Annotated in this window: 89 protein-coding genes, 1 tRNA gene and 2 pseudogenes; 32 read left to right on the top strand and 60 right to left on the bottom strand. The window is 69.8% G+C overall.

Annotation, left to right across the window (positions count from 1 at the left end; genetic code table 11):
• The first annotated feature begins 575 nt into the window (after positions 1-575).
• The 4 genes from ACWD6R_RS05925 to glgB all read left to right on the top strand — a co-directional run bounded on the left by ACWD6R_RS05925 (position 576) and on the right by glgB (position 8,651).
• Positions 576-2,645, top strand: a complete 2,070-nt coding sequence (locus ACWD6R_RS05925; protein ID WP_451817593.1) for an alpha-1,4-glucan--maltose-1-phosphate maltosyltransferase — start codon at positions 576-578, stop codon at positions 2,643-2,645.
• The gene (treS, locus tag ACWD6R_RS05920) at positions 2,642-4,348 is read left to right on the top strand and encodes a maltose alpha-D-glucosyltransferase (protein ID WP_451817592.1); all 1,707 of its coding nucleotides are present in this window, start codon (positions 2,642-2,644) and stop codon (positions 4,346-4,348) included. Before ACWD6R_RS05925 ends, treS begins: the two co-directional genes overlap by 4 nt.
• Positions 4,349-4,640: 292 nt before the next feature.
• Positions 4,641-6,044: a maltokinase N-terminal cap-like domain-containing protein gene (locus ACWD6R_RS05915; RefSeq protein WP_451817591.1), complete on the top strand. Its 1,404-nt coding sequence runs from the start codon at positions 4,641-4,643 to the stop codon at positions 6,042-6,044.
• A gap of 99 nt (positions 6,045-6,143) precedes the next feature.
• The gene (gene glgB, locus ACWD6R_RS05910) at positions 6,144-8,651 is read left to right on the top strand and encodes a 1,4-alpha-glucan branching enzyme (RefSeq protein ID WP_451817590.1); all 2,508 of its coding nucleotides are present in this window, start codon (positions 6,144-6,146) and stop codon (positions 8,649-8,651) included.
• Positions 8,652-8,715: 64 nt separating this feature from the next.
• Here glgB and ACWD6R_RS05905 read toward each other — a convergent pair whose 3' ends face one another.
• The gene (locus ACWD6R_RS05905; RefSeq protein WP_451817589.1) at positions 8,716-9,609 is read right to left on the bottom strand and encodes an NAD(P)-dependent oxidoreductase; all 894 of its coding nucleotides are present in this window, start codon (positions 9,607-9,609) and stop codon (positions 8,716-8,718) included.
• A 211-nt stretch (positions 9,610-9,820) separates the two neighbouring features.
• On the opposite strand from ACWD6R_RS05905, the gene ACWD6R_RS05900 reads away from it, so the two are divergent.
• Positions 9,821-10,747 carry a TIGR04222 domain-containing membrane protein gene (locus ACWD6R_RS05900; RefSeq protein WP_451817588.1) on the top strand — a complete coding sequence of 309 codons (927 nt, stop codon included), beginning with the start codon at positions 9,821-9,823 and terminating at the stop codon, positions 10,745-10,747.
• A 176-nt stretch (positions 10,748-10,923) separates the two neighbouring features.
• On the opposite strand, the gene ACWD6R_RS05895 is transcribed toward ACWD6R_RS05900, so the two are convergent.
• Positions 10,924-11,730, bottom strand: a complete 807-nt coding sequence (locus tag ACWD6R_RS05895; RefSeq protein WP_451817587.1) for a maleylpyruvate isomerase family mycothiol-dependent enzyme — start codon at positions 11,728-11,730, stop codon at positions 10,924-10,926.
• A 389-nt stretch (positions 11,731-12,119) separates the two neighbouring features.
• Here ACWD6R_RS05895 and ACWD6R_RS05890 point away from each other — a divergent pair, with 389 nt between their 5' ends.
• Positions 12,120-12,347 (top strand): hypothetical protein, encoded by a 228-nt coding sequence (locus tag ACWD6R_RS05890; protein ID WP_451817586.1) that lies wholly within the window; start codon positions 12,120-12,122, stop codon positions 12,345-12,347.
• A 57-nt stretch (positions 12,348-12,404) separates the two neighbouring features.
• Here ACWD6R_RS05890 and ACWD6R_RS05885 read toward each other — a convergent pair whose 3' ends face one another.
• The 10 genes from ACWD6R_RS05885 to ACWD6R_RS05840 form a co-directional block, all read right to left on the bottom strand.
• A complete protein-coding gene (locus ACWD6R_RS05885; protein ID WP_451817585.1) occupies positions 12,405-12,668 on the bottom strand; it encodes a hypothetical protein in 264 nt (87 codons plus the stop codon).
• Entirely contained in the window at positions 12,665-13,726 is a 1,062-nt protein-coding gene (locus tag ACWD6R_RS05880; RefSeq protein ID WP_451817584.1) for a formylglycine-generating enzyme family protein, read from the bottom strand. The genes ACWD6R_RS05885 and ACWD6R_RS05880 overlap by 4 nt, the downstream gene beginning before the upstream one ends.
• A 229-nt stretch (positions 13,727-13,955) precedes the next feature.
• A complete protein-coding gene (locus ACWD6R_RS05875) occupies positions 13,956-14,942 on the bottom strand; it encodes an NAD-dependent epimerase/dehydratase family protein (RefSeq protein ID WP_451817583.1) in 987 nt (328 codons plus the stop codon).
• Positions 14,943-15,338: 396 nt separating this feature from the next.
• Positions 15,339-15,737, bottom strand: coding sequence for a hypothetical protein (locus tag ACWD6R_RS05870; protein WP_451817582.1), 399 nt, complete (start codon positions 15,735-15,737; stop codon positions 15,339-15,341).
• 378 nt (positions 15,738-16,115) lie between these two features.
• Entirely contained in the window at positions 16,116-16,823 is a 708-nt protein-coding gene (locus tag ACWD6R_RS05865; RefSeq protein WP_451817581.1) for a cation transporter, read from the bottom strand.
• Positions 16,824-17,159, bottom strand: coding sequence for an ArsR/SmtB family transcription factor (locus tag ACWD6R_RS05860; protein ID WP_451817580.1), 336 nt, complete (start codon positions 17,157-17,159; stop codon positions 16,824-16,826). It lies immediately after the preceding gene.
• Between the two features lie 87 nt (positions 17,160-17,246).
• Positions 17,247-17,822, bottom strand: coding sequence for a hypothetical protein (locus ACWD6R_RS05855; RefSeq protein ID WP_451817579.1), 576 nt, complete (start codon positions 17,820-17,822; stop codon positions 17,247-17,249).
• A gap of 64 nt (positions 17,823-17,886) precedes the next feature.
• Complete coding sequence (trxA, locus tag ACWD6R_RS05850; RefSeq protein ID WP_451817578.1) at positions 17,887-18,228, bottom strand: thioredoxin; 342 nt, start codon at positions 18,226-18,228, stop codon at positions 17,887-17,889.
• 3 nt (positions 18,229-18,231) lie between these two features.
• Complete coding sequence (locus tag ACWD6R_RS05845) at positions 18,232-18,636, bottom strand: MerR family transcriptional regulator (protein WP_451817577.1); 405 nt, start codon at positions 18,634-18,636, stop codon at positions 18,232-18,234.
• Between the two features lie 200 nt (positions 18,637-18,836).
• Positions 18,837-20,201, bottom strand: a complete 1,365-nt coding sequence (locus ACWD6R_RS05840; protein ID WP_451817576.1) for a cation:dicarboxylate symporter family transporter — start codon at positions 20,199-20,201, stop codon at positions 18,837-18,839.
• 130 nt (positions 20,202-20,331) lie between these two features.
• On the opposite strand from ACWD6R_RS05840, the gene ACWD6R_RS05835 reads away from it, so the two are divergent.
• Positions 20,332-22,032, top strand: a complete 1,701-nt coding sequence (locus ACWD6R_RS05835) for a sensor histidine kinase (protein ID WP_451817575.1) — start codon at positions 20,332-20,334, stop codon at positions 22,030-22,032.
• Between the two features lie 184 nt (positions 22,033-22,216).
• On the top strand, positions 22,217-22,891 hold the full coding sequence (locus tag ACWD6R_RS05830) for a response regulator (RefSeq protein WP_451817574.1): 675 nt from the start codon (positions 22,217-22,219) through the stop codon (positions 22,889-22,891).
• A 157-nt stretch (positions 22,892-23,048) separates the two neighbouring features.
• Here ACWD6R_RS05830 and ACWD6R_RS05825 read toward each other — a convergent pair whose 3' ends face one another.
• The gene (locus tag ACWD6R_RS05825; RefSeq protein WP_451817573.1) at positions 23,049-24,074 is read right to left on the bottom strand and encodes an ATP-dependent 6-phosphofructokinase; all 1,026 of its coding nucleotides are present in this window, start codon (positions 24,072-24,074) and stop codon (positions 23,049-23,051) included.
• Positions 24,075-24,346: 272 nt separating this feature from the next.
• Between ACWD6R_RS05825 and pta the strand changes: the two genes are divergently transcribed.
• The 3 genes from pta to pyk all read left to right on the top strand — a co-directional run bounded on the left by pta (position 24,347) and on the right by pyk (position 29,225).
• A complete protein-coding gene (gene pta, locus ACWD6R_RS05820; RefSeq protein WP_451817572.1) occupies positions 24,347-26,419 on the top strand; it encodes a phosphate acetyltransferase in 2,073 nt (690 codons plus the stop codon).
• Positions 26,420-26,424: 5 nt separating this feature from the next.
• The gene (locus tag ACWD6R_RS05815) at positions 26,425-27,720 is read left to right on the top strand and encodes an acetate kinase (protein ID WP_451817571.1); all 1,296 of its coding nucleotides are present in this window, start codon (positions 26,425-26,427) and stop codon (positions 27,718-27,720) included.
• A gap of 74 nt (positions 27,721-27,794) precedes the next feature.
• Positions 27,795-29,225, top strand: a complete 1,431-nt coding sequence (pyk, locus tag ACWD6R_RS05810; protein ID WP_451817570.1) for a pyruvate kinase — start codon at positions 27,795-27,797, stop codon at positions 29,223-29,225.
• A gap of 102 nt (positions 29,226-29,327) precedes the next feature.
• Here pyk and ACWD6R_RS05805 read toward each other — a convergent pair whose 3' ends face one another.
• From ACWD6R_RS05805 to ACWD6R_RS05790, 4 genes are all read right to left on the bottom strand, one after another.
• Positions 29,328-30,635, bottom strand: coding sequence for a hypothetical protein (locus ACWD6R_RS05805; protein ID WP_451817569.1), 1,308 nt, complete (start codon positions 30,633-30,635; stop codon positions 29,328-29,330).
• Positions 30,625-31,212 carry a DUF6114 domain-containing protein gene (locus tag ACWD6R_RS05800; RefSeq protein WP_451817568.1) on the bottom strand — a complete coding sequence of 196 codons (588 nt, stop codon included), beginning with the start codon at positions 31,210-31,212 and terminating at the stop codon, positions 30,625-30,627. Before ACWD6R_RS05800 ends, ACWD6R_RS05805 begins: the two co-directional genes overlap by 11 nt.
• A gap of 97 nt (positions 31,213-31,309) precedes the next feature.
• A complete protein-coding gene (locus tag ACWD6R_RS05795; protein ID WP_451817567.1) occupies positions 31,310-31,948 on the bottom strand; it encodes a DUF6230 family protein in 639 nt (212 codons plus the stop codon).
• A 597-nt stretch (positions 31,949-32,545) separates the two neighbouring features.
• Positions 32,546-33,526, bottom strand: a complete 981-nt coding sequence (locus tag ACWD6R_RS05790; RefSeq protein ID WP_451817566.1) for a tetratricopeptide repeat protein — start codon at positions 33,524-33,526, stop codon at positions 32,546-32,548.
• Between the two features lie 317 nt (positions 33,527-33,843).
• On the opposite strand from ACWD6R_RS05790, the gene ACWD6R_RS05785 reads away from it, so the two are divergent.
• Positions 33,844-34,473 carry a TetR/AcrR family transcriptional regulator gene (locus ACWD6R_RS05785; protein WP_451817565.1) on the top strand — a complete coding sequence of 210 codons (630 nt, stop codon included), beginning with the start codon at positions 33,844-33,846 and terminating at the stop codon, positions 34,471-34,473.
• 18 nt (positions 34,474-34,491) lie between these two features.
• On the opposite strand, the gene ACWD6R_RS05780 is transcribed toward ACWD6R_RS05785, so the two are convergent.
• The 4 genes from ACWD6R_RS05780 to ACWD6R_RS05765 form a co-directional block, all read right to left on the bottom strand.
• Positions 34,492-36,192, bottom strand: coding sequence for an acyl-CoA mutase large subunit family protein (locus ACWD6R_RS05780; RefSeq protein WP_451817564.1), 1,701 nt, complete (start codon positions 36,190-36,192; stop codon positions 34,492-34,494).
• Between the two features lie 75 nt (positions 36,193-36,267).
• Entirely contained in the window at positions 36,268-36,600 is a 333-nt protein-coding gene (locus ACWD6R_RS05775) for a DUF3817 domain-containing protein (protein ID WP_451817563.1), read from the bottom strand.
• 59 nt (positions 36,601-36,659) lie between these two features.
• Positions 36,660-37,169: a MarR family winged helix-turn-helix transcriptional regulator gene (locus ACWD6R_RS05770; RefSeq protein ID WP_406425201.1), complete on the bottom strand. Its 510-nt coding sequence runs from the start codon at positions 37,167-37,169 to the stop codon at positions 36,660-36,662.
• 10 nt (positions 37,170-37,179) lie between these two features.
• Positions 37,180-38,661 carry an MFS transporter gene (locus ACWD6R_RS05765; RefSeq protein WP_451817562.1) on the bottom strand — a complete coding sequence of 494 codons (1,482 nt, stop codon included), beginning with the start codon at positions 38,659-38,661 and terminating at the stop codon, positions 37,180-37,182.
• A 74-nt stretch (positions 38,662-38,735) separates the two neighbouring features.
• Here ACWD6R_RS05765 and ACWD6R_RS05760 point away from each other — a divergent pair, with 74 nt between their 5' ends.
• On the top strand, positions 38,736-39,734 hold the full coding sequence (locus tag ACWD6R_RS05760) for a DUF5937 family protein (protein WP_451817561.1): 999 nt from the start codon (positions 38,736-38,738) through the stop codon (positions 39,732-39,734).
• 54 nt (positions 39,735-39,788) lie between these two features.
• On the opposite strand, the gene ACWD6R_RS05755 is transcribed toward ACWD6R_RS05760, so the two are convergent.
• Complete coding sequence (locus tag ACWD6R_RS05755; protein ID WP_451817560.1) at positions 39,789-40,082, bottom strand: MTH1187 family thiamine-binding protein; 294 nt, start codon at positions 40,080-40,082, stop codon at positions 39,789-39,791.
• Entirely contained in the window at positions 40,079-40,429 is a 351-nt protein-coding gene (locus ACWD6R_RS05750) for a DUF3817 domain-containing protein (RefSeq protein WP_451817559.1), read from the bottom strand. The genes ACWD6R_RS05755 and ACWD6R_RS05750 overlap by 4 nt, the downstream gene beginning before the upstream one ends.
• Positions 40,430-40,845: 416 nt before the next feature.
• On the opposite strand from ACWD6R_RS05750, the gene ACWD6R_RS05745 reads away from it, so the two are divergent.
• The 4 genes from ACWD6R_RS05745 (at position 40,846) to ACWD6R_RS05730 (ending at position 43,531) form a co-directional block, all read left to right on the top strand.
• Positions 40,846-41,478, top strand: a complete 633-nt coding sequence (locus ACWD6R_RS05745) for an AIM24 family protein (RefSeq protein WP_451817595.1) — start codon at positions 40,846-40,848, stop codon at positions 41,476-41,478.
• Entirely contained in the window at positions 41,478-42,128 is a 651-nt protein-coding gene (locus ACWD6R_RS05740; protein WP_037689354.1) for an AIM24 family protein, read from the top strand. The genes ACWD6R_RS05745 and ACWD6R_RS05740 overlap by 1 nt, the downstream gene beginning before the upstream one ends.
• On the top strand, positions 42,125-42,892 hold the full coding sequence (locus ACWD6R_RS05735) for an AIM24 family protein (RefSeq protein WP_451817558.1): 768 nt from the start codon (positions 42,125-42,127) through the stop codon (positions 42,890-42,892). The genes ACWD6R_RS05740 and ACWD6R_RS05735 overlap by 4 nt, the downstream gene beginning before the upstream one ends.
• Before the next feature lie 162 nt (positions 42,893-43,054).
• Positions 43,055-43,531 carry a MarR family winged helix-turn-helix transcriptional regulator gene (locus tag ACWD6R_RS05730; protein ID WP_406422094.1) on the top strand — a complete coding sequence of 159 codons (477 nt, stop codon included), beginning with the start codon at positions 43,055-43,057 and terminating at the stop codon, positions 43,529-43,531.
• A gap of 73 nt (positions 43,532-43,604) precedes the next feature.
• On the opposite strand, the pseudogene ACWD6R_RS05725 reads toward ACWD6R_RS05730, so the two are convergent.
• The 5 genes and pseudogenes from ACWD6R_RS05725 to ACWD6R_RS05705 all read right to left on the bottom strand — a co-directional run.
• Positions 43,605-43,854, bottom strand: a pseudogene (locus ACWD6R_RS05725) (two-component sensor histidine kinase); the annotation flags it as partial.
• Between the two features lie 98 nt (positions 43,855-43,952).
• Entirely contained in the window at positions 43,953-46,184 is a 2,232-nt protein-coding gene (locus ACWD6R_RS05720; RefSeq protein WP_451817557.1) for a protein kinase domain-containing protein, read from the bottom strand.
• A 13-nt stretch (positions 46,185-46,197) separates the two neighbouring features.
• Positions 46,198-48,705 carry a protein kinase domain-containing protein gene (locus ACWD6R_RS05715; RefSeq protein WP_451817556.1) on the bottom strand — a complete coding sequence of 836 codons (2,508 nt, stop codon included), beginning with the start codon at positions 48,703-48,705 and terminating at the stop codon, positions 46,198-46,200.
• Positions 48,706-48,848: 143 nt separating this feature from the next.
• On the bottom strand, positions 48,849-49,808 hold the full coding sequence (gene meaB / locus ACWD6R_RS05710) for a methylmalonyl Co-A mutase-associated GTPase MeaB (protein WP_451817555.1): 960 nt from the start codon (positions 49,806-49,808) through the stop codon (positions 48,849-48,851).
• Positions 49,809-49,850: 42 nt separating this feature from the next.
• Positions 49,851-51,053 (bottom strand): acetyl-CoA C-acetyltransferase, encoded by a 1,203-nt coding sequence (locus tag ACWD6R_RS05705; RefSeq protein ID WP_451817554.1) that lies wholly within the window; start codon positions 51,051-51,053, stop codon positions 49,851-49,853.
• Positions 51,054-51,189: 136 nt separating this feature from the next.
• On the opposite strand from ACWD6R_RS05705, the gene mce reads away from it, so the two are divergent.
• The 8 genes from mce (at position 51,190) to ACWD6R_RS05665 (ending at position 61,817) form a co-directional block, all read left to right on the top strand.
• A complete protein-coding gene (gene mce / locus ACWD6R_RS05700) occupies positions 51,190-51,618 on the top strand; it encodes a methylmalonyl-CoA epimerase (RefSeq protein WP_266981402.1) in 429 nt (142 codons plus the stop codon).
• 165 nt (positions 51,619-51,783) lie between these two features.
• Positions 51,784-55,611: a polarized growth protein Scy gene (gene scy / locus ACWD6R_RS05695; protein ID WP_451817553.1), complete on the top strand. Its 3,828-nt coding sequence runs from the start codon at positions 51,784-51,786 to the stop codon at positions 55,609-55,611.
• A 185-nt stretch (positions 55,612-55,796) separates the two neighbouring features.
• Positions 55,797-56,735 carry a cellulose-binding protein gene (locus tag ACWD6R_RS05690; RefSeq protein WP_451817552.1) on the top strand — a complete coding sequence of 313 codons (939 nt, stop codon included), beginning with the start codon at positions 55,797-55,799 and terminating at the stop codon, positions 56,733-56,735.
• 86 nt (positions 56,736-56,821) lie between these two features.
• The gene (locus tag ACWD6R_RS05685) at positions 56,822-57,835 is read left to right on the top strand and encodes an ABC transporter ATP-binding protein (protein WP_451817551.1); all 1,014 of its coding nucleotides are present in this window, start codon (positions 56,822-56,824) and stop codon (positions 57,833-57,835) included.
• A 5-nt stretch (positions 57,836-57,840) separates the two neighbouring features.
• Positions 57,841-58,620: an ABC transporter permease subunit gene (locus tag ACWD6R_RS05680; protein ID WP_451817550.1), complete on the top strand. Its 780-nt coding sequence runs from the start codon at positions 57,841-57,843 to the stop codon at positions 58,618-58,620.
• A 216-nt stretch (positions 58,621-58,836) separates the two neighbouring features.
• Positions 58,837-59,700, top strand: a complete 864-nt coding sequence (locus ACWD6R_RS05675; RefSeq protein WP_451817549.1) for a hypothetical protein — start codon at positions 58,837-58,839, stop codon at positions 59,698-59,700.
• A gap of 108 nt (positions 59,701-59,808) precedes the next feature.
• A complete protein-coding gene (locus tag ACWD6R_RS05670) occupies positions 59,809-60,945 on the top strand; it encodes an ABC transporter ATP-binding protein (RefSeq protein ID WP_451817548.1) in 1,137 nt (378 codons plus the stop codon).
• Positions 60,942-61,817 (top strand): ABC transporter permease subunit, encoded by an 876-nt coding sequence (locus ACWD6R_RS05665; RefSeq protein WP_451817547.1) that lies wholly within the window; start codon positions 60,942-60,944, stop codon positions 61,815-61,817. Before ACWD6R_RS05670 ends, ACWD6R_RS05665 begins: the two co-directional genes overlap by 4 nt.
• Positions 61,818-61,838: 21 nt before the next feature.
• Here ACWD6R_RS05665 and ACWD6R_RS05660 read toward each other — a convergent pair whose 3' ends face one another.
• Positions 61,839-62,168, bottom strand: coding sequence for an ATP/GTP-binding protein (locus ACWD6R_RS05660; RefSeq protein WP_451817546.1), 330 nt, complete (start codon positions 62,166-62,168; stop codon positions 61,839-61,841).
• Positions 62,169-62,366: 198 nt separating this feature from the next.
• On the opposite strand from ACWD6R_RS05660, the gene ACWD6R_RS05655 reads away from it, so the two are divergent.
• A complete protein-coding gene (locus ACWD6R_RS05655; RefSeq protein ID WP_451817545.1) occupies positions 62,367-63,419 on the top strand; it encodes an LLM class flavin-dependent oxidoreductase in 1,053 nt (350 codons plus the stop codon).
• A gap of 77 nt (positions 63,420-63,496) precedes the next feature.
• Here the strand turns inward: ACWD6R_RS05655 and ACWD6R_RS05650 are convergent, their stop codons facing one another.
• Positions 63,497-63,889 carry an SCO5389 family protein gene (locus ACWD6R_RS05650; protein WP_358857428.1) on the bottom strand — a complete coding sequence of 131 codons (393 nt, stop codon included), beginning with the start codon at positions 63,887-63,889 and terminating at the stop codon, positions 63,497-63,499.
• A 271-nt stretch (positions 63,890-64,160) separates the two neighbouring features.
• Between ACWD6R_RS05650 and nucS the strand changes: the two genes are divergently transcribed.
• The gene (gene nucS / locus ACWD6R_RS05645) at positions 64,161-64,832 is read left to right on the top strand and encodes an endonuclease NucS (RefSeq protein WP_451817544.1); all 672 of its coding nucleotides are present in this window, start codon (positions 64,161-64,163) and stop codon (positions 64,830-64,832) included.
• 78 nt (positions 64,833-64,910) lie between these two features.
• Here nucS and ACWD6R_RS05640 read toward each other — a convergent pair whose 3' ends face one another.
• The 4 genes and pseudogenes from ACWD6R_RS05640 to ACWD6R_RS05625 form a co-directional block, all read right to left on the bottom strand.
• A complete protein-coding gene (locus ACWD6R_RS05640) occupies positions 64,911-67,388 on the bottom strand; it encodes an ATP-binding protein (RefSeq protein WP_451817543.1) in 2,478 nt (825 codons plus the stop codon).
• Positions 67,389-67,761: 373 nt separating this feature from the next.
• Positions 67,762-68,085 (bottom strand): STAS domain-containing protein, encoded by a 324-nt coding sequence (locus ACWD6R_RS05635; RefSeq protein ID WP_266981423.1) that lies wholly within the window; start codon positions 68,083-68,085, stop codon positions 67,762-67,764.
• Between the two features lie 237 nt (positions 68,086-68,322).
• Positions 68,323-69,171: a 3-hydroxyacyl-CoA dehydrogenase family protein gene (locus ACWD6R_RS05630; protein ID WP_451817542.1), complete on the bottom strand. Its 849-nt coding sequence runs from the start codon at positions 69,169-69,171 to the stop codon at positions 68,323-68,325.
• Positions 69,172-69,344: 173 nt separating this feature from the next.
• Positions 69,345-69,659: pseudogene (locus tag ACWD6R_RS05625) on the bottom strand (TetR/AcrR family transcriptional regulator); the annotation flags it as partial.
• Between the two features lie 421 nt (positions 69,660-70,080).
• On the opposite strand from ACWD6R_RS05625, the gene ACWD6R_RS05620 reads away from it, so the two are divergent.
• Positions 70,081-70,653 carry a cob(I)yrinic acid a,c-diamide adenosyltransferase gene (locus tag ACWD6R_RS05620; protein ID WP_266981430.1) on the top strand — a complete coding sequence of 191 codons (573 nt, stop codon included), beginning with the start codon at positions 70,081-70,083 and terminating at the stop codon, positions 70,651-70,653.
• A gap of 75 nt (positions 70,654-70,728) precedes the next feature.
• On the opposite strand, the gene ACWD6R_RS05615 is transcribed toward ACWD6R_RS05620, so the two are convergent.
• Positions 70,729-71,271 (bottom strand): hypothetical protein, encoded by a 543-nt coding sequence (locus tag ACWD6R_RS05615; protein WP_451817541.1) that lies wholly within the window; start codon positions 71,269-71,271, stop codon positions 70,729-70,731.
• A gap of 151 nt (positions 71,272-71,422) precedes the next feature.
• Here ACWD6R_RS05615 and ACWD6R_RS05610 point away from each other — a divergent pair, with 151 nt between their 5' ends.
• The 3 genes from ACWD6R_RS05610 to ACWD6R_RS05600 all read left to right on the top strand — a co-directional run bounded on the left by ACWD6R_RS05610 (position 71,423) and on the right by ACWD6R_RS05600 (position 75,311).
• Entirely contained in the window at positions 71,423-72,619 is a 1,197-nt protein-coding gene (locus tag ACWD6R_RS05610) for a sensor histidine kinase (RefSeq protein ID WP_451817540.1), read from the top strand.
• Positions 72,616-73,266, top strand: a complete 651-nt coding sequence (locus ACWD6R_RS05605) for a response regulator (RefSeq protein ID WP_451817539.1) — start codon at positions 72,616-72,618, stop codon at positions 73,264-73,266. The genes ACWD6R_RS05610 and ACWD6R_RS05605 overlap by 4 nt, the downstream gene beginning before the upstream one ends.
• Before the next feature lie 170 nt (positions 73,267-73,436).
• On the top strand, positions 73,437-75,311 hold the full coding sequence (locus ACWD6R_RS05600; RefSeq protein WP_451817538.1) for a glycosyl hydrolase family 18 protein: 1,875 nt from the start codon (positions 73,437-73,439) through the stop codon (positions 75,309-75,311).
• 215 nt (positions 75,312-75,526) lie between these two features.
• Here ACWD6R_RS05600 and ACWD6R_RS05595 read toward each other — a convergent pair whose 3' ends face one another.
• The 25 genes from ACWD6R_RS05595 to ACWD6R_RS05475 form a co-directional block, all read right to left on the bottom strand.
• Positions 75,527-75,973 carry a DUF2550 domain-containing protein gene (locus ACWD6R_RS05595; protein WP_451817537.1) on the bottom strand — a complete coding sequence of 149 codons (447 nt, stop codon included), beginning with the start codon at positions 75,971-75,973 and terminating at the stop codon, positions 75,527-75,529.
• 131 nt (positions 75,974-76,104) lie between these two features.
• Positions 76,105-76,479 carry a F0F1 ATP synthase subunit epsilon gene (locus tag ACWD6R_RS05590; protein WP_451817536.1) on the bottom strand — a complete coding sequence of 125 codons (375 nt, stop codon included), beginning with the start codon at positions 76,477-76,479 and terminating at the stop codon, positions 76,105-76,107.
• Between the two features lie 110 nt (positions 76,480-76,589).
• Positions 76,590-78,032: a F0F1 ATP synthase subunit beta gene (gene atpD / locus ACWD6R_RS05585; RefSeq protein WP_451817535.1), complete on the bottom strand. Its 1,443-nt coding sequence runs from the start codon at positions 78,030-78,032 to the stop codon at positions 76,590-76,592.
• The gene (locus ACWD6R_RS05580; protein WP_451817534.1) at positions 78,032-78,946 is read right to left on the bottom strand and encodes a F0F1 ATP synthase subunit gamma; all 915 of its coding nucleotides are present in this window, start codon (positions 78,944-78,946) and stop codon (positions 78,032-78,034) included. Before ACWD6R_RS05580 ends, atpD begins: the two co-directional genes overlap by 1 nt.
• Before the next feature lie 3 nt (positions 78,947-78,949).
• Entirely contained in the window at positions 78,950-80,521 is a 1,572-nt protein-coding gene (gene atpA, locus ACWD6R_RS05575; RefSeq protein ID WP_451817533.1) for a F0F1 ATP synthase subunit alpha, read from the bottom strand.
• Between the two features lie 133 nt (positions 80,522-80,654).
• On the bottom strand, positions 80,655-81,470 hold the full coding sequence (locus ACWD6R_RS05570) for a F0F1 ATP synthase subunit delta (protein WP_451817532.1): 816 nt from the start codon (positions 81,468-81,470) through the stop codon (positions 80,655-80,657).
• The gene (locus ACWD6R_RS05565; protein ID WP_451817531.1) at positions 81,467-82,012 is read right to left on the bottom strand and encodes a F0F1 ATP synthase subunit B; all 546 of its coding nucleotides are present in this window, start codon (positions 82,010-82,012) and stop codon (positions 81,467-81,469) included. The genes ACWD6R_RS05570 and ACWD6R_RS05565 overlap by 4 nt, the downstream gene beginning before the upstream one ends.
• Before the next feature lie 37 nt (positions 82,013-82,049).
• A complete protein-coding gene (locus tag ACWD6R_RS05560) occupies positions 82,050-82,301 on the bottom strand; it encodes an ATP synthase subunit c family protein (protein ID WP_037689279.1) in 252 nt (83 codons plus the stop codon).
• Between the two features lie 68 nt (positions 82,302-82,369).
• Positions 82,370-83,191 (bottom strand): F0F1 ATP synthase subunit A, encoded by an 822-nt coding sequence (gene atpB, locus ACWD6R_RS05555; RefSeq protein ID WP_451817530.1) that lies wholly within the window; start codon positions 83,189-83,191, stop codon positions 82,370-82,372.
• A gap of 225 nt (positions 83,192-83,416) precedes the next feature.
• The gene (locus ACWD6R_RS05550) at positions 83,417-83,854 is read right to left on the bottom strand and encodes a hypothetical protein (RefSeq protein WP_451817529.1); all 438 of its coding nucleotides are present in this window, start codon (positions 83,852-83,854) and stop codon (positions 83,417-83,419) included.
• Positions 83,855-84,116: 262 nt separating this feature from the next.
• A complete protein-coding gene (locus tag ACWD6R_RS05545) occupies positions 84,117-85,496 on the bottom strand; it encodes an MraY family glycosyltransferase (protein ID WP_451817528.1) in 1,380 nt (459 codons plus the stop codon).
• Positions 85,497-85,588: 92 nt separating this feature from the next.
• A complete protein-coding gene (locus tag ACWD6R_RS05540) occupies positions 85,589-86,854 on the bottom strand; it encodes a serine hydroxymethyltransferase (RefSeq protein ID WP_451817527.1) in 1,266 nt (421 codons plus the stop codon).
• Positions 86,855-86,943: 89 nt separating this feature from the next.
• Complete coding sequence (locus ACWD6R_RS05535) at positions 86,944-87,585, bottom strand: arsenate reductase/protein-tyrosine-phosphatase family protein (protein WP_359105659.1); 642 nt, start codon at positions 87,583-87,585, stop codon at positions 86,944-86,946.
• On the bottom strand, positions 87,582-88,229 hold the full coding sequence (locus ACWD6R_RS05530) for an L-threonylcarbamoyladenylate synthase (RefSeq protein ID WP_451817526.1): 648 nt from the start codon (positions 88,227-88,229) through the stop codon (positions 87,582-87,584). Before ACWD6R_RS05530 ends, ACWD6R_RS05535 begins: the two co-directional genes overlap by 4 nt.
• 64 nt (positions 88,230-88,293) lie before the next feature.
• Positions 88,294-89,139, bottom strand: coding sequence for a peptide chain release factor N(5)-glutamine methyltransferase (gene prmC / locus ACWD6R_RS05525; protein ID WP_406422066.1), 846 nt, complete (start codon positions 89,137-89,139; stop codon positions 88,294-88,296).
• 40 nt (positions 89,140-89,179) lie between these two features.
• Positions 89,180-90,256, bottom strand: coding sequence for a peptide chain release factor 1 (gene prfA / locus ACWD6R_RS05520; RefSeq protein ID WP_451817525.1), 1,077 nt, complete (start codon positions 90,254-90,256; stop codon positions 89,180-89,182).
• A 153-nt stretch (positions 90,257-90,409) separates the two neighbouring features.
• Positions 90,410-90,634 carry a 50S ribosomal protein L31 gene (gene rpmE / locus ACWD6R_RS05515; protein ID WP_451817524.1) on the bottom strand — a complete coding sequence of 75 codons (225 nt, stop codon included), beginning with the start codon at positions 90,632-90,634 and terminating at the stop codon, positions 90,410-90,412.
• 182 nt (positions 90,635-90,816) lie between these two features.
• Positions 90,817-91,920, bottom strand: a complete 1,104-nt coding sequence (locus tag ACWD6R_RS05510) for an LCP family protein (protein WP_451817523.1) — start codon at positions 91,918-91,920, stop codon at positions 90,817-90,819.
• Positions 91,921-92,291: 371 nt separating this feature from the next.
• Positions 92,292-94,346, bottom strand: coding sequence for a transcription termination factor Rho (gene rho / locus ACWD6R_RS05505; protein WP_451817522.1), 2,055 nt, complete (start codon positions 94,344-94,346; stop codon positions 92,292-92,294).
• Between the two features lie 416 nt (positions 94,347-94,762).
• Positions 94,763-95,680, bottom strand: coding sequence for a homoserine kinase (thrB, locus tag ACWD6R_RS05500; protein WP_406515178.1), 918 nt, complete (start codon positions 95,678-95,680; stop codon positions 94,763-94,765).
• 259 nt (positions 95,681-95,939) lie between these two features.
• Positions 95,940-97,010 carry a threonine synthase gene (gene thrC, locus ACWD6R_RS05495; RefSeq protein WP_451817521.1) on the bottom strand — a complete coding sequence of 357 codons (1,071 nt, stop codon included), beginning with the start codon at positions 97,008-97,010 and terminating at the stop codon, positions 95,940-95,942.
• A gap of 6 nt (positions 97,011-97,016) precedes the next feature.
• Positions 97,017-98,372: a homoserine dehydrogenase gene (locus ACWD6R_RS05490; protein ID WP_451817520.1), complete on the bottom strand. Its 1,356-nt coding sequence runs from the start codon at positions 98,370-98,372 to the stop codon at positions 97,017-97,019.
• A gap of 96 nt (positions 98,373-98,468) precedes the next feature.
• Positions 98,469-99,860, bottom strand: a complete 1,392-nt coding sequence (gene lysA / locus ACWD6R_RS05485; protein WP_451817519.1) for a diaminopimelate decarboxylase — start codon at positions 99,858-99,860, stop codon at positions 98,469-98,471.
• A gap of 26 nt (positions 99,861-99,886) precedes the next feature.
• Positions 99,887-100,951 (bottom strand): ArgS-related anticodon-binding protein NrtL, encoded by a 1,065-nt coding sequence (gene nrtL / locus ACWD6R_RS05480; RefSeq protein WP_451817518.1) that lies wholly within the window; start codon positions 100,949-100,951, stop codon positions 99,887-99,889.
• Positions 100,952-101,006: 55 nt separating this feature from the next.
• A complete protein-coding gene (locus tag ACWD6R_RS05475) occupies positions 101,007-101,489 on the bottom strand; it encodes a response regulator (RefSeq protein ID WP_451817517.1) in 483 nt (160 codons plus the stop codon).
• Between the two features lie 207 nt (positions 101,490-101,696).
• Between ACWD6R_RS05475 and ACWD6R_RS05470 the strand changes: the two genes are divergently transcribed.
• Positions 101,697-101,768 (top strand) — tRNA-Arg (locus tag ACWD6R_RS05470).
• The last annotated feature ends 149 nt before the right edge of the window (positions 101,769-101,917 follow it).

Genomic DNA, 101,917 nt, shown 5'->3' with positions numbered 1-101,917 from the left:
CCTCCGCCGCCAGCTCGTCCTTATCCCGACCTCGTGCACTCACGACAGACCATTCTGCCTCAATCGCACACCAAGATCTATCCCTGTAGTACTAGGGCATTTCGGCAACGCGGGAAGCGTGCGTGCCAGGGCGTGGCCGCCCGATCAGAGGTCACCCGACAGGCTCTGAGGGCGGTCTCCGCGAGCCTCCGCACACAGGGCGGAGCCCGGCGCATTCAGACCTTCACCGCTACGGCCGAGTAGTTAACAAACCACCGGATTGGCCCCCCGACAACCGTGGGAAGACTTCTGCGGTACACAGCCCGAATGCAGTTCATCTGCGATCCGGCAGCGGTTCGTATGCAGTCCGTACGCGTCCGGTGCGCGTCCGGTACTCACCCGCGCACCACACCCGCGCCCCAGCCATTCGAGTGCCATTCGAGTGAATGCGGACAGGAGCGGCCATGCTCACACCCCATCAGCCGTCAACGGAGCAGCTAGAAAGGACGGACCCCCACAGTCGCGGCGTACGCACTCATCTCTCCACGCCCGCACCGCGCCCCGTGCAGCCCGAGCTCCAGTCCCCAGGTGATTCCATGATCGGTCGCATTCCCGTCCTCGACGTCCGTCCTCTCGTCGATTGCGGCAGAAGGCCCGCCAAGGCCGTTGCCGGTGAGACCTTCCAGGTCACGGCCACCGTCTTCGGTGAGGGGCATGAGGCGGTTGCCGCCAATGCCGTGCTGCGGGATCCGAGCGGCCGCCCGGGTCCGTGGACGCCGATGCGTGAGCTCGCTCCCGGCACCGACCGCTGGGGCGCCGATGTCACGCCGGACTCCGAGGGGCACTGGACGTACACCGTCGAGGCCTGGAGCGATCCGGTGACCACCTGGCGCCAGCATGCACAGATCAAGATCCCTGCGGGGATCGACACCGGGCTCGTCCTGGCGGAGGGCGCCGAGCTGTACGAGCGGGCCGCCGGGGGCGTACCGAAACAGGACGGGCGTGAGGCGGTGCTGGCCGCGGCCGATGCGTTGCGCGACGAGTCACGGCCGGCCGCCGCGCGGCTCGCCGCCGCGCTCGCCCCCGAGGCCACCGCCGCGCTCGCCCGCCATCCTCTGCGCGAACTGGTGACCGCGGCCCGACCGCTCCCCCTCGTCGTCGAGCGCCGACGGGCCCTGTTCGGTTCCTGGTACGAACTGTTCCCGCGGTCGGAGGGCGCCAGGTTCGAGCCGGCCGAGCCGGCGAAGGCGAGCAAGGCCACGCGAAAGGGCCGGACGGGGAAGGCGGCGGACCATCTGCAGGGGCAGGGGCACCGGGGCAGGGTTGTCAGCGGCACGTTCCGTACTGCTGCCGAGCGGCTTCCCGCGGTCGCCGCCATGGGGTTCGACGTCGTCTATCTGCCGCCCATCCACCCCATCGGGACCACTCATCGCAAGGGCCCGAACAACTCGTTGTCCCCCGGCGCCCACGACGTGGGGGTGCCGTGGGCGATCGGTTCGGCCGAGGGCGGTCACGATGCCGTCCACCCCGAACTCGGCACGCTCGACGACTTCGACCACTTCGTCGAAACCGCCCGCACCCTCCGCATGGAGATCGCGCTGGACTTCGCGCTCCAGTGCTCTCCCGACCATCCGTGGGTGGAGAAACATCCCGAGTGGTTCCGCCACCGCCCGGACGGCACCATCGCGTACGCGGAGAACCCGCCCAAGAAGTACCAGGACATCTATCCGATCGCCTTCGACAAGGATCTGCGGGGGCTGGTCGCGGAGACCGTCCGCATCCTGCGGTTCTGGATGGACCACGGCGTACGGATCTTCCGCGTCGACAATCCGCACACCAAGCCGGTGATCTTCTGGGAGAAGGTGATCGCCGACATCAACCGCACCGACCCCGATGTGATCTTCCTGGCCGAGGCGTTCACCCGCCCCGCGATGATGCATGCGCTCGCCACGGTCGGTTTCCAGCAGTCGTACACGTACTTCACCTGGCGCAATACCAGGCAGGAGCTCACGGAGTACGTCACCGAGCTGGCCGGTGAAGCAGCCTCCTCCATGCGGCCCAACTTCTTCGTGAACACCCCGGACATCCTGCCGGGCCATCTCCAGGACGGCGGACGCCCGGCCTTCGAGGCGCGGGCCGTGCTCGCCGCGACACTCTCGCCGTCCTGGGGTGTGTACGCGGGGTACGAGCTGTGCGAGAACACCCCGGTGCGGGCGGGCAGCGAGGAGTACCTGAACTCGGAGAAGTACGAAATCCGGCCCAGGGACTGGGAGTCGGCGGAACGCGAGGGCCGTTCCCTGGCTCCGCTCATCACCTCGCTCAACCGGATCAGGCGCCGTCATCCCGCACTGCAGCAGCTGCGCGACGTGCACTTCCACGCCGCCGACAACGACGCGCTGATCGTTTACAGCAAGCGCTCGGGTTCGAACATCGTTCTGGTGGTCGTCAACCTCGACCCTCACCACACCCAGGAGGCCACGGTCTCGTTGGACATGCCGCAACTCGGCCTCGACTGGCACGAGACCGTGCCGGTGCGCGACGAGCTCACCGGCCACACCTATCACTGGGGCAGGACCTTCTATGTGCGTCTGGAGCCGGGCGTCACGCCCGCGCACATCGTCGTCCTGCGACCGTCCCCGCCGACCGGAGGGTCACCCACACCATGATTGTCAATGAGCCTGTCCACGACAAGTTCGAGGACACCCCGGCCAAGGACCGCGATCCCGACTGGTTCAAACGCGCCGTCTTCTACGAGGTCCTCGTCCGGTCCTTCCAGGACTCCAACGGCGACGGCATCGGCGATCTCAAAGGCCTCACCGCCAAGTTGGACTATCTGCAGTGGCTGGGCGTGGACTGCCTCTGGCTGCCGCCGTTCTTCAAGTCGCCCCTGCGCGACGGCGGATACGACGTCTCCGACTACACCGCCGTGCTCCCGGAGTTCGGTGATCTCGCCGACTTCGTGGAGTTCGTCGATGCCGCGCACCATCGCGGGATGCGCGTGATCATCGACTTCGTCATGAACCACACGAGCGATCAGCACGACTGGTTCCAGCAGTCGCGCAGCGATCCCGACGGGCCGTACGGCGACTACTACGTCTGGGCCGACGACGACAAGCAGTTCCCGGACGCGCGGATCATCTTCGTCGACACGGAGACGTCCAACTGGACCTTCGACCCGGTGCGCAAGCAGTACTACTGGCATCGGTTCTTCTCCCACCAGCCGGATCTCAACTACGAGAACCCGGCGGTGCAGGAGGAGATCATCTCCGCCCTCCGGTTCTGGCTGGATCTCGGTATCGACGGCTTCCGCGTCGACGCCGTGCCGTATCTGTACCAGCGGGAGGGCACCAACTGCGAGAACCTGCCGGAGACCCACGAGTTCCTCAAGCGGGTGCGCAAGGAGATCGACGCGCACTACCCGGACACCGTGCTGCTCGCCGAGGCCAATCAGTGGCCGGAAGACGTGGTCGACTACTTCGGTGACTTCCCGGCCGGCGGCGACGAGTGCCATATGGCGTTCCACTTCCCGGTGATGCCGCGCATCTTCATGGCCGTGCGCCGCGAGAGCCGCTATCCGGTCTCGGAAGTCCTGGCGAAGACCCCGGCGATTCCCTCCGGTTGCCAGTGGGGCATCTTCCTGCGCAACCACGACGAGCTCACGCTCGAGATGGTCACGGACGAAGAGCGCGACTACATGTACGCGGAGTACGCCAAGGATCCGCGGATGCGGGCCAACATCGGCATCCGGCGGCGTCTCGCGTCCCTCCTGGACAACGACCGCAACCAGATCGAGCTGTTCACAGCTCTGCTCCTGTCGCTGCCGGGTTCCCCGATTCTGTACTACGGGGACGAGATCGGGATGGGCGACAACATCTGGCTGGGCGACCGGGATGCCGTACGCACCCCGATGCAGTGGACGCCCGACCGGAACGCGGGATTCTCCTCCAGCGATCCGGGGCGGCTCTACCTCCCCACGATCATGGACCCGGTCTACGGCTACCAGGTGACCAACGTCGAGGCGGCGATGGCCTCGCCGTCGTCGCTGCTGCACTGGACACGGCGGATGATCGAGATCCGTAAGCAGAATCGGGCCTTCGGTCTCGGGTCGTACAACGAACTGCCGTCCTCGAACCCCGCGGTGCTCGCCTTCACCCGTGAGTACAAGGATGATCTCGTGCTGTGCGTGCACAACTTCTCGCGGTTCGCGCAGCCGACGGAGCTCGATCTGCGGACGTTCAACGGGCGTCATCCGGTGGAGCTGATCGGCGGGGTGCGCTTCCCCGCCATCGGTCAGTGGCCCTACCTGCTGACTCTCGCCGGGCACGGGTTCTACTGGTTCAGGTTGCGGAAGGACGCGCCGCCGATCTGATGCGGCGCCGCTTTCGCGCATACCCAGCGGGGCGGTTTCCGCCGCCCCGCACGGGGCAATCTCCCCCACATCGAGCTCTTCAGGGCTTCTCTCCCCGAATTCGCCAAAGCACTTCGGAGTCCGTCGGAGTCCGTCGGGGGCCTCAGGGGGCTTCCGGGGTTCTTGGAGCCCTGCACGTCGAGTCCGTACGGACCATCCTGACCCGACACGTCCCGCACAGCCGGACAGCTATTGCCGCAATCCGGGACACTCTTCGCATCCTGTGGTGTGCCCGGGGAAAGGACGCGATGCCATGTCGAAGGCTGCATCCACTCGGGTCGCCCTCGCCAACAGCACAGCACTACTCCCGTCACTCGCCCCACTGCTGCATGAGTGGCTGCCTCGGCAGCGGTGGTTCGCAGGCAAGGGACAGCCGGTCACGGCTTTCTCCCTTGTCTCCGCGACCGAAATACTGCCGGTGGATGCCGAATCCGCAGGGAGCAGCGCCGGCAACGGGCCCGGGCTGCTCCATCTGCTGGTCCGGGTCCATCAGCCGTCCATGCCGGCCTCGCCCGACGACTGCTACCAGATGCTGCTCGGAGTCCGGGCCACGCTGCCACCATGGCTCGCCCCCGCCCTCATCGGCCATGTGAAGGGAGGTCCACTGGCCGGTCTGGCGGTCTACGAGGGGCTGCACGATCCGCGGCTCGCCGAACTTCTGCTGGAACGGTTGCGCACCCCCGGCACCCTCGGCCCCCTCCGTTTCGACCGGGGCGCCGCCCCCATCCCCGCCGGGCTCACCCCGCGGGTGCTCGACACGGAGCAGTCCAACTCCTCGCTCGTCTACGGCAACGCCTACATCCTGAAGATCTTCCGCAGGGTCTTCCCGGGGACCAATCCCGATCTGGAACTGCCGCTCGCCCTCTCCCGGGAGGGCTGCGGCCGGGTGCCGGAACCCGTCGCCTGGTTCGAGGCGACAGCATCGGAGCCGCTCACCCTCGGCGTTCTCCAGCCCTTCCTGCGGGGCGCGAAGGACGGCTGGCAACTTGCGCTACGGGCACTGGCCACGGGCCATGACTTCACCCGTGAGGCCCGCGCACTCGGACGCGCCACCGCCGAGGTGCACACGGCACTCGCCACCGCGCTGCCGACGCCCGTGCTGCGCCGCTCCCAGACCGAGCATCTCGCCGCCGGGATGATGGAGCGGCTGGAGGCGGCTGCCCACGCGGTACCGGCGCTGGTGCCGTATGTTCCCGGGCTGCGTACCGCGTTCGACGCCGTTGCCGCACTGGGCCACAGGGGCCGTAGCTGGGCCGCGCAGCGCGTGCACGGCGATCTGCATCTCGGCCAGACCCTGCGCGCGGCCGACGGCTTCTGGTCACTGATCGACTTCGAGGGCGAACCGGCGCGGCCCCTTCTGGAACGCCGCCGTCCGCAGCCTCCGGTGCGCGACATCGCGGGCATGCTCCGTTCCTTCGACTACGCGGCCCGCTCCCACCGGCCCTGGAACGCCGAGTGGGCGGCACACTGCCGGACTGCCTACTGCGACGGGTACGCGCAGGCCGCGGGCGTCGATCCGCGCAGCGAACCGGAGTTGTTGCGGGCCCATGAGACGGACAAGGCGGTGTACGAGGTGGTGTACGAGGCCCGGCACCGGCCCGACTGGCTGCCGGTGCCGATGGCCGCCATCCAACGTCTCGCCGCCGCCGTCGACTGATGCGCCGCACGCCGCCCGGTTTCGGCCACGGCGGCGTTCCCCCGCCCGTCACGCCCCGCCCGCCCCGATTCACCCACACCCCCCGAGGAGGCAGTCCCTGTGACCGCCCGCAAGCCGTCCAGCAACGCGCCCGATCCCACCGTGGCCGCGTCGCCCCCGCCGACGCCCGTCGAGCCCGCGCCCCCGGAGCCCGCCGCGACACCCGCAACCGCCGTGACTCCAGTCGCCGCCGCGGCCGCCGCGACCCCAGCAACGCAAGAAGCGACTCCGGCCCCCGCGGCACCATCAGCGCCTGCGGGCCCCTCGGCCGGAGCGGCTTCCCCCGCCAAGCGGAAGAAGGGGGCGGAGAAGCGGACCGCTGCCGCACCGCCCCCTCCCCGGCGCGCCGGCGGCGGTGGCCGCGGGGTCCGGCCGGTGCGTGACCTCGACGACGGCGACCGCGGGCGGCTGCTCGCCGGTGAGCATCACGCACCGCACGATCTGCTCGGCGCGCACATGGTCCGCGGCGGTGTGGCGCTCCGGGTGCTGCGTCCGTACGCGCATTCCGTGACCGTGCTCGCCAAGGGGCTGCGGGCGGAGCTTCACGACGACGGCGACGGGCTGTTCTCCGGGCTGCTGCCGATGCCCGCCGTCCCCGAGTACCAGCTCCTGGTCGGCTACGAGGACAACGAGATCGAGGTCCAGGATCCGTACCGATTCCTGCCCGCGCTCGGCGATCTCGATCTGCATCTGATCGGTGAGGGGCGGCACGAGGAGCTGTGGACGGCCCTCGGCGCACAGCCCATGGAACACCAGGGGGTCACGGGAACACGGTTCACCGTCTGGGCGCCCAATGCCCGCGGGGTCCGCGTCGTCGGGGACTTCAACTACTGGGACGGCACGGGCTTCCCGATGCGCTCGCTCGGTTCGACCGGGGTCTGGGAGTTGTTCCTTCCCGCGATCGGGGAGGGCGCGCTCTACAAGTTCGACATCTGCCGACCGGACGGTTCCCACACGGTGCGCGCCGACCCGATGGCCCGCCATGCCGAGGTCCCGCCCGCCACTGCCTCGATCGTGACGGCCTCGCACCATGAGTGGCGGGATCAGGAGTGGATGGCGCACCGCGGGGACGTACCCGTGCACGAGGCGCCGTTCTCGGTGTACGAGGTGCATCTTCCGTCCTGGCGCCCTGGTCTCACATACCGCCGGCTCGCCGAGCAACTCCCTTCCTACGTAAGGGATCTGGGGTTCACACATGTGGAGCTGATGCCGGTCTCCGAGCATCCGTTCGGCGGCTCCTGGGGCTATCAGGTCACCGGTTTCTTCGCCCCGACCTCGCGGATGGGATCGCCGGACGACTTCCGGTATCTCGTCGACGCACTGCATCGGGCCGGCATCGGCGTCATCGTCGACTGGGTGCCCGCGCACTTCCCGCGGGACGACTGGGCACTTGCCGAGTTCGACGGCCGTCCGCTGTACGAGCACTCGGACCCGTCCCGGGCCGCGCACCCCGACTGGGGCACGCTCGAATTCGACTTCGGCCGCACGGAGGTGCGCAACTTCCTGGTCGCCAACGCCACGTACTGGTGCGAGGAGTTCCACATCGACGGGCTGCGGGTCGATGCCGTCGCCTCGATGCTCTACCTGGACTACTCGCGCGAGAACGGGGACTGGGCTCCGAACGAGCACGGTGGCCGGGAGAATCTGGATGCCGTCTCCTTCCTCCAGGAGATGAACGCCACGGTCTACCGGCGCAATCCGGGCGTCGTCACCATCGCCGAGGAGTCCACGGCCTGGGACGGCGTCACGCGCGCCACGCATCATGTCGGCCCAGGCGGTTTCGGCGGACTCGGTTTCGGGCTGAAGTGGAACATGGGCTGGATGCACGACTCCCTGGAGTACGTGGCGAAGGAGCCGGTGCACCGCAAGTACCACCACAACGAGATGACGTTCTCGATGGTGTACGCGTACAGCGAGAACTACGTGCTGCCGATCTCGCACGACGAGGTCGTGCACGGCAAGCGGGCACTGGTCAGCAAGATGCCCGGCGACTGGTGGCAGCAGCGCGCCAATCACCGGGCGTACCTCGGCTTCATGTGGGCCCACCCGGGCAAGCAACTCCTCTTCATGGGGCAGGAGTTCGCCCAGGGCGCGGAATGGTCCGAGGGGCACGGCCCCGACTGGTGGCTGCTCGACCCGTCGTACGCGGCGGAGAGCGACCACCGGGGCGTACGCACCCTGGTCGGCGATCTGAACACGGTGTACGGCAGCACTCCCGCGCTCTGGCAGCGCGACACGGTGCCGGAGGGCTTCGCCTGGGTGGTCGGCGACGCGGCCGAGGACAACGTCTTCGCCTTCCTGCGTTACGACGCGCACGGAGCGCCGCTCCTCGCCGTCTGCAACTTCTCCCCGGTGGTGCGCCACGACTACCGGATCGGGGTCCCGGACGTCCTCGGTGCTCCGGTGGCATGGGCAGAGGTCATCAACACGGACAGGGCCCGGTACGGCGGCAGCGACGTACACAGCGCCGGGCCGCTGAAGCCCGAATCGGTGGGCGCGCACTCCAGGCCGAGCAGCATTCTTCTGACCCTGCCGCCGCTGGCGACGGTCTGGCTGCAGCCGGTGTGAGGTTGCCGCCGGGCTCGCGGGGGCCGATGTCCCGCGAGCCCGGCGCAGTCGCCGACGGGATCCCTCAGCCGCCGAGTGCCTCGACCGTGCTGGCCCAGGAGTCGGCGCCATGCCCCTGTGCGATCGCGCGGTCGGAGACGGACTTGATCGCCTGGAGCTGCGACGTGTCCAGTCCCTTGTCACGAGCGGCGTGCAGAAGGTGGTCGACACCGGCGGTCATCATGGCGAGGTTGGCACCCACGCCGTCGTACTTCCGCGCGTCGATGTCGGCCGCCGTCCCGGTCACGATCGGCGGCAGGATGCTCACGATGGTCTGCAGATACGGGGCAAGGGCGGCAGCGGGGATGTTCTCGGCCCTGGCCAGCGCGAAGGCGTGGACCAGTCCCGCCATGCTTCCGTAGAAGAAGTCCAGCATCGCCATGTCGTACGCGGCGGCGAGGGCGTGGTCCTGGCCCAGGAACGGGGCGTTGGCACCGAGCGCCTTGAGCACGGTGCCGTATGTGTCATACGCCGACTGCGAGCCTGCGTAGAAGATCAGCGCACCCGGGCTGCCGATCACCTCGATCGGCACCATGATCGCGCCCTCCAGGTAGTCGAGGGAGTGCGCGTCCGCCCAGGCGGCGGCAGCACGGGCGCGGTCCGGGGTGTCCGAGGTGAGATTGACCAGGACGCGCCCGGCGAGCGCGTCCGTCAGCGGGGCCAGGATCGTGTGCGCCGCGTCGTGGTCGACGACACAGACGACCACCAACTCGCTCGCACGTACCGCGTCTTCGGCCGATGGCGCGCGGACCGCGCCCCGGGCGACGATCCCCTCACCCTTGTCGGTGGAACGGTTCCAGACGGTGGTGGGATGGCCGGCGTCCAGAAAGGCGCCGGCGAGTGCCCGGCCCATCGCGCCCAGGCCGATCACTGTGACGGGGGCAGGCGCAGGCGTGGATGTACTCGCAGAAGGGGTCATGCGCATCATGCTCATCGCCGTGACCCGGGCCCACAAGAACCGACTTTCATGTCGGATACGCACCGGAAGGTAAGCAGGAGCTCCCGGAGAAAGTGGGAGAAAGCTCAGAACAAGCTCTGATATCAGGCTTGTTCGGGTTGGGCGGGCGTCAGGTGGAGATATCCTTCTCATACGCACATTCGTCCGGATCACGTCCGGATCGGGGGCTGCCATGTGGACCACGCTCATGCTCATCGACTCCGCGGCGGCGCTGCTCACCGCCGCCTCCTGCCTGGCCCTGTCCGGGCGGCGACTGCTGCCGTGGCGGCGCCGGGAGCGCGCTTCCGAGCTCGGCCCGTACGATGCGGCTTTCCTCGCGGGCGGGCCCGAGCGGGTGGTGGAGGCGGCGCTCCATACCCTGTGGGGCAGTGACAACAACGTCGTGATCGGGTCGGGTGGGCGGCTGCGGTTGCCCGAGCCCTGGACGGAACCCGAGCATCCGGTGGAGCGAGCCGTGGTCGAAAAATGGCGGACCGCGGGCTCCACGACCCCGACGCTGCTGCGGGTACGGGCGGTGCGGGCCGGGGCCGTACGTGAGATCGGCGACTGGCTCGTCTCGTGCGGTCTCCTCATGCCCCCGCCCCGCGCCCGGGCCCGGCTGTTCGCCGCACGGGTCCTGGTCGCCGTGGTGTGCGGCACGGCGGTCCTGGCCGCCTTCGCCGTCCCTCACGGGCTGCGGCAGACGGCTCCTTACCTCGTGGTGGGCGTCTTCTCTCTGGCCGTGCGCGTGCTGTGTCCCGCGCGCGACCCCCTGAATCCGGCGGGACGCCGTCGCCTCGCAGCGCTCCGCACGAGCGAGCCATGGGCCGCGGCGGCTCTCGGGGCCGTGGTGTTCGACGGGCGGGGAGGGCTGCCGGGCGAGCGACGGCACTCTCGGCGGTGGGACGGGGGCGGGGGGCGACTGCCGTCGGTGGGACGGATGCTGGTCAAGTACGGGAAGGCGCTGGATTCGGACTCCGACCAGAACCCGGACAGCTACGGGAGCGACAGCGGCCACGGGTCAGGCGGCTCCCATGACTCGCACGGCTCCTCGTACGACGGAGGGGGGCACCACCACAGCTGCGGCGGTGGCAGCAGCTGCGGTGGCGGGAACTACTGAGCGTTGCGGCTCACACCTTCTCGAACACGTCCTCCAGCTCCTGGAGGAGCCTGCGCTTGGGCCGGGCACCCCAGCGAGGTTGTCGTCATGCCGAAACAGGTACACCATGCGGCGGTTCCGCGTGCCGGTGAGACCACCATCGCCTCGGGGCGTACGAGGTGGCGCATCGTCACGTCCTACTCATCCGGATCCCAGGCGCTGAGCTGGTAGAAGAGACGTCGGTCGTCCTCGAGCTGCAGGGAGTCGATCGGGATACGGTCGTACAGGACGAGGACCAGCTCACTGGCCGTGCCCCGGGCGGAGGCGTCGGCCGCGTCCGGGCCCTGGCCGGCAGCGGTGGCGGGCATGGTGCCGGGCGCGGGGAGACGGGCGGTCCGTGCGCCGTCGGCGGAGAGCCAGAGGCGCCAGGAGCGGCCCTCGGTGGCGTGGAAGTCGACGGCAGCGGCCTCGTGCGGCCAGGCGGCCGTCGTAGCGACGCAGGTGGACAGGAACTCGTCGACACCGTCGAGTGCCGCCTCGTCCGGCAGCGGCTGCGGGGTACCCAGGGTGATCTGGGCGTCGTAGGTGTGCACCGCGACTTCCTGGACCTGGTGCCGGGCGACGGCACCGGAGGTCTGCGGCGACTGCGACGTACCCCACCACGTCCAGCAACCGCGATCCGGGCCGGCCTCGCGCAGCGCGCCCAGTAGCTGCTGCGTCGATGCGGCTGACCAGGCCAGCAGGGCCTCGCGCTCACGAGGCGCAGCCTCGACGCCCTCCGACACGGACTTGGCCGGGGGAGCGGCAGCTGGGCCGGCGTTGACGGCGGCGGCCCAGCTGCGGTGCACCGCACCCAGGTGCTGCACCAGATCGAGCAGCGTCCAGTCGGGGCAGGTCGGCACCTTCAGGTCGAGGCCGGGCGCGGACATGACCGCGGCGCGGAAGGCGATCGACCGTTCGTCGATCAGCTGCAGCAGAACGGGGAACTCCAGAGTCTTTTCCACACCGGTTTCTACCACCGTGCTCCGACTACCGGAATCGATTTTTCACAGCCGCCGCTGCGGGCGCGCGGCACGGGCCGCAGGGCCCTCGGATGACGCGGTGTCCTGCTCCGATCGGGCGAGCCTTGGAAGCAAGGGCATCGCTCACGGATGTCGGGCCCAGACTCGGTGGACCGTCACCTGATGCCAGTGACACCAGCTCCGGCCAGGGACCTCATGAGCTCTGGTTCCACTATGCGTGGCCAGGTTCCACCTATCGTTGGGACGTAGCCCAAACGCCCAAGCCATCAGCGCCGCCCACCCCCGGATACCCCTCGCCCGCTTATCTGGCCCTGGCCCAACTCGGGCGCTCAGAGCCCCGTCTGGCCCTGTCAGCAGCCGACTGTGCGGCCTTGGAGGAACGGGCCGCCGAATGGCTGACCCGGGGCGCGACCCCGGCCTACCTCCTCCAGGCCCTGACCGCGGGGCTCCCCGAAGAGATCAACTCGCCCCGGGGTTTCGTCCTCCGTCGGCTCAACGACAAGATTCCTCCCCTGTCACCCACCACCCCCGCCACAACCACCACGCCGACAGCCCACCGCGCGATGATGGAGTGCACCGAATGCGGTCCACGGGGATGACAACCGTCAGTTCCTGGCGCACACCGGTGACTGTTTCGAGTGAGGGCGACGCGGAGGTCATCGGTAGAACTCCGAAGGGTCGGGCTGGTCGAGACGGATGACAAACTCCGCCCGGTCGGGGCTCTCGGCCGAGATGTGGAAACGGACACGCTCTCCTGTGCGGATGGTTCGGAAGCCTTCGGTCACGATCTGCCGGTAATCGAAGCCGTAGTACCGCTGGTCCTCGTCGTCTCGGACGATGTAGGAGCCGAGGGTGCCATTCACTCCCCCACCACTCGATCGCCTGTCGACAATGGTTCCGTGTCGTGACTCACCGCTCATGCCACGGTCTCCTCTGTGTCAGTGATGTCCTCCACACATCGGAAGCCGACCGCGTTGCTCCCCCCACGCTTCCGGTAGAGACCCTTGCTGCTTGCCTGTACCGCGCGCATCGGGTTGTCGTAGCTGCCGCCGCAGATGACGGCCTCACCGGAATCGTCGAGGCTGGTGGACGTCCATTCCCAGCAGTTGCCCACCATGTCGGCCATACCGAACGGAGACCGGTTGCCTGGACGTTCGTCCGCAGGTGTTACCCACGCCCGGCGCACGGCATCCTCCGCAAAGTCTTCGTACCACGCCTGGTAGGTAACAACGGGGTGCCCGACCCACGAGTCAGCGCAGTTGACCGAACGGTCGTCGGGCTCGTCGCCCCAAGGGAAAAGGCGGCCGTCCGTACCACGCGCGGCGGCTTCCCACTCCAGGGAAGTCGGCAGTCTCTTGCCCTCGAAGCCAGCGAAGGCATACGCGCTCCACCAGTTGACGCAGACGGCCGGGTAGGAGTCGTAGAGCGCGTCGTCGTAGTAATGGGGCTCGCGCAGCCGGTCGGTCCATGGATGGTGCGTAACGTGGGCGGGCTGCTCGGGATGGTCCCAGGGCGAGGTGCCGTCACCGTTGAGTGCTTCGAGGAAGCGGCGGTAGCGCGCCACGGTTACGGCGTGGCGGTCGAAGCGCACGGATCGCGGGACTCGGCGGAGCAGCAGCCGTTCCGCCGGGCCGACCAGATACGTCCCGGCGGGCAGTACACAGTCGTCGGTGGCGGAGTTGCTGGGGAGCCCGGCGAGGAAGGCCCGCACCTGCTCGGTGAGGAAGGTGCCACCCGGTCGTTGCGCTGCCGTGTCCCGGTTACGTGCTTCGGTGAGATACCGCGCAGCCAGCAGTTCCTGGTACGCGCTGTGCACGAAGGCAACGTGATCAGGTCCTGCCGGGCGCAATAGGGGCGAGAGCACACAGGCGTCGAACTCAAGGCGTCCGTCGGTGAACGCGGCTGCCCCGAGAGACCGGTGCAGTTCGAGGACGGAGAACACGGTCTGGTCGGCGAGAAAGGCCTGACCGAAGCACACGGTCAGGAACGGTGCAGGCCCGCCAACTCAAGCGCTTATCCGCCAAGTGGAGTGCTCAGTCACACCTGTTGTGACTGAGCCCCACAGTTGGCCACTGAGCGCCTCATCTGGCCATTCTCGCGCTCAGTACGCACCCTCCGCCTACCAGACCTGAGCGCCGCGCCTGATTGGGCGCGGCGCTCAGGTCTTCGTCACCCCGTTCCGGTTGCGCGCATGCTCCCGTACCTCCTTACCCCAATGCTTCCAGCAGTTCGCGCTCGCGCTCGCTGCTGAGGCCGGCCCGGCGGGGCCGGTCCAGACCCTGCTCCCGCTCCCAACGCAGGGTGTCCACCAGCAGCTCCGCTCGGGGCCGGTGCCGTAGGCCGGCCCCGCTGGCCGCAGAACCATTGCGGGCGCTGAAGCCGGCCCAGTCCGGGTCGGCCATCCACATCGCGATCGACTCCGGGCCCATGAACTGACCCACCTTCTGCCCGAGCAGCCAGTCGGCGTCGGCCTCCACCACCAGCCCTGTGTGCCCGCCGATCTCCCTTGACAGTGCGACCCACTCTCCGAAGGGCACGATTGGGCCAACCGCGTTGTACGTTCCGGTCGTCCTCTTCTCCCCACAGTCGAGCAGCCATGCCGCGAGGTCCCGCGCGTCGACCACCTGCGTCGTGATGCCCGGGGAAGCCGGCACCAGCAGCGGCGCCAGCGGCTCGCGGGCCGCGCGGCCGATCCAGTACCCGGTGCGGCAGCTGTGGTCACCTGGGCCGCCGATCAGTCCCGCCCGCGCGATGAGGAGCCGGTCGCCCACCGCGGCCGTCGCGGCCTCCTCACAGGCCACCTTGGCCTCCCCGTACTCCTCGCGGTCGACCTCGTCCCGCTCGGCAGCCGGAAGCAGTTCCGCCGACTCATCCGCGTCCGGCCGCGCATGCGAGGCATACGCGCTGACCGACGACACGTACGACCAATGGCCCGCCTGCCCGCCGAGCGTCGCCAGTGCCCCGCGGACGAAGCCTGGCTGCCACGACACCTCCACCACGGCGTCCCAATCCCGGCCCGCCAGGCTTTCGTACGCCGACGGGTCGCGCCTGTCCGCGGCGACCAGCGCCGCACCCTCGGCCACTTCGCCACTCTCCCCGCGAGCCAGGCAGGTCACCCGATGCCCGCGTTCCAGTGCCTGCCGCGAGACCTCGCGGCCCACCCACGCCGTTCCGCCCAACACTAAGATCTCCATCAGCTCACTCAAACACGGACTGTGAGCCTGCATGCCCCTGCTTCGCCGAGGGCGTAGCGGTCCGCAACGAGCCAGCGGGGCGCCTTCCCGACCGATTACACCCGTCAGACGCTGTGGCCAACTGTGATACACAAGTGGCCACCTGAAGCGCTCAGTCACACCTGTTGTGACCGAGCACGCTACTTGGCCAATGCGCGCTTCAGTTGGCCAATTGAGCACGATATTTTCGCAAGTTAGTGGCCTGCCTTGTGCAGGGCAGCGCGGCGCCGACCGGACTGCGTCGTGCCCGCACGACGGAGGCAGGGCGTCTGCGCGGGTCGTGCCGCACGGCCTGATGGGATCTGTGAGCACCGGATCCCGGTGACGCGACCCAGAACGCCACCGGGACCCACCCCATCAGCTCAGGCGACGGGCCAGCAGCCGCGGCGGCAGGTGAAACTCCACGCTGGGCTGCCGGGAGCTGTCGTATGGCGCCAGGTTGCGGGCCGCCCATCCCTCCGCTGCTCGCACTACCGACGTGGGGGCGCCGGCTCGCAGAGGCAAAACCGAGAGGAACATCCACGCGGCCAGCCTGGTCTCGCCGTGGACCTTGTCGTTCAAGTGCTCGTACAGGCGCGCGGCGACCGCGTCACCGCGGGTGCGGGTGACACTGCCGACGTAACGGCAGGTTCCGTGCCCGTCCCACACCACATACACAGCGGCAGGCGCGACGACCCGGGCACGGACGATGTGGGGGCGCGCGGCGCAGGTGTATGCCTGCAGCGTCTCCTCGTCGACCTGCCCGTTGGACAGCATGGCTGGCGAGAGTAGCGGCTGGAGCAACGTGGCCGCGCCGAGCAGGGGCCGGCGAATGGAGAGGGGGAGCATCTGTCGGTAAGCCCGGCTATCCGAAAGTTGCGGAAATGCCTCTGGGCTATCGGGCTGCGGAGCCAACCTGCTTGATGGTTGCGAGTCGTTCGACCATGCCGAGGCACGACCGTTCGCGTCGGGTGATCGTGACGCCGGTGTCGCGGACCAAGTGCAGGGGATGGCGCAGCTAGTGGTCGCTGGCGAGCTTGACCGGGAGAGGGCCGAGGAGGCGCTGCCCCATGCGGACGGCGAAGTGGTGGCTGACGATGTGGTCGATCGGCAGGAGGGGCCGCCCGGGTTGAGGACCCGACATATTTCTGCGGCTCAGCAGCAGTCACAGCCCGCAGCACAACCGCACTGGTCCGCCTCGGACTTGACCGCGGTGGGCCCGAGTGGGGCCGGGGCGCAGCATCCCTTGCCCTGCCAGGCGTCTCGGCCTTCCTTCGCGGCGATGACCGCAATGACGAGGGCGGCGATCGGGTCGGCCCGGGACCAGCCGAGGGCGAGGTTGGCGAGCAGGCCGACGAGCAGCACGGCGGACAGGTAGGTGCACAGCAGCGTCTGCTTGGAGTCGGCCACGGCCGACGCCGAGCCCAGCTCCCGTCCGGCCTTGCGCTGGGCGGCGGACAGGAACGGCATGATGGCCAGCGAGAGTGCGGCCAGGACGATGCCGGGGACGGAGTGATCGGCTTCGCCGGTGCCGGTCACGGCTCGTACGGAGTCGACGGTGACGTACAGGGCGAGTGCGAAGAAGGACACCGCGATGATCCGCAGCGTGGTCTTCTCCCGCGCTTCGCGGACGGCGTGGTCGGTGGCGGAGAACTGCCACGCGACGGCAGCAGCCGAGGAGACCTCGATGACGGAGTCCAGGCCGAAGCCGATCAGGGCGGTCGAGGAAGCGATCGTGCCCGCAGTGATCGCGACGATCGCTTCGATCACGTTGTAGGCGATGGTCGCCGAGACCAGGAACCGTATTCGGCGGGTGAGTGCGTCGCGTCGGGCGGGGCTGGGACCGAGGGGTATCGCGGTCATTCAGCAGCAGCCCTTCTCGTCGGCGTCCGCGCAGGTGCGGCCCGCGGCGATGGCTACGACAGCGGCGCGGAGATCGTCCAGGGCATGGCCCAGGCGATCGTCGGCGAGTTCGTAGCGGGTGCGTCGACCGTCGGGGACCGTGACGACCAGGCCGCAGTCGCGCAGGCAGGCAAGGTGGTTCGACAGGCGTGTGCGCGAGATCTCCAAGGCGTCGGCGAGATCGGCGGGGTAGGCCGGGGCCTCGCGCAGCGCGAGCAGGATGCGGCAGCGGATCGGGTCGGCGAGGGCGCGCCCGAACCGCGCCAGGACCTCAATGTCGGAAGCAAGAGTCAGCACACCCCGATAGTACATAGAAGGCTGAATTCAGGAAAGCTTGGATTCTCGGGTGGGTCGGATCGTCAGGCTGCGGGCCGTGCGGACCGGTCAGCGGCGGACGACGTCGGCGGCGTACTCGGGGCTGAATCCCTGGCTTTCCCTCTGCCACAGGTCGGCGGTGTTCTGGTGGAACCCCAGCAGCCGGCTGACGACGACGGCGGGCAGCTCGGCGGCGATGTCCATCAGCGCGGTATGGCGGGCGGCGCGGGGGCGGATACCGATTTCCTTGAGCCGGTGGCTCAGGTGGGCTGCGGCCAGCGGTCGCCCGGCGTAGCCACCGGGAAGCAGCCAAGGCGGCTCTTGGGTAAGCAGGGTGGCGCTGTGACCGCGCCGACGTCTCACGAGACGGCGTACCAGCTCGTCCAGAGGGAAGGGCATGTCGGCGGGGACCCTGCCCAGCCGCACGGTGACCTTGTCACCGGTGTCGGTGACGTGCCCGGTGGTCAGCTGGGTGATGCGGCTTGGTTGTTGTGCGAAGAGGAGAACGAGCAGACCGGCGGTGCGGACGACATCGTCGAGGCCCTCGTCGTGGGCGAGACGCCGCACCAGGTCCCAGCGCAGGTCCTGGGCGATGACCTCGGCGCTGAACTCCGAGGTGTGGAAGGGAAGTCGAGCGCCTGGCACGGTTCGAGCAGGCGCGGGCCGGAAAGCGAAGGCCGGGCGCCGTTCAACGGGCCCGGCCTCCGGCTCACACCTTCTCGAACACGTCCTCCAGCTCCTGGAGGAGCCTGCGCTTGGGCCGGGCACCCACCATCGACTTCACCGGTTCGCCGGACCGGAACACCATCAGCGTCGGCATCGACAGCACCCCGTACCGGCTCGTGATCCCGGGGTTGTGGTCGACATCGAGCTGGACGACCTTGATGCGGTCCGCCTCCTCGGCGGCGATGGCGCTGAGCACGGGGGCAAGCTGGCGGCACGGTCCGCACCAGTCGGCGGTGAACTCGACCAGCACGGGGAGCTCGGCCCCCAGCACCTCTCCGTCGAAGGTGGCGTCGGTGACCTCGGCCACGCCCTCTGCATGAATCATCTGTCATCCTCCCAGTTCACAAAGTGGTTCCGGGCCGCCAGGAAGCTCGGCCTCGGCCTCCAGCTCAGCCCTCGCGAGTTCGGCGCCCACCTGGGCGCGGACCGTTCGGAGCTGCTCGATGAGCGAGTCGAGCTCGCCGAGCTTGCGCCGGTAGACGGCGAGCGAGGCGGGGCAGGCATCACCGGCCGGGTGGCCGGCGCGCAGGCACTCGACGAACGGCCGGGTCTCCTCCAGATCGAACCCGAAGTCCTGCAGGGTCCGTATCTGCTGCAGCAGGCGCAGATCGTCCTCGTCGTACGTGCGGTACCCGTTCACGGCCCGCCGCGCAGGCAGCAGTCCGCGTGACTCGTAGTAACGCAGAGTCCGCGTCGTCGTCCCGGCCCGCTCGGCCAGCTCCCCGATTCGCATGTGCCGACGGTAATCCTTGACGCGGACGTCAAGGCAAGCCCGGAACTCCCCGTCTCCGCTGCGCAGGTGACGGACGGAGCTCGCCGCCGCGTTCGTCCTGCTCGCCGTCGGCTGCGCCGTGTCGTCGACAACGCGGGAGCAGAAAAGGGGCGAGGCCGGTACGGACGTTCCCGTACCGGCCCCGCGTCGTGCGCGCGTGACTAGACCTTCGCCGTCACGTGCGCCGTATCGCCGTCCCTGGGCTCCGGAATATCCGGAGCGCCGTGCGGGTCGTCCTGGTTGAGTGTCCGCTCATCGAACGGGATGGAGCCGGACAGCACCTGGTCGACCCGCTCCTTGTCGATCTCCTTGGTCCAGGTGCCGACCAGCACCGTGGCGACCGCGTTGCCCGCGAAGTTCGTCAGGGCGCGCGCCTCGCTCATGAAGCGGTCGATGCCGACGATCAGACCGACCCCGTCGACCAGTCCGGGACGGTGGGACTGCAGACCGCCGGCCAGCGTGGCCAGCCCCGCGCCGGTGACGCCGGCCGCGCCCTTCGAGGCGACGATCATGAAGAGCAGGAGAGAGAGCTGCTCCCCTGCGCTCAGGGGGTCGCCCATCGCGTTGGCGATGAAGAGCGAGGACATCGTCAGATAGATGGCGGTGCCGTCGAGGTTGAACGAGTAGCCGGTCGGCACGGTGATGCCCGCAACGGACTTGCTGACGCCCAGGTGCTCCATCTTCGCGATGAGCCGCGGCAGCGCGGACTCCGACGACGAGGTGGAGAGGATCAGCAGGAACTCGCGGCCCAGGTACTTCAGCAGGAGCAGAAGGTTCACCCCGGCAACCAGCCGCAGGATCGTGCCGAGCACCACGAAGACGAAGAGCGCACAGGTGATGTAGAAGCCGACCATGATGATGGCGAGGGACTTCAGCGCATCGACACCGGTCTCGCCGACCACGGCCGCCATCGCACCGAAGGCACCAACCGGGGCCGCCCACATGATCATGGCAAGGATGCGGAAGACGAGCCGCTGGATGTGACCGATGCCGCGCAGGACCGGTTCGCCCGCCGAGCCCATGGCCTGCAGCGCGAAGCCGGCGAGCAGGGCGATCAGCAGGGTCTGGAGGACCTCGCCCTCGGTGAAGGCCGAGATCATCGTCGTCGGGATGATGCCCAGCAGGAAGTCCGTGGTGGACTCGCTCGCGCCCGCCGCCTGCTTCTCCCCGGCGGCGCGCACCGCTTCGGTGAGGTGGAGGCCCTGACCGGGCTCCAGGATGTTGCCGACGATCAGGCCGATACCGAGGGCCACGGTCGACATGACCAGGAAGTAGCCGAGGGCGAGCCCGCCGACCGCGCCGACCTTGGCGGCCTTGCGGACCGAGCCGACGCCCAGCACGATCGTGCAGAAGATGATCGGCGAGATCATCATCTTGATGAGGTTCACGAAGCCGGTACCGATCGGCTTGAGCTCCACGGCGAACCCGGGGGCCACGAAGCCCACCAGGATGCCGAGCGCCACAGCGCCGATCACGGCGAGATACAGATAATGCGTACGGTCCCGCCTGGCGGCTGGCACTCCCACAGGGTTCTCCTCGGCTCGTCCCGATCCGTCCCCCGTCCCTGGGGGTCTCGGCGAATATCCCGCCCCCTGTGAGGGCGGTCACCCTTACGTGCATTTCGTTCACATGTTTTCGGCCAGGCACACTGTGGCCATGCGTATCCCCCGTACCCGTCCGCGCAGCCTGGCCGGTCAGCTCTTCGCCATGCAGGTGGTGCTGGTGGCGGCCGTGGTGGCCGGATACGCCTTCTTCGCGTACGCCTCCGGGAGGGCACAGGCGGAGGAGACCGCGGTCCGGCAGGTCCGGGCGGCGGCGCTGGCGGTGGCGGATTCTCCGTCGGTACGGGAGGCGATCCGCACCCCCGACCCGTCCGCCGTGCTGCAGCCGTACGCGGAGAAGGTCCGCAGGGACACCGGGATCGCCTTCGTCACGATCATGGGCCCGGACATGGTCCGCTGGACGCATCCCGACACCGGCCGGATCGGCGGGAAGTTCCTCGGGCACACCGAGCAGGCGCTGCGCGGCGAGACGTTCACGGAGACGTACACCGGCACACTCGGCCCGTCGATCCGGGTCGTCACCCCGGTCCGGGACGGCGGCAGGATCACCGGTCTGGTCAGCGCCGGCATCACGGTCGAGCGGGTCTCCTCGCAGGTGCGGGCTCAGCTCGATGCGCTGGGGCTGGCGGCGGGCGGGGCGCTCGCGCTCGGCGGCGTCGGTACGTATGTGATCAACGCCCGGCTGCGGCGCCACACGCACGGCATGAACGCCGCCGAGCTGAGCCGGATGCACGACTACCACCAGGCCACGCTGCACGCGGTGCGCGAGGGGCTGTTGATGCTCGACGGGCGGCGCAGGATCGCGCTGATCAACGACGCGGGCCGGGAGCTGCTCGGGCTGCCGCCGGGTGCGGTCGGGCGCCGGGTCGCCGATCTGGAGCTCCCGCCGCCGCTGACCGGGGCGCTGCTAGCCTCCGAGGAGCGGGTCGACGAGCTGCATCTGACGGCGGACCGGGTGATCGTGGTCAACACCCGCCCGGTGGTGGGCGGCGAGCAGCGCGGCACGGTCGTGACCCTGCGCGACCACACAGAACTTCAGGCACTGTCCGGCGAGTTGGACTCGGAGCGGGGCTTCACCCAGGCGCTGCGCTCGCAGGCGCACGAGGCGGCGAACCGGTTGCACACGGTCGTCTCGCTGATCGAGCTGGGCCGGGCGGAGGAGGCGGTCGGCTTCGCGACGGCGGAGCTGGAGCTGGCCCAGGCCCTCACCGACCGGGTCGTCGGCGCCGTCGCCGAGCCGGTGCTGGCGGCCCTGCTGCTGGGCAAGGCGGCGCAGGCGAACGAGCGGGGGGTGGAGCTGGTGCTCGCGGACGACAGCCTGATCGACGACGGGGCACTTCCCGAGACGTTGTCGCCGCGCGATCTGGTGACGATCCTCGGCAATCTGATCGACAACGCGGTGGATGCGGCGTCCGAGGCGGCGACGGGCCCGTCCCCCTCCGGGGGCGTTCCCGGTCAGCGGGGTCCTGCGGCGGGCCGCCCGGTCCGTGCCCGGGTCACCGTGACCGCGCTCGCCGATGGCGGCGAGCTGCTGCTGCGGGTCGCCGACACCGGCTCCGGGGTCGATCCCGGTGACGCCGCCCAGGTGTTCCACCGCGGCTGGTCGACGCACGGCGCCGGTCGCGGGCTCGGTCTGGCGCTCGTGCAGCAGGCCGTGCACCGGGGCGGGGGGACGGTCACCCTGAGCGGGGGCCCGGACGGCGGTGCGGAGTTCACCGTACGACTGCCGCTGTCGCCCGCGCCCACGCCGTCCGCGCACGCCTCTAAGACCGACCGGCAATGGGGGGGCGGGTGAAGGAGCGGGGCTGGGGTGCGCGCATCGCAAGGCGGAGGATTGAGCCATGGCGAATGGGGCCTCCCCTGCTCGAGCGAAGCCGAGAGCTCGGGGAACATGGTGATGGACGACAACGCCGCGAGGTGCGTGCCCCAGCCCCGTGACGCCGCCCCCCAATTGCCGGTCGGTCTAAGGAGCCCACCCCATGATCCAGGTGCTGGTCGTCGAGGACGATCCCGTGGCCGCCGACGCCCATCAGCTGTACGTGGGCCGGGTCCCCGGCTTCACCGTGGCCGCGGTCGCTCATTCGCGTGCGGAGGCGGTACGGGCGCTGGACCGTACCCCCATCGATCTGCTGCTCCTGGACCTGTATCTGCCCGACGGGCACGGTCTGCAGCTGCTGCGTTCGCTGCGCGCGGCCGGGCACGCGGCGGATGTCATCGCCGTGACGTCGGCGCGTGATCTGGCGGTGGTCCGGGAGGGGGTGTCGCTCGGTGTCGTCCAGTACGTGCTGAAGCCGTTCACCTTCGCCACTCTGCGCGACCGCCTCGTCCGCTACGCCGAGTTCCGTGCGGCGGCCGGCGAGGCGAGCGGGCAGGACGAGGTGGACCGGGCGCTCGGCGCGCTGCGGGCGCCGCAGCCGGTCCGGCTGCCCAAGGGGCTGAGCGGCCCGACGCTGGAGGCGGTGACGCGTGCGCTGCGGGCCTCCCCGGACGGGGTGACGGCAGCGGCCGCCGGGGTGGAGCTGGGCATCTCGCGGATCACCGCCCGCCGCTATCTGGAGCATCTGGTGTCGACGGGGCGCGCCGTTCGCAGCCCCCAGTACGGGCAGATCGGACGGCCGGAACTGCACTACCGGTGGGTGGCCGAGACTCGCTGACGGTTCCTGCCTCCGTACGTTCCACGCGCACCTCTCAGTGCCGGCGTACGGACTCTTCGTACAGCTCGACCCGGTCGACACGATGTACGGGGCGGCGCTCTTCCCTCGAACGCCGGACGGGCTGGGCGTCACCGGCCCGTCCGGTGCCCGGAACCGGTCAGAACACCGACTCGGCCTCGCACATCCGGTCCTTCGGTACCGTCTTCAGCTGCGTGATCGCGTCCGCGAGCGGGACCATCATGATGTCGTTGCCGTGCAGCGCCGTCATCCGGCCGAAGTCGCCCCGGTGCGCCGCCTCGACCGCGTGCCAGCCGAAGCGGGTGGCGAGCACCCGGTCGTACGCGGTCGGCGTGCCGCCGCGCTGGACGTGGCCGAGAATGACCGGCCTGGCTTCCTTGCCGAGCCTGGTCTCCAGCTCGATCGCGAGCCGGTTGCCGATGCCCTGGAAGCGCTCGTGGCCGTACTGGTCGATCTCGCCCTTGGCGTACGGCATCGAGCCCTCGGCCGGGTGCGCGCCCTCGGCCACGCAGATGACCGCGAACTTCTTGCCGCGTGCGAAGCGTTCCTCGACCATCTTGACCAGGTCCGCGACCTCGAACGGCCGCTCGGGCAGACAGATGCCGTGCGCACCGCCCGCCATGCCGGACTCCAGCGCGATCCAGCCCGCGTGCCGGCCCATCACCTCGACGACCATGACCCGCTGGTGCGATTCGGCCGTGGTCTTGAGACGGTCTATGGCTTCGGTGGCGACGCCCACCGCCGTGTCGAAGCCGAACGTGCGATCGGTGGACGAGATGTCGTTGTCGATGGTCTTCGGGACGCCGACGACGGGCATTCCGGCGTCCGACAGCATCCGGGCCGCGGTGAGGGTGCCCTCGCCGCCGATCGGGATCAGCACGTCGATGCCGTAACGGCGGCTGAGCTCGTCACAGTTCTCGGCCGCTTCGCGGAGCCGGTCGCGCTCCAGCCGGGCCGAGCCGAGGATGGTGCCGCCGCGGGCGAGGATGCCGCTGACCGCGTTGAGGTCGAGGGGGCGGAAGTGACCGTCGAGGAGTCCCTTGAACCCGTCCTCGAAGCCGATGACTTCATCGCCATGACCCACCACGGCGCGGTGCACGACCGACCGGATCACTGCGTTCAGGCCCGGGCAATCGCCGCCTGCGGTGAGAACTCCGATGCGCATCGTGCTGTATCTCCTGCTCGCTAGTGCCGTGCATTCCGGGGGCGACTGCAGAATCCCCCGTACCGTGAGCCACAACGATTGTCCCACGTCAGGTCTGGACCTCGCGCTTCCGACTCTTCCACCGGCACCGCACCGGACGGAGTGCCGGGCGCGACGGAGGTCTTCCCGCACCCGATCAGGGCCTTTCGTCCGGCGGGCGGCGTATCCGCCCCCGCAGGTATCGTCAACACGGCGATATCGCTCCAACCGGACAGAACGACGGGAGAGCACGCGTGACGCGCAGCGTGTACGTGACAGGAATCGACCGGGGAGACGGCCGCCAAGTCGTCGATCTGGGAGTCATGGAGCTCCTGACACGTCAGGTGGACCGGGTCGGGGTGTTCCGGCCGCTGGTCCACGACAGCCCCGACCGGCTGTTCGAGCTGCTGCGGGCCCGCTACCGGCTCTCCCAGGACCCGTCGACGGTCTACGGCCTGGACTACGCGGAGGCGTCCGCGCTGCAGGCGGAGAAGGGTACCGACGAACTGGTCTCGCGGCTCGTCGACCGCTTCCATCGGGTGGCCCGCTCGTACGAGGTGGTGCTGGTCCTCGGCACGGACTTCGCGGACACCCAGCTCCCCGACGAGCTGGCGCTCAACGCCCGGCTGGCCAATGAGTTCGGCGCCTCCGTGATCGCGGTGGTCGGCGGGAAGGGGCAGGACGCGGAGTCCGTACGGGCCGAGACGCGCAATGCCTACCGGGCCTACGACGGGCTGGGCTGCGACGTCCTCGCGATGGTGGTGAACCGGGTGGCGGCCGAGGACCGCGAGGTCATCGCCGAGCGGCTGGCGGCGCGGCTGCCCGTCCCCTGTTCGGTGCTGCCGGACGACGCGGCGCTCTCCGCGCCGACGGTCGCCCAGATCACCGCGGCGCTCGGCGGAACGGTTCTGCTCGGCGACGACGCGGGGCTGGCCAGGGACGCGCTGGACTTCGTCTTCGGCGGAGCGATGCTGCCGAATCTGCTGAACGCGCTGACGCCGGGCTGCCTCGTGGTCACCCCCGGGGACCGGGCGGACCTGGTGATCGGCTCGCTGGCGGCGCACAGCGCCGGGACCCCGCCGATCGCCGGCGTGCTGCTGACCCTGAACGAGCGCCCCGGCGAGGAGATACTCAAGCTGGCCGCACGCCTCGCACCGGGCACCCCGGTCGTGTCGGTGGTCGGCGGATCCTTCCCCACCGCGGGCGAACTCTTCGCGCTGGAGGGCAAGTTGAACGCGGCGACGCCCCGCAAGGCGGAGACCGCACTCGGCCTCTTCGAGCGCCATGTCGACACCGCCGCCCTGCTGGAGCGGATCTCGGTGGCCCGCAGCGGCCGCGTCACGCCGATGATGTTCGAGCACGAGCTGCTGGAACAGGCCCGCTCGGACCGGCGCCGCGTGGTGCTGCCGGAGGGCACGGAGGAGCGGGTGCTGCGCGCCGCCGATGTGCTGCTGCGCCGCGACGTCTGCGAGCTCACCCTGCTCGGCGACCTCGACACCATCCGCAAGAAGGCCGCCGACCTCGGCATCGACCTCGCCGATACGCAGCTGATCGACCCGCAGACCTCGGAGCTGCGCCAGGCGTTCGCGGAGCGGTACGCACAGCTGCGCGCACACCGCGGGGTCACGGTGGAGCTGGCGTACGACGTCGTCTCGGACGTGAACTACTTCGGCACGCTGATGGTCCAGGAGGGCCTGGCCGACGGCATGGTCTCCGGCGCCGCGCACTCCACCGCGGCGACGATCCGCCCGGCCTTCGAGATCATCAAGACGAGGGCGGACGCGTCGATCGTCTCCTCGGTCTTCTTCATGTGCCTCTCGGACAAGGTGCTGGTGTACGGGGACTGCGCGGTCAACCCGGACCCGGACGCGGAGCAGCTCGCGGACATCGCCGTCCAGTCCGCCGCCACCGCCGCCCGCTTCGGTGTCGAGCCGCGGATCGCGATGCTCTCGTACTCGACGGGCACCTCGGGCACGGGCGCCGATGTCGACAAGGTACGGCAGGCGACGGACCGGGTGCGCGCGAGCCGGCCGGATCTCAGGATCGAGGGTCCGATCCAGTACGACGCGGCGGTCGAGCCGAGCGTCGCCGCGACCAAGCTGCCCGGGTCGGAGGTGGCGGGGCAGGCGACCGTGCTGATCTTCCCGGACCTGAACACCGGCAACAACACGTACAAGGCCGTGCAGCGCTCGGCCGGCGCGGTCGCCGTCGGCCCGGTGCTCCAGGGACTGCGCAAGCCCGTCAACGACCTATCCCGCGGCGCGCTCGTCCAGGACATCGTCAATACCGTGGCGATCACGGCGATCCAGGCACAGGGCGAGGAGTGATCCGCATGACCACCCCCACGAAGGAAGGTTCCGCCGCCGTGCAGGCCCGCCGCGTCCTCGTCCTCAACTCCGGCTCCTCCTCGGTGAAGTACCAGCTCCTCGACATGGACGACCGCTCCCGGCTCGCGATCGGCCTGGTCGAGCGGATCGGCGAGGACACCTCCCGTCTGCTGCACACCCCGATGACCGGCGGCGGCGCCGAGACACGCGAGCGCACGGGCAGGATCGCCGACCACGCGGCGGCGCTGAAGGCGGCGGCAGAGGAGCTGGCCGCGGACGGGCTGGGGCTGGACTCTCCCGAGCTGGCGGCGGTCGGCCACCGGGTGGTGCACGGCGGCCTGCGTTTCACCGAGCCGACCGTGATCACCGACGAGGTGCTGGCGGAGATCGAGCGGCTCGTCCCGGTGGCGCCGCTGCACAACCCGGCGAACATCATCGGGATCCGTACCGCACAGGCGCTCCGCCCCGACCTGCCCCAGGTCGCCGTCTTCGACACCGCGTTCCACACGACGATGCCGGAGTACGCCGCGCGCTACGCGATCGACGTGGAGACCGCAGACGCCCACCGCATCCGCCGCTACGGCTTCCACGGCACCTCGCACGCGTACGTCTCCCGCAAGGCCGCCGAGCTGCTGGGACGTACCCCCGAGGAGGTCAATGTCATCGTGCTGCACCTGGGCAACGGCGCCTCGGCATCGGCGGTGGCGGGCGGCCGGTGCGTGGAGACGTCGATGGGACTGACCCCGCTGGAGGGGCTGGTGATGGGGACCCGGTCCGGGGACATCGACCCGGCGGTCACCTTCCATCTGAAGCGGGTGGCGGGGATGTCGGTCGACGAGATCGACGTCCTGCTCAACAAGAGGAGCGGTCTGGTCGGGCTCTGCGGGGACAACGACATGCGGGAGATCCGGCGCCGGATCGACGAGGGCGACGAGCGGGCGGCGCTGGCGTTCGACATCTATGTGCACCGGCTGAAGAAGTACATCGGCGCCTATTCGGCGGTCCTCGGGCGGGTGGATGCCGTGGTGTTCACGGCGGGGGTCGGGGAGAACTCGGCGCCCGTACGGGAGGCTGCGATCGCCGGTCTCGAAGAGTTCGGCCTCGCGGTGGACGCCGGTCTCAACGCCGTGCGGTCCGGTGAACCGAGGCTGATCTCGCCGGACTACGCGCGGGTCGCGGTCGCCGTGGTGCCGACGGACGAGGAGCTGGAGATCGCCGGCCAGACCTTTGCGCTGGTCGAACGGCTCGGACGGACCGCGCAGCCCGGGCAGGCCGAACCGCTCGGACAGGTCGACAACTGAGCACCACCGCGCCCCTTTGTATCTTCCACCAGCCAGAATATTCCGCAGCGAAACAAACCGATAGGATCCGCCTCATGCGCCGTTCCAAAATCGTCTGCACCCTCGGTCCCGCCGTCGACTCCCACGAGCAGCTCGTCGCTCTGATCGAGGCCGGCATGAGCGTGGCCCGATTCAACTTCAGCCACGGCTCCCACGAGGAACACCAGGGCCGTTACGACCGCGTCCGCCTGGCCGCCGCCGAGACCGGCCGGGCGGTCGGTGTACTCGCCGACCTCCAGGGCCCGAAGATCCGCCTGGCGAAGTTCGCCGAGGGCCCCGTCGAACTGGTCCGCGGGGACGAGTTCACCATCACCACCGAGGACGTCCCCGGTGACAAGTCGATCTGCGGTACGACCTACAAGGGACTGCCGGGCGACGTCGACAAGGGCGACCCGATCCTGATCAACGACGGCAACGTCGAGCTGAAGGTCGTCGAGGTCGAGGGTTCCCGGGTCAAGACCATCGTCATCGAGGGCGGGGTGATCTCCGACCACAAGGGGATCAACCTGCCGGGTGCGGCGGTCAACGTCCCGGCCCTGTCCGAGAAGGACGTCGAGGACCTCCGCTTCGCCCTGCGGATGGGCTGCGACCTGGTCGCCCTCTCCTTCGTGCGCGACGCCGACGACGTCAAGGACGTCCACAAGATCATGGACGAGGAGGGCCGCCGGGTCCCCGTCATCGCCAAGGTCGAGAAGCCGCAGGCCGTCGAGCACATGGAGGGCGTCGTCATGGCGTTCGACGGTGTGATGGTCGCCCGTGGCGACCTGGCCGTCGAGTACCCCCTGGAGAAGGTCCCGATGGTGCAGAAGCGCCTCGTGGAGCTCTGCCGGCGGAACGCCAAGCCGGTGATCGTGGCGACCCAGATGATGGAGTCGATGATCACCAACTCGCGGCCGACCCGCGCCGAGGCGTCCGACGTCGCCAACGCGATCCTGGACGGTGCCGACGCGGTCATGCTGTCCGCCGAGTCGAGCGTGGGCGCGTACCCGATCGAGACGGTCAAGACGATGTCGAAGATCGTCGTCGCCGCCGAGGAGGAGCTGCTCGCCAAGGGCCTGCAGCCGCTGGTCCCGGGCAAGAAGCCCCGTACCCAGGGTGGTTCGGTGGCCCGCGCGGCCTGCGAGATCGCGGACTTCCTGAACGGCAAGGCGCTGGTCGCCTTCACCAAGTCCGGTGACACGGCCCGCCGGCTCTCCCGCTACCGCGCCGCGCAGCCCATCCTGGCCTTCACCACCGACGAGTCCACCCGTAACCAGCTTGCGCTGAGCTGGGGCGTCGAGGCCCACGTCGTGCCGCACGTGGACAACACCGACGCCATGGTGGACATGGTCGACGCGGAGCTGCTGAAGCTGAGCCGCTACAACGCCGGCGACACGATGGTCATCACGGCCGGTTCGCCCCCCGGCGTCCCCGGCACCACCAACATGGTCCGGGTGCACCACGTGGGCGGCGGCACTCGCGACTGACGCGTCGCCCGCACCGGCATACGACTGTGGCCCGCACCCCCTTCGACGGGGGAGCGGGCCACAGCCCTGTGCGGCTCCCTGACGGGTCCCCCAGTCACTTCATCAGCTGTTGCCGCCGGTGAAGTAGTTGTGCATCCCGGGCACCGTGAGCGTGCCGCCGAACTGGCCGGCCTGGGTGACCTTCACGTTGGTGAAGAACGCGAACGGCACGTTCAGCGGCGGCGGGGTCTCGGGGCTGAACGTGATCGGGATGAGGCCGAAGAGGTTGCCCTTCAGCTCCTCCGTGTACATCGTCACCGTGCCGTTGCGGATGGTGGACGTCGAGCCCTTCCGCGCCTGGACGTGGCCGGTGGTGCCGCCCGGACCCTCGGTCAGCTGGTGCAGGTCCTTGATGTCGATGGACGACGCAGTGAACTTCAGCACCTTCTTCGTGGTGCCGTCGCCCTTCTCCACCTCGACGATGCCCTTGTAATCGAGCCCGTTCAGGGTGAGCAGCGAACTCTCCAGGATCCACGGCTGGTTCGGAAGCCTGGGGATGCCCTGCTCCAGGTCCGCCGCGGCCAGCGCCTCGGGGTCGGCGGTGGGGCACGGGAACGGCTGCTTGGCGCCGTCCGGGATGTCGTCGTCCTTCTTGGGGTCGAGTCCCTTGGCGCTCTCGTCGAGCTCCTTGACCGACGTGCCCGCCTTGTCGGCCGCGTCGCGGATGGCGTCGGCGGTCTTGCCGGCCGTGTCCTTCGCCGCGTCCGTCACCTCGGCCACAGGCTTCTCGGTGGGCTCGCTCGTCTTGGCCACGGGCTTCTCGGTGGGCTCGCTCGTCGCGGAGGCCGACGGCTTCGGGGACGCGGTGGTGGCGCTCGGGGACGGGCTCGCCGTCTCCTGGTCCGGTCCGTCCAAGAGGTCCCCCAGCGCGTCGCCGACGCCCAGCGGGTCGAGCGGGTTGTTCGTCGCCGTGGGCGACGGGGAGGCGCTCGGCGTCGCGGCGGGCGCCACGCTCTGCTGGTCCGCCGCTCCGTTCGCCGACGGGGTCGCCGACGGCTTCGGCGTCGCCTCGGGACTCTGGTCCGCACCGCTGCCGCCGGCACCGGTGGACGCACTGGCGGACGGGGACGGCGTCTTCGTCTCCGACGCGGACGCCGAAGGCTCCGGCGACTGGCTCGGCTCGTCCGAACGCGTCACACAGGGGCCCGGCGCGAACGGGATGTCCGTCGCGTCGTCGGCCAGCGCGAGCTTGGGGGTGAGTCCCATCCCGACGAAGACAGCCGTCGGCATCGCGGCGAGCGCGAAGGCCTTGCCCGCGGGTATGTGCAGCTTCGTCAGCAGCGACTTCCTCGGGGCCGCGTGGCGCGGCCCGCTTCTCGCCCGGAGATCCTCTCCCCCGGTCGAGTTCAGCTGCGTCTCGTCACCCCGCACTGTTCCTCCCGCCGCCTGCGTCAACTTTGCCGTTCGTGCTGTCGTCGTTCCACGGAGCCGGACCGGGGCTGTACGTCCCCGCGGCACCGTGGTGCGGGCCGGCACCGTCCGGCAGCACGCCCTCGGGCCCTGCCGGGCCCTTCGGGGAACCTCCGGCCTCGGCCGGCTGCTCGGCGACCGGCGTGCCCGGTGCCCAGGAAAGGGCGAGGCAGCCACCGATCATGGCGAGCAGGAATCCGATGAAGATCCCGCCGAGGTTGGACACCGGGATGGAGACCAGCGCCAGCAGGATCGAGGCGACACCGGCGAAGACCCGGACGATTTGGTGGAACCACATGGTCAGACCGAGCGTGACCAGCAGTACACCGATGATCAGTGAGCCCGCACCCGCGGTGGTCGCCATGGCCAGCGTGAGGTGACCGATCTTGAGATTGGCGTACGGGAGGTACGCGATCGGCGCCCCACCCAGTGCGGTGAGCAGGCCCGCCCAGAACGGCCGGCTGCCCCGCCAGGCGCGGAAACGCTGCCGAAGGACGCGGGTGTAGTGCTCGTTCTGCCCCGTGGAGTCGGCGCTCATGGAAAACAGCTCCCTGGAACCGGTATTGCTGTGAAAGAAGAGGGAGCCGGTCGGGCGGAGCAGCGTGGCCGCTCCTCCGCCCGCCCGGACGGAGTGCTTAGTAGCACTCCTTGACGCCGTTGTAGAGGCGCATGCTCAGGCCGCTGAGCTTGAAGGTGCCGGCGGTGGTCGCCCACGCCTTCTGCTTCACGTTGTCGAGAACCGCGCGGTCCGCCTGCTGGGCGAAACCGTTCTCCTTGATGTTCTCGCCGGGCTTGATGGCCGGACCCTTGCTGGCATCCTTCGTCGCAACACCGATCTCGATGTTGGTGAACGTGGCATCGGCGTCCAGATCAGCGACGTCGAGGTACAGGTTCTCGGCGTGGACCGGGGTACCGCCGCCGCCGGCCTTCAGCATGAGGCTGACGGACCCGAAGACCGGGATGTCCGGCGTGACGACGGACTGGCACATGCCCGTGATGTCGGCCGACTTGAACGACGAGATCGCGACCGGGTGCAGGGTCTTCTTGTCACCCTCGAGCTCCGCGTAGCCGACGTCTAGGCCGCCGTACTGCGAGAAGCCCTTGCCGTCCAGGTGCTCCGCCGTCACCTTGAACGACTGGCCGGACACGCTGAACGACGCGGCCAGCGCACCCTGTGCGAGGGCTACACCGACCGCGGCCGTCGCGGCCACACTCGGAACCATGACGAGAGCGAACCGCTTCCATCTGGTCCCGCCACGAACTTGGGACTCCATGACTTTCCTCCTTCTCGGACGTACATCTCCGGTCCGGGCGTCGGCCCGTACTGGGATGGGAGAAGTGCTACGTCCTCGGAAAGGAGAGCGCCGGAACCGGAGGCGTGAACCGCGTCCGAATCGCTGGCGATCACCCCCGAGCGACAACCACTGGCCACGCGTTCGCGCAACCTGTTCGGACAGGCCCTGCCGGACGGCAGGAACCCCCCTGTCCGCGGTCGGCGCCACTGCCGCCGACCCACTCGGTGGGGACCCAAATCGGCCGCCGCGCCGACTGGTGGCCGGGCTGGCGTCATTGGACCGAGCGTGGCCGATCGTGGTGCATTAGCGCCCGCGACACAAGGGGGTTCGTTACTCGCTAGTAACGGCCCGATAACCAAGGCGCGACAGGGCGGCGCCGACCGGCAACACAGGGTGGCGTCCTACGCAAGGAGGAAAAGGAGAATTGAGGTTCCAAAGCGGACAGAACCCCACGTGCGATTTACTGGCAGTAACAGCCCGCGCTTTTATCAAGATTTGGTAAAGCGGGGGCGGCTGTTGTCGCCCGATCGCGAAAACGGCCGTGACGCCCCGGGGCGCCACGGCCGCGTTGTCACATCAGAACAAGACGCGCGCCAGCGCCGTGCGGGCCGCGACGACACGTGGATCGTCGGGGCCGATGACGTCGAAAAGCTCCAGCAGCCGCAGTCGCGCCGCGTCCCGGTCCTCACCGAAATTCCGGCGCACGGTCTCGACGAGGCGCCCGAAGGCATCCTCGACATGACCGCCGACCAGATCCAGATCGGCGGCGGCGATCTGCGTCGCCACATCGGTCGGCTTCTCGGCAGCGTCGTTGCGGACCTGCTGCGGGTCCATGTCCTGCACCCGGGCGAGCAGTTCGGCCTGGGCGAGGCCGAGCTTGGCCTCGGTGTTGGCCGGGTCGTCGGCGAGCACGTTCTTGTACGCCTGGACGGCGCCGCCGAAGTCACTGGCGTCCAGCGCCCGTACGGCCGCTTCGAGCAGTGCGTCGTACGGTCCCGCGGGCACCTCGGCCGGAGCCTGCCCGGCGTCCTCCGGGCCGGCGGCCTCCTGGTCGACCGCGATCCCGGTGAGCCCGAACCGCTCCTCGCCGACCTGGATCAGCTGGTCCAGCGTCTGCCGGATCTGGGTCTCGGGGGCCGCGCCCTGGAAGAGCGGGAGAGCCTGCCCGGCAACGACGGCGAAGACCGCCGGGATGCCCTGGATGCCGAACTGCTGCATCAGCATCTGGTTGGCGTCGACATCGACCTTGGCCAGTACGAAGCGGCCGTTGTACTCGTGGGCCAGGCGCTCCAGGAGCGGGCCCAGCTGCTTGCACGGCTCGCACCACTCGGCCCAGAAGTCGATGACGACGGGGACCTCGGCGGAGCGCTGGAGGACATCGCGCTCGAAGCCCGCCTCATCGACATCGATCACCAGGGAGGACGGGGGGACGGCGCCGCCGCCACCCTGCCGGACGGCCTCGGCACGGGCCTGCTCCGCCTTCACCTTGGCCTCGCCGGCCGCCTTCACCGCGGCGAGGTCGACGACGCCGCTCATGGACATGTTCCTTGGCTGCATACGTACATCCTCCCCCCTCGGCACGCTGTTCCGGAAAGCGATCCGGGAACCGCATCCGTCCGTGGTACCCGCCGGCGTGCGGGACGCGCGGACCTCCGCGGTCGATGACCCTCGAAGGGCCCGTTCTCGGCGCCGGGTCCCCACCCGGCACATGTGGCTGTCGTTCGCTCGTGGCGTGACAACGGCCTGGCCGTCGTCCTTACGCTACGACCCGTAGCGTAACTGTCCCGCACCCCTCGCGCGCAGGAGTGTCCAGTGATCTGTCTCACGGCGAACGCGACCGGCCGGTTCTCCTTACTGGCGGGTATGGTCACGGCATGCTGAGCCACAGCCACCCCAAACCCGGGCGAACGGGACGACCGCGCAGCGCCGCAGCCGACGAGGCGATCCTGGAGGCCTGCCGCGCGTCCCTGGTCGACCTCGGCTGGTCGAAGCTGACGATGGGTGATGTGGCGACGCGGGCCGGGGTCGCCAAGACGACGCTCTACCGGCGCTGGGCGGGCAAGAACGAACTGGTCGTGGACGCTGTCGCGGCCCTCTTCGACGAGCTGGAACTGCCGGACCTGGGCAGCCTGTCGGCCGATGTGCAGAACGTGGTGCTGCAGTTCGCGGCGCTGCTGGACCGCCCGGAGACCAGGACGGCGCTGATGGCCGTGGTCGCGGAGTCGACCCGTGACGACGCGCTGCGGGCCCGGATTCGCGATTCGATCGTGGACCGGCAGAAGCGGCTCGTGCTGCTGGGACGGCAACGGGCGCAGCAGCGCGGCGAGCTGCCCGTCGAACCGGACGAGACGTCGGCGGCCTCGACCGCCGACCTGATCTTCGATGTGATCGCCGGTGCGGTCGTGCACCGGACGCTGGTGAGCGCCGAGCCCGTCGACGAGGACTGGGCCCGGCGCTTCACCGTTCTGCTGCTTGCGGGGCTGGGCGCGGCAGCCGCCACGTAGCGGGCAACGCCGAAGCCCTCAGAAGCCGGGCGGCTCGGTGTACGTGCCCCACTCGTCCCGCAGGACCCCGCAGATCTCACCGAGCGTCGCCTCGGCCCTGACGGCGTCCAGCATCGGTCCGATCATGTTCGAGCCGTCGCGGGCGGCGGCCAGCATCGCGTCCAGCGAGGCGCGGACCCGGGCGTCGTCGCGGGCGGCCTTGCGGTCGGCGAGCTCGCGGACCTGCTCGCGCTCGACCTCGTGGCTGACCCGCAGGATCTCCAGGTCGCCGGTGACCGAGCCGTGGTGGACGTTGACGCCGACGACGCGCTTGTCGCCCTTCTCCAGCGACTGCTGGTACCGGAACGCGGACTCGGCGATCTCGCCGGTGAACCAGCCGTCCTCGATGCCGCGCAGGATGCCGGAGGTCATGGGCCCGATGGGGTGCTGCCCGTCCGGGTGCGCCCTGGTGCCGCGCTCCTTGATCCGGTCGAAGATCTTCTCGGCGTCGGCCTCGATCCGGTCGGTGAGCTGCTCGACGTACCACGAACCGCCCAGCGGGTCGGCGACGTTGGCGACGCCGGTCTCCTCCATCAGCACCTGCTGGGTGCGCAGGGCGATCTCCGCGGCCTGCTCGGACGGGAGCGCGAGGGTCTCGTCGAGGGCGTTGGTGTGCAGCGAGTTGGTGCCGCCGAGGACGGCGGAGAGCGCCTCGACCGCGGTCCGTACGACGTTGTTGTACGGCTGCTGGGCGGTCAGGGAGACCCCGGCGGTCTGGGTGTGGAAGCGGAGCCACTGCGCCTTGTCGGTCTTCGCCCCGTACACCTCCTTCATCCAGCGGGCCCAGATCCGGCGGGCGGCGCGGAACTTGGCGATCTCCTCGAAGAAGTCGAGGTGCGCGTCGAAGAAGAAGGAGAGACCGGGGGCGAAGGTGTCGACGTCGAGCCCCCGGGAGAGGCCGAGCTCCACGTAGCCGAAGCCGTCGGCGAGGGTGTAGGCGAGCTCCTGCGCGGCCGTCGCCCCGGCCTCGCGGATGTGGTAGCCGGAGACCGAGAGCGGCTTGTACGCGGGGATGTCGCGCGCGCAGTGCTCCATCAGGTCGCCGATGAGGCGCAGATGGGGCTCGGGCTGGAAGAGCCACTCCTTCTGCGCGATGTACTCCTTGAAGATGTCGGTCTGGAGCGTGCCGTTGAGCACCCCCGGGTCGACGCCCTGGCGCTCGGCGGCGACCAGGTACATGCAGAAGACCGGAACGGCGGGTCCGCTGATCGTCATGGATGTCGTGACGTCGCCGAGCGGGATGTCCTTGAAGAGGACCTCCATGTCGGCGGCGGAGTCGATGGCGACACCGCAGTGCCCGACCTCGCCGAGCGAGCGCGGCTCGTCGGAGTCGCGGCCCATCAGCGTCGGCATGTCGAAGGCGACGCTGAGCCCGCCGCCGCCCGCGGCGAGGATCATCTTGTACCGCTCATTGGTCTGCTCGGCGTTGCCGAAGCCGGCGAACTGGCGGATGGTCCAGGTGCGGCCGCGGTAGCCGGTCGGGTAGAGACCCCGGGTGAAGGGGTACTCGCCGGGCCAGCCGATCCGCTCGAACCCCTCGTACGTGTCCCCGGGGCGGGGCCCGTACGCGGGCTCCACCGGGTCCCCGGAGAGCGTGGTGAAGTCCGCGTCGCGCTTGCGGGCCTTGTCGTAACGGGCCTGCCAGCGTCGGCGGCCTTCCTCGATCGCGTCAGCGTCCATGGACCCCAATTTACTAGGACGTCCTAGTAAATGTCGATGACAAACCGCCCGGTGCTTTGCACGGGGCGGTTCGGGTCAGACTTTGACTGTCACCGGGGAGCCGTCCGCGATCAGCGGCTCGACCTCCTGGACGACCTTGCGCTCGACGAAGAACGCGGCCGTCGGGATCGTGCCGGAGATCAGCACCCAGAAGAGCTTGCCGAGCGGCCACTTCGCCTTGGACCCCAGGTCGAAGGCGAAGATCAGGTAGATGATGTACAGCACACCGTGGATCTGGGAGACGACGAGCGTCAGCCCCGCACCGGTGTCAAAGCCGTACTTGAAGACCATGCAGGTGCAGAGCACCAGCAACATGACGGCGGTGACGTAGGCCATCACCCGGTACCGGGTCAGCACACTGCGTTTCATGACGTCGAGCGTAACCGGGCGCCGGGGGCGATCTTGCAGCGGGCGGGGGGCGCGCGGCGCTACTTCTCCTCGAAGTCCTTGGCCGCGATCCGCAGGGGGCGCAACAGTGCGAAGATCTCCGCGCACTCCTCGGCGTCGTACACCCCGAGCCCGAACTCCATGTCCACCAGGTCCCGGGTGGCCGCCTCGACGACCTCTCGGCCCTTGTCGGTGATCGAGGCGAGGGTGCCGCGGCCGTCGTTCGGGTTGGGGCGCTTGTCGACCAGACCGGACCTGACCAGCCGGTCCACGGTGTTCGTGACGGACGTGGGGTGGACCATCAGCCGCTCGCCGATCTTGGACATCGGCAGCTCACCGGCCTTGGAGAAGGTGAGCAGCACCAGCGCCTCGTACCGCGCGAACGTCAGCCCGTACGGTTTGACGACCGCGTCGACCTCGGCGAGCAGGATCTGCTGCGCACGCATGATCGAGGTGATCGCCCCCATCGAGGGGACAGGGCCCCAGCGCTGCTGCCAGAGTTCGTCGGCGCGGGCGATGGGGTCGAACGGGAGACTGAGCGGCTTCGGCACGGCATCGACCTTACCCACTGCTCATATGCTGGTCAGCCCCGTCTCGAACTTCGGTCCGAGGACCGTGAGCGGGTTCCGTGCTCCTGACCTCGCGGACGAGGACGAGCGTGCACACCGTACCGATCACAGCGGCCCCGGCGACCACCTGATGTACGGGGAAGAATTCGGCGGCGAGCCCGGCGAGGGCCATGCCGACGCCCTGGACCGTCATCAGCCCGGCGGCGAGCAGGGTCATGGCCCGGCCCCGCAGCTCCTCCGGGACGGCGTCGACGAACCACTGGTCGAGGCCGATGACATACGCCGCCCCCACCCCGGCCAGCACGAGCGCGACGACGCACAGCACCATGCCGGGACGGAACCCGTACAGCACGAGGGGCAGCAGCCCGGCGGCGGCGACCGGCAGCACGATCCTGGAACGCAGGCGCGGGGCGAGCGCGGCGCCCGCGTACAGCTCGGCGCCGATGTGGCCGACCGGCATCGCGCACATGAGGAGTCCGAGCGCGGCCGGGCCGACACCGATCTCGTCCGCGTACGGTGCGGCGAGCGCCTCCGGTGCCACGGCGAACATCGCCGGCAGCCAGAAGAGCAGCATCAGGGCGCGGATCCTGCGGTCGGCGAGGACGGTACGGGCTCCGGCGAGCGAGTCCTTGAGCAGGGCGCCGCCTCCGTCACGGCCGCTCCGGGCGGGCCGGTTGCGGGTGCCGAAGCGGAGCAGCGCCGCCGAGCAGAGGAAGGTCCCGACGGTGATCGTGATCGCCCCGCGCGCGGAGACCGCGGCGAGCAGCACACCGCCCACCCCGAAGCCGATCAGCAGTGCGCTCTGCGAGACGATCCGCAGCAGCGAGCGGCCCAGTACATAGAGGTCGCCCTCGCCGAGGATGTCGGTGAGCGCGGCCATACGCGTCCCGGTGAAGACGGGCGACACGGAGGCGACGAGACAGCGCAGCGCGAGGAGCCCGCCGACGGGGGTGCCGGGCAGCACCATGACACCGACACAGCCCGCGCAGATCAGATCGCAGGTGACCAGGACCCGGCGGGCGGGGTAGCGGTCGGCGACCCCGGCGAAGAGCGTGCCGCCGACGAGGTACGGGAGGAAGCCGAGCGCGAAGGTGAGGGCGCTGAGCAGGGGCGAGCCGGTGAGGTCGTAGACGAGGACGGTGAGCGCGAGCTCGCTGACGACGACGCCGAGAAGGGAGAGCAGGTGTGCGGCGAAGACGGCACGGAACTCCCGTACGGCGAAGACGGCGCGGTAGCCGCCGGGTGTGCCGGGGTCCGGGGCGGAAGCCGGAGCCCGGAGCGCGGGCGACGGGTTCGGGTCAATGGGGTCGGCGCGCTCCGAGGACGGGGCCGGGGACGGCGCCGCTCCTGCGGGGCGGACGTTCGCGGCGCGGCATGCGGCTGACGGGTCCTGGGGTGAGGGACCCGTCGGGCCGCTCGGGGGGTCCACCGCATCGCGGGGGCCGCCCGCCGAAACGGGGCTGTTGCTCGGCATGGACGCAGCGTGGCGGAGCGCGGCCCGCACTCCATAAACTTTCGGCTGACACCGAATCTTCGCGAGGCGCGCCGATGCCGTTCCATCTGCATTTCGACGAGAGCGATCTGCTGCGCTGCAGGTTCGCCCTCTCCCCGCTCTGGGAGACGCAACAGGCAGTACGCACCCTCCTGCGCCCCGGGAACCGGGGATACCACGAGCCGTGGCTGCGGCGCATCCGGAGCGCCGCCGCGGGGCTGGACCTCGGGCCGCTGTGGTCGCTGATGCCGGAGAGCGGGCACAATCCGGACTTTCTTTCCCTGCCACCGCTCGGGCCGTATGCCTCGTTCGAGGAGGAGATCGCCGGGGTACGCGCCATCGATCCCGAGCTCGTCCGTGACGATCTGGCGCTGACGCTCGCGTGTGTGCCGGGGGCGCTGGACTCCCCCGCCGGACGGGCGATGCTCGACGACCCCGCCCGCGCGCAGCGGGAGCTGTCCGCGCTTCTGGAACAGGCGTGGCGGGTCCTGGTCGAGCCGGACTGGCCGCGGCTGCGTGCGTTGCTGGAGGCGGACATCGCGTACCACTCGCGCCGGCTCGCCGCGGTCGGCTTCGCGCGGCTGCTCGGTGAGTTGAGTCCCCAGCTGAGCTGGGCGGACTCGACGCTCACGCTCGTCGGGATGCGGGGCCGGCACTCCCGGGTGCTCGGCGGGCAGGGTCTCGTCCTGATGCCGAGCGTCTTCGCCTGGCCGAATGTGGTCAGCGGGTACGAGCCGCCCTACCAGCCCGCGGTGATCTATCCGGCGCGCGGGATCGGTGGCCTGTGGACGGAACCCGCCGACCGTACGCCGCAGACGCTCGCGCGGCTGCTCGGGCGGGCGCGGGCCGATGTCCTGTGCATGCTCGACGAACCGGCGGGGACGAGCGCACTCGCCCACCGGCTCGGCCTCGCGCCGTCCTCCGTGTCGGAGCATCTGTCGGTGCTGCGGGCGGCGGGGCTGCTGACCTCGCGGCGGTACGGGCACCAGGTGCTGTACGAGCGGACGCCGCTCGGGATCGCGCTGGCGGTGGAGCCCGAAACGCACCCCGGGTGACGGAGACCCCGCTCGCCGTGCGGCGCGGGGGTCTCCGGATGGTGCGGAGAGGCGTCAGCCGGCGAGGTACCGCTCGACCGTCTCGACCTTGGAGGTCAGACCGTCGGTGACACCGGGCCGGATATCGGCCTTCAGTACGAGGGAGACACGTCCGGCGCGGGCCTCGACGGCCGCGACGGCGCGCTTGACGACGTCCATGACCTCGTCCCACTCTCCCTCGATGGAGGTGAACATGGCGTCCGTGCGGTTGGGCAGCCCCGACTCGCGGACGACCCGGACGGCGTCGGCGACGTACTCGCCGACGTCCTCGCCGGCCCCCAGCGGGCTGACGGAGAAGGCGACGATCATGCCTCCACCACGCCTTCCCGGCGGGCCCGGGCGGCGATGACCCCGTCGGCCTCGTAGCGCTTGAGGATCTTGTCGCCGTACAGCCCGCCGAACGGCAGCAGCGCCAGCAGGAAGAAGAACGCGACGCGCTTGAACGGCCACTTGGTCTTGGACCAGACGTCCAGCAGCAGGACGGCGTAGGTCACGAAGAGCACGCCGTGCAGCATGCCGAGAGGCATCATCAGGAAGTCGATGTCCGAGACGCGGCTGAGGACCGAGCCAAAGATGATCAGCGCCGGGAAGGAGAGCGCCTCGGGGATCGAGATGAGGCGCAGCCGGTGCAGGGCGGTAGCGGTCTTGATGTCCACGAGGGCACCTTCGGTGGGAGGGTCGTCACAGCTTGTGAATACAGGCACAAGCGTGTCCCATTGTGGCATCGACACCCATCGGGTCCGGGGGCGGGGGCCGGTTGACACTCCGGGGAACGTATCGGCGCATATCAGGGTCGGCTCAGAGCCTGTCGGGTGGCCTTCGATCGGATAGCGGACGCGGTCTGGTGCGTGCGATTCCAAGGCGCCGGAAGGCCCTCGGATGGGGTCTCCCCTGCTCGAACGAAGCTGAGAGCCTGGGGAAGGAGCTACTAGGGCATTTCGGCAACGCGGGAAGCGTGCGTGCCAGGGCGTGGCCGCCCGATCAGAGGCCACCCGACAGGCTCTCAGGGTCCGGATAGGCCCACGGGCCCTGTCGGGCCCAGGGCACCTGCCGCTACCGTCACGGGGTGGCAATGTTCCGACTCCAAGGCAGCAAGACGCTCGCCGTCGATCTGACAGGCGACGCCGTCAAGGCGAAGAACGGCTCGATGGTCGCGTACGACGGCCGGATGGCGTTCAAGAAGATGTCCGGCGGCGGTGAGGGCATCCGCGGCATGGTGACCCGTCGGCTGACCGGCGAGCAGATGACCGTGATGGAGGTGAGCGGGCAGGGCACCTGCTACTTCGCCGACCGCGCGAGCGAGATCAACCTCGTCTCGCTGCGCGGCGAGAAGCTCTACGTGGAGGCGAGCAACCTGCTCTGCACCGATGCCGGGCTGCGCACCGGCACCACCTTCACCGGGCTGCGCGGCGGGGCGACCGGCAACGGCCTGTTCACCACCACCGTCGAGGGCACCGGCCAGGCGGCGATCATGTCGGACGGTTCGGCCGTGGTGCTGCGGGTGACCGCCCAGTACCCGTTGTTCGTCGACCCCGGCGCGTACATCGCCCACCAGGGCAATCTGCAGCAGCACTTCCAGTCCGGGGTCAACTTCCGGACGCTGATGGGCGAGGGCTCGGGCGAGTCGTTCCAGATCGGATTCGAGGGCGAGGGACTCGTCTACGTGCAGCCGAGCGAGCGGAACACCATCGGGGGCGATGTCTGATGCCGTTCCGTGAGATCAACTCGAAGATGGTCGAGGCGACGGTGGTCCCCGGCCAGAAGATGTTCAGCCAGCGCGGCGCGATGCTCGCGTACCGCGGCGAGGTGTCGTTCACCCCGAACATCCAGGGCGGCCAGGGCGGCGTGATGTCGATGATCGGCCGTCGGATGGCCAATGAGGCGACGCCGCTGATGACGGTCGAAGGCAGCGGCACGGTGATGTTCGGCCACGGCGGCCACCACATCCAGGTCATCAACCTGGCCGGCGACACCCTGTACGTGGAGGCCGACCGGCTGCTCGCCTTCGACGGGACGCTGCAGCAGGGCACGATGTTCATGGGGTCGCAGGGCGGGGTCATGGGGATGGTGCGCGGCCAGGTGACCGGGCAGGGCCTGTTCACCACGACGCTGAAGGGTCATGGCGCGGTCGCGGTGATGGCTCACGGCGGGGTGATCGAGCTGCCCATCACGCCGGGCCGCGAGGTACATGTGGACCCGCAGGCCTATGTCGCCCACCACGGCGACGTACGCAACAAGCTCTCCACCGCGCTCGGCTGGCGCGACATGGTGGGGCGCGGCTCCGGCGAGGCGTTCCAGCTGGAGTTGAGCGGCAGTGGCGCGGTGTACGTCCAGGCGTCGGAGGAGAAGCTGTGAGCACGCCCGTGATCTTTGACCCGATGACGCTGCCGTCGGACGACAACGTCAATGCGTACACCTTCTGTGTGGAGCTCAAGGGGAGCCAGTGGTTCCTGCAGAAGGGCAAGATGATCGCCTACTACGGGCGGATCGAGTTCAACGGCATCGGCCACGGACGCTTCGAGCGGCTGATCCGGACGAGCTTCCACTCGCCGCTGCACGCGAGCGACTGGGTGGTGGCCGAGGGCAGCGGCAAGATGCTGCTCGCCGACCGGGCCTTCGACGTCAACTCGTACGACCTGGAGGACGGGAACCTGACGATCCGGTCCGGCAACCTCCTCGCGTACCAGCCGACGCTGGCACTCAAGCAGTCGATCGTGCCGGGCTTCCTGACCCTGATCGGCACGGGCAAGTTCGTGGCCGCGTCCAACGGCCCGGTGGTCTTCATGGAACCGCCGCTGCGGGTCGATCCGCAGGCCCTGGTGGGCTGGGCGGACTGCCCCTCGCCGTGCCACCACTACGACCACGGCTATATGACGGGCGTGATGGGCGGTCTCCGGTCACTGACCGGGATCGGCGGGACCTCGGGCGAGGAGCACCAGTTCGAGTTCGTCGGCGCGGGTACGGTGCTGCTCCAGTCGACCGAGGTCCTGATGGCGGAGCAGCCGACGGGGGCGACGCCGCAGCAGGCAGGGGTCCCGGGTGGCGGTGCGGGTCAACCTGGCGCCACCCCCCGTCTGCCCGGCCAGCTGGGGGACCTCCAGCGTCGCTTCGGCTTGTGAACGGTAGTCTGCGGAGCGTGACGTCGAACGCCTGCGCCCAGCGCTGGAGCCGGTTCCGGAGCCGTTTCCGGAACCGGCTCCGGAACCGGCGCCCCGGGCCGGTTCCGGGCGTTACAGCACTCCACTTCGTCCGGCTTTCAACTTCTTAGGTAGAATCCACATATGGAGACCGAGACGGCCACCCAGTGGCTGAGCGACGCGGAGCAGTGCGCCTGGCGCACCCACCTGGACGTCAGCAGGCTGCTGATGCACCAGCTGGAGAAGGACCTCCAGCCGTTCGGCCTGACCAACAACGACTACGAGATCCTGGTGAACCTCTCGGAGTCGGAAGACCAGCGCATGCGGATGAGCGACCTGGCCGCGGCCACACTGCAGTCCAAGAGCAGGCTCTCGCACCAGATCACCCGCATGGAGACGGCGGGGCTGGTCCGCCGGGAGAACTGCGAGTCCGACCGGCGCGGTCTGTACGCGGTGCTCACGGAGACCGGCGCGGAGACGATGCAGAAGGTCGCACCGCACCATGTCGCATCCGTGCGCAAACACTTCATGGACCTTTTGACGCCGGAGGCACTGGCGGACCTGCACGCGGCGCTGACGCCGGTTGCGGAGCACTTGCGAGGGCGGCGGGGCAAGCCGTAGCGCGCCCTGGGCGCGCGTGTGCGGGGCAAGCCGTTGCACGGGGTGCGGGCTCTGCCCTCCGTCGCCGGAGGGGCACCGGGGTCCGGTCGCCTGTGCGCTGCGAGACCTCCTCGCGGACCGGAGCGCCCGGGTCCACCGGGGTGTTCCCCGGCCGCTCCCCCGCGGCCGGCCGGGCCGGCAGCAGCAGATCGGCGGCCGGCGCCTGGAGTCGTACGGTGTCGGCGACCGCGCCGGGCAGGTCCAGCGGCTCCGGACGGGCTGCGTCCACTTCCAGCTGCGTCCACTTCCAGCTGCGTGCGCAGCGAGGCGATCGGGCTGCGCAGCCGCGGTCACCGCGGACCGCCCGGACGACGGCCGCCACGGGGACGACCACGGTGACGACGACTGATCGGCTCCCCTCCCGGCCGGCGCCCCCTGTCGCTCAGGGGGCGTATCCCGACAGGACCGTGCCGTCCTTGAAGGTGAGGAACACGAGGTCCCCGACGGCGAGCAGATCCGGCAGGCTCACGCCCGGCCTGGTGTCGGGCCACCCGGTGTACGACTTGACGTTCTCCGACTCACCGTCGGCCAGGCGGAAGGCGCCCACCCCGTCGTATCTGGCAATCAGCACCCGAGAACCCGCCAGGGAAGGGACGCCGCCCATCTCGGTGAGGTTCTCGTACGTCGTCCACTTGCGCTGCCCGTCGGTGAGCCCGTAGGCGTACGCGTGGTCGTCGTCGGAGACCACCACGGTGTCGTCGCCGACCAGTGCCGGCGAGTGGGTGGGCGTGATCTCTTCGGCGAGTCTGCGGGGCTGACCGGGCCGTGTCACATCGTCCATGACGAGCAGCCCGGTCGCTCCCCGGCAGACCAGGCGGCGGCCCCTCAGCACCGGCCCCCGGCAGGGGAAGTCTGCGGCTGTGAGCCGTTGTTCCACGGTCCCCTTCGCCCCGTCGACGATCCGGGTGTCGTTGCCCACCACGACCAGCCGTCCGCCGTCGGCGAGCAGACTGAACCGCGGGTCGCCGAAGTCCGTGCTCCACAGCTCGCCGCGGTCGCCGGTCAGCCGGCGGGCGATCAGTTTCCCCGTGCTCCCGCTGTTGGCCCGGGCGACGTAATACAGGGTGTCGCCGTCCTGGACGGCACCCGCGCCCACGGAGCCGTCGGGCAGCGCCGAGCGCCACAACTCCCGGCCGTCCGTGATCCGGTAGGCGACCAACGCCTGGCCGACGAAGGCGTACACAGTCCCGGGGGCGAACCCGGCCACGGCCGAACCGGTCGCCCCCGCCTGTCCCTTCGGGGCCTGCCAGCGCCGGCCTCCGTCGGCCGCGTCGAGTGCGGTGACGCCCTTGCTGCCCGCGCACAGCAGCGTCGACTCGGCGAAGCTGCACCCGTCCTCGACCCCGTCGACCGTGGACTTCCACGCCTTCCAGCCCGCGGGCTGGAGGGAGGCATCGGTGGCAGCCTCGCCGAAGTCACCGGTACGGCCGCCGTCGGCCCGGGGGACGGCCCGCACCTTGCTGCGCACGGCCGCCGGGGACGGACCGGCCGTGGGACCGGTGGCACCCGAACCGCCGCCGTTGCCCTTGTCCGGCGGGAAGAGACCGGGCAACAGCACATAGCCGAGGAGCAGACACGCTGTCACCGCAACAGCCGCCAGCGCCATCGGCAGCGCCCTGCGGCTACGGCCGCGCCCCGGGACGGTCCCGGAAGGGGGCACCAGTGTCGGCGGACGGTCCGGGACCGGGGGCACGACGGCCATGGGCGGAGCCGCGACGAGGCAGTCCCGGGCAGCCTCCTCGTAGCCGGCCAGCTGTTCCCGTACCCCTGCCGGCCAAGGGAACGACGGGGTCGACGGCTGCCCGCGGAGCAGCAGTCCGGCCAACTGCCCCGGCGTCGGGCGGTCCTCGGGGCGCGCGTGCAGGCACTGGGCGATCACTTCACGCAACTGCGGCGGTACGCCTGAGAGTTCCGGCTCTCCCTGCGCGATCCGGAAAATCACCGCTGCCATGTCGGAGTCGTCGAAGGGTCCCCGCCCACTGGCCGCGAAGGCGAGCACCGCCCCCAGACAGAACACGTCCGAGGCGGGCACGAGTGCCCGGGAGCCGTTGACGTGCTCCGGCGAGATGTAGCCGGGGCTGCCGACCACGACGCCGGTCCGGGTGAGCTGGGTGGCGTCGAAGGCCTGGGCGATCCCGAAGTCGATCACCTTCGGCCCGTCCGGGCCGAGCAGGACATTGCCGGGCTTGAGGTCGCGGTGGAGGACGCGCACGGCATGCATGTCGGCGAGGGCGCGGGCCAGATCGGCGCCCATGGCCCGGACCACCGGCTCGGGCAGCGGGCCGCCGCGGGTGACGGCCTCGGCAAGTGAGGGCCCGGGGACGTACTCGGTGGCCAGCCAGGGCGGCCGCCCCGACGCGTCGCCGCCGACGAGCGTCGCGGTGTACGCGCTGCGCACCGCGCCCGCCGCGTCGATCTCCCGGCGGAACCTGATCCGGAAGCCGTCGTCGAGGTCGAGATCGGCCCGCACCGTCTTCAGCGCGACGAGCCCGCCTTCCGGCGCGCCGCTCTGCCGGGCCAGATACACCTCGCCCATGCCGCCCGCGCCGAGCAGCCCGAGCAGCCGGTACGGGCCGATGTGCCGGAGCGGTCCGGCGGGGAGCGGTTCGATCACCGGTGACGCATCCTCATTCCGGCAGCGGCACGGAAAGTGCCGTGCCGTCGTCGAAGAACACGTGCACGACCCCACCGGCCGGCACCACATACGGGGGAAGGAGGTCGAGATCGTACGAGTAGCCGTTCGGCGCCAGGTCGTAGGACGGTGGGACGGACGGGCCGGGAGCCCCCTTGAGCGCGGTACGGCGCAGCTTCCCGGGTGTTCCGTCCTTGCCCAGCTTCACCGAGTAGAGCGTGGACGTGTCCGCCCACACCACCGTGCCCGCATCGATCAGCGGGCTGGAGACCGGGTTGCGGCGCCCGCCGGAGAACGTCTCGGTGACCGGATACCGGCCCAGGATCCGGCCGCTGTCCAGACTCACCAGCACGATCTCCGGCCGGACGCCCGCCGGGTCCGGCAGGCCCATGTTCGTGCCACCACGACGGAAGGCGATCACCCGTCCGTCGATCGCACCTGCCTTCAGGGACATGACCACCTTCGGGTCCACCGCCTGTCGGCCGGCGTCGGCGAGCGACGGAGTCCTGAGGCGGTGGACGACGAGGCCGTAGGCGTAGCCGTTCCCGCTCTGTTCGGCGGTGAAGGAGGAGCAGAAGAGGAACGAGCCCTGCACGCGGGCGTCCTGGCATTCCCCCATCCCTGTCCTGCCGACATCCGCCTGACCGAGCACCTTGCCGTCCTTGGCCCGGAACGCCTTGATGCCGTCGTGGCCCAGCGCGTAGAGCACGCCCTTCGCCGTGGCGAGCGGCCAGAAATTACGGGCTTCGGCCTTCGGGATGTCCTTCTCGGCGAGGGGCGCGGTCCACTTGCGGTCGCCGGTCTTCATGTCGAAAGCGGCCAGTTGGGACCCGTACGCAGTGATGGCCGTGGAGGCGAAGACGAGTCCGTCGGAGACAACCGGCCTGCTCTCGATGGTGTGTGCTCCGCCCGCGCGCTGCTGCCAGCGGGTTTCGCCGGTGGCCGCGTCCACCGCGAGAAGCCGGTCACCGCTCGCCATGAACACCGTGTTCCCGTATGCGGTCGGACGGCTGGAGTCGGACGGCATGAAGAACTGTCCGGTGGGACTCACTCCGGCCCCGACCGCCTCCTCCTGGGTGTCGAAGCTCCACAGTTTCCGGCCGTCCACCGCGGACAGGGCCTGATAGGCACCGGCGGTGTCGCGGCAGACCACGACCGTGCTGTTGGCCGTGCAACCGAAGGGGTTCCTGCCGGTCGAGGACTTCCAGGGCTTCCAGCCCTTCGGGCGGACCTCCCGACCGTACGGAACAGTTCCGGAACCGTCCGGGCCGCCCTGGTCGTCCACCCCGGCGACTATCACTGTGTTCCGCGCCGGACTGCCGCCCGGGGATGCGGTGTTGTTGTCGCCGTTGCGGTCCCGGAGCGCCAGGAGTCCGCCGGTCGCCGCGCCCCCGATGACGAGCAGGGCCAGGGCCGCCATCAGGGCGCGGCGGCTGCGTCGGGGCGGTTCCGGCCGGGCAAGGCCGGGGCCCTGGGTCTCCACCATGTGCAGACCCGGTGCGAAGTCGGTTCCCTGCGTGGGCAGTTGAGCAACGGGGGTGCGGCTGCCGGTGGCCGCCTCGGTCGGCGTGTAGCCGGGCAGCAGCGGTCCGTCGAGGGCTCGGACCCGGGCCAGTTCCCTGCCGTACTCGGCGATGTGCTGCCGCACCGGCTCGGGCCACTGCTGCGCTGCGCCCGGGGCGAGCCGCTCGGCGAGTCCGGCGGCGGTGGGGCGGTCGGCGGGGTCGGCGGCCAGGCAGTCGGCGAGTACGGCGCGCAGCGCGTCCGGTACGCCTTCGAGGTCGGCCTCGACGTACTTGACCCGGTAGAGCACGGTGGCGACCGGCCCGTCACCGAAGGGATCGCGGCCGGTGGCGGCGAAGCAGAGCACGGAAGCGAGACAGAAGACGTCGGAGGCGAAGGTGACGCGCCCGCTGCCCGCCACGTGTTCCGGGGACATGAAGGAGGGGCTGCCGACCATCCGGCCGGTGGTGGTCAGCGGGGTGGCGCTGCTGTCCCGCGCGATGCCGAAGTCGATGACCCGCGGGCCGTCCTCGGCGAGCATCACATTGCTGGGCTTCACATCCCGGTGCACGACCCCGGCCGCATGGACGGCCGCGAGCGCGCGGGCGAGCCCGGCGCCGAGCATCCGCACCTCGTCCTCGTCCATCGCACCGGCCCGGCGGACCGCGGCGGACAGGGTCGGCCCGGCCACGTATCCGGTGGCCAGCCAGGGCACTTCGGAGTCTGCGTCCCCGTCGAGCAGCGGGGCGAGGAAGGGGCTGGTGACGGAGCGGGCGACCGCGATCTCGCGGCGGAAACGGTGACGGAAGCCGGGGTCCTGCGCCACATCGCGGCGCACCGTCTTGAGGGCGACGGGATCCCCGCCGTCGCCCGGGTCTCCGAGGAAGACCTCCCCCATGCCGCCCGCGCCGAGCCGGGCCCGTATCTCGTACGGTCCGATCCGTCCGGGCGAGTCCTCACGCAGCGGCCCCAGCATGTGTCGCTTCCCCCCGGTGTGCATGACACGTGTGGTACGTCATCCTGCCATGTGCCGGTCACGGCCCGCGCAGGGCAGCAGTGCGGACGACTCACCCGAACGGCTGACGAGGGCGAGCGGGCGAGGGGCGGCCCGCACGCCGCCCCTCGCCCCCCGGTACCCGCCTGTCAGGACTCGCCCGTGATCCCCGCCACCAGTTCGTCCGCCGCCGCGTACGGGTCCAGGCGGCCCGCCACGATGCGTTCGGCCAGGGCGCCGAGGCGGCGGTCGCCGTGCAGGTCGCCGATGCGTTCGCGGAGTCTGGTGACCGCGATCGTCTCGACCTCGCCGGCTGCGCGCGCCGTGCGGCGCTCGGTCAGGACGCCGTGCTCCTCCATCCACGCCCGGTGCTTCTCCAGGGCCTCGACGACCTCGTCGATGCCCTCGCCCCGGGCGGCGACCGTCTTCACGATCGGCGGCCGCCAGTCGCCGGGGCCGCGGGACTCCCCGAGACCCAGCATGTGGTTGAGCTCGCGGGCGGTGGCGTCCGCGCCGTCCCGGTCGGCCTTGTTGACGACGTACACGTCGCCGATCTCCAGGATTCCGGCCTTCGCCGCCTGGATGCCGTCGCCCATGCCGGGCGCGAGGAGCACCACCGAGGTGTCGGCCTGGGAGGCGATCTCCACCTCCGACTGGCCGACGCCGACCGTCTCCACCAGGATCACGTCGCATCCCGCCGCGTCCAGCACCCGGATCGCCTGCGGCGCCGACCAGGCGAGGCCGCCCAGGTGGCCGCGGGTGGCCATGGAGCGGATGTAGACGCCGGGGTCGGAGGCGTGCTCCGACATCCGGACCCGGTCGCCGAGGAGCGCGCCGCCGGAGAACGGCGACGACGGGTCGACGGCGAGGACGCCGACCCGCTTGCCGGCCCGCCGGTACGCCGCGACGAGCGCCGAGGTCGAGGTCGACTTGCCGACACCCGGTGAACCGGTGAGCCCGACGACGTACGCGTTCCCGGCCAGCGGCGCGAGGGCCGCCATCACCTCGCGCAGCTGCGGCGACGCTCCCTCCACCAGGGAGATGAGCCGGGCCACGGCCCGCGGCCGGCCTTCACGGGCCTGCTCGACCAGGGTGGGGACGTCCACCATCACCGCTCCGTTCGGTTCGCTCTGTGCGTACGTGTACGAGGACTACTTGCCCGGGACGCGGATGATCAGCGCGTCGCCCTGACCGCCGCCACCGCACAGCGCCGCCGCACCCGTGCCGCCGCCGCGCCGCTTCAGCTCCAGCGCCAGGTGCAGCACCACGCGGGCGCCGGACATCCCGATCGGGTGGCCGAGCGCGATGGCGCCGCCGTTGACGTTCACCTTTTCCGGGGAGACGCCGAGGTCCTTCATCGACTGGACGGCGACGGCCGCGAACGCCTCGTTGATCTCGATGAGGTCGAGGTCCTCGACGCTCAGGCCGTCCTTCTTCAGCGCGTGCTTGATCGCGTTGGACGGCTGCGACTGGAGCGAGTTGTCCGGACCCGCCACATTGCCGTGGGCGCCGATCTCGGCGATCCAGTCCAGGCCCAACTCCTCGGCCTTGGCCTTGCTCATCACGACGACCGCGGCGGCGCCGTCGGAGATCTGCGAGGAGGTGCCCGCGGTGATCGTGCCGTCCTTGGTGAAGGCCGGGCGGAGCTTGCCGAGGGACTCGACGGTCGTCTCGGCGCGGATGCCCTCGTCCTTGGAGAAGAGGATCGGGTCGCCCTTGCGCTGCGGGATCTCGACCGGGGTGATCTCGGCCTCGAAGAGACCGTTCTTCTGGGCGGCGGCGGCGCGCTGGTGGGACAGGGCGCCGATCTCGTCCTGGTCGGCGCGGCCGAGACCGAGGCGGGTGTTGTGCTTCTCGGTGGACTCGCCCATCGGGATGTTCTCGTAGGCGTCGGTCAGACCGTCGTACGCCATCGAGTCGAGCATCTCGATCGCGCCGTACTTGTAGCCCTCGCGGGACTTCGGGAGCAGGTGCGGGGCGTTGGTCATGGACTCCTGGCCGCCGGCGACGACGACGTCGAATTCACCCGCGCGGATCAGCTGGTCGGCCAGGGCGATCGCGTCGAGGCCGGAGAGGCAGACCTTGTTGACGGTGAGCGCGGGAACGTTCATCGGGATACCGGCCTTGACCGCGGCCTGGCGTGCCGGGATCTGCCCCGCCCCGGCCTGGAGCACCTGGCCCATGATCACGTAGTCGACCTGGTCGCCACCGATACCGGCCCGGTCCAGCGCGGCCTTGATGGCGAAGCCGCCGAGATCGGCTCCGGAGAATCTCTTCAGGGAGCCGAGAAGACGGCCCATGGGCGTACGGGCGCCCGCGACGATCACTGAGGTGGTACCGGTCGTTCCAGACATGAGGCACGGCCCCTTGGATTAGATGTGAACGAGGGTTTACTCGAATGTACTGACGCGGTACGCCGCTCGTCATCCAGCAACGGGTGTGATCGCGCGCACGTTGCGTAACCATCGGTGGAGCGCTCCACTGTTGTCCATGCTGACGCGAATCGACCACATCGGAATCGCCTGTTTCGACCTCGACAGAACTGTCGAGTTCTACCGCTCGACCTACGGCTTCGAAGTCTTCCACTCCGAGGTCAACGAGGAGCAGGGCGTACGCGAGGCCATGCTCAAGATCAACGAGACCTCGGACGGCGGTGCCTCGTACCTCCAGCTCCTGGAACCCACCCGCGAGGACTCGGCCGTCGGAAAATGGCTGGCCAAGAACGGCGAGGGGGTCCACCACATCGCCTTCGGCACCGCAGACGTCGACGAGGACGCCGCGGACATCCGTTCCAAGGGGGTCAGGGTGCTGTACGACGAGCCCAGGACCGGGTCGATGGGGTCGCGGATCACCTTCCTGCACCCCAAGGACTGCCACGGCGTTCTCACCGAACTGGTCACGTCCCGGGCGGAGCACTGACCTCCGGATACCCGGCCCGGTAGAGTGGGCGGTTCCGGGCCGGGGCCGGGTCGGGGCCGCGCCGCGTCCCCAGCCGTTGATCTGTCACCATTCCCCGGGGGACCGTTCGCCGGCGAGCGGTACTCGTTTGGAGAGTTGCGACCAGGGGACGGATGGGACCGCGCAGTGCGGGGCTACGAACGCCAGGAGAGCCACCGAGCTGAAGACGACCATCTCTCGCGGTTCGAAGCCAAGATGGACCGGCTGAAGACCGACCGGGAGAAGGCCGTCCAGCACGCCGAGGACCTCGGTTACCAGGTCGAGGTCTTGCGCGCCAAGCTGCACGAGGCTCGGCGCAATCTCGCGACCCGCCCCGCCTACGACAGCGCGGACATCGGTTACCAGGCCGAACAGCTGCTCCGTAATGCCCAGATCCAGGCCGAGCAGCTGCGCACCGACGCCGAGCGCGAGCTCCGTGACGCCCGGGCGCAGACACAGCGGATCCTGCAGGAGCACGCCGAGCACCAGGCACGGTTGCAGGCCGAGCTGCACAACGAGGCCGTGCAGCGACGGCAGCGCCTCGACCAGGAGCTGGCGGAGCGCCGCCAGACCGTCGAGTCGCATGTCAACGAGAACGTCGCCTGGGCCGAGCAGCTCCGGGCCAGGACCGAGTCCCAGGCCCGCCGGCTGCTCGACGAGTCCCGGGCCGAGGCCGAGCAGTCACTGACGGCCGCCCGCGCCGAGGCCGCCCGGCTCGCCGACGAGACCCGGCACCGGCTCGGCTCCGAGGCGGAGTCCGCCCGTTCCGAGGCCGAAGCGATCCTGCTGCGCGCCCGCAAGGACGCCGAGCGACTGCTGGGCGCCGCCTCCAGCCAGGCGCAGGAGGCCACCAGCCACGCCGAACAGCTGCGTACGTCGACGACCGCGGAGACCGAGCAGACCCGGCAGCAGACCGCCGAGCTGAACCGGGCCGCCGAGCAGCGCATGCAGGAGGCCGAGACGCAGCTGCGCGAGGCCCGCCTGGAGGCGGAGAAGGTCCTCGCCGAGGCGAAGGAGGCCGCGGTCAAGCGGCTGGCCGGCGCCGAGTCCCAGAACGAGCAGCGCACCCGTACGGCCAAGCAGGAGATCGCCCGGCTGGTCGGCGAGGCCACGAAGGACGCCGAGGCGCTGAAGGCGGAAGCCGAGCAGGCGCTCGCCGACGCCCGCGCCGAGACGGACCGGATCAAGTCCGAGGCGACCGAGAAGGCCCGCACGGCGGCCGTCGAGGACACCGCGGCCCAGCTCGCCAAGGCGGCCAGGACCGCCGAGGAGGTGCTGACCAAGGCGTCCGAGGACGCACGGTCGACCACGAAGGCGGCGAGCGAGGAGGCCGACCGGATCCGCCGCGAGGCGGAGGCCGAGGCGGACCGGCTGCGCGGCGAGGCCGCCGAACAGGCCGACCAGCTCAAGGGCGCGGCCAAGGACGACACCGAGGAGTACCGGGCCAGGACCGTCGAGCTGCAGGAGGAGGCCCGCAGGCTGCGCGGCGAGGCCGAGCAGCTGCGCTCCGAGGCGGTCGCCGAGGGCGAGCGGATCAGGGGCGAGGCCCGCCGCGAGGCCGTCCAGCAGATCGAGGAGGGCGCGAAGACCGCCGAAGAGCTGCTGTCCAAGGCGAAGGCGGACGCCGAGGAACTGCGGACCGCCGCGGGCACCGAGAGCGACCGGGTCCGTACCGAGGCCGTCGAGCGCGCCACGGCCCTGCGCACCCAGGCCGAGGAAGCGCTGGAGCGGGCCCGTGCCGAGGCCGACCGGCTGCATGCGGAGTCCGAGGAGCAGGCGGAGTCCACCACGGCCGCGGCCGAGCAGGCGGCGGCCGGGCTCCGGGAGGAGACCGAGCGTGCGGTCGCCGCCCGGCAGGCCGAGGCCGCCGACGAGCTGACCCGGCTGCACACCGGGGCCGAGACCCGGGTCGCCGCCGCCGAGCAGACGCTGGCGGACGCGCGCGGCGAGGCGGAGCGCATCCGCCGCGAGACGAACGAGGAGTCCGAGCGACTGCGCGCGGAGGCCGCCGAGCGGCTGCGCGCCCTGCAGACACAGGCGGAGACCGAGGCCGAGCGGCTGCGCGACGAGGCCGCGGCGGATGCGTCGCAGTCGCGTGCCGAGGGCGAGTCCGTCGCCGTACGGCTGCGCAGCGAGGCGGCCGCCGAGGCGGAGCGGCTCAAGTCCGAGGCCCAGGACAGTGCCGACCGGGTACGGGCCGAGGCCGCGGCCGCCGCCGAACGCGTGGGCACCGAGGCCGCCGAGGCGCTGGCCGCCGCGCAGGAGGAGGCGAACCGGCGCCGCCGCGAGGCGGAGGAGACCCTCGATGCGGCGCGCACCGAGGCGAACCAGGAGCGCGAGCGCGCCCGCGAGCAGAGCGAGGAGCTGCTCGCCTCCGCCCGCAAGCGGGTCGAGGAGGCGCAGGCCGAGGCGCACCGTCTGGTCGAGGAGGCGGACGCGCGGGCGACCGGGATGGTCTCCGCGGCCGAGCAGACCGCCCAGCAGGTACGGGACTCGGTCTCCGGGCTCCAGGAGCAGGCCGAGGCGGAGATCGCCGGGCTGCGTTCCACCGCCGAGCACGTGGCGGAGCGGACGAAGGCCGAGGCGCAGGAGGAGGCGGACCGGGTCCGCGCCGATGCGCACGCGGAGCGGGAGCGGGCGAGCGAGGACGCGAGCCGGATCCGCCGGGAGGCGCAGGAGGAGTCCGAGGCCGCCAAGGCGCTGGCCGAACGGACCGTCAGCGACGCGATCACCGAGTCGGAGCGGCTGCGCTCGGACACCGCGGAGTACAGCCAGCGGATGCGTACCGAGGCTTCGGACGCGCTGGCGTCGGCCGAGCAGGATGCCTCCCGCAGTCGTGCGGAGGCCCGCGAGGACGCCAACCGGATGCGTTCGGACGCCGCGGCGCAGGTCGACCGGCTCGTCGGCGAGGCGACGGGCGAGAGCGAGCGGATCCGTACCGAGGCGACAGAGCAGGCGACGACCCTCATCAGCGACGCCACGGCCCGGGCCGACCGGCTCCTCGGCGAGGCGACCGACGAGGCGGAGCGGCTGCGCGCGGAGGCAGCGGCCACTGTCGGCTCGGCGCAGGAGCACGCGGCACGCACCCGTGAGGACTCGGAGCGGGTGCGCACCGACGCGGAGGCGGCGGCCGAGCAGCTGCGCGGCGAGGCCCGCGCGGAGGCGGACCGGCTGCTCGACGAGGCGCGCGAGGCGGCGGCGAAGCGCCGTGCGCACGCCGCCGAGCAGGCCGACCAGCTCATGAACAAGGCACAGGAGGAGGCGCTGCGCGCCGCCACCGAGGCCGAGGAGCAGGCCGACACGATGGTCGGCGCGGCCCGCAAGGAGGCCGTGCGGATCACCTCCGAGGCGACCGTCGAGGGCAACACCCTGGTGGAGCGGGCGCGAGCGGACGCAGACGAGCTGTTGGTCGGTGCGCGCCGGGACGCCACGGCCATTCGGGAGCGGGCGGAGGAGCTCCGGACGCGTCTGGAGAGCGAGATCGAGCAGCTGCACGACCGGGCCCGGCGGGAGACCTCCGAGCAGATGAAGACGGCCGGCGAGCGCGTCGACAAGCTGATGAAGGCGGCGACCGAACAGCGCGAGGAGACCGCGGCGAAGGCGAAGGAGTTGCTGGCGGACGCGAATTCGGAGGCGAGCAAGGTCCGGATCGCCGCGGTGAAGCGGGCCGAGTCGCTGCTGAAGGAGGCCGAGCAGAAGAAGGCCAGCATGGTCCGCGAGGCCGAGAAACTGCGGGCCGACGCCGAGCAGGAGGCGAAGCAGACGGTCGACGAGGGGCGACGCGAGCTCGACGTCCTGGTGCGCCGGCGCAAGGACATCAACACGGAGATCTCCCGCGTCCAGGACGTACTGGAGGCATTGGAGTCCTTCGAGGCACCGACGGGCGGCGGAAAGGCTACGGGTGGCGGGTCCACCGGCGTCAAAGCCGGAGCCTCGGCAGGCACTCGATCGAGTGGCAAGTCGTCCGAGGGGTAGTCGGCCGACCGTGTCACGTGCTTCGACAAGAACGTTCAACCCTCCAAGTGGCAAGGGTTCCGGGGCTCAGCCACTCAAAAGGGGTGTCATTCTCCAGATCAAACGGGCATCCACTCGATGACACGCCGCCCGGGCCCCTAGGATTCCCCCTATCACCTCACCGGTCTTACTTCGACAGGAACCCCATGAGTGACCCTTCCTCCCCCTTCGGCTTCGAGCTCGTGCGGCGTGGTTACGACCGCGGTCAGGTGGATGACCGCATTACCAAGCTCGTCGCCGACCGTGATAGTGCTCTGACCCGCATCACGTCTCTGGAAAAGCGCATCGAGGAGCTCCACCTCGAAACGCAGAACGCCCAGGCCCAGGTGAACGACGCAGAGCCGTCGTACGCGGGTCTCGGTGCGCGTGTGGAGAAGATTCTCCGTCTCGCCGAGGAGGAGGCGAAGGACCTGCGCGAGGAGGCCCGTCGCGCCGCCGAGCAGCACCGCGAGCTCGCCGAGTCGGCCGCCCAGCAGGTGCGCAACGACGCCGAGTCGTTCGCCGCCGAGCGCAAGGCGAAGGCCGAGGACGAGGGCGTCCGCATCGTCGAGAAGTCCAAGAGCGAGGCCAACGCGCTGCGTACCGAGGCCCAGAAGGACGCGTCGCAGAAGCGCGAGGAGGCCGACGCCCTCTTCGAGGAGACCCGCGCCAAGGCCGCCCAGGCCGCCGCGGACTTCGAGACCAACCTGGCCAAGCGCCGCGACCAGTCGGAGCGCGACCTCGCGTCCCGTCAGGCCAAGGCCGAGAAGCGCCTCGCCGAGATCGAGCACCGCGCCGAGCAGCTCCGCCTGGAGGCCGAGAAGCTCCGTACGGACGCCGAGCGCCGGGCGCGTCAGACCGTGGAGACCGCGCAGCGCCAGTCCGAGGACATCGTGGCCGACGCGAACGCCAAGGCCGACCGGATCCGCAGCGAATCGGAGCGCGAGCTGGCGGCGCTCACCAACCGCCGCGACTCCATCAACGCGCAGCTGACCAACGTCCGCGAGATGCTGGCGACGCTGACCGGTGCCGCGGTGGCCGCCGCGGGTTCGCCGGTGGACGACGAGCCCGTCACCCGTGGTGTCCCGGCTCAGCAGACCCGCTGACGCCGCGGTACCTCAGCTGTACCCTTTGCGCGCCCGGTTCCGCCCCTGTGGTGGCGCCGGGCGCGTGGCCGTTTTAGCGTGAACGCATGATCGAGCTTGATGGCCTCACCAAGCGCTTCGGTAACAAGGTTGCCGTCGACCACCTTTCATGCCAGGTCAGACCTGGAATGGTGACGGGTTTTCTGGGCCCGAACGGGGCGGGCAAGTCCACCACGATGCGGATGATGCTCGATCTCGACAACCCGACCGGCGGATCGGTGCGGATCGACGGCAAGCACTACCGTGAGCTGTCGGAGCCCCTGAAGCACATCGGTGCGCTGCTCGACGCCAAGTCGATGCACGGAGGACGCAGCGCGTACAACAATCTGCTCTGTCTCGCGCAGAGCAATCGCATCCCGGAGATCCGCGTCCCGGAAGTCCTCGACACCGTCGGCCTGAGCGCGGTGGCGAAGAAGAAGTCCAGGTCGTTCTCCCTCGGAATGAGCCAGCGGCTCGGAATCGCGGCCGCGCTGCTCGGTGATCCCGAGATCCTGATGTTCGACGAACCCGTCAACGGTCTGGACCCCGAGGGAATTCACTGGATCCGCAATCTGATGAAGACGCTCGCGGCGGAAGGCCGGACGATCTTCGTCTCCTCGCATCTGATGAGCGAAATGGCACTCACCGCGGACCATTTGATCGTCATCGGCCAGGGCCGGCTGCTCGCCGACACCTCGATGGCCGATTTCATCCACCAGAACTCGCGCAGTTACGTACGGATGCGCTCCCCGCACCAGGAACGGCTGCGCGATGTGCTGCACGAGGCGGGCATCGTCGCGGTCGAATCGGGGAGCGGCGTGCTGGAGATCGACGGCGCCACCAGCGAACAGCTCGGCGAGCTGGCCGCGCAGCACCAGATCGTGCTGCATGAGCTGAGCGCCCAGCGGGCCTCGCTGGAGGAGGCGTTCATGCAGATGACGGCGGACTCCGTGGAGTACCACGCCCATGCGGACCACGCCGGGTGGCCGCCACCGCCCGCGGGCCCCCAGTGGGGCGAGCAGTGGAACCAGCAGCGCGACAGCTTCACGTCCGGCACCTCCGGCCCCGGAAAGGGGGCGTGACGACGATGGCATCGGTACCCGCGGTCCTGACCTCCGAGTGGACCAAGATCCGTACGGTCTCCTCCACCACCTGGACCCTGATCTCCGCGTTCGCCGTCACCGCGGCGATGAGCGCGGCACTCTGCGCACTGATGAACTCCCAGTTCGACGAACTCCCCGAGTTGGAGCAGGCCACCTTCGACCCGACCCTCCTCAGTTTCTCCGGGATGGTCCTCGGTCAGCTCGCGATGGTCGTCTTCGGTGTCCTGGTGGTCAGCACGGAGTACAGCTCGGGCATGATCCGTACCTCTCTGGCGGCCGTGCCGCAGCGCGGTTCGTTCCTCTTCAGCAAGATCCTGGTGGCCGGTGTGCTGTCGCTGGTGGTCGGGCTGGCCACCAGCTTCGCCACGTTCTTCCTCGGCCAGGCCCTCCTCGGCGACCATCGCACGGACATCGGTGCGGACAATGTCCTGCGTGCGGTCTTCGGCGGCGGCATCTACATGGGGCTGATCGCGATCTTCTCCATGGGTGTGGCGACGATGCTGCGCAGCTCGATGCTGTCGCTCGGCATCCTGATGCCGTTCTTCTTCCTCGTCTCGCAGATCCTGTCGGCGGTCCCGGGCACCAAGAACGTGGCCCGTTACTTCCCCGACCAGGCGGGATCCAAGATCATGCAGGTGGTTCCGGCCGCCATGAACAGCGAGCCGGCGCCGTACGGGCCGTGGGGCGGGCTCGGCATTCTGGCCGCATGGGTGGTGGCCGCGCTGATCGGCGGGTACCTCGTGCTCAAGAAGCGGGACGCGTAGCCGGCAGGTCCGACTCGGACTCGGTCAGTATCGAGTCGAAGTCCTCCCATCCCTCCCACTGCCAGACATCCCGCTCAGGGTCCGCCTTGATCAGGACGGCTGCTTGCCCGCATTCGGCTCCGGCGAATCCCGCGCGCGGGGTGCCCCCGGTGCTCGCCGCGGGTAGACCGGGTGTGGAAGGCTGCCCGTGCCCGTGCCCAATCGAAGGACGTCACCATGAAGGACCGAAGCCTCGCTGCGCTGGGCCTGGACGACGTTCCGGCGAAGGAACCGCTGACCTATCCCGGCCGCCCGACCACCGAGCCCTCGTTGCTCGACGGCGACGAACTGCTTCAGCTGGGCGTCCGCCCGATGCGGCTCGGCGACTGGTACGTCGAGGAGAAGCGGCAGCTCGACGAGGAACTGCGGCAACGCGGCCAGGTCGTGACCGGCCGTCGGCATCCGGTCATCGCGGTCGGCTCCAACGCGTCCCCCGGCCAGGTCAGCCACAAGCTCACCCGGCTCGGAATCCCCGTCACCGTGCCGATGGTGCCGGTGCGGGTGGAGGGCATCGGCGTCGGCTGCTCCGGGCACATCAGTCCGGCCGGCTATGTCGCGGGCACGCCGTACGTGGACCGGGGCGCGAGCGCGGTCCTCGTCGTCGCCTGGCTGGACGCCGAGCAGTTGGAAGCCGTCGATGCCACCGAGTTCCCCGACTACCGGCGGGCGATACTGCCCGGCGACGAATTCCCGATGACCATGCCGTCCGGGGAACGGCTCGGCGGCGCGTACATCTACTTCAGCTCGCACGGTGTACTGGCCGGCCCGGACGGCACGCCGCGTCCCGGCGGCGGCGACCAGTCCGAGCTCCTCGCCGCCCTGCTCGCCGCTTCGCCCCGTCTCGGTGAACTGCTGGGCCCCGATCCGTCGTCCTGGGTCAAGAAAGCGGGCATCGATCCCGGCCTGCGCGAGGAGGGCACCCGGACCTTCCGCGAGGAGGGATGGGTGCTCCCGCAGACCGACTTCCTGCCGTACCTCGACTCTTCCGGCGACCTGCGGCTGTACGACGACCTGCCGCCTCTCGGCGACTCGCTCCCCTGAACGGCTTGGCCGGAACCGTCAAAGCCTGGATATCCTCCTAACTCTTACGGGGGGCGTGCGGCCTGACGGCCTGGGCCCCGACGACAGATAAGTCGATGGGGCTGGAGCATGATCGAGGCAGTCGGCCTGACCAAGCGCTACGGCGCGAAGACGGCCGTGCACAACCTTTCCTTCCAGGTGCGGCCCGGCGCCGTCACCGGATTCCTCGGTCCCAACGGGTCGGGCAAGTCCACCACGATGCGCATGATGCTCGGCCTGGACCGGCCGACGTCCGGCCATGTGACGATCGGCGGGCATCCCTTCCGCAGCCTGCCGAACGCGCCGCGCCAGGTGGGTGCGCTGCTGGATGCCAAGGCGGTGCACGGAGGCCGCAGCGCCCGTAACCACCTGCTCTCGCTGGCGCAGCTCGCGGGCATCCCGGCCGCCCGGGTCGACGAGGTGCTCGGCGTCGTGGGCCTGCAGGACGTCGCCAGGAAGCGGTCCCAGGGCTTCTCCCTCGGCATGGGGCAGCGGCTCGGGATCGCGGCGGCGCTGCTGGGCGACCCGCAGGTCCTGCTCTTCGACGAGCCCGTCAACGGTCTCGACCCTGAGGGCATTCTCTGGGTCCGCAATCTGATGCGCTTGCTGGCGTCCGAGGGCCGTACGGTCTTCGTTTCCAGCCATCTGATGAGTGAGATGGCGCTCACCGCCGATCATCTGATCGTGATCGGGCGCGGGCAACTGCTCGCCGATATGAGCGTCAAGAACTTCATCTCCGCCAACTCGGCCGATTTCGCGCGGGTACGGGTCCCGGATGCGCAGCCCGAGCAGCGGGAGAAGCTGACCGCCGCGCTCACCGAGGCGGGCGGCCAGGTCATGTCGGAGCCGGGTGGGGCCCTGCGGGTCACCGGGCTGCAGTTGCCGCGGATCAGTGACCTGGCGCACGGGGCGGATGTGCGGCTGTGGGAGCTCTCACCGCACCAGGCCTCGCTGGAGGAGGCGTACATGCGGATGACGCAGGGCGCCGTGGACTACCGCTCGACGGTGGACCAGAAGGCCGGGCTGCAGCAGCCCGTGACGGGCGGCGGATACGCACCACCGCTGCCGACCGTCCCTGAGGTGCCGCAGCAGGGCTGGTACGCCCCGCCACCGCCCGGACAGAACCCGTACACGGCACCCCCCGTGGCCGCCCCGGCCGCACCCGCCGCGCCCGCAGCCGGCCCCGCAGACCTGACCAAGCGCGACACCAGCGAGGACGCCCGATGACAACGCCGCCGACTCCGCAGGCGCCGTACCAGCAGCAGGCGCAGCAGTACCCGCAGCAGAACTGGGCGCCCGCGCCCACCGATCTGTACACCTCGCCGATCCCGCAGCGCCGCGCCACCCTCTCCGACGCGCTCGCCTCCGAGTGGACCAAGATCCGCTCCGTGCGCTCCACGATGTGGACGCTCGGCATCATGATCGTGCTGCTGCTCGGCATCGGACTGCTGTCGGCCGCCGCCGCCAACATGTCCGGCTCCGAGCTCGGCTCCGCCAAGGTGCTCAGCTTCGGCTTCTTCGGGGTACTTCTCGGTTCGATCTGTGTGATCACACTCGGCGTGATGACCACCGCCACCGAGTACGGCACCGGCATGATCCGTACGACGCTGACGGCCTGCCCCAGCCGCGCCCGGGTGCTGAGCGCGAAGGCGATCGTCTTCTTCCTGCTCACCTTCACCATCACGACCGTGATGACCACGCTCGTCGCCGCGCTGCAGACGGCCATCCTGGACGGCGGTACCGCCAGCGGTGACGACTGGCTGCGCGCCACGGTCGGCGTCGGTCTCTACATCGCGACCCTGGGACTGCTGTCGCTCGCGGTCGGCGCCCTCATCCGGCACTCCGCCGGCGCGATCACGATCATGATCGCGGTGGTGCTGCTGCCGCTGGTGCTGGCCATGTTCATGTTCTCGCCGTCGCTCGCCGGCGTGCAGCAGGCCCTCTTCGAGTACTCGATCCCCAGCCAGCTCGGCGGGCTGTACGATGCCTCGGTCTCCGTGTCGGGGCCGTCCGGCTGGGAGCCGCTGTGGATCATGCTGGGCGTCACGGCCGTGGCCATGGCCGGCGCCTATGTGTCGCTGGACCGGCGCGACGTCTGACCGGTCACCGGCCGGCAGAGCTCAGTAGCGCGGCGCGTTCCTGGACCGCTGCACCCTTGTGGTGCGGCGGTCCTTCGCGTTCCAGCACGCCTTGTGCCAGTGCCTGCGGTCGTCGATCCCGCCGTACTCGGACCAGGCGACGAGGTGCGGTACGCCGGACGGGATCTCCTGGTCGCAGCCGGGGCAGCGGTACCGCTTGCCCGCCGCGCTCGCGCCGCTCACCGGGCGCACCGACCACTGCTCGCCCTGCCACTCCTCGGCGCGCCCGCCCCCGCCGTAGCGCTCCCCCGACACACTCGCACTGCCGGTGGGACTCTCGCCGCCTCGGGGACGGTTACGGCGCGGGGACACGTGACACCTCACGGGGCAGGCTGGGCAGTTCCCGTCAAGCGTAGGGCCATTCGGCCGGGGCGGGCGTCCGGTACGGCCCGGGACAGGACGGGTTACCGGAAAATCGCAACAACTTCGCCACGGACCGTGCCCTTGGCACGTGTCAGACGTTGTTGCCAGTAGGGGAGAGCCGCGTCGGCCACAAGGAGGTAATCGGCGATGCGCGTGGGAACGTTCGTACTGGCAGCCCAGTTTCCGGGGCAGGGGCCGGGGGAAGCGCTGCATCGCGCGATCCGGTCCACCGAGGTCGCGGAGGAATCCGGGCTCGATTCGGTCTGGCTGGCAGAACATCATTTCGTGCCGTACGGGGTCTGCCCGTCCGCCGTCACGCTGGCCGCGCTGCTGCTCGGCCGCACCCGCAGGATCCGGGTCGGTACGGCGGTCAGCGTGCTGCCGAACCAGCATCCGGTGGCGCTCGGTGAACAGGCCGCGCTGCTCCAACTCACCAGCGGAGGCAGGTTCTCCCTCGGCGTGGGACGGGGCGGGCCCTGGGTGGACCTGGAGGTGTTCGGAGGGGGTCTGGAGGCGTACGAGGAGGGCTTCCCGGAGTCGTTGGACCTGCTGCTCGACTGGCTGCGCAAACCACGCGTGGCGGGCAACGGGGAGCGATTCTGCTTCCGTGAGGTCGCGGTGGTCCCCCGGGCCGACGAGCTGCTCGACGAGAACGACGGGACCGGCACGCAAGGGCCGGGCGGCCCCGAGGTGATCGTCGCGTGCACGTCGCCGAAGAGCGTGAAACTCGCCGCCGAGAACGGCCTGCCGATGCTCCTCGGAATGCACTGCGGCGACGAGGAGAAGGCCGAGATGGTCGCCCTGTGGCGCTCCACCGCGCTCGCCGCGGGCCGGTCGCCCGAGAGTGTCCGGGAAGCGGGCCATGTCTCCGCAGGCGTCGCCCAGATCGCGGACCGGTCCGCGGAGGCCGTGGAGACACTCGTGAAGGCGATGCCGGGGTGGCTGCGACAGGGACTGGACGCCCATGTGACGGTCGACGGCAGGCACCGCGTGATGCGCGACCCGGTCGCCTATACGGAGTTGCTCTGCGGCCTTCATCCGGTGGGCCCGCCCCGGCTCGCCGCCGACCGGCTCGCCGCGACCGCCGAGCGGACAGGCATCACCAGGTTCGCGCTCCTGGTGGAGGGTTCGGGAGATCTGGCGGCCACGGAGGAGAACGTAGCGCGGCTGGGCACCGAGGTACTGCCACTACTGACATGAACACCCGTAGGAGTACGGGGAGCTGCCGCCCCGGAGCCAGTTGCACCTCCTGCGGCCCGGAGCGGCAGCAGAAGCGTTCAGCAGTCCCGTAGTTCGGGCGACTGGTTGAGCAACTGACCCCTCACCGAAGTGAATCGGGCCAGCCGCTCGTCGACCGAGGCGTCCAGCGGGAACACCGCGACGCGGTGGCAGTTCTGGAATGCCAGGCGCACCCCGAAGTGCCGCTGCAGCGCACCGCGTATCGCATCACTCGCGAGCGCACGCAGCAGCTGACCACGTGCCTGCTCGTCCGGCGGAGGCGTCTGGTTGTCGGCAAAATCTCCGCCGTCGACCTTCAGCTGGGCCACCAGAGAGCTGATCATCTCCCATGCGTAGGGCAGGGAGGTCCGGACGCAGTCGACGAAGTCGGCTTCGTCGACCTCGCCTCGCTCGGCCTGTTCCAACAGCGCCGGTGAGACGTCGAGCGACATGGGTTCTCCTCTCGCGACCCCGGCGGGCGGCCGGGGCCTTACGGGCAGGGAAGAAGGACGGCGACGCAGCGTACACGCGCGGCGACCTCCTGCTTCCACGGTAAGGGCGCAGTCCGGGCCGCACCAGGAGATTGGGAACACAACCGGCCAATAACGAAGGTGCGCAAAGAGGGGCAAGCCCGAGGTCCTGAAGCGCTGTGGTGGGCGGTGGCGGTGGGGCGGCGGAGGGAGAATCGCGCCGGGCACCCGTCGTCGAGTAGCGTTGCCGACCATGCGTCTCGTCATCGCCCGCTGCTCCGTGGACTACGCGGGCCGGCTCACGGCCCACCTGCCCTCCGCTCCCCGTCTCATCCTGGTGAAGGCGGATGGGAGCGTCTCCATCCATGCCGACGACAGGGCGTACAAACCCCTCAACTGGATGTCACCGCCCTGTACCCTGAAGGAGGGCGCCGACGGCACCGAAGGCGTCTGGACCGTGGTGAACAAAGCGGGCGAAAAACTGATCATCACGATGGAGGAGATCCTCCACGACTCCTCGCACGAACTGGGCGTCGATCCGGGCCTCATCAAGGACGGCGTGGAAGCGCACCTGCAGGAACTCCTCGCCGACCGGATCGAGATCCTCGGCGAGGGCTACACCCTGATCCGCCGCGAATACCCCACCGCCATCGGCCCGGTCGACATCCTGTGCCGGGACGCGGCCGGGAAGACCGTGGCCGTGGAGCTGAAGCGCCGCGGTGACATCGACGGCGTGGAGCAGCTGACCCGCTATCTGGAGCTGCTCAACCGCGATCCCCACCTCGCCCCGGTGAAGGGCATCTTTGCGGCGCAGGAAATCAAGCCGCAGGCCCGGGTGCTGGCGACGGACCGCGGAATCGGCTGCGTGGTGCTCGACTACGACGCCATGCGCGGCATCGAGGACGACAAGCTCCGCCTGTTCTGACCACGACCTCCGCACCACGGAAGGCCCCGGACCCGCGCTGTGCGGTCCGGGGCCTTCCACGTCTCCGCGGACGTGCGCTCAGGCCACGACCGGTTCCGGAGAGCTGCCGGACGCGCTCGCCGTCGTGGACGGGCCGCTCGCCGAGTCGGAGACGCCCGGGGATGTCGTGTCCGTCGGGGTCTCGGTCGGGGTGGGGGAGCCGGTCGTCTCCGTCTCCGTCGGGGTCGGAGTGGCCGTCTTGGTCGGCGTCTTCGTGGGTGTGTCGGTCGGCGACTTGGTGGGCGTGCCCGGGGAGCTGGGCCTCCCGCTCGTCGGCCGGCCCGAACTCGGGCTGTCGCTCGGCCCGCTCGACTCCGAGGACGGTGCACCGCTGCCGCTCGGGGCGACCTGGCTGCCGGACGGTCCCGGCGCCGAGGGCGAGCCGCTCGACGAGGCCCCGCCCGGTGTCGAGTCGTCCGCCGGCTCGTCGACCGGGAGCCCGTTCTCGCTGTCGTCCGCGCCCGCCGACTGCTCGGTCGAGACGCTTCCGCCGTCCTGGGCGTCGCTGCTGGGCATCATGCCGAGCGTCACCACGGTGCCGAGCACCGCGGCCAGCAGGACGCCCGCGCCCGCCGCGACCAGATTGCGCCGGGCGCCGCCCAGCACCGCCTTGCGGCTGCCGAATCCATCGGTGCCGGATGCCGGGGCGGCCCGGGGTATCAGCGCAGTGTCGTCCTCGGACATCCGCGGCAGCACCATCGGCCCGGCCGCGGGTATGCCGCCGGGCGGCGACGCCGACTCGTCGTACCGCGCGGCCGGCACCTCCTCGCCCGCCGGTGTGCGGCCGCCGGGCAACGTGCCGGAGCGGTCCGCGACCAGGGCGAGTGCCCGGCGTCCGGCCACCGCCCCGGGCTTGTCGGCGAGCGCGCCGCGCATGCTGATCGAGGTCTCCAGTTCGGCCCTGGCCCGCTCCGGATTCCCGTTGCAGAGCGCGAGGACGCCCAACTCGTGATGGAAGTAGGCCTCCTCCGCGACCTCACCGGCGATCCTGGCGGCCTCCTGGCCCAGCCGCAGGGTCTTCTCCCAGCCGCTCCAGTACAGCCCGGCCGCGAAGGCGGGGGCGGCACTGCGGGCCAGCAGCACGGCGGCGCTGGCCTGTCCGGCCCCGTCGCCGGGGACCAGCCGGGTCATGGCCGCGACGATCGCGTCGGCCTCGGCGACCGCGCGGGCGGCGGTGACCGAGGGGTGCCCGGACCACCAGGCGTAGTGCTGGGCGGCGGCGCGGGCCCGGTCGTCCGCGTCCTCGCCGTATCCGGCGGCCTCCAGCTGGGCGACGACTCCGGGGGCCAGCCGGTAGCGGGAACCAGCCGGGGAGAGCAGTCCGCAGCCGGCCAGCTCACCGAGCGCGGCATCGGCGTGGGTGTCCCCCACGAGCGCCGGCAGATGCGCCTGGTGCGGCACCTCGCCGCCGAGCGCGACCGCGAAGTGCAGGGTGTCGCGTGCCGGGCCGCTCAGCCGGGAGGCGAGCAGTGCGGCGGGTGCCGCGCCCTCGCCGAGGCTGGGCAGCGGTACGTCCTGCCCTTCGGCGTCGGCGCCCTTCGCGAAGACGTCGTCGACGGGCCAGCCCTCGACGTAGCCCTGCTCGTCGTAGGCGGTCGGGTCGGTGCGCAGCATGTCGCGCCGGCGCAGCAGGGCACCGGCCTGGACGAAGCGCAGCGGCAGCCCCTCGGACTCGAACCAGAGGTCACCCGCCCAGTTCGCCTCGTCGTCGGTGAGCGGCCGCTCGACGACCTGTTCCAGCAGCGCGACGGAGGCGCTGCGGCCCAGTCCTGCGAGGAAGACCTCTTCGAGGTGCGCGTCGGCGGTGGGCGCCGGGACGTCGGGGGTCGTGGCGAGCAGGAAGGCGCACTCGGGCGTAGCGTCGAGCAGCTCGTCCAGCGCGGCCCCGCCGAACTCCAGGTCGTCGAGGACGACGACGGCGCCGATGGACCGGAGCTTTTCGAGAAGTACGGCGCGGTCGGGGCGGAGCAGCGGTGCGTCGTAGACCGCCTCGAAGAGCCCGTACAGGAGGTCCGTGACGGTGCGCTTCAGGCCGGAGAGCCGGACGACTCCGTCCGGTGCGAGGTCCGCGCAGTCGGCGGCGACGGCGCTCAGCAGCGCCGTGCGGCCGGATCCGGCCGGCCCCGTGAGCCGTACCGAGCGGCCGCGCGCCAGCAGGCGCACCAGCCGCTCGCGCTCCTCCTTGCGCTCCAGGAGCGGCAGTTGGGGGGTGGGCGGACCCGGTGGTACGGGCGGTGCGGCGGCACGCTCGCGGTCGGTGCGCTCGGCGGCGGTGCGGCGGACCGGCACGGGGGGCTGCTCCCCCGGCGGGCAGAGCTCGACCTCGCTGCCGTCGACCGGGTTGACGGTGAGCAGGAAGTCGCCGGAGACCACCTGCACGACACGCGCCTGCTGCATCGGCTGCTGACCGAAATCGCTGGTCAGCGGCGCGCGGGGCTGCGTTCGCCGTCCGCCTTCCTCGCTGTGGCCGTCTTTGTCCTGGCCGAAATCTTCCGGCCCCCGGTGTATCGGGTCCATCGCCAAAGTCCCCCAGACGCGTCGCGCGGTTGCCCCTCCCGGCCTCGCACGCACCGCTGTCGCTTCTGGTCCGGTGTCCGCCCCATGGGTTCCGTCATTCGGGGGACGGCCGAACCCTAGACCGTCGCACAGTACCTACAAACCATCGGGGTGCCAGGCCGCCCAGGACGTCACGGTCTCGTGAGGATTGTGCGTGTTCGGATGGACGCCCTCTAGACCGACCGGCAATTGGGGGGTGGGGGAAGGAGCGGGGCTGGGGTGCGTGCATCGCAAGGCGGAGGATTGAGCCATGGCGGAGCCATGGTGATGGACGACAACGCCGCGAGGTGCGTGCCCCAGCCCCGTGACGCCGCCCCCCAATTGCCGGCCGGTCTTACACCCGTGGCAGGGAGTCTGCGGCGATTCCACCCTCGATGGCCAGAATGCGGTGCAGTCGGGTCGCCACCAGCAGGCGCTGCATCTGCGGCGGCACTCCGCGGAGCACCAGCCGCCGCCCGGCCCGCCCGGCCCTCCGGTGTGCGCCCATGATGACGCCCAGTCCGGTGGCGTCCCAGGAGTCCAGCTCGGTCAGGTCGAGCACCAGGTCGCCGACTCCGTCGTCGAGGGCGGAGTGCAGGACCGTACGGGCGTCCGCCGCGCTCCGGACGTCGAGGCGGCCCCCGACGACCAGCTCGGTGTGGTCGCCCCTGATGTGCATATGCGCTCCCCGGGAATACTCCATGGACGGTCCGTCTGTCTGTTCCTGCCCCTGCTCCGTCTCTGCCACAACAGACTGTGCCGGCCACAGGGAAGTTGCCGTCTGTAAGCGAACCGATACCGAATTCACTCCGTGGAGTGACATCGGCCCGCTGAAGGTCCACCGCAGCCGGGAGCCTCCCCCCGGCTCCCCCGGGCCTGATCGACGGCAGATCAGGCACCCGGGGGCCGAAAGCGATCAGTAGGTGTAGAAGCCCTGCCCGCTCTTGCGGCCGATGTCACCTGCATCGACCATCCGGCGCATCAGCTCCGGTGCCGCGAACTTCTCGTCCTGCGACTCTGTGTAGATGTTGGACGTGGCGTGCAGCAGGATGTCGACGCCGGTCAGGTCCGCCGTCGCGAGGGGGCCCATGGCGTGACCGAAGCCCAGCTTGCAGGCGATGTCGATGTCCTCGGCCGAGGCAACACCCGACTCGTACAGCTTGGCGGCCTCGACGACGAGCGCCGAGATCAGACGGGTGGTGACGAAGCCGGCGACGTCACGGTTGACCACGATGCAGGTCTTGCCGACGGACTCGGCGAACTCACGCGCGGTGGCGAGGGCTTCGTCGCTGGTCTTGTAGCCGCGTACGAGCTCGCAGAGCTGCATCATCGGGACCGGTGAGAAGAAGTGCACGCCGACGACGCGCTCCGGGCGCTCCGTGACAGCCGCGATCTTGGTGATCGGGATGGCGGAGGTGTTGGAGGCGAGGACGGCGTCGTCCCGCACGATCTTGTCGAGGGCCCGGAAGATCTCGTGCTTGACCTCGAGCTTCTCGAAGACGGCCTCGACGACGACGTCCGCGTCGGCGACGGCGTCGAGATCGGTGGTCATGGTGATGCGGGCCAGCGCGGCGTCGGCGTCGGCCGCCTCCAGCTTCCCCTTGGAGACGAACTTGTCGTACGAGGCCTTGATGCCGTCGCGGCCACGGGTCAGGGCCGCGTCGGTGACATCGCGCAGCACGACGTCCCAGCCCGCCTGGGCGGAGACCTGCGCGATACCGGACCCCATGAGTCCGGCCCCGATGACAGCGAGCTTCCTGGCCACGTTCGCACCCCTTTGCGTTCGGCCCCGACGGCCGTCGTCCGCGACGACGGTCCGGACGGATTCTTAACGGTTGTTCACATGCTCTCCGGCGGAGATTAGTACCCGTGAGGCGCGCTGGGGCGGCGAAGAGATGCGCGTCACGTCTCACATGACGGACATCACACCGGGACGCATCATCCGGCAGCGCGTCGCGCGTAGTTGAGCACCTTGTCCCCGAGCACGTCCTCCATCTCGTCGAGGAGGACGAGGGCTTCGCGGGACACCTCGGCGGGCTTGCGGCCGGCGACCATCTCGCGGCCGATGTGGCCGAGCAGGGTGGAGTGGACCCAGGAGAGCTGACCGGCCACCAGCAGGGGCAGCGGGTCGCCGGAACCGGCGCCTGCCTCCTCGCGCAGGGTCGTCTCCAGGTGGACGAGCGCGTCCTGCTGGATGTACCAGAGGCGGGCCTTGAGGCTGTCGGCGTCGTGGACGACCCGCATGAAGCGCTCCTACCGTTCCTTGGCAGTGAGCGGAAGTGAGTCCGCGCACTGGCGCGCCCCGAACGGTCTTGGGCGCACTGGTCGTCCGCTTTCACCTCAGGGCGGCGACACGGATCCTGTCCGTGGTCCGGTCCCGGAAGGGCGGAGTCCCTCACGACCTGGCCTGATGGGTGCGGTCAGTGGCGACGGGGAGGCCCTGAACCATCTCGCTGGTGGAGCAAGGGCCCCGCACGCCGGCACCGCACCCGGTGTCCCAGCTCGCCCAGTCAGGCTAGCGCGGTCTTCCCGGCCCACCGCAAGCCCATCAACCGACCGTCACACGATCGAGCTAAAACGACCTCGTGCATGCTCCCAGCCAAGCAGCCGTCAACCCCTCGATCCGCGGCGCGACGGGGCAGAGCTTGCCGGGAGGGGCACTAGGCTCGGCCGCATGGTCAATCTGACGCGCATCTACACCCGTACCGGCGACCAGGGCACGACCGCCCTCGGCGACATGAGCCGCACCGCCAAGACCGATCTGCGGATCTCGGCGTACGCCGACACCAATGAGGCCAATGCGGTCATCGGTACGGCGATCGCGCTCGGGCAGCTGCCGGAGGAGGTCGTGAAGGTCCTCGTCCGTGTGCAGAACGACCTGTTCGACGTGGGTGCGGATCTGTCGACGCCGGTCGTCGAGGAGCCGAAGTACCCCCCGCTGCGGGTCGAGCAGCACTACGTCGACCGGCTGGAGGCGGACTGCGACCACTTCCTGGAGCAGCTGGAGAAACTGCGGTCCTTCATCCTGCCGGGCGGTACGCCGGGGGCGGCGCTGCTGCACCAGGCGTGCACGGTGGTACGGCGGGCCGAGCGGTCCACCTGGGCGGCGCTGGAGGTACACGGCGAGGTGATGAACGCGCTGACCGCGACGTACCTCAACCGCCTCTCCGACCTCCTGTTCATCCTCGCGAGGACGGCGAACAAGGAAGTCGGCGACGTGCTGTGGGTACCGGGCGGGGAGCGGTAGGACGGGGTCCCTTCGTCCCGTCCGGTCGTCCCGTCCGGCGTTCGAGGACAACGTCGGCCGGACGGGACCGCCCCTCTACCGCTCCGCCTTCGCCCGCTTCGGGAACACCGTGTAGCTCACGGCGATGATCAGGTTGATCCCGATCACGAAGAGCATCGTCTGCTGCCAGGACCGCAGCGACCCCACGTCCCCGTCCCCGCCCACGTACCGGATCGCCCCTTCCAGCAGCGCCAGCGCGGTCACCGCCGCGAGCACCCACCGCCCCGCGACCCGCCACTCGTGGACCGCCCTCGGCATCCCGTACTTCGGCGGTTTCACCGGCGGCGGGCCGCCTGCGAACCGGTGGGCGACGCGGGCGTCGACCCACGTGATGGTCGAGTGGCCGAGTCCGACGGTGAAGCCGATGTACACCGCCGCCAGTCCGTGCTTCCAGTCCGGCTCGGCGCCGTTCTTCAGGTCGATGGCCGTCACCACCAGCAGCGCGAGCTCCAGCAGCGGCTCGCACAGCAGCAGTGCGGCCCCGAGCCTCGGCTTCTTCGCCAGGTACCGCATCGCGAGGCCCGCAGCCAGCAGCACCCAGAAAGCGATCTCGCAGAGCACGATCAGCGTGACGATCACGGCACTTCTCCTCCCGGTCCCCTCCATCCTGCTGGCTCCACCTGCGCGCTTCATCGTCGCCAGTGACGAGCCGCGACTGCATCCTTCGATGTAGTCGCGTATCGCCCCGGGTAGGGAGGCCCGCTGCGCGACGGCCGTGTTGGATGGGGAGGTGCTCCTTCCTGCCCGCCCGCACCGCCACGACGTACTCATCGCGGTCATCGGGCTGTTCAGCGGTGTGTCCCTGACGGCCGTCGGTCTGGCCATGCAGACCGGCCGGCTCCTCGACTCCCTGTGGTCCACCCTGCCGCCGCTCGCGGTGATGTCGTCGCTGGAGCTGCTGCGCAGATCGGCGCCCCAGACGGCGCTGGTCATCGGCACGCTCACGCTGATGGCCGATCAGTTGACGCCGGGGAACCTGGCGACCGTGCTGATGTTCACGGACCTGGTGTACGCGGCGGTGATGTACGGGTCCCCGGCCGCCGCCCGCCGTATCCCGGTGACCACGTTCCTCATCACGGTCGCGGTCACGATCGGGTTCCTGGCCTGGTTCCGCAGCCCCGAGGCGCTGCTCATCGGCATCGCCTCCGGCCTGGTCTCGTTCGGGCCCGCGATCACCGGAGTCAGCGTGCGGAACCACCGGGACGCCGCGGAGGCCGCCCGGCTACGCGCCGAACAGACGGCGCTGCTGGCCGAGATGGACCGGGCGCAGGCGGTGACCGCCGAACGCGCCCGGATGGCCCGTGAACTGCACGACATGGTCGCCAACCATCTCTCCGCGATCGCCATCCACTCCACCGCGGCGCTCTCCATCGACGAGCCCTCGACAACCCGGGACGCGCTCGGCGTCATACGGCAGAACAGCGTCGAGGGGCTGGCCGAGATGCAACGGCTGATCGGGCTGCTCCGTACCGGGAGCAAGGGGGCGGAACCGAGCATCGCGCCGACCCTGGCCGCCCTGGACACGCTGATCGAGCAGACCCGCACGGTCGCCGCGTCGAGCGGGCTGACCTGCACCCTTGAGGACACCCGCAGCGAGCAGGAGGCGCTGCCGACGCCGGTCGAGCTGGCCGCGTACCGGATCGTCCAGGAGTCGCTGACGAACGCGCTCAAGCATGCCGCGCCGGGCCCGGTGGGGGTGCGGCTCGGGCGGGCCGGACAGCTGCTGACGGTGGAGGTCACGAGCGTGCTCGGGGACCGCCCGGGGCCGCGCGCACCGGGGTCGGGGACAGGCCTCGTCGGGATGCAGGAGCGGGTCGCGCTGCTGGGCGGCGAGATCGCGGCGGGACCCGTCACCACCGGGGACGGGCCGAGGATATGGCGGGTGCGGGCCGAACTGCCCGTCAAGGAAAGGACGGTGAGGGGATGACGATCCGGGTACTGGTGGTGGAGGACCAGTCGGCCGTGCGGGCGGGGCTGGTACTGATTCTGCGCAGCGCGCCCGATGTCGAGGTGGTCGGGGAGGCACCGGACGGTGAGGCGGCGGTGCGGCTGGCCCGTGAACTGCGCCCGGATCTGGTGCTGATGGATGTGTCGATGCCCCGGCTGGACGGGGTGTCGGCGACGCGGCAGGTGGTGGCGGAGGGGCTGGCCGATGTACTGGTGCTGACGACGTTCGATCTGGACGAGTACGTCTTCGGGGCTCTGCGGGCGGGCGCTGCGGGTTTTCTGCTGAAGAACACCGAGGCGCATGAACTGCTCGATGCGGTACGTACGGTGGCGCGCGGCGAGGGCGTGATCGCCCCGGCCGTGACGCGCCGACTGATCGCGGAGTTCGCCGGGACCGCCCCGGCGCGAGCGGCCGGCGCACCCGATCCTGCGGTCCTCGACGCACTGACGCGACGCGAGCGCGAGGTACTGGGTTGCCTGGGCCAGGGGCTGTCGAACGCCGAGATCGCGGTGCGGCTCTCGATGGCGGAGGCGACGGTGAAGACGCACGTCAGCCGATTGCTGGGGAAGCTGGATCTGCGCAGCCGGGCCCAGGCAGCGGTGCTGGCACAGGAGTTGGGCATCTGAGGTTGAGAACCGATCTATGGTCCAGACCTCTTGACGGTTGGTCCAGACCTTCCTAATCTCACCGAGCACACTGCGGTGAGCCCGCCATGACAAGGCGGGCTCAGGGCGGCGCAGAGTTTGCAGTCCACGGATTACCCCCCGTTTCTCCGGACCTCACCCGAGGAGCACCGTTGAGCACCGAAACCCCCCTACGCCGAACCGGATTCGGATTCGGCCCGGCCACCACCACCCGTACGAGAGCGATGGCAGGCCTCATCGCGCTGCTGCTCCTCCTCGCCGCGATGGTCGGACTGGCCGCCCCGGCCCAGGCCGCCACCTCCGCGACTGCCACGTACCTCAAGAAGTCCGACTGGGGCACCGGCTTCGAGGGCCAGTGGACGGTGAAGAACACCGGCACCACCGCGCTCAGTTCCTGGACCATCGAGTGGGACTTCCCCTCCGGCACGTCGGTCACGTCCGCCTGGGACGCCACCGTCACCAACTCCGGAACCCACTGGACCGCCAAGAACGCCGGCTGGAACGGTTCGGTCGCCCCCGGCGCCAGCATCAGCTTCGGCTTCAACGGCGCCGGTCCCGGCGCCCCCACCGGCTGCAAGCTGAACGGTGCCTCCTGTGACGGCGGCAGCGTCCCCGGCGACAACGCACCCTCCGCTCCCGGCACCCCCACGGCGAGCTCCATCACCGACACCTCGGCGAAGCTGAGCTGGACCGCGGCCACCGACGACAACGGCATCAAGAACTACGACGTGCTGCGCGACGGTGCCGTGGTCGCCACGGTCACCGGTACGACGTACACCAACACCGGTCTCACCGCGGGCACCGACTACTCGTACACCGTCCAGGCCCGTGACACGGCCGACCAGACCGGTCCGGCCAGCGGCGCGGTCAAGGTCCGCACCACCGGTGGCGGCAACCCCGACCCGGGCACCGGCGGCAAGGTCAACCTCGGCTACTTCACCGACTGGGGTGTCTACGGCCGGAACTACCACGTCAAGAACCTGGACACCTCCGGTTCCGCCGCGAAGATCACGCACATCAACTACGCCTTCGGCAACGTGACCGGCGGCAAGTGCGCGATCGGTGACGCCTACGCCGACTACGACATGGCGTACACCGCCGACAAGTCCGTCGACGGCGTCGCCGACACCTGGGACCAGCCGCTGCGCGGCAGCTTCAACCAGCTGCGCAAGCTCAAGGCGAAGTACCCGAACATCAAGGTCCTGTGGTCCTTCGGCGGCTGGACCTGGTCCGGCGGCTTCGGCGAGGCGGCGAAGAACCCGGCCGCGTTCGCCCAGTCCTGCTACGACCTGGTGGAGGACCCCCGTTGGGCCGATGTGTTCGACGGCATCGACATCGACTGGGAGTACCCCAACGCCTGCGGTCTGACCTGTGACACCAGCGGCCCGGCCGCACTGAAGAACATCACCACCGCACTGCGCTCGAAGTTCGGCAGCAACAACCTGGTGACGGCCGCGATCACCGCCGACGGCTCGGACGGCGGCAAGATCGACGCAGCCGACTACGCCGGCGCCGCCCAGTCCCTGAACTGGTACAACGTGATGACGTACGACTTCTTCGGCGCGTGGGCGGACAAGGGCCCGACGGCCACGCACTCCCCGCTCACCTCGTACAGCGGCATCCCGCAGGCCGGCTTCAACGCATCCGACGCGATCACCAAGCTGAAGGCCAAGGGCGTCCCCGCCTCGAAGCTACTGCTGGGCATCGGCTTCTACGGCCGCGGCTGGACCGGCGTCACCCAGGACGCGCCCGGCGGCACCGCCACCGGTGCGGCCTCCGGTACGTACGAGGCGGGTATCGAGGACTACAAGGTCCTCAAGACCAGCTGCCCGGCCACCGGCACGATCGCCGGTACGGCGTACGCGCACTGCGGCACCAACTGGTGGAGCTACGACACCCCGGCCACCATCGCGTCCAAGATGACCTGGGCGAAGGGCCAGGGCCTGGGAGGCGCGTTCTTCTGGGAGTTCAGCGGTGACACCAGCAACGGTGAGCTCGTGAGCGCGATCAACAGCGGCCTGAAGTAACCCCCACGATCCCCTTCGGGATCAGCGCACGACCCCGGAAAGCGGCCGGGGAGACAGGTCCGCCCCCTGTCTCCCCGGCTTTCGCTGTGCTGTGCTGCTGTCCGTGTCGTGCGTGGTGTCCGTGCCGCGCCTGCCGTTACGGGCCTCAGAGCCTGTCGGGTGACGTTCACCCTGCCCCGGACATCGCCCGGGGGCCCCTTCGAGCGAGGCCCGTCTCAAGCAACATTGACTCGCTGGCCGGGCGGAGCCGCCTCCAGCCAGGCGAGGAAACCGGTCAGGGCGTCCTCGCTCATCGCCAGTTCCAGGCGCGTCTCCCGGTGGAGACAGCCGAGCACGACGGCGTCGGAGAGCAGCGCGAGCTCCTCCTCGCCCTCGGGCAGCCGTCGGTCGATCACCTCGATCGCGGAACGCTCAAGGACCCGGCGGGGCCGGGGAGCGTACGAGAAGACACGGAACCAGTCGATACGGTCACCGCTGTAGCGCGCAACGCCGTACACCCAGCCCTTGCCCGAGAGATCGGGCTCGGCCGACACGTTCCACCGCACGCTGCAGTCGAAGGTCCCACCGGAGCGCTGGATCAGCCGCCGGCGCAGACCGAAGACGAAGAGAGCCACCGCAACCAGTACGACGACCAGGCCGCACACCCACAAAGCGAGGACCATCTCCACCGACCTCCTCGCATCGTCGAGTAACGGATACCACCCGGACTGCACCTGCATCGCCTCAGCCGCGGCACGGTCTGGAGAGTTCCAGCTCGGGCCGCGGCTGAGGGTAAAGACATTCGGCGGGGTGCCTAACGCACCGCCACCGCGCGGATTCGCACATCGGCGCGACGCTCGGCGGCGCCGTCCGTGTCCGACTTCGCACGCTCCAGCGCACGCTCGGCGCGCTCGACGTCGATCTCGTCCGCCAGCTCGGCGATCTCCGCCAGCAGAGAAAGCTTGTCGTCCGCGAACGAGAGGAAACCGCCGTGCACAGCCGCGACTACGGTTGTGCCCTCGCTCGTACGGATCGTCACCGGGCCCGACTCCAGCACACCGAGAAGCGGCTGGTGACCGGGCATGACGCCGATGTCGCCGGACGTGGTACGCGCGACGACCAGGGTGGCCTCGCCGGACCAGACACTGCGGTCCGCGGCGACCAGCTCGACGTGCAGCTCAGCAGCCAAGAGTGGCTCCTCGGGTCACCACCCGGCCGTTGAAGCCGGGTGTTGGGTCAATTCTACGGGGCGTGGTGAGGGGGACGGGACGCACCCGCCCCCCTCGGTGAGCCATGGGCTCAGGAGACGCCGAGCTCCTTGGCGTTGGCCTTGAGGTCCTCAATGCCACCGCACATGAAGAACGCCTGCTCCGGGAAGTGGTCGTACTCACCGTCGCAGATCGAGTTGAACGCGGCGATCGACTCCTCGAGCGGCACGTCCGAACCGTCCACGCCGGTGAACTGCTTGGCGACGTGGGTGTTCTGCGACAGGAAGCGCTCGACACGACGGGCACGGTGGACAACGAGCTTGTCCTCCTCGCCCAGCTCGTCGATACCGAGGATCGCGATGATGTCCTGGAGGTCCTTGTACTTCTGAAGGATCCCCTTGACACGCATGGCCACCGCGTAGTGGTCCTGCGCGATGTAGCGCGGGTCCAGGATCCGGGACGTGGAGTCCAGCGGGTCCACGGCCGGGTAGATGCCCTTCTCGGAGATCGGACGGGAGAGAACCGTCGTCGCGTCGAGGTGGGCGAAGGTGGTGGCCGGGGCCGGGTCGGTCAGGTCGTCCGCGGGGACGTAGATCGCCTGCATCGAGGTGATCGAGTGACCGCGGGTCGACGTGATGCGCTCCTGCAGCAGACCCATCTCGTCGGCCAGGTTCGGCTGGTAACCCACTGCGGACGGCATACGGCCGAGCAGCGTGGAGACCTCGGAGCCGGCCTGGGTGTACCGGAAGATGTTGTCGATGAAGAAGAGTACGTCCTGCTTCTGCACATCGCGGAAGTACTCCGCCATGGTCAGACCGGCAAGCGCGACACGGAGACGGGTGCCCGGGGGCTCGTCCATCTGACCGAAGACAAGGGCGGTCTTGTCGATGACGCCCGAGTCGGCCATTTCCTCGATGAGGTCGTTGCCCTCACGGGTGCGCTCGCCGACACCGGCGAACACCGACACACCGTCGTGGTTGTTGGCCACGCGGTAGATCATTTCCTGGATCAGAACGGTCTTGCCGACACCGGCACCACCGAACAGACCGATCTTTCCACCCTTGACGTACGGGGTGAGAAGGTCGATGACCTTGACGCCGGTCTCGAACATCTCGGTCTTCGACTCGAGCTGGTCGAAGCTGGGCGCCTTGCGGTGGATCGGCCAGCGCTCGGTGACCTCGGCCTCGGCCTCGGGCTTGTTCAGGATCTCACCGAGGGTGTTGAACACCTTGCCCTTGGTCATCTCGCCGACTGGCACCGTGATACCGGCGCCCGTGTCGGTCACCGGGGCCTGGCGGACCAGACCGTCGGTGGGCTGCATCGAGATCGCGCGGACCACGCCGTCGCCGAGGTGCTGGGCGACCTCGAGCGTCAGCTTCTTGAGCTTGCCGTTCTCGGCCGGGTCGGCCACCTGGACGGTCAGCGCGTTGTAGATCTCCGGCATGGCGTCGACGGGGAACTCCACGTCGACGACCGGGCCGATGACCCGGGCGACGCGGCCCGTGGCAACGGCCGTCTCAACTGTGGTCGTCATTACTTGTCACTCCCCGCGGTCGCGTCGGCCAGCGCACTGGCACCACCGACGATCTCGCTGATTTCCTGGGTGATTTCGGCCTGTCGGGCCGCGTTGGCAAGCCGGGAGAGGCTCTTGATGAGCTCACCGGCGTTGTCGGTGGCCGACTTCATCGCGCGACGGCGGGCAGCGTGCTCGGAAGCAGCGGCCTGCAGCAGCGCGTTGTAGATCCGGCTCTCGACGTACCGCGGAAGCAGGGCGTCGAGGACGTCCTCCGCCGACGGCTCGAAGTCGAACAGCGGCAGGAGCTCGCCCTTGCCCTCTTCTTCCTTCGTGGTGTCGAGGCTGAGCGGCAGCATCCGGCTCTCCACCGGGTTCTGCGTCATCATCGAGACGAACTCGGTGAAGACGATGTGCAGCTCGTCCACGCCGCCCTCGGCGGTCTCCTGGGTGACCGCTTCGATCAGCGGGGCCGCAGCCCGCTTCGCATCCGCATACGTCGGGCTGTCGGTGAAGCCGGTCCACGAGTCCGCGATCTTGCGCTCACGGAAGCCGTAGTAGGCGACACCCTTGCGGCCGATCACATACGTGACGACCTCCTTGCCCTCACCGCGCAGGCGCTCGGTCAGTCGCTCCGCCGCCTTGATGGCGTTGGAGGAGTAACCGCCGGCCAGACCGCGGTCGCTCGTGATGAGCAGGATCGCGGCCCGTGCCGGTGCGTCGGCCTCGGTGGTCAGCGGGTGCTTGGTGGTGGAGCCGGTCGCCACCGCGGTCACCGCACGGGTGAGCTCGGTCGCGTACGGCGTCGACGCCGCCACCTGACGCTGCGCCTTGACGATGCGCGAAGCGGCGATCATCTCCATCGCCTTGGTGATCTTCTTCGTGGCGGTGACGGAGCGAATGCGGCGCTTGTAAACGCGAAGCTGAGCGCCCATCGATCAGCCCTCGCCCAGAAGCTTGCCGTCCGAGGTCTCGAACTGCTGCTTGAAGGCGGCCACCGCGTCGGCGACCGACTGCAGCGTGTCGTCGGACATCTTGGCGCCCTCGGCAATGCTGGTCAGGAGGTCCTTGCGCTCACGGCGCAGGTACTCCAGCAGCTCGCTCTCGAAGCGACGGATGTCCTCGACCGGGACGTCGTCCATCTTGCCGGTGGTGCCGGCCCAGATGGAGACGACCTGCTCCTCGACCGGGTACGGGGAGTACTGCGGCTGCTTCAGCAGCTCGACCATGCGCTTACCGCGCTCCAGCGACGCCTTCGAGGCCGCGTCCAGGTCGGAACCGAAGGCGGCGAACGCCTCCAGCTCGCGGTACTGGGCGAGGTCGACACGCAGACGGCCGGAGACCTGGCGCATCGCCTTGTGCTGGGCGGAGCCACCGACACGGGAGACCGAGATACCGACGTTCAGGGCCGGACGCTGGCCGGCGTTGAACAGGTCGGACTCCAGGAAGCACTGACCGTCGGTGATGGAGATGACGTTGGTCGGGATGAACGCCGACACGTCGTTCGCCTTGGTCTCGACGATCGGGAGGCCCGTCATCGAACCGGCGCCCATCTCGTCGGAGAGCTTCGCGCAGCGCTCCAGCAGACGCGAGTGGAGGTAGAAGACGTCGCCCGGGTAGGCCTCACGGCCCGGCGGACGGCGCAGCAGAAGCGACACGGCGCGGTAGGCGTCGGCCTGCTTCGAGAGGTCGTCGAAGATGATCAGGACGTGCTTGCCCTGGTACATCCAGTGCTGACCGATGGCCGAACCGGTGTACGGCGCAAGGTACTTGAAGCCGGCCGGGTCGGACGCCGGGGCGGCGACGATGGTCGTGTACTCGAGCGCGCCGGCCTCTTCCAGGGCACCGCGCACGGAGGCGATGGTGGAGCCCTTCTGACCGATGGCGACGTAGATGCAGCGCACCTGCTTGTTCACGTCGCCCGAGCGCCAGTTGTCGCGCTGGTTGATGATCGTGTCGACGGCCAGAGCGGTCTTACCGGTCTGACGGTCACCAATGATCAGCTGACGCTGGCCGCGGCCGATCGGCACCATGGCGTCGACGGCCTTGTAGCCGGTCTGCATCGGCTCGTGCACCGACTTACGGACCATGACGCCAGGGGCCTGCAGCTCGAGGGCGCGGCGGCTGTCGGTCGCGATCTCGCCGAGACCGTCGATCGGGTTGCCGAGCGGGTCGACGACGCGGCCGAGGTAACCCTCGCCGACGCCGACGGAGAGCACCTCACCGGTGCGCTGCACCGGCTGGCCCTCCTCGATTCCGCTGAACTCGCCGAGAACGATCGCACCGATCTCGCGCTCCTCGAGGTTGAGGGCGAGACCGAGGGTTCCGTCCTCGAACTTCAGCAGCTCGTTCGCCATGGCCGAGGGAAGACCCTCGACCTTCGCAATGCCGTCGCCGGCAGCGCTGACCGTACCGACCTCCTCGCGCGAGGCCGCGTCCGGCTTGTACGACTGGACAAAGTTCTCCAGCGCGTCCCGGATCTCCTCCGGCCGGATCGTGAGCTCCGCCATCTGGGTTCCCTGCTCTCCTTGTTGGGCCCGAAGTTTCTTAAGGGGGTCTGGGGGCCGACCCCCAGGAATCTTCTGCAATTTCTGCACGGCCCAACCGGGCCGCTGGTCTTGCTTGTTCTGTTGCTGCGCTGTGTCAGCCGGCCATGCGACGGGTCGCCTCGTCGAGGCGCTCCGCGATGGTGCCGTTGATGACCTCGTCACCGACCCGCACCGAGATCCCGCCGAGGACCGTCGGGTCCATATCGAGATTCAGGTGCATCGGCCGACCGTAGATCGTCGCCAGTGCGGCGCCTAGACGCTGCTTCTGCTGATCGCTCAGCGGCACTGCCGACGTGACCACGGCGACCATGCGGTCCCGGCGCTCCGCGGCAAGCTTGGAGAGGGACTCGAGTCCCGCTTCCAGGCTACGTCCACGCGGCTGGGTCACAAGCCGCACGACGAGGCGCTCGGTGGCGGGCCGCGCCTTGCCGCCGAGCAGGCTGCGCAGCAGCTCGCCCTTGGCGGCGGTGGACGCGGACCGGTTGGTGAGCGCGGCGCGCAGCTCCTTGTCGGAGGCGACGATCCGGCCGAACCGGAAGAGCTCGTCCTCGACGTCGTCGAGATCCCCGCTGCGCTGGGCGGCGGTGAGGTCTGCGATGTTCGCCAGTTCCTCGACCGAGTCGACCAGGTCGCGCGACTGCGACCAGCGGGAGCGGACCATGCCCGAGATCAGGTCGACGGTCTCGCCGCCCACCTGACCGCGCAGCAGCCGTCCGGCCAGTTCCGCCTTGGCCTCACCGGCCTGCGACGGGTCGGTCAGGACCCGCCGCAGTGACACCTCGCGCTGGAGCAGCGCCGTGACGGCGGCCAGCTCCTCGGCGAGCTTCGCCGCGTCGACCGACGTGCTGTCGGTCAGCGCGTCGAGACGCTCGCGTGCGGCAGCCAGTGCCTCGCGGCTCGCGCCGTTCATCGGACAGCCTCGGCCTTCGCCTCGAGCTCGTCGAGGAAACGGTCGATGGTGCCGCTCTGCCGGGCGTGGTCCTCGAGGGACTCGCCGACGAGCTTGCCGGCCAGGTCGGTGGCGAGCTTGCCCACGTCCTGACGCAGCGCGGCGGCCGCAGCCTTGCGGTCGGCCTCGATCTGGGCGTGGCCGGCAGCGATGATCTCCTCGCGTTGCCTCTGGCCTTCCGCCCGCATCTCCTGCAGGATCACGACGCCCTGCTCCTGCGCCTCCTGGCGCAGGCGCGCGGCTTCGTGGCGCGCCTCGGCGAGCTGAGCCTTGTACTGCTCAAGCACGCTCTGGGCCTCGGTCTGGGCCGCATCGGCCTTTTCGATACCGCCTTCGATGGCCTCGCGACGCTCTTCCAGAACCTTGTTGATGTTCGGGAGGAGCTTCTTGGCGAGGAAGCCGAAAACGATGACAAAGGCGATGAAGCCAATGACGAGCTCAGGGATCGGCGGGATGAGCGGGTTTTCCGGTTTCTCCGCCGCGAGCTGAACCAGAGGGTTCACGTCAGTGCCTTCCGTCGAATGGGCTGTTCGCGACCGGTCAGGAGGTCGGGTAGACGAACGGCATGACCAGACCGATCAGGGCGAGCGCCTCACAGAAGGCGAAGCCGAGAATCTGGTTGGCACGGATGAGACCGGCAGCCTCGGGCTGACGGGCGAGCGCCTGGGTGCCGTTACCGAAGATGATGCCGACGCCGACGCCGGGGCCGATCGCGGCGAGGCCGTAACCGATGGAGCCGAGGTTGCCCTTGATTTCGACGCTGGTGGCGGCGAGGGTCTGGAGAGCAGACATGCCGGTTCTTCCTTCTCTTTCTTGGTCCGGTGGGGGTTGGCCACCGGGTGCTTCAGGAGGTGGGGTGCTCAGTGGCCCTTGGCGAGAGCGCCCTGGATGTAGCTGCAGGTCAGCAGGATGAACACATAGGCCTGGACAGCCTGGATGAAGAGCTCGAAGGCGGTCATCACGATGACCATCACGAACGAGACACCCGCGTAGGCGATGCCGATGCCGTTGAGCAAGTACCAGCTGGCGATGGTGAAGAGCAGCAGCAGGGTGTGGCCCGCGAACATGTTGGCAAAGAGCCGGACGGCGTGGGTGAACGGCCTGACGAGCAGGTTCGAGAAGAGCTCGATGGTCATCGAGAGCGGCAGGACGCTGCCGAGGCTCTTGTCGTAGCCCGTGAAGTTCTTGAAGGCTCCGACGAAACCGTGCTTCTTGAAGGTCAGGGAGACCCACAAGATGTACACGATCCCCGCAAGCACGGCCGGGTAGGAGATGATCGCCGTCACGGGGAACTGGGCGACCGGGATGATGGACCAGAGGTTCATCATCCAGACGAAGAAGAACAGGGTGACCACAAGCGGGACGTACTTCTCGCCCTCGCGCTTGCCGATCGTCTCGTAGACGACACCTCGGCGTACGAAGTCGTAGCCGGCCTCGGCCACCATCTGCAGCTTGCCCGGAACGAGCTTCGGCCTGGCGAAAGCCGCCCAGAAGAAGCCGACGATGACGATCGAGCCGAGCAGCGCCAGCAGCATCGTCTTGTTGAAGTACAGGTTGCTGTCCGCATCACCCCAGAGGGGCTCGAACAGGAACGAGTGCAAGCCGGGTGCCGGGAAACCACAACCGGAGAAGATGTGGCAATCGGTCTCGAAGGCGAGCACCTGTGTCGGGTCAGCACTCACCGCGGGCTCCTTCAGCGTGGCGCATAGGTACGGCAACCTCGTTGTGTCGGCGCGGCGCGCAGCCGCGGTTCGGCACTGGACTGGTGTAACGGATGTGTGGGCGGCGGTCAGGCATTGAGCCTCGCGATCGAACAGGCGTCAGCTCACATGCCCGCGCCCGCAGTGCCGCAGTTGGAACCGGACGATAGCAGGGTCGTGAACCCGCGCTTATCCCGCCCCTACCCTTCACGACTTCGACCCCGTGTTCTTGGGCTTTTCACCCTTGTCGGACTCGGGTTCGACGTAAAGGATCTTGGCCTTCATGTGTGCGCGCGCTTGTGCGGCGATCCACACGAGTGTGGTCGCGACCAACGTGATCGCAAAGGCCTTCGGGTTGAACAACGTGGTGTTCTTGAAGGCCGCGACGAAGATGAACAGCAGCAGGAGCTGTGCCGTGTAGAGCATCAGTCCCATTGCCTGGAACAGCTGAGGGAAGGACTTGGCGGTCCGCTGCAGGACCACGAGCCCGATCCCCATGAAGAGAATCACCACGATCGTCGCGACGACCGCGCCCAGGGCTCCCTTGCCGCCGGCCACGCCACCACTGATCGCGGCGGCAACAGCACCGGCGACAGCGGTGGGTACGGCGGTTTGAAGGAGAGTCCGGACGTCGTTGGACGGCATGGCGGCAGCTCCGCTTGCAGGGGGTTGGCAGTGTGTCGTCATGGACGAGCGTAGGCCCGGTCCGAGTCGACGCCTCGGGCCAAAGGACCGCCTCACTGGGGTCCTTCGGCTGTGTCGTCGGGCTTAGTGAACGGTATCACAAACTATTTGATGAGGTCTTTACTAAGAAAGTGTGCTTGCTGTCACACATGAGAGTTAATCCGCGCGCGTGAGCAAGGCAACTCGACATCTTGTCTGGTATTGCCCCTTGATGCCCGAATCGTCAGCGGGTGGAATCAGCCTTACGAATTTCCGAAGAACGCGAACGGGGTCCGATCGCGGTCGCTCCGTTGACGCCGGAGACACCGACGACGACGTGTGCCGGCTCCCGCGGCTCGTGCTCGTCCTGCCCCATTTGCGGTTCCCGGGGCTCCTGTTGTGCCTCGTGCGCGGCTGAGGACGCGGCTCCGGAGCCCCGCTGGTCCCAGCGGCGGTAGCGGGGCGGCACGAAGCGCTCCGCCCAGCGCGGGGCGCGCGGTGTGAAGCGGGGCATCAGCAGCAGGACCAGACCCACCGCGCTCAGCCCCATGACCACCAGCACGATCCACAGCGACGCCGAGTGCACGGAGTAGCCGACCGCACCGAAGGCGATCAGGGCCGACCAGAAGTACATGATCAGCACGGCCCTGCTGTGCGAATGGCCGATCTCCAGCAGCCGGTGGTGCAGATGGCCGCGGTCCGCGGCGAACGGCGACTGACCGTTCCAGGTGCGCCGGACGATCGCCAGCACCAGGTCCGCGGCCGGGATCGCGATGATCGTCAGCGGCAGCAGCAGCGGAATGAAGACCGGCAGCATCGCATGCGTGGCCTCGCGCTCACTGCCCGCGAAGAGCTTCATCGCGTCCGGGTCGACCTGCCCCGTGACAGAAATCGCACCGGCGGCCAGCACGAGACCGATCAGCATCGAGCCGGAGTCACCCATGAAGATCCGGGCGGGATGCATGTTGTGCGGCAGGAAGCCGAGGCACATGCCCATCAGGATCGCTGTGAAGAGCGTCGCAGGGGCGGCCGCCTCGATCATGTGCCCGTACCAGAGCCGGTACGTGTAGAGGAAGAACGCGGCCGAGGCGATGCACACCATGCCGGCCGCCAGACCGTCCAGGCCGTCGACGAAGTTGACCGCGTTGATCGTGATGACGACCAGCGCGACGGTGAGCAGCGTGCCCTGCCACTGGGTGAGCGCGACCGTGCCGATGCCGGGGATCGGCAGCCACAGGATCGTCAGCCCCTGGATGACCATGACCGCGGCGGCGATCATCTGCCCGCCGAGCTTGATCAGCGCATCAATCTCGAACTTGTCGTCGAGGACGCCGATCAGCCAGATCAGCGCGGCGCCGGAGAGCAGCGCCCGCGGTTCGCTGGAGAGCTGGAACACACCGTCGAGGTTGTACAGATGGGCCGCGACGATCAGTCCGGCGCACAGCCCGCCGAACATGGCGATGCCACCGAGCCTCGGTGTCGGTTCTCGGTGGACGTCACGCGCACGGATCGCGGGCATCGCCCCGACCGCGATGGCGAACTTCCGCACCGGGCCGGTGAGCAGATAGGTCACCGCGGCCGTGACACAGAGTGTCAGCAAGTAGTCACGCACGGGCTGCCCCACAGATATCGCCGGCCATCTCAGCCCACACCTTAACTACGTCGGCCTCATGGTTGAGGACACGGAGGTACGGGTGATGGTTGCATGGACCGCGTCTACCCCGGATAGGGAGGATATTTCCCGGCCAGTTCCCTCACCTCGGCGCGGACGTCGCCTTCCTCACGTACCGCAGCCCCGAAGAGCACCGCGAGCCGCGCCATGTCGGTGTCGTTCATGCCCTGGGTGGTGACCGCGGCAGTGCCGAGCCTGATGCCCCGGGCGTCCCCGTAAGGCAGCGCGCAGGTGTCCAGCACCATGCCCGCCGCCGCGAGCCGTTCGCGGGCGGTGCGGCCGTCGACGCCCAGTGGCGCCGGGTCCGCGACGATCAGGTGGGTGTCCGTGCCGCCGGTGGTCACCTCGAACCCCTCGGCCTCCAGACCGGCCGCCAGAACCCGGGCGTGTGCCACCACCTGATGGGCGTACACGGTGAACGCCGGTGTTGCCGCCTCGCCGAACGCGACCGCCTTCGCCGCGACCGTGTGCATCTGCGCGCCGCCCTGGGTGAACGGGAAGACCGCCCGGTCGATCCGCTCGGCCAGCTCCGATCCGCACAGGATCATGCCGCCGCGCGGACCGCGCAGCACCTTGTGCGTGGTGGCACACACCACGTCGGCGTACGGGACGGGACTGGGCGCCGCTCCCCCGGCGATCAGCCCCATCGGGTGCGCGGCGTCGGCGATCAGATACGCGCCGACCTCGTCGGCGATCTCGCGGAACGTCTCGTAGTCGGGATGGCGGGGGTACGAGATCGAGCCGCTGACGATCGCCTTGGGCCGGTGTGCCCGGGCCAGGGTGCGCACCTGCTCGTAGTCGATCAGGCCGCTCTCCGAGTCGACCCCGTACCCGACGAACTCGAACCATCGGCCGGAGAAGTTGGCGGGCGAGCCATGGGTCAGATGTCCGCCGTACGGGAGTCCCATCGCGAGCACCGTGTCGCCGGGGCGCAGCAGGGCCGCGTACGCCGCCAGGACGGCCGAGGAGCCGGAGTGCGACTGAACGTTCGCGTGCTCGGCGCTGAAGAGCGCAGTGGCCCGCTGGACGGCGATGAGTTCGGCGGCGTCGGCCAGCTCGCAGCCGCCGTGATGGCGGGCGCCGGGGTAGCCCTCGGCGTACTTGTTGGCGAGCGGCGAGCCGAGGGCGGCGAGGACCGCGGGGGAGGTGAAGTTCTCGGCGGCGATCAGCTGCAGCGTGCTCGACTGCCGGTGTAGCTCCCCCAGCAGCACGTCGGCGATTTCCGGGTCTCCCCGGAGCAGGGCGCCGAAGTCCTGCGGCAGGGCGGTGACGGGGGCGGAGGAGGGTGCGGCGGGAGTGGTGACCGACATCTGACGGCTCCGGGCCTGGGGAGGGGGATGCGTTGGCGTCGGATCCAATGTAGGCCGGTACGCGTGCGCCCGCCCGCTGCCCGGGCGCGTCAGTGCGGGGCCGGTACGCCCGTCAGTGCGGTGACCACCGGGTCGAGCGCCTGGTTGATCTCGTCGCCGATGGAACGGAAGAACGTGATCGGGGCGCCGTACGGGTCGTAGACCTCGTCCGCCTCGGCAGTGGGGGCCAGCAGCCAGCCGCGCAGCGCGGCGGCCGCACGGACCAGCGCACGGGCGCGTTCGACGACGCCCTCGTCGCGCGGGTCGGGCAGCGTCGCAGGGTCTATGGCCCGGACCAGCCGGGTGAATTCCTTGAGCGTGAACGTCCTCAGGCCGGCCGAGTGACCCATCGAGATCACCTGGGCGCGGTGGTCCCGGGTGGCGGTCAGGACGAGGTCGGCGCGGATCACGTGCTCGTCGAGGAGCTCGCGGCCGACGAAGCCGGTGGCATCGGCGCCGAAGTCGGCGAGGACGATCTCGGCGTTGGCTTCCATCGGGGCGCCTTCGTGCCCCCAGGTGCCCGCGCTCTCCACGATCAGGCCGCCGCTGAGCGAGTCGCCGAGCCGGTCCACCAGGGCATGGCGGGTCAGCCGCTCGGTGATCGGCGAGCGGCAGACGTTGCCGGTGCTGACGTGGAGGATGCGGAAGGTGTCGGTCCGCCCCGCTATGCCACGCCCCTCAGGGGCGGTCAATTGGCCACCTCGAGGTCCGGTACCACCTTGCGGAGTTCCTCGACGGAGAGGGCTCCGGCCCGCAGCAGGACCGGGACCTTGCCGGTGACGTCGACGATCGAGGACGGCACGATGCCGGGCGTCGGGCCGCCGTCGAGGTAGACGGAGACGGCGTCACCGAGCATCTCCTGGGCGGCGTCGCAGTCCTCGGGAGCCGGGTGTCCGGTGAGGTTGGCGCTGGAGACGGCCATCGGGCCGACCTCGGTGAGCAGTTCGATGGCGACCGGGTGCAGCGGCATCCGGATGGCGACGGTGCCGCGGGTGTCGCCGAGGTCCCACTGGAGCGAGGGCTGGTGCTTGGCGACGAGCGTGAGGGCTCCCGGCCAGAAGGCGTCGACGAGCTCCCAGGCCTGCTCGGAGAAGTCCGTGACGAGGCCGTGCAGGGTGTTCGGGGAACCGATCAGGACAGGGGTCGGCATGTTGCGGCCGCGGCCCTTGGCGTCGAGCAGGTCGGCGACGCCCTCGGAACTGAAGGCGTCGGCACCGATCCCGTACACGGTGTCGGTGGGCAGCACGACCAGCTCTCCGCGGCGGACGGCGGACGCGGCTTCACGCAGACCCGTCGTACGGTCGGTCGCGTCGTTGCAGTCGTATCGCCGTGCCATCAGCCGGCCTCCTCAAGCATGTACGGGTATGGCGGGTACGGGTCGTGCGGGTGCGGGGCGCCGGTCACGGCATGGCCTTGCGGGCCGTCGCGAACCGGGGCCGTCGGTTCAGATCGGGGTGGTCGGCCGCGTCGGCCCAGCCCCGCTCCTCGGTGAAGATCCACGGCACCTGGCCGCCCTGGGTGTCGGCGTGCTCGATGACGACGAGGCCACCCGGGCGCAGCAGGCGGTGCGCGGTGCGTTCAAGGCCGCGGATGGTGTCGAGGCCGTCCTCGCCGGAGAAGAGCGCCATCTCCGGATCGTGGTCACGGGCCTCGGGTGCCACGTACTCCCACTCGGTGAGGGGGATGTACGGCGGGTTGGAGATGACCAGGTCGACCTGGCCGTCGAGCTCGGGAAGGGCCGTCAGAGCGTCTCCGCGGTGCACGGTGACCCGAGACCCCTCGGCGTTCTTCCGCGTCCATCTGAGGGCGTCCTCGGAGAGCTCCACGGCGTGCACGCGCGAGCGCGGCACCTCCTGGGCCATGGCGAGGGCGATGGCGCCCGAGCCCGTGCAGAGGTCGACGATCAGCGGCTCGACGACATCCATCGCGCGGACGGCGTCTATCGCCCAGCCGACGACCGACTCGGTCTCCGGGCGGGGCACGAAGACGCCGGGGCCGACCTGGAGCTCCAGGTAGCGGAAGAAGGCGCGGCCGGTGATGTGCTGGAGCGGTTCGCGGGCTTCTCGGCGGGCGATGGTCTCCCAGTACCGGGCGTCGAAGTCCTCGTCCGGCACCTGGTGCAGCTCGCCCCGCTTGACGCCGTGCACGAACGCGGCGAGTTCCTCCGCGTCGAATCGCGGCGAGGGTACACCGGCGTCGGCCAGCCGCTGGGTGGCCTGGGCCACCTCGGCGAGCAGCAGGTTCATCGCGGTTCTCCGTACGGGTTTACGGGCGGGGCGGGCGTTCTTATGCGGCGGCGAGCTTGGCGGCGGAGTCGGCGTCGACACAGGCCTGGATCAGGGTGTCCAGCTCCCCGTCGAGCACCTGGTCCAAGTTGTACGCCTTGAAGCCGACGCGGTGGTCCGAGATCCGGTTTTCCGGGAAGTTGTACGTACGGATCTTCTCGGAACGGTCGACGGTACGCACCTGGCTGCGCCGGACGTCCGAGGCTTCCTGCTCGGCCGCTTCCTGGGCCGCGGCAAGCAGCCGCGAACGCAGGATACGCATCGCCTGCTCCTTGTTCTGGAGCTGGCTCTTCTCGTTCTGGCAGGAGGCGACGACACCGGTCGGCAGGTGCGTGATGCGGACGGCGGAGTCCGTGGTGTTGACGGACTGGCCGCCGGGGCCCGAGGAGCGGTAGACGTCGATACGGAGATCGTTGGCGTGGATCTCGACGTCGACCTCCTCCGCCTCGGGCGTGACGAGCACACCGGCGGCGGAGGTGTGGATGCGGCCCTGCGACTCGGTGGACGGCACGCGCTGCACGCGGTGCACCCCGCCCTCGTACTTCAGCCGGGCCCACACGCCCTGGCCGGGCTCGGTGGCACCGTTACCGCCCTTGGTCTTCACCGCGACCTGGACGTCCTTGTAGCCGCCGAGCTCGGACTCGGTGGAGTCGATGATCTCGGTCTTCCAGCCGACTCGCTCGGCGTAGCGCAGATACATGCGCAGCAGATCGCCGGCGAAGAGGGCGGACTCGTCGCCGCCCGCGCCTGCCTTGATCTCCAGGAGCACGTCCTTGTCGTCACTGGGGTCGCGCGGCACCAGGAGGAGGCGGAGCTTCTCGGTGAGCTCCTCGCGCTGCTTCTCCAGGTCCTTGACCTCGGCGGCGAACTCGGGGTCGTCCGCGGCGAGCTCGCGGGCGGTTTCGATGTCGTCACCGGTCTGCTTCCAGGAGCGGTACGCACCGACGATCGGGGTCAGCTCGGCGTAGCGCTTGTTGAGCTTGCGCGCGTTGGCCTGGTCGGCGTGGACCGCGGGATCCGCGAGCTTCTTCTCAAGATCGGCCTGTTCGCCGATCAGTTCCTCGACCGCCTCGAACATCGGGGGCTCCTGGTTTTCGTTACTCGTTATGCCTGCTGAACGGCGTCGTGCTGTCCGGGCGGGCTGCGGGGAGACCCCGTACACCCGGCCGGAAAAAAACGCCGGCCCCGGCGCCCCCGGGAAGAGGGCGCCAAGGACCGGCGCAAGAGCTCGCTACTTGTTGGCGGAGCCTGCAGCCTTGCCGAAGCGGGCCTCGAAGCGGGCCACACGGCCACCGGTGTCGAGGATCTTCTGCTTGCCCGTGTAGAACGGGTGGCACTCGGAGCAGACGTCGGCGCGGATGTTGCCGCCGCCGATGGTGCTCCGGGTGGTGAACGACGCGCCACAGGTGCAGCTGACCTGCGTCTCGACGTACTCGGGGTGAATGTCGCGCTTCAAGGGTGTCTCCTAGGTTCGGGAGGGCGCCGGGTCGCACGCGCGGATTTGCGCATCCGTGAACCGGGGCCGACGTACCAGTCTGCCAGGACCGGCCGTATCTCCCAAAACCGGGGTCGGGCCGCAACTATTCCCGACCGTTCGGGAACACATCATGACTGTCCTGTTACTGATATGACAAAGGTCTACTGGACGACCTTGCCGGCCTCGCCCTTGTCGCCCGCCGACTTCTCGGTGGCGGAGGCCGGGATCGGCTTGTCGTGCTTGAGGGCGGTCCACACCTGCTGCGCGGACTCCTCCAACGGTACGACGCGGTTCGGGTCGGCCGGGTCGTACTGCACGGGCATCGTCACCATGGTGACGTTCTTCGAACTGAGCCCCTTGAGACCGGTGGCGAAGCCGGTGAGCTTCGGGACCGAACCCAGGTCGGAGTCGGTGGTGACGGCCTTCGTCGCCGTGTCCGCGAGGTCGAACAGAGTCTTCGGGTTCGAGAACACCCCGACGCTCTTCGCCTGTTCCATCAGCGCCTTGATGAACGCCTGCTGGAGCTGGATGCGGCCGAGGTCGCTGCCGTCGCCGACGCTCTTGCGGGTGCGGACCAGGCCGAGCGACTGCTCCCCGTCGAGAGTGTGGGTGCCGGGCTGCAGATGCAGATGGCTCTTGGAGTCGTCGATCGCCTGCGTGGTGGTGATCTTGACGCCGCCGAGCTGGTCGATGAGCTTCTTGAAGCCGGTGAAGTCGACCTCGACGTAGTGGTCCATGCGGATGCCGGACATCGACTCGACGGTCTTGACCGCGCAGGCCGGTCCGCCGACCTCGTACGCCGTGTTGAACATCGCGCGCTGCTGGCCCGCGACCGTCTCGCCGGTGGTGTCGCTCGTGCAGTCGGGGCGGGTGACGAGGGTGTCGCGCGGGATGGAGACGACGCTTGCCGTCTTGTGGCCCTTGTTGACGTGCACGACCATCGCGGTGTCCGAGCGGGCGGTGCCTTCGTCCACGCCGTACGCGGAGTTCGCGCCGGAGCGGGAGTCGGAGCCGAGGACGAGAATGTCCTGCGAGCCGTTGTCGACGTCGACGGGGCGGTTCTTGCCGAGCGCGGCGTTGATGTCGACGGCCTTGAGATTGCCGTTGAGCTTCATGTACGCGTATCCCAGCCCCGCACCGCCGACGACGACCACACCGGCCGCGGTCCAGGCAGCTATGACCGTGGCCCTGCGGCGGCGGGACGGCTTCCTCCGGCGCTTGCCGGTGGCGCGTATTCGGGTGCTGCTCCCGCTCTGCCCGGTCATCCGTCTCCCTCGATCCTCGCTTGCTCCCGGCTACCCCTTGCTGTGGTGTTCGGGCACTGGTTGTGTCGCTCTGTCGCCACTTCGTACGACGCCGTGACTCGGAGAAGGGTTGCACAGCGACCTGTGATGCCCGCATGAGGACGGAACCCGCACGCAGCCCCGGTGAACAGCCGGTGACCCCGCGCCCACCTGCGGTTTCTTGCCTGTTACAGCCAATTCGGGCGCGGGGGGCGGAACGGTCGCCGTGTGGCGAAGGTCTCGGATCGGGCGGTTCGAGCGAAACACCGGAAAAAGGGCCGACCCCGTCACCGAAGTGGCGGGGTCGGCCCTTTTGACGACCGGCGGTCCAGGACTGCCGGGACGGTACGAGGTCAGTCGTTGCCGTTGCCCGGGGCGGGCGTCGTCTTCTGGATCTGGAGCAGGAACTCCGCGTTGGACTGGGTCTTCTTCATCCGGTCCAGGAGCAGCTCGATCGCCTGCTGCTGGTCGAGCGCGTGGAGCACCCGGCGCAGCTTCCAGACAATCGCCAACTCGTCGCTGCCGAGCAGGATTTCTTCCTTACGGGTGCTGGACGCGTCGACGTCCACCGCCGGGAAGATGCGCTTGTCCGAGAGCTTCCGGTCGAGCTTGAGCTCCATGTTGCCGGTGCCCTTGAACTCCTCGAAGATCACCTCGTCCATGCGCGAGCCGGTCTCGACGAGCGCGGTGGCCAGGATGGTCAGCGAGCCGCCGTCCTCGATGTTGCGCGCGGCACCGAAGAAGCGCTTCGGCGGATACAGCGCGGTCGAGTCGACACCACCGGACAGGATGCGGCCGGATGCCGGGGCCGCGAGGTTGTACGCGCGGCCGAGGCGGGTGATCGAGTCCAGCAGGACGACCACGTCGTGACCCAGCTCGACGAGACGCTTGGCGCGCTCGATGGCCAGCTCGGCGACGGTGGTGTGGTCCTCGGCGGGACGGTCGAAGGTCGAGGAGATGACCTCGCCCTTCACCGACCGCTGCATGTCGGTGACCTCTTCCGGACGCTCGTCGACCAGGACGACCATCAGGTGGCACTCGGGGCTGTTGACGGTGATCGCGTTGGCGATCGCCTGCAGGATCATGGTCTTGCCGGTCTTCGGCGGGGCCACGATCAGGCCTCGCTGGCCCTTGCCGATGGGAGCGACCAGGTCGATGATCCGCGTCGTCAGGACGTTGGAGTCGGTCTCCAGACGGAGCCGGTCCTGCGGGTAGAGCGGGGTCAGCTTCTGGAACTCCGGGCGGCCGCGGCCGGATTCGGGCGCCATTCCGTTGACGGAGTCGAGGCGGACGAGCGCGTTGAACTTCTCGCGGCGCTCGCCGTCCTTGGGCTGGCGCACCGCACCCGTGACGTGGTCACCCTTGCGCAGGCCGTTCTTGCGGACCTGGGCGAGCGAGACGTACACGTCGTTCGGGCCCGGCAGGTAGCCGGAGGTCCGGATGAACGCGTAGTTGTCGAGGATGTCCAGGATGCCCGCGACGGGGATCAGGACGTCGTCGTCGGTGACCGGCGGTGCATCGCTCGCGAAGTCGTCGCGGCCACGACGGCCACGGCGGTCGCGGTAGCGGCCACGGCGGCCGCGACGGCCACCTGCCTCGTCGTCGTAACCGTCATCCTGCGGGCCGCCGCCACCCTGCTGGCCCTGGCTCTGGCCCTGGCCCTGGCCCTGGCGCTGCTGGCGCTGGCCGCCCTGCTGACCCTGGCCACCGCCCTGCTCGTCGCCCTTGCCACGGCGGTCGCGCTGACGGTCACGGCGGTCGCCGCGGTCGCCACGGTCGCCACGCTCACCGCGGTCGCCGCGCTCACCGCGGTCGCCGCGCTCACCGCGCTGACCACGGTCGCCCCGGCGGCCCTCGGCGGTGTCCACGGCGGCTTCGGCCTTCGCCTCGGAGCGGTCCTCGCTCTTCGGCTCGGCCGGCGTCTCCACCTTGGCCTCGGCCTTGGGCTCCGCCTTGGTTTCCGGGCTGCCCGCCTGCGCGGTCGCACGGCGCCGACGACGCTCGCCCGCGGGCTGGTCGTCACTGGCCGGCTGGCCGGGGATGTCGATCTGCTGCTGAGCCGTGGCCTTCTCGGCGGGCGCGGCGGCGGACTCGTCCCCGGTGCGCGACTTGGAGGTGGCGCGCCGCTTGGGCTTGGTCTCGGCGGGCGCGGCAGCGGCCTTGGGCGCAGCACTGCCGGCCTGCGTCTCCTTGATGACCTCGATCAGCTGGCTCTTGCGCATCCGCGCAGTGCCCTTGATGCCGAGGCCGGACGCGACCTGCTGCAGCTCGGCCAGGACCATGCCATCGAGGCCGGTGCCGGAGCGGCGGCGCCGTGCGGTGGTGCCAGTGGCAGCACCTTCGGCGGGCGCGGCGCTGTCGACAGTCTTGTCGGCAGTCACGCCCATCAGATCGGTGGTGTCGCTCACGAAGGGTCCTTCCCTGGAGCGGACGTCGGCCTTCTGGCTCGGCGACCGGTTGTGCTGTCCGACTGCGGTCTTTTGATCTTGCGGACCGTGCCGGGGCGGTGGTCCGCCGGGTACGGCGGAGAGATGAATGTGCAAGGGTCCGGCGCGAGCATCCCCCTGCTCGGCCCACTCCTGGACAAGCGAGGGGTGTCGTGCCGGTTCCGGAGCGTGCTCGAAACTGCTCAGGCAGGCTGCTCAGGCAGTTGGGGAGGCTCTCGGAAGAAATGGTGGCCCCGGAAAGGGACACGAAGCAACGCGCCACATAGACGTCGGTTGCAGACTTGAGGTTAACACTACCGGCTCCAACAAACATTCCCCCTCTCACTCACCGGCAATCACTTCTCGCTTCTCGCTCACTCACCGGCAATCACTTCTCGCTACGGGGCGAGCGGCAGCACACTCGCACCCGAGGCGTCGAGAGTGAGCCGGTTGGCCGCCCATCCCTCGCCCGCCAGCCGTGCGACCTTGTCGGCCGCACCGTCCTCGGCCAGCGCGAGCACGGTCGGCCCGGCGCCGGAGATGACTGCAGGGACGCCGTCGGCGCGCAGTCGGTTGACAAGTTCCACGCTTTCCGGCATCGCCGGGGCGCGATATTCCTGGTGCAGTCGGTCCTCGGTCGCGGCGAGCAGCAGCTCCGGGCGCCGGGTCATGGCCTCGACGAGGAGCGCCGCACGGCCTGCGTTGAACGCGGCGTCGACGTGTGGGACGGTGCGCGGCAGCAGTCCGCGGGCGGTCTCGGTGAGCACCGGCTTGCCGGGGACGAAAACCACCGGAACGATGGAATCAGAGGGATCCATCCTGATCGCCCGGGCAGATCCGCCGTCCATCCAGGCCAGCGTGAAGCCGCCGAGCAGGCATGCGGCGACGTTGTCGGGGTGGCCCTCGATCTCGGTGGCGAGCTCCAGCAGGGCCGCGTCGTCGAGCCGGGCGTCGCCGCCGATGGTCACGGCGCGGGCCGCGACGATGCCGGCACAGATGGCGGCGGAGGAGGAGCCGAGGCCGCGCCCGTGCGGGATGCGGTTGGCGCAGACGATCTCCAGGCCGCGGGGCTGTCCGCCGAGCAGGTCGAAGGCGGTGCGCAGGGAGCGCACGAGGAGGTGACTCTCGTCGCGCGGCAGGGTGTCGGCACCCTCGCCGGCGATGTCGATGTGCAGGCCGGAGTCGGCGACGCGGACGACGACGTCGTCGTAGAGCCCCAGCGACAGGCCGAGGGCGTCAAAACCCGGGCCCAGGTTGGCGCTGGTAGCGGGGACGCGCACCCGGACGGCGGCGGCTCGGAAGGCGGGACCGGCCATCGCTTCGACGACTCTCCTTGTGAGGCAGCGGGGATGTGTTGCGGCGGGGATTGTGGCGGTGGATCTTTCGTAAGCCTGTGGAGAACCCAATGGCCACGACGGCAGCACCGCGGCAGGTGCGGCGTGGCAGGGTGGATACAGCTTATCGAAGGAAGGTTCTGTCGCGACATAGGGCGCACAGGAGGCGCACGATGCGTGTCGCACGCCTCCCATGCGCTCTCCGCCCCGAAAAAGGGCGGTTGAGCTGCTGTTGTTCCGGTTACGCGAGCCCCAGCTTCTCCGCGGCGGTGGCCGCGTCGACCGGTACGGTGACCGGCTGCGGGGCACCTGCGACGGCCCAGTCGGGATCCTTCAGGCCGTTGCCGGTGACGGTGCAGACGATCTTCTGGCCCGGGTCGACCTTGCCCTCTTCGGCGGCCTTGAGCAGACCGGCGACCGACGCGGCCGAGGCGGGCTCGACAAAGACGCCCTCCTGGGAGGCCAACAGCCGGTAGGCGGCCAGGATCTGACGGTCCGTGACCTCGTCGATGAAGCCGCCCGACTCGTCCCGCGCGGCCAGCGCGTACTGCCAGGAGGCCGGGTTGCCGATCCGGATCGCGGTGGCGATGGTCGACGGGTCCTTGACGATCTCGCCGCGGACGATGGGCGCGGAGCCGGAGGCCTGGAAGCCCCACATGCGCGGCTTGTGCGTGGACATCGCGTCCGTCGCGTACTCCGTGTAACCCTTCCAGTACGCGGTGATGTTGCCCGCGTTGCCGACCGGCAGGACGTGGATGTCCGGGGCGTCGCCGAGCGCGTCGACAATCTCGAACGCCGCGGTCTTCTGGCCCTCGATCCGGACCGGGTTGACCGAATTGACCAGAGCCACCGGGTAGTTGTCCGAGAGCGAGCGGGCCAGCGTCAGGCAGTCGTCGAAGTTGCCGTCGACCTGCAGGATCTTGGCACCGTGGACGAGCGCCTGGCCCATCTTGCCGAGCGCGATCTTGCCCTGCGGCACGAGGACGGCGCAGACCATGCCGGCCCGCACCGCGTACGCGGCGGCGGAGGCGGAGGTGTTGCCGGTGGAGGCGCAGATCACGGCCTGCGCGCCCTCCCCCTTGGCCCGGGTGATCGCCATCGTCATCCCGCGGTCCTTGAAGGACCCGGTGGGGTTGGCGCCCTCCACCTTGAGGTGCACCTCGCAGCCCGTACGCTCGGAGAGGACCTGAGCGGGAACGAGCGGCGTACCACCCTCACGAAGCGTGACGACCGGCGTCGTGCTCGTGACCGGAAGGCGGTCCCGGTACTCCTCGATGATGCCGCGCCACTGGTGGGTGCCCTTGGTGGTCATGGGTCCTTACTCCCCTTCAACACGCATGATGCTGGCGACACCGCGCACGGTGCCGAGCTTGCGCAGCGCCTCGACGGTCGCCGAGAGGGCGGCGTCGGGCGCGCGGTGGGTGACGACGACGAGGGATGCCTCGCCGCCTCCGCCCGCCCGTCGCCCGCCGCCACCCTGCTCGATGGCGACTTCGTCGCCGCTGCCTGAATTTCGGCCTTGCTGGCGGACCGTATCGATGGATACGCCCTGTTCGGCGAAGACCGTCGCGACCTGGGCGAGTACGCCAGGCTTGTCGGCCACGTCGAGGCTGATGTGGTACCGCGTGACGACCTCGCCCATGGGGCTGACCGGCAGACGCGTGTACGCGGACTCTCCGGGGCCGGTGGCCTCGCCGAGCTTGTTGCGGCAGACCGCGACCAGGTCGCCGAGGACCGCGGAGGCGGTCGGCGAGCCACCGGCGCCGGGGCCGTAGAACATCAGCTGCCCGGCGGCCTCGGCCTCGACGAAGACCGCGTTGTACGCCTCGCGGACGGAGGCCAGCGGGTGGCTGAGCGGGATCATCGCGGGGTGCACGCGCGCGGTGACGGACTGTCCGTCGGCGGCCCGCTCGCAGATGGCGAGGAGCTTGACGGTGCAGCCCATGCGGCGGGCCGAGGCGATGTCGGCGGCGGTGACCTCGGTGATGCCCTCGCGGTGCACCTCACCGATCTTCACCCGGGTGTGGAAGGCGATCCCGGCAAGGATCGCGGCCTTGGCGGCGGCGTCGAAGCCCTCGACATCGGCGGTCGGGTCGGCCTCGGCGTACCCGAGGGCGGTGGCCTCGTCGAGCGCCTCGGAGTAGCCGGCGCCGCTGGTGTCCATCTTGTCGAGGATGAAGTTGGTCGTGCCGTTGACGATGCCGAGCACCCGGTTGACCTTGTCGCCGGCGAGGGACTCGCGCAGCGGCCGTACGAGCGGAATGGCGCCGGCGACGGCTGCCTCGTAGTAGAGGTCCCGGCCGTGCTGCTCGGCGGCGGCGTGCAGTGCGGCGCCGTCCTCGGCGAGCAGTGCCTTGTTGGCGGAGACGACGCTCGCGCCGTGCTCGAAGGCGGTGGTGATGAGCGTGCGGGCGGGCTCGACGCCGCCGATGACCTCGATGACGACGTCGATGTCGCCCCGTTTGACCAGGGCGGTCGCATCGGTGGTGATGAGTGCGGGGTCGATGCCCTCGCGCACCTTGGAAGGGCGGCGGACGGCGACACCGGCGAGCTCCACGGGCGCGCCGATGCGCGCGGCGAGGTCGTCGGCGTGCGTCGTCATGATGCGCGCCACCTCTGAGCCGACCACTCCACAGCCCAGCAGCGCCACCTTCAGCGGACGCGTACGCATCATCCGACCTCGTTTCTCATACATGCTCATGTGTGGACCAGTCTCACTCACCGGACGGGCGTTTCTGCCACCCGTCCGGATCCTGAGACATATATTTCATCAGCCGACATCGAGACGCAGGAGATCTTCCTCCGTCTCCCGCCGGACGATCACGCGCGCCTCTCCGTCGCGCACGGCGACGACGGGCGGGCGCAGCGCGTGGTTGTAGTTGCTCGCCATGGCGCGGCAGTAGGCGCCGGTGGCGGGCACCGCGATCAGGTCGCCGGGCGCGAGGTCCGACGGCAGGAACGCGTCCTTGACCACGATGTCGCCGCTCTCGCAGTGCTTGCCGACGACGCGGACGAGCATGGGCTCGGCGTCGGAGCGGCGGGAGACGAGCGCGACGGAGTACTCGGCGTCGTACAGCGCGGTGCGGATGTTGTCCGACATGCCGCCGTCGACACTGACGTACGTACGGAGCCCTTCGAGGTGCTTGACGGTGCCGACCTCGTACAGCGTGAACGCGGTGGGTCCGACGATGGCGCGCCCCGGTTCGACGGAGATCCGCGGGGTGGCGAGCCCGGCCGCCTCGCACTCGCGGGTCACGATGTCGCCGAGCGCCTTGGCGATCTCGTGCGGCTCGCGCGGGTCGTCGTCGGAGGTGTACGCGATGCCGAGACCACCGCCGAGGTCGATCTCCGGCAGCTCGATGCCGTGCTCGTCGCGCACCTCGGCGAGGAGCTGGACCACACGTCGGGCGGAGACCTCGAAGCCGGCCATGTCGAAGATCTGCGAGCCGATGTGCGAGTGGATGCCGATGAGTTCGAGCCCGTCGAGGGCGAGCGCCCGGCGGACCGCCTCGGCGGCCTCTCCCCCGGCCAGCGCGATGCCGAACTTCTGGTCCTCGTGCGCGGTGGCGATGAACTCGTGGGTGTGCGCCTCGACGCCGACGGTCACCCGGATCTGTACGCGCTGCCGCCGGCCGAGCCGCTGTGCGACGTGCGAGACCCGGACGATCTCCTGGAACGAGTCGAGCACGATCCGCCCGACTCCGGCCTCGATGGCGCGCTCGATCTCGGCGACGGTCTTGTTGTTGCCGTGGAAGGCGATGCGTTCGGCGGGCATCCCGGCGTCGAGCGCGATGGTCAGCTCACCACCGGAGCAGACGTCGAGGTTGAGCCCCTCCTCCTGGATCCAGCGCACGACGGCCCGCGACAGGAACGCCTTTCCGGCGTAGAAGACATCGGCGTCCCGCCCGAAGGCGTCGGCCCAGGCGCGGCAGCGGGCGCGGAAGTCGCTCTCGTCGAGGAAGTAGGCGGGCGTCCCGAATTCCTCGGCCAGCCGGGTCACTTCGATCCCGCCGACGGCGACGACGCCGTCGTCGTTGCGGGAGACGGTGCGGGCCCAGACCTTCTCGTCGAGGACGTTGAGGTCGGCGGGCGGGGCTGCGTAGTGGCCCTCGGTCAGGACGTCGGCGTGACGGGGGCCGGCGGGGTGTGCGGATCGGCTCATGGTGTTGCTCTGCTCTCTCAGGTCTCTCAGAGGACTTCGGGTGCGCTGATGCCGAGCAGGGACAGGCCGCCTGCGAGCACCGTCCCGGCAGCTTCGGCAACGGCCAGCCGGGAGCGGTGGGCGGCCGAGGGTTTCTCGTCGCCCTTGGGCAGCGGTGGGCAGGCGTCGTGGAAGTCGAAGAAGGCGTGCGCAACCTCTTCGAGCTGCCAGGTGAGCCGGTCGGGCGCGCGGTGACGGGCGGCGGCGGCGAGAGCCTGGGGGTAGTCGGCCAGCGTACGCAGCAGTGCGGGGGCGTCGACGTCCTCGTCGTACATCCCGGTGAATCCGAGAAGGGCCGCGCCGCGGGTGAGGGCGCAGACCCGGGAGTGGGCGTAACGGACCAGGAAGAGCGGGTTGCCGGCGCCCTGGACGAGCAGCTCCGCACCGAGCGGGGCGTGGTCGTGCCCGGCCGGCCGCAGCAGTCCCCACCGGGTGGCGTCGGGACCGAGCCGCCGCAGCAGCTCCCCCGCGCCGGCACCGGCGGGAACGGGCCGGACGGCGGTGAGCGGAGTCGGCGGCTTCCCCTGTGCGTCGACATGGACACCCAGCCGCGCCCAGTCCGGGTCGGGCGTCCCGTCGCAGCTGGTACGCACCAGTGCGCCCTGCGATCGCGCGATCGCGCGCAGCGTGTGGGTGGTGACCGCCGCCCGGACCTCGCGGGCGTGGCTGAACTGCAGGATGTCTCCGGCGAGCGCGTCCCCGTGCCCGTACCGGGCCCCTCGCGCCAGCACCTCACGTACGAGTGCCTCGCGCGCCCGGACATCGGCCGACGCGTCGAGGGTGAAGCTCAGGAACCCGGGCCCGGTGACGTCGACCCGCCCGATCCCGGGCACACCGGCGACCCGGTCCCGCAGGATCTCGGCCACTTCCCTGGCCGGACGCGCGGCGGGCCCGGCCAACTGCAGTGCGACGGCACAGGCGTAGTCCCCGGTCCCGCCGGGCCTGGTCCTCTCCACCCGCACGCGCGCGGGCACGGGCGCGCGCAGGACGTCCTCGTCGACCGCGCGGCGCACGGCGTGCAGCACGGTCCTGGAGAGATCGGCGGGGGTCACGGGACAAGCGTATGGGAGGGAGGGGGGCCTTTCGCGACCCGGTTTCGCCATGCGGTCAGCCCGCGGCGCTCTCCGCCCTCCCGGCACGGTGTCTGCCGTCGATCGACGGCGGGGCCTCCCTGTTCACCAACTGTCGTACGAGCCGCACCAGCTCGCTCGGCTCGAAGGGCTTCGCCAGGAAGGCGTCGACCCCGGCGGCGACGCCGTTGTCCACGTCGTACTGCGTACCGGCGCTGATGATCGCGACAGGCAGATGGCTGGTCCGGGGATCGGAACGGAGCCGGGTGGCGGTCTGCAGACCGTCGAGCCGGGGCATGACGACATCAAGGGTGATCACATCCGGACAGACCTGATGCACCAGATCCAGACACTCGACACCATCGGCCGCGGTCACGACCTCGAAGCCCTCAAGCTCAAGATTGACCCTGATCAACTGCCGGATGACCTTGTTGTCGTCGACAACAAGCACGCGACCACACGCCCCTGACACACTCAAAGGGTAGGTCGGGCGTAGGGGCTGCGTCCGGGTTTTGCCCATGTCCAGCCCCGGACGGGTGGCCGGCGGACGGCACATGGCCGACACGGCGGCCCTGCGGACGGGCGCGCGACCGGGCCGGCGGCGCGGGGCACGGCGGCGCCGGGGCGCGGGGGCGACGCGCGACGGTGACCGCGCGGAATTACCTGTTCACGGACACCCGCCAGAAGCTGGTAGTGTTTCATTCGTCGCCAAGCAGTACGGCGACACGCCCCCGTAGCTCAGGGGATAGAGCATCGGCCTCCGGAGCCGGGTGCGCAGGTTCGAATCCTGCCGGGGGCACTTCCGGATAGACCCTCTGATCAGCGGAAACGCTGGGCAGAGGGTCTTTTTCATGCCGTTGGTCGCTGCCGGACCAGTGGCCGTTGCACTTTACGTTCAGGAACCGCGCGACCAACCCCTGACCTGCGGTTTTCCGAGGCGAAGCGGAG

The organism is Streptomyces sp. NPDC005151, assembly GCF_053599875.1.
This window is presented reverse-complemented; position numbering and strand designations above follow the sequence as displayed.

Bases quoted from the DNA above. Each gene is read 5' to 3' on its own strand.
- ACWD6R_RS05925 (WP_451817593.1), top strand. From the start codon at position 576: ATGATCGGTCGCATTCCCGTCCTCGACGTCCGTCCTCTCGTCGATTGC.
- treS (WP_451817592.1), top strand. From the start codon at position 2,642: ATGATTGTCAATGAGCCTGTCCACGACAAGTTCGAGGACACCCCGGCC.
- ACWD6R_RS05915 (WP_451817591.1), top strand. From the start codon at position 4,641: ATGTCGAAGGCTGCATCCACTCGGGTCGCCCTCGCCAACAGCACAGCA.
- ACWD6R_RS05905 (WP_451817589.1), bottom strand. From the start codon at position 9,609: ATGACCCCTTCTGCGAGTACATCCACGCCTGCGCCTGCCCCCGTCACA.
- ACWD6R_RS05900 (WP_451817588.1), top strand. From the start codon at position 9,821: ATGTGGACCACGCTCATGCTCATCGACTCCGCGGCGGCGCTGCTCACC.
- ACWD6R_RS05885 (WP_451817585.1), bottom strand. From the start codon at position 12,668: ATGAGCGGTGAGTCACGACACGGAACCATTGTCGACAGGCGATCGAGT.
- ACWD6R_RS05875 (WP_451817583.1), bottom strand. From the start codon at position 14,942: ATGGAGATCTTAGTGTTGGGCGGAACGGCGTGGGTGGGCCGCGAGGTC.
- ACWD6R_RS05870 (WP_451817582.1), bottom strand. From the start codon at position 15,737: ATGCTGTCCAACGGGCAGGTCGACGAGGAGACGCTGCAGGCATACACC.
- ACWD6R_RS05865 (WP_451817581.1), bottom strand. From the start codon at position 16,823: ATGACCGCGATACCCCTCGGTCCCAGCCCCGCCCGACGCGACGCACTC.
- trxA (WP_451817578.1), bottom strand. From the start codon at position 18,228: ATGATTCATGCAGAGGGCGTGGCCGAGGTCACCGACGCCACCTTCGAC.
- ACWD6R_RS05845 (WP_451817577.1), bottom strand. From the start codon at position 18,636: ATGCGAATCGGGGAGCTGGCCGAGCGGGCCGGGACGACGACGCGGACT.
- ACWD6R_RS05835 (WP_451817575.1), top strand. From the start codon at position 20,332: ATGCGTATCCCCCGTACCCGTCCGCGCAGCCTGGCCGGTCAGCTCTTC.
- ACWD6R_RS05830 (WP_451817574.1), top strand. From the start codon at position 22,217: ATGATCCAGGTGCTGGTCGTCGAGGACGATCCCGTGGCCGCCGACGCC.
- ACWD6R_RS05825 (WP_451817573.1), bottom strand. From the start codon at position 24,074: ATGCGCATCGGAGTTCTCACCGCAGGCGGCGATTGCCCGGGCCTGAAC.
- ACWD6R_RS05815 (WP_451817571.1), top strand. From the start codon at position 26,425: ATGACCACCCCCACGAAGGAAGGTTCCGCCGCCGTGCAGGCCCGCCGC.
- pyk (WP_451817570.1), top strand. From the start codon at position 27,795: ATGCGCCGTTCCAAAATCGTCTGCACCCTCGGTCCCGCCGTCGACTCC.
- ACWD6R_RS05800 (WP_451817568.1), bottom strand. From the start codon at position 31,212: ATGAGCGCCGACTCCACGGGGCAGAACGAGCACTACACCCGCGTCCTT.
- ACWD6R_RS05795 (WP_451817567.1), bottom strand. From the start codon at position 31,948: ATGGAGTCCCAAGTTCGTGGCGGGACCAGATGGAAGCGGTTCGCTCTC.
- ACWD6R_RS05790 (WP_451817566.1), bottom strand. From the start codon at position 33,526: ATGCAGCCAAGGAACATGTCCATGAGCGGCGTCGTCGACCTCGCCGCG.
- ACWD6R_RS05785 (WP_451817565.1), top strand. From the start codon at position 33,844: ATGCTGAGCCACAGCCACCCCAAACCCGGGCGAACGGGACGACCGCGC.
- ACWD6R_RS05780 (WP_451817564.1), bottom strand. From the start codon at position 36,192: ATGGACGCTGACGCGATCGAGGAAGGCCGCCGACGCTGGCAGGCCCGT.
- ACWD6R_RS05775 (WP_451817563.1), bottom strand. From the start codon at position 36,600: ATGAAACGCAGTGTGCTGACCCGGTACCGGGTGATGGCCTACGTCACC.
- ACWD6R_RS05765 (WP_451817562.1), bottom strand. From the start codon at position 38,661: ATGCCGAGCAACAGCCCCGTTTCGGCGGGCGGCCCCCGCGATGCGGTG.
- ACWD6R_RS05760 (WP_451817561.1), top strand. From the start codon at position 38,736: ATGCCGTTCCATCTGCATTTCGACGAGAGCGATCTGCTGCGCTGCAGG.
- ACWD6R_RS05755 (WP_451817560.1), bottom strand. From the start codon at position 40,082: ATGATCGTCGCCTTCTCCGTCAGCCCGCTGGGGGCCGGCGAGGACGTC.
- ACWD6R_RS05745 (WP_451817595.1), top strand. From the start codon at position 40,846: ATGTTCCGACTCCAAGGCAGCAAGACGCTCGCCGTCGATCTGACAGGC.
- ACWD6R_RS05740 (WP_037689354.1), top strand. From the start codon at position 41,478: ATGCCGTTCCGTGAGATCAACTCGAAGATGGTCGAGGCGACGGTGGTC.
- ACWD6R_RS05730 (WP_406422094.1), top strand. From the start codon at position 43,055: ATGGAGACCGAGACGGCCACCCAGTGGCTGAGCGACGCGGAGCAGTGC.
- ACWD6R_RS05715 (WP_451817556.1), bottom strand. From the start codon at position 48,705: ATGCACACCGGGGGGAAGCGACACATGCTGGGGCCGCTGCGTGAGGAC.
- meaB (WP_451817555.1), bottom strand. From the start codon at position 49,808: ATGGTGGACGTCCCCACCCTGGTCGAGCAGGCCCGTGAAGGCCGGCCG.
- ACWD6R_RS05705 (WP_451817554.1), bottom strand. From the start codon at position 51,053: ATGTCTGGAACGACCGGTACCACCTCAGTGATCGTCGCGGGCGCCCGT.
- mce (WP_266981402.1), top strand. From the start codon at position 51,190: ATGCTGACGCGAATCGACCACATCGGAATCGCCTGTTTCGACCTCGAC.
- ACWD6R_RS05690 (WP_451817552.1), top strand. From the start codon at position 55,797: ATGAGTGACCCTTCCTCCCCCTTCGGCTTCGAGCTCGTGCGGCGTGGT.
- ACWD6R_RS05685 (WP_451817551.1), top strand. From the start codon at position 56,822: ATGATCGAGCTTGATGGCCTCACCAAGCGCTTCGGTAACAAGGTTGCC.
- ACWD6R_RS05680 (WP_451817550.1), top strand. From the start codon at position 57,841: ATGGCATCGGTACCCGCGGTCCTGACCTCCGAGTGGACCAAGATCCGT.
- ACWD6R_RS05675 (WP_451817549.1), top strand. From the start codon at position 58,837: ATGAAGGACCGAAGCCTCGCTGCGCTGGGCCTGGACGACGTTCCGGCG.
- ACWD6R_RS05670 (WP_451817548.1), top strand. From the start codon at position 59,809: ATGATCGAGGCAGTCGGCCTGACCAAGCGCTACGGCGCGAAGACGGCC.
- ACWD6R_RS05665 (WP_451817547.1), top strand. From the start codon at position 60,942: ATGACAACGCCGCCGACTCCGCAGGCGCCGTACCAGCAGCAGGCGCAG.
- ACWD6R_RS05655 (WP_451817545.1), top strand. From the start codon at position 62,367: ATGCGCGTGGGAACGTTCGTACTGGCAGCCCAGTTTCCGGGGCAGGGG.
- ACWD6R_RS05650 (WP_358857428.1), bottom strand. From the start codon at position 63,889: ATGTCGCTCGACGTCTCACCGGCGCTGTTGGAACAGGCCGAGCGAGGC.
- nucS (WP_451817544.1), top strand. From the start codon at position 64,161: ATGCGTCTCGTCATCGCCCGCTGCTCCGTGGACTACGCGGGCCGGCTC.
- ACWD6R_RS05640 (WP_451817543.1), bottom strand. From the start codon at position 67,388: ATGGACCCGATACACCGGGGGCCGGAAGATTTCGGCCAGGACAAAGAC.
- ACWD6R_RS05635 (WP_266981423.1), bottom strand. From the start codon at position 68,085: ATGCACATCAGGGGCGACCACACCGAGCTGGTCGTCGGGGGCCGCCTC.
- ACWD6R_RS05620 (WP_266981430.1), top strand. From the start codon at position 70,081: ATGGTCAATCTGACGCGCATCTACACCCGTACCGGCGACCAGGGCACG.
- ACWD6R_RS05605 (WP_451817539.1), top strand. From the start codon at position 72,616: ATGACGATCCGGGTACTGGTGGTGGAGGACCAGTCGGCCGTGCGGGCG.
- ACWD6R_RS05595 (WP_451817537.1), bottom strand. From the start codon at position 75,973: ATGGTCCTCGCTTTGTGGGTGTGCGGCCTGGTCGTCGTACTGGTTGCG.
- atpD (WP_451817535.1), bottom strand. From the start codon at position 78,032: ATGACGACCACAGTTGAGACGGCCGTTGCCACGGGCCGCGTCGCCCGG.
- ACWD6R_RS05580 (WP_451817534.1), bottom strand. From the start codon at position 78,946: ATGGGCGCTCAGCTTCGCGTTTACAAGCGCCGCATTCGCTCCGTCACC.
- atpA (WP_451817533.1), bottom strand. From the start codon at position 80,521: ATGGCGGAGCTCACGATCCGGCCGGAGGAGATCCGGGACGCGCTGGAG.
- ACWD6R_RS05570 (WP_451817532.1), bottom strand. From the start codon at position 81,470: ATGAACGGCGCGAGCCGCGAGGCACTGGCTGCCGCACGCGAGCGTCTC.
- ACWD6R_RS05560 (WP_037689279.1), bottom strand. From the start codon at position 82,301: ATGTCTGCTCTCCAGACCCTCGCCGCCACCAGCGTCGAAATCAAGGGC.
- ACWD6R_RS05550 (WP_451817529.1), bottom strand. From the start codon at position 83,854: ATGCCGTCCAACGACGTCCGGACTCTCCTTCAAACCGCCGTACCCACC.
- ACWD6R_RS05540 (WP_451817527.1), bottom strand. From the start codon at position 86,854: ATGTCGGTCACCACTCCCGCCGCACCCTCCTCCGCCCCCGTCACCGCC.
- ACWD6R_RS05530 (WP_451817526.1), bottom strand. From the start codon at position 88,229: ATGGCACGGCGATACGACTGCAACGACGCGACCGACCGTACGACGGGT.
- prmC (WP_406422066.1), bottom strand. From the start codon at position 89,139: ATGAACCTGCTGCTCGCCGAGGTGGCCCAGGCCACCCAGCGGCTGGCC.
- prfA (WP_451817525.1), bottom strand. From the start codon at position 90,256: ATGTTCGAGGCGGTCGAGGAACTGATCGGCGAACAGGCCGATCTTGAG.
- ACWD6R_RS05510 (WP_451817523.1), bottom strand. From the start codon at position 91,920: ATGACCGGGCAGAGCGGGAGCAGCACCCGAATACGCGCCACCGGCAAG.
- thrB (WP_406515178.1), bottom strand. From the start codon at position 95,680: ATGGCCGGTCCCGCCTTCCGAGCCGCCGCCGTCCGGGTGCGCGTCCCC.
- thrC (WP_451817521.1), bottom strand. From the start codon at position 97,010: ATGACCACCAAGGGCACCCACCAGTGGCGCGGCATCATCGAGGAGTAC.
- ACWD6R_RS05490 (WP_451817520.1), bottom strand. From the start codon at position 98,372: ATGATGCGTACGCGTCCGCTGAAGGTGGCGCTGCTGGGCTGTGGAGTG.
- lysA (WP_451817519.1), bottom strand. From the start codon at position 99,860: ATGAGCCGATCCGCACACCCCGCCGGCCCCCGTCACGCCGACGTCCTG.
- ACWD6R_RS05475 (WP_451817517.1), bottom strand. From the start codon at position 101,489: ATGGGCAAAACCCGGACGCAGCCCCTACGCCCGACCTACCCTTTGAGT.